The sequence below is a fragment of the Ruegeria arenilitoris genome, assembly GCF_013035315.1.
GTDB classification, from domain to species: domain Bacteria; phylum Pseudomonadota; class Alphaproteobacteria; order Rhodobacterales; family Rhodobacteraceae; genus Ruegeria; species Ruegeria arenilitoris_D.
The window spans coordinates 1-112,489 of the sequence record NZ_WQHP01000008.1 but is presented as its reverse complement, the minus strand read 5'-3'; the positions used below and the strand labels follow the sequence as shown (position 1 = coordinate 112,489).

The window sequence follows — 112,489 nt, the reverse complement described above, 5'->3', positions numbered from 1 at the left end:
AGCGATGCTGAGCAACTGCTCATCCGACAGCTGGATCGGCCGGGCTACTGGTTTCAGCGCCTGTTTTTCTGGCTCATCCAGGTCTTCTGCGTCAGTAACGTCCAGCCCGGCAAACGGGCCTGTCACTGCCTCGAAAATCTGCTTTCTGTTGCGCGGCTTGCTGGGGGTCAAAGAGTCAAACGCGCTCATGAATTGTTCAATGGTCAAAACGGTGTTGGGCGACAGCCATTCAACGCGCTGCGTCGCACAAACGTCGACCATTCGGTAGAGGATCACCACCAGCATCAGTTCAGAGACTTCGCTGTCATCCAGTATGGGGGATACCGGAGTTACGGTGATTGTCAGTCGGTTCTTCGGAAGCGTCACGACCGGCTTTGGGATCGTCTTCAGGCCGGCCGCGCGGTTAAGGCGTTCGTACCGGTCTTCGGTATCCACAACGCGAGTGTCCAAGGTCAAGCGTACCAGATACTGACTGGAAACGATGCTGGCTTCGGTGCTGTTCAAAAGGGTTTTGCGCTCGATCAGGTGACCGTAGTCCTCAAGGGTCTTGGCAACGATTTCGCTGAACCGCTCAATGGCGTCTTCGGCCTTACCGCTGAATTGCAGACCACCGTGATAGCTGTGCTTCGGAGTCACTGCGCTGTCCTTTGTCGCATCCTGTCGTGGAAACAATCTAGCAAGCGATCTGGGACAGATTTGGGCAAAAATGGAAAAAAATGAGAAATCGCCGGGATTGATTACGCTATGGAAACCTAGGCTTTTTAGGGGCCGTTTAATGTCTGTGGCGACAATGTGGCCGAAATCTGCCGCAATTGCCCGATTGTCTGGGCTGCCTCAACCGTCGATTCGGGCGGCCATAATTGCGATGGATTGCTGGTAAACCGAGGCCGCGTTCCACTGTTGAATCACGGCAAAGTTTGGCTGACCCGGTTGATAGCCACGTCCCGGTTTCCACCCCTTCTTACGTAGAAAATTGGCGGTCGAGGCCAATGCATCGGTCATATTGTAAAAATCGACGCGACCATCGCCTGTGGCATCAACGCCGTATTTCATCGCGTTGCCGGGCAGAAACTGGGTGTGCCCAAGTTCGCCATGTTTTGCCCCTTTTGTGGCGGTCGTAATGCTGCCTTGATCGACCAGTTTCAGCGCCCCGATCGCGTGGGGGATAAAGAAATCGGACCGTCGGCAGTCATAAGCGAGTGTTGTGATTGCGGAAACAACCTGACTGTCGCCCATGAAATTCCCGAACCCCGTTTCCATCCCGTGAATGGCGATCAGAACTCCGGCGGGAACTCCGTATTGGCGTTCAAGCGCCGCATAGAATTGCGGGTTGCGCGCCTTTCGTTTGCGCCCTTGCGCCACGATCGTATCTGCACCGCGAACACGCATGAATTTATCCAGTGAGTACTTGAAGCTTTTCTGGTTTCTGTCGGCTGCAATTGTGCGCGTGGCATATTGCGTCTGCGCCAAAGCCTGCAGCCCCTTCTTTTTAACGCCCGCACGCTTGGCCTGCCTGGCAAAGTCGCTTTTCCATGACTCGAACCCGCTGCCGGTATTGCCACAGGTGGCGGCTGTACCGAGGGTCGGCGAGGCCAGAAAGAGTGCAATCAGAACAGCAGGGCGTAGCATGGGGTCCTCAATCTTTGCAGTTACAAGCGGTTTATAATGCGCGTTGGAGGTCAGCCGACGTTAACACAGGTTGGATTTCGATGCTTGCATTCAGCGCGGCAAACAGCGGTTCGTTGATAGAAGGCATACGGGCCTGATCGGTTTCTTCAAAAATGACGATCCCCATGCGTTTGCCATTTTCAAGCGCGAAATAGGCAGCTTCGGCATTCACCTGTTTTACCAAAGCGTCAATCGCCGGGCCAAGCGTGCCGTCTTTTTCGGCCTGATTACCCTTTTCGACCGGTATCGTGAATTTCAGCATCAGGCGCATCGTCCCCTCCCGCGTTGTGTTTCACCGAAGGCTCTGACGTTATTGCGCGCCAGTCAAGCGGCGGCGGGCCGGGGAAAAGAAAAGGGGCGCCCGCTGGGCGCCCCTTAAAGAGTATCCTTCGGAAACTCTTGTTTAGCAGCTGTAGTACATGCCGTACTCAACAGGGTGCGGCGTGTGCTCGTAGGTTTCGACCTCTTCCATCTTCAGTGCGATGTAGCCGTCGATCTGGTCTTTGGTGAACACGTCGCCCTGCAGCAGGAAGTCGTGATCGGATGCCAGAGCTTCCAGAGCTTCACGCAAGCTGCCGCAAACGGTCGGGATGTCGGCCAGTTCTTCGGCAGGCAGATCGTACAGGTTCTTGTCCATGGCTTCGCCCGGATCGATCTTGTTCTTGATGCCGTCCAGACCAGCCATCAGCAGTGCGGCAAACGCCAGGTAGGGGTTTGCGGCTGGGTCGGGGAAGCGAGCCTCGACGCGCTTGGCTTTCGGGCTTTCGGTCCACGGAATACGGACACAACCCGAACGGTTACGGGCCGAATAGGCGCGCAGAACAGGTGCTTCAAAGCCCGGGATCAGACGCTTGTAGCTGTTGGTCGACGGGTTGGTGAAGGCGTTCAGGGTCTTGGCGTGCTTCAGAACACCGCCGATGAAGTACAGCGCTTCGTCCGACAGGTCAGCGTATTTGTCACCTGCGAACAGAGGCTTGCCGTCTTTCCAGATCGACATGTTTACGTGCATGCCGGTGCCGTTGTCACCTGCGATCGGCTTCGGCATGAAGGTGGCCGATTTGCCGTAGGCGTGTGCCACGTTGTGGATGACGTACTTGTACTTCTGCAGCTCGTCCGCCTGCTTGGTCAGGCTGTCAAAGATCAGACCCAGCTCATGCTGACAGGATGCAACCTCGTGGTGGTGTTTGTCGACCTTCATGCCCAGACGCTTCATGGTCGACAGCATTTCCGAACGCAGGTCTTGTGCTTCGTCGATCGGGTTGACCGGGAAGTAACCGCCCTTGACGCCCGGACGGTGGCCCATGTTGCCCATCTCGTACTCGGTGTCGGTGTTCCACGACGCGTCGGTTGCATCAACTTCGTAGGATACCTTGTTGATGCTGTTCGAAAAACGGACATCGTCGAACAGGAAAAATTCAGCTTCGGGGCCGAAGAATGCTGCGTCACCTATACCCGATGCTTTCAGGTAAGCTTCGGCCTTCTGAGCGGTGCCGCGCGGGTCACGCTCATAGGCTTCTCCGGTGTCGGGCTCAACAACCGAGCAGTGAATGCAGATGGTCTTTTCCGCGTAGAACGGATCGATATAGGCGCTGTCGGTGTCGGGCATCAGTTTCATGTCCGACGCTTCGATCGACTTCCAGCCCGCGATGGACGAACCGTCGAACATAAAGCCTTCTTCCAGGAAATCTTCATCAACCTGATCGGCCATGATGGTCACGTGCTGAAGCTTGCCGCGCGGGTCGGTAAAGCGGATGTCGACGTACTCGGCGTCCTCATCCCGGATCAGCTGAAGAACTGCGTCCTTGCTCATGTTTTTCTAGTCCTCTGGTTTGAGATTGTTCGATTACAGCGCTTCCGGGCCGGTTTCACCGGTCCGAATGCGAATGGCTTGTTCGACAGGCGAGACAAAGATCTTGCCGTCGCCGATCTTGTCGGTTTTGGCTGCCGCCACGATGGCGTCGATGGCCGCATCGACCTGATCGTCGTCCAAGACGACCTCGACCTTCACCTTGGGCAAGAAATCTACGACGTATTCCGCGCCACGATAGAGTTCGGTGTGACCTTTCTGACGGCCAAAGCCTTTGACTTCGATCACGCTGAGACCCTGGACGCCGACGTCCTGCAGCGCTTCTTTTACTTCATCGAGTTTGAACGGCTTGATGATCGCTTCGATCTTCTTCATCCCGGGCTCCCTTTAACTCTTGTCAGTTTGGCACTGACCACGTCTAAATTCGGTCGGCAATGTGATTGCGAATTTGGCCCCGGTCGGGCGCTTAGAAAACAGGCGGTGGGTCAAATTTTGATCGAGTTGCATAAAAAGTAAGCGAAAATGAATCGCTGAGGGAATTGAAATGACGCAATTGCTGACTGCAGCACAGATGCGGGCCATCGAACAGGCCGCGATCAAGTCCGGTGAGGTCACCGGTATGGAGCTGATGGAGCGGGCTGGCCGTGGCGTTGTTAAGGCAATTTTCGAAGAATGGCCGGAACTGGCAAAAACCTCTGGTCGCGCGGTGGTTCTGTGCGGCCCAGGGAACAATGGCGGCGACGGGTTCGTCGTCGCGCGGTTGCTGAAAGAGTGGGGCTGGGAGGTTGAGGTATTTCTGTATGGCGACCCTGAAAAACTACCCCCAGATGCGCGAGCGAACTATGAGAGATGGAACGCAAAAAACGAGGTCGCAGTTCATAAGCTCAATCCAGCTCCTTTTGTCGATGACTACCTAAAGTTTCCGCCGGAATTTGATCTTCTTGTTGATGGATTGTTCGGAACCGGTCTGACGCGTCCTTTTCAGGGGGTTTTCACGCTATTGGCGTCTGAAGACGCAAGGCGCCTGATGCGGAGCCACGGCGCACGCGTTGTCGCAATCGATATCCCAAGTGGATTATGCGCCGATAGTGGCCGAGTTCTTGGGAATACTATCGCGGCTGACCTCACTGTTACGTTCGATGACAAAAAGGTCGGCCACATGATCAGCGATGGCCCCGTAAATTGCGGCCGAGTTCGAACCAAGCCAATCGGGCTTCAATCCAATATGTCCAATGACGTGGCTCGGCTTGTTTCCAAAGGGTTTTTTCCATGGGCCAAGACACCGAAGGATCACAAATACTCTCACGGGCACTCACTGATCCTGTCGGGTGGTTCGGGAAAAACCGGAGCTGCGCGTTTGGCTGCCCGGGGCGCATTGCGTATCGGGGCTGGGTTGGTGACGCTTGGCGTGCCTCCGGCATCCCTGCTGGAAGTCGCGACGCAAGTCACGACGATCATGCTGCAGCGAATTGAAGATGGGGATGCGCTGTCAGAAACCCTCGAAGATGAGCGCCTGAATGCCCTGTGTCTTGGTCCGGGAATGGGTCTTGAACGGGCGCGCAATCTTGTGCCTGCGGCCCTTAGGGCAGGGCGCTCGACTGTTCTGGATGCGGATGCGCTGACGGCTTTTGCGGATGATCCTGCCGATCTGTTTGATCAACTGCATGAGACTTGTGTTTTGACACCGCATGGGGGTGAGTTTGCGCGGCTGTTCCCAGATGTTGCGGAACATTTGGCTGCTGTACCAACCAACGGCCCGGCCTATTCCAAGGTCGACGCTACACGCGAGGCCGCCAAGCGGGCAGGGTGCGTGGTTCTGTTCAAGGGGGCGGATACGGTGATTGCGGCACCGGATGGGCGCTGTGCAATTAACTCGGCCCACTATGATCGTTCGGCACCTTGGCTTGCAACGGCGGGGTCCGGTGATGTGCTGGCCGGGTTCATCACGGGGCTGCTGGCACTGGGCTTCGGTCCGATGGAAGCGGCAGAAACAGCGGCGTGGCTGCACGTGGAATGCGCGCGTCTGTTCGGGCCGGGGTTGATTGCCGAGGATTTGCCCGAACAATTGCCCGAAGTCTTCCGAAATCTGGCCAAGTAACGCATGGGCGGAATTTGGCCGCTTTTTTGAGCGTTCGGCAAGAATTAGCCGCAAATATCCACATAAATGCATGTCATTCTTTTTGAAACACATTCCACAGAGTGGCAGACTTGAACAAAAGAATCTCCGGCCGGTCAGAGCGTGGGGGTCAATTTATTGATAAAATTGGAAATTACTTTCTGCCAATTTGAGCCGTGAGGCAGAAGTCCTGGGTGCGAGTTATTCGGTTCTTTGGGTCGTGGGCTGTCACATTGACTTCTCTTTTTGGCGGTATCCACAACCGTAACGTTGATGGTGAAGAAAATGACAGTGAAATTGAAAGTTCTCCCGGTGGCTGCGGTTTTGTCAGCGACCACTGCGATCCCGGCCTTTGCTGATCTAAAATACCAAAACAACAGCGGTGGTTCAGTCGAGCTATATGGTCAGTTCGACCCGGTGATCGTATCGGTCGACGATGGGCAGCAAACCGAGACCCGTTTGCTGGACAACGACCTATCCAACAGCCGCGTGGGCCTGCGTGTCATGCAACCCTATGGCAGCAATGAGTTCATGTTTCGGTTCGAGACGGGCCTGGGACTTCCAAGTACTGCCACAGCAAACCAGAACGGAACTAACACCAATGGTTGGACACGGTCGGATATCCGTCATGTCGATTTCTCGCTCAAGGGCGGGTACGGCAAGTTCTCGGCCGGTCAGGGCAGTATGGCCTCGGATGGGGCTGCGGAAACTGACCTGTCCTATGTCGGGACGGCGCTCTATTCCTTCACGAACGACGAAAACGGTGCCTTCTTCTATCGCGGCGCAGATGGCGTTCTGAGTGACATTACCGTGGGCGACTCGTCCAGTAACTTTGACGGTGGTCGCCGTGGTCGGATCCGGTACGATACGCCGGATTTCAACGGCTTCTCGGCCGCGATTGCCTATGGTCAGAACATCCTGTCCAGCAGCGATGACGACGACTACTACGACATCGCCTTAAACTACGGAAACACTTTCGCAAATGGCATCGAGTTCGCGGCCAGTCTGGCCTATGCCGTCAGGGATTTTGACGATGGTTCAGGCGAACAGAGGGATACGATCGGGTCCGCTTCGGTCCTGTTGCCGAGTGGTTTCAGCTTTACCGCGGCTCTGGGTTCGCGGGACAATACATCAGCCGGTGCCAGTGATCCGAATTATTGGTACACCAAGCTGGCCTATGAAGGCGACTGGGTGTCGTGGGGTAAAACCGGCGTAGGTATCGACTATTTTGACGGCTCAGATTTCGAAAATCAGGGCTCCAGCACCAAATCCTGGGGCATTGCCGTTGTTCAGCGCATCAATGCGATCAACACGGATGCTTACCTGAAATACCGCAACCACGATTTCGACGACACGGTCGATTTTGACAAGAACGAAGCCTGGGTGCTGGGTGCGCTCTGGAAGTTCTGACAACATTTCCCACGAGACAGGATGCCCCGGCCTTGGTCGGGGCGTTTTTTTGTTCAAATCGGCGGCAAAACAAGGCTGATCCGGCCATTGCCCCTTGCACGTGGGCGGCTGGGCAAATAGAAGGCGTCAAATTTGCCCGGCGCGCCGTTTTGCGCGCCCCGAATCCTATGGGGACTACCATAATGCAGGTTACCGAGACGCTGAACGAAGGTCTGAAACGCGGCTACAACATCGTCGTATCCGCAGCTGAGCTGGACGACAAAGTTAACGAGAAACTGGTCGAAGCGCAGCCGGAAATCGAGATGAAAGGTTTCCGCAAAGGCAAAGTGCCTATGGCTCTGCTGAAAAAGCAGTTCGGCCAGCGCCTGTTGGGCGAAGCGATGCAGGAAAGCATCGACGGCGCCATGAACAAGCACTTTGAAGACAGCGGTGACCGTCCTGCGCTGCAGCCGCAGGTCAAAATGACCAACGAAGACTGGAAAGAAGGCGACGACGTACACGTCGAGATGTCCTATGAGGCTCTGCCTGCGATCCCGGAAGTTGACCTGAAATCGGTCGAACTGGAAAAACTGGTCGTCAAAGCAGATGACGCGGCCATCGAAGAAGCGCTGAACAACCTGGCTGAAACCGCTCAGGACTTCAAAGCGCGCCGCAAGGGTTCCAAAGCCAAGGACGGCGATCAGGTTGTGATCGACTTCGTTGGTAAAGTGGACGGTGAAGAGTTCGAAGGTGGCTCGGCCGAAGACTATCCGCTGGTTCTAGGCTCGAACAGCTTCATCCCCGGCTTCGAAGAGCAGTTGGTTGGCGTGAAAGCCGAAGAAGTAAAAGACGTCGAGGTGAAGTTCCCCGAAGAGTACGGCGCCGAGCACCTGGCCGGTAAAAACGCTGTCTTCACCTGCACCGTGAAAGAAGTGAAAGAGCCGGTCGCAGCCGAGGTCAATGACGAACTGGCCACGAAGTTTGGCGCAGAAGATCTGGAAGCCCTGAAAGGTCAGATCGCCGAGCGTCTGGAGGCGGAATACGCCGGTGCATCGCGCGCCGTCATGAAGCGTGGTCTGCTGGACGCGCTGGATGAGAAAGTCTCCTTCGACCTGCCGCCTTCGCTGGTTGAGGCCGAAGCCAAGCAAATCGCACATCAGCTGTGGCACGAAGAAAACCCCGAAGTCGAAGGTCACGACCACGCCGAGATCGAGCCGACCGACGAGCACAACAAATTGGCTGAGCGCCGCGTCCGTCTGGGCCTGTTGCTGGCCGAACTGGGTCAGAAAGCCGAGGTTGAGGTCACCGATGCCGAGATGACACAGGCGATCATGAACCAGGCGCGTCAGTACCCCGGTCAGGAGCGTCAGTTCTTTGAGTTTGTTCAGCAGAACGCTCAGATGCAGCAGCAGCTGCGCGCACCGATCTTCGAAGACAAGGTGATCGACTACATCGTCGAACTGGCGCAGGTTGCCGACAAAGAAGTCAGCAAAGACGACCTGCAGAAAGCCGTTGAGGCGCTGGACGAGGAATAATCCTCGTCTGCCCAACGGGTAATGGGCAAAAAAAATACGGAGCCGTCTGAAATAAGACGGCTCCGCTTTTGTGGCTTTAACTTATGAGGTGAGGGGGTCAGGCCTCATGAGCAAAAGCACGGGGGGAACTGAGCAGAGCATTCTTTTGCTCTGGTGTGAACCGGTCAGAAAGCGCTTCGATCAGCTTTAGGACTGATGCAACTTCATCTTTCGAAGTCGCCGCATTCATCTGTTCTACAAAGTACTTCTCCAGCTGGCTCAAGGGCTGGTGATCGTAGTTTGCGGCACTTGCCTTGACCTTCGACCGCTCGAACAGCTCTAGGGCCTGATCTTCGGTCAGAAAGACATCGTGTTCGATGCCCGCATAGTTGCGAATTCCGGAGATACGCTCGTCCGAGCAATCCATGAGGGCGGCCATTGCCACCACCTTGCCCATGGGCTTTGCGGTGCCAAGGTAATCATACGGAGCGTTGCCCGAACGTTGCAAAACGCGGTTCATCACCGGATCGATCACGGCGATAGAGTCCAACACGCCGGCCGTCTTCGCATATTCGAAGGATCCAATCATGACTTCGCTGGTGACATAGGAAACTGAGTTCACGCCTCGACCACGACCAAGCTTCTTTGTGTCGACGCAGAAACGGGTCGCTTCCCAGACTTGGGCACTGCGGATTGGCGCCTCGCCATCCAGAATCGAATGGAATACGTCCGATAGCATATGTGGCCCGGTTGTCTGCAGTAATCTCATGCACCCAACGACGTTCCCCTCGTCGTTGATGCTGACTACGTGTGCAGGATGAAGATCGTCAAAATGGTCACGCTCGCGCCCGTCAACGATATTCACGTCCCAGCCAAGCCGATCCCCAAACACACGCGCGCGCAGTTTGTGCATCTCATCCAAGACGTCTTTGAACTTATGTTGGTTAATACCATCAATTACGATGATCATTTCCATCCCCCTACAGTCTGGTTACCGTAAGGATTAGGTTAACCAAGTTTTGAACTGAAACTATTGGGGGTTTCCCGTATTTTTTATCTTTTTTGATTATCCAGGGGCAATTAGACCAAGACCAATCGCGCGACCAATGGCCTGAGGTGTTGTCAAAGCACCCAGTTTTTCGCGCCCTGAACGCATGTGAACCTCAACAGTTCGGTGCGAGATTGACAGGATGTCACCAATATCTTGCTGAGATTTTCCGTCGGCGACCCATTGTAGAATCTCTTTTTCGCGCGTCGACAGGGTTGGAAGATACAGTGCCTTGGCCAATAGGCCAGACTGCATCACAGTATCATGCGCCGTAACTGCAGCCATCTGCAGGTCCCCCATGACATGTTTTTTTAACTTCTCCCACTCGGCATCCGAACAATTGCGGGTCACATTCAGTAGGCCGCATTCCCCGTAGGGGCCACGCACCGGGACGGTCAGACCGCGGGATGTAATGCCAAAGTCATGGGCATCCCGGAAAACCGAATGAAACTTTTCGTCATGATCAAATCTGCCCCAGTCCACTGGGGCGATGCTGAGAGCGGATTGGTACAGAGTAGGGTCGAAATGGTGAAAGCCTTGACTTCCATAGTGAATTTTCCATTCATCGGGATAGTTCGCATAACCCTGAACGTCACCTTTGACAGGGTTGAAGGTGGCATAGGACGCATAGTCAAAGCCAAGCTCTTCGCAGACAGCATTAATGATGTCGGCTGCCGACTTCTCTTCGTGGTCGATCGCGGCCAAGTCTATTAGTTTCACCTGTCCAACCCTTGCGGAAGGCATCTCTTTCCCCAAAGAAATGCCAAATCTGTCCATTTCAGTGTGTACGTTGCGTCAACTTTGGTGGCCGACGCAAGGTATTTGTTCAAAACGCTTAGGCATATTGCGTGGTTCCGGCAACATAGTACCCGAGCAAACAAATAAGATACACGTTAATATTGTGTTCATATTTGTGTTGGGATTTCAAGTCTGCGTTATTCCGACCTTAAGCCTGTTTCAACCAACATTCCGCGTGCTTTTGCCTCGGGGTAGTAGCCTTTAGCGTAGAGGAAAATGGCGCGTTTCTGGTCGCCATCTGACAAAAGCCAAGCGCCTCGCAGGTACTTTCCTGCAAATTCCAGATTGGTGTCTGCGTCCAGCAACCCCTTCGGTGTTCCGGTGTAGCCCATCGAGCGCGCCGTGGCAGGCAGGATCTGGAGCAAGCCGTAATAAGGGCGATTCACCGCCCAGGGCCGGTGCGTGCTTTCGCGAACGGCCAGCTTGTGCACCAACTCTCTGGGCAGTTCATAGTGATCCGCCCATTTGTTGATCGACGCGCGTAGTTCTGGCGTCTCATTGGGATAAAGTGGCGGGTCGAATGTCGCTTCCCGGGTGCTGGTCTCGCCGCCACAAGCGGCCAGCGTGGGCAGGGCCAAAAGTGTAACGAGCAAGGTGCGACGCGTGTATTGGGGCATTTGTAGTCTCCGATGGGGGTCGCAATATGATAAACCAGCCATGTGCAACCGCAAGCTGACCAGTTGCGTACGCGCTGAATTACGCCGGGTAGCGAGTCATATTCGTCCCGATTTGACGCCGCATTTATGAACCGTGGGCAGTCACGCTTCGACCTGAAACCACAAGATGATATCGGCAAACCAAATCTTGTTCTCTGTCGCACGGAACTGAACGGTGTTGGTGATTCCCGGGTTCAGGACTGTTCCGGGGAAGGCCTCCCATAGTCCGCGAATGTCACCGCCTGACATGGACGGACCGTATATTAGGGTATCGTTGATCTCGATCTGGAACGCCCCTCCGGAAGGTGTTGCCCAAGCCTTGCAGGCTAGGATCGGTTTGGCACGGTTGGTTCCGAAAATCAGGTTCGAGGGGATCGGGTCGCTGAAAGTCTGGCTTTCGCCGGGGTTTAAAGAGAATGAACCGTCGTTCACGACGATGTAGTCGCACAAGGATGCCATGACGCTTTCTCCTGTCGGATCGCGGTCCGCCCAGATGCGCGATCAGGTAAAATTTCTAAAATAATCAGTCAAAAAATAATACGGCATCGGGCGGCATGGGCCGCGTTCGCCTAAGGTGGCACATTTTTCATAGGATTTCTGCGCCAGGCCTTGGGCAGGTCATTCCTGTCGCAAAACAAAAAAGGCCGCACCCTTCGGCGCGGCCTTTGTAATTTTCCAAGACTACCAGATTATGCTTTGGCTTCGTCTTCTTCTGCCGGAGCTTCTTCGGCGATCAGGTCATCATCTTCAGAAGCGGCGGAACCGATATCGTCGAACAGCTCGGCGATTTCGAATTCTGCGGCTGCTTCTTCTTCAGCGGCCAGTTCCTGGATCGACTTGCCCGAAGCCTGCAGTTCGGCTTCTTCTTCCGAACGAGCAACGTTCATCTTGATTTCAACTTCGACCTCGGGGTGCAGTTTGACTGCCAGCGAGTGCAGACCCAGTTCCTTGATCGGAGCGATCAGGGCGATCTGTTTCTTGTCGACGGTGAAACCAGCCTCAGTAGCAGCGTCTGCGGCGTCACGCGGGGTGACCGAACCGTACAGAGCGCCGGCATCCGATGCCGAGCGGATCACGATGAACTGCTGACCGTCCAGCTTTTCAGCCAGTGCTTCAGCTTCTTTCTTGGTTTCCAGGTTGCGCGCCTCAAGCTGGGCTTTCTGGGCTTCGAACGATGCGATGTTGGCGTCCGATGCGCTCAGGGCTTTGCCTTGGGGCAGCAGGAAGTTGCGGGCGTAGCCGGGCTTGACGTCAACGACGTCGCCCATCTGACCCAGTTTCGCAACGCGTTCCAGCAGGATAACTTGCATATCAGTCTCTCCTTACTTCACAGCGTAGGGCAGCAGGGCGAGGAAGCGGGCGCGCTTGATAGCACGGGCCAGTTCACGCTGCTTTTTTGCCGAAACGGCGGTGATGCGCGAAGGAACGATCTTGCCGCGCTCAGAGATGTAGCGCTGCAGCAGACGGGTGTCTTTGTAGTCGATCTTCGGCGCGTTGTCGCCCGAGAACGGGCAAACCTTGCGGCGGCGGAAAAATGGTTTTGCGGCCATGGTAAATGTCCTTTCGTCAGGCTTAGATCAGCGGCGCTCGCGGCGGCCTTCGCGCTCATCGCGCTTCTGCATCTGGACCGAAGGGCCCTCGGCATGCTCGTCGACCTTGATGGTCAGAACGCGCATAACATCGTCATGCAGGCGCATCAGGCGTTCCATTTCCTGAACGGCACCAGCAGGGGCGTCGGTCTTCAGGAAGGCATAGTGGCCTTTGCGGTTCTTGTTGATCTTGTAGGCCATCGTCTTGACGCCCCAGTACTCGCTTTCAACAACGTTGCCGCCGTTGTCCGCCAGAACGGTGCCGAAATGTTCGACGAGGCTTTCTGCCTGCGCGTTGGACAGGTCCTGACGCGCGATCATTACATGCTCATACAGTGGCATGTGCACTCCTGTTTCTATCAAGGCGCATTTCAAAGGCAGGGTCATTCAACCCTCCGCGACCCGGCCACGAGAGGCTGCGCGATTCATAACTCTTGCGAAGGATGGCCCCATATACACCATTCGGCACCGGGGGCAAGCCCCGCGCACATGCCTCGGTGAAGTCGCGCTATTAACATCCAATTAACATTGCGCCGCCCAATTCCTGACGCTTTTCGGCTCAAAGTTGTTTTTCATACCGGGGACTAGCCGGAACGACCAAACAAAGGCGGCAACCTTATATAAGGTACAGTGAAATGACGGCGACGAACACGAATACCTTCGACAAGTCTGCAAAGAACGCGACTTACGACCAATCGGTTCCAGTTCTTGTGGCATTCGCACCGAACTGGCAGGCCAGAACCATTCTGGCGCGCTTTGTTGGAGCGTTCCTGATCATTATGGCCTTCTCGATGTGGTTGATGCCCGGCGCGGTTATGGCGACTGAGGTTTGGCCGATCAAACTGGCGGCGTCATTGATGTTCTTGCTGATCGGGGTCAGCCTGCTGACCGTTCAGGTTCTGGATCAGCGCCCTGATGCGTATTTCGATCCGATCCGCCGCGAGGTTCGCGTGCTGCAGAAGAACGAAAACGGCCGCCCGCAGACGGTTCTGCGCCGCAGCTATGACACCTTGGGTGGTGCGCGGTTTACGGACGATCAGGTGGAGCTCTTTGACGTGGACGGTAGCTTGCTCATGAAGCTGCCGCTGCAATCGGCGGATGTTGGCCGAGCGCTCAAGGGCCAATTGAGTGGAAGTGTAACAATCTTCGCCTAAATTCTATTCTGTTCACCTGAGAACAGAAAGTGTGAGCGAATATGGCTTGTGTGCTGCCTCAGGGCGGCACATTTTCGTTACCGAGCATGCCGATTGGTTTGCATCCACAATAACTTTGGAGATTGTCATGAAATCCACCCTTCTTGCTGCTGCACTGGCCGTATCGGCGACCTCGGCATTTGCCAGCGCCGAGAAATACGTTCTGGACCCCAGCCACAGCCAGGTCATCTTTAGCTACAACCATCTTGGGTTTTCGACCACCTACGGCATGTTCTCGGGCTTTGAGGGCGAGATCATGTTCGATCAGGAAGATCCTGCTGCCTCCAGCGTGACCGTGTCGATGCCGGTTGTTGAAATGATCACCGGCTGGAAGCCGCGCGAAGATCACTTCATGACCGAAGACTTCTTTGGCGTCAAAGAGGGCGACCTGATCACCTTTACTTCGACTGGTATCGAAGTCACCGGCGACAACACCGCGAACATCACCGGCGATCTGACCATGAACGGCGTCACCAAATCGGTCGTTCTGGACGCGAAGCTGAACCAAGTCGGTGATCACCCGATGGCAAACAAGCCATGGGCGGGTTTTGACGCGACCACCACACTGGTCCGCAGCGATTTCGATCTGGGTCAGTTCGCACCCTTCGTGGGCGATGAGGTCGAGGTTCGTATCTCGGTTGAGGCTCAGAAGGCCGACTAAGTCGACCTGACGTGACAAAAAAGAACCGCCGGGATCGAGAGGTCCCGGCGGTTTTCTATTTGGTTGCTCACTTATTCCTGCGATTGGCTGGCCGTCAGCTCAACATTCACTGTGACTCCAAAGGCCAGAGAGTCTTCGGTCGGTTGCGACGTGCCAATATCGAAGTCCAAGCGATTCAAATCGAGCGCACCTTGCATTTTGGCTGTGCCGTCCTGCATGTCCAACTCGAACGGCAGGACGACGTCCATCGACTTGTCCCGGATGGTCAAAATGCCGCGCGCTTCGTAAACCAGATCGGTTTTGAAAAGATCGGCGGTGAACTTCGCGGTCGGAAACTGTGCGCTGTCAAAGAAGTCCGCCCCCAGCGCTTGTTGCGTCACAGTGCCTATGGTCAAAGAGCCGATCGCCACGGTCACATCGACAGACCCGGCAGGGCCCGGTTCAGCAGGTTCGTCAAAGGTGATCGCAGCGGTCCAGTCCGAAAACCCGCCAGACACAGGGCTGCCCAATTGGGTTATGGTGATGCCCAAAGTGCCATCCTGAACTTGCCAGTCGGATTGGACGGCATCCAACTCGGCTGAGGCGTTATCGTCAGCAGGGTGCGCTGAATAGGCCCCGTCCAACCATCCGATGCCAAGCGCTGCGGCCCAGATCACGACAGCCGCAAGGGCGGGAACTGGTGAGTGCCACTGCTGGGGCGGTTCTGGCAGATCAACCCGACCCGGAAGCATGCGGCGCAGTGTGCTGTCCTTGTCGATCACGTGATGCTTGAACGCGCCGGCGATGTGCAGAACCAAAGCGCCAACCAGGACCAGCATCAGGACAAAATGCAACCCGCCGGTTGCTTCGGCCAGGGCGGGGGATTTGGGCACGAAGGGCAAGTTCTGTCCGAACGGCCATAGGATCGGTGCGAACCCTTCTGTCGCCGCATGGTGGATCCAGCCGGTCAGGGGAACCAGCACAAGCGAGCCGTACAGCAGCCAATGTACGGTTTCGGCGGCGAATGCCTCGGGCTTGTTGTCTGCGTTCAGCAGGCCGGGCTTGGGCTGACTGAACGCCCACAGAATGCGGGCAAGCGCAACAAAGAACACCGTGACGCCGATTGTCTTATGCAATGAGAACAGTTGAGCCGCCTGTTGCAGATCCTCGGGCGTCGTTGGGATGGCCGGGTCCTCGATGGCATGGGCCAGTCGGGTTGCGAACCAACCGATCGGAAGGGCCGTCAGAATAAGCAGGGCCGTCAGCCAGTGGAAGGTTTTTGAAACACCTCCGTAGCTTTGGGCTGAATTTGCAAGGGACATTGGTTTCAGGCTCCGGTCTGTTTGCTGCTGCCACCCTAATTATAGGGGGGGCGGACACAATAGCTTCTGACGCACAGGATGCGTGTTCGGATGCAGAGCTTGTGCCGCTCGTTCACTCGGTTTACACCCCGTCGCAACCTAACGTCATCCAAGAGGTTGCAATGACACGCGCGTTCGTTTTCCCGGGGCAGGGCGCCCAAACCATCGGCATGGGTAAAGCACTGGCCGAGGCTTACCCGGCCGCACAGGCCATTTTCGATGAGGTTGACGATGCGCTGGGCGAAAAGCTGAGCAGCTTGATCTGGGAAGGCGATATTGCCGAATTGACGCTGACACAAAATGCACAGCCCGCGTTGATGGCGACCTCGATGGCCGCGATGCGCGCGTTGGAGGCCGAGGGCGCTTCGATCACGGACGCGGCTTTTGTGGCGGGGCATTCGCTGGGCGAATACTCGGCACTGGCCGCCGCCGGTGCGCTGTCGGTCGCAGATACAGCGCGCCTGTTGCGGACTCGTGGACAGGCCATGCAAAGCGCGGTTCCGGTGGGCGAAGGCGCGATGGCTGCTATCCTGGGGCTGGACCTTGAGGCGGTGCGCGCCGTTGCAGACGAGGCCGCACAGGGCGAGGTCTGTCAGGCTGCGAACGACAACGATCCGACGCAGGTCGTTGTTTCGGGCGCGAAGGCCGCCGTTGAACGCGCCGCTGAGATCGCGAAGGAAAAAGGCGCAAAGCGCGCTGTGATGCTGCCCGTTAGCGCTCCGTTCCATTGTGCGCTGATGCAGCCCGCAGCGGACGTGATGGCCGAGGCGCTGGCCGCGGTTGAAATCAAAGCTCCTGCAGTTCCTCTGGTGGCGAACGTGCGCGCCGAGGCCGTGAGTGACCCGGACCTGATCCGGCAATTGCTGGTCGAGCAGGTCACCGGGTCCGTGCGCTGGCGAGAGAGCGTTCAGTACATGGCCGCGCAGGGCGTCACTGAGACGTGGGAGATTGGCGCGGGCAAGGCGCTGTCGGGCATGATCCGTAAGATCGACCGCGCGATTGCGGGTAAGGCTGTTGGCACGCCGGACGACGTGCAGAATGTGGTTCAGAGCGAATCGTAAGAACAACGTGCGACGGAAGTTGCGCTGCAAAAGGAAGATCGAATGTTTGATTTGACAGGGAAGAATGCGCTGATCACGGGTGCATCCGGCGGGATTGGAGGCGAGATTGCGCGCGTGCTGCACAGGGCAGGGGCAACCGTTGCGCTGTCCGGTACGCGGGTCGAACCGCTTGAAGCACTGGCCGCTGAGTTGGGTGAACGCGCCCATGTTCTGCCGTGCAACCTAAGCGACGGTGAGGCCGTTTCGGCGCTGCCCAAACAGGCGGCCGAGGCGATGGGATCCGTCGATATTCTGGTGAACAACGCCGGGATCACACGGGACAACCTGTTCATGCGCATGTCGGACGAAGAATGGCAGAGCGTGATCGACGTGAACATGACCTCGACCGCCAAGCTGTGCAAAGGCGTGCTGCGGGGCATGATGAAGGCTCGCTGGGGTCGGATCATCAACATCTCGTCCGTGGTCGGTGCCACCGGTAACCCTGGTCAGGCGAACTATGCGGCGTCCAAGGCGGGTATGGTCGGCATGACCAAATCGCTGGCTTACGAGGTCGCGAGCCGCGGCATCACTGCGAACGCGGTTGCGCCGGGTTTCATCACCACGGCCATGACCGACAAGCTGACGGACGATCAGAAAGCTGGCATTCTTGGGCAGGTTCCCGCCGGGCGTATGGGCGATGCATCGGAAATTGCTGCGGCAGTTCTGTATCTTGCCAGCCCCGAAGCAGGATATGTTACCGGAACCACCTTGCATGTTAACGGCGGTATGGCCATGTTGTGAGCGCGGACCAAGGCAGATGCGAAAGCGTTTGCCTTGCGCGTTGTCTATGCTATAGGCGGCGCATAAATGCTGAGGTCGACCAAACGGTCGGCCTTCTACTTTCCCGGTCAGCCGGGACCCAACCGCCCGCACCGGGCAAATCAAAGCCAGCCTGAGCGGGCAAGGGCAGAACCGGGCACTAGGCCCTGAAAACGGAATGAGGAATAGACATGAGCGACGTCGCAGATCGCGTAAAAAAGATCGTTGTTGAGCACCTGGGTGTTGAAGAAGACAAAGTGACCGAAAACGCGTCCTTCATCGACGATCTGGGCGCAGACAGCCTGGACACTGTTGAGCTGGTTATGGCCTTCGAAGAAGAGTTCGGCATCGAGATCCCTGATGACGCAGCCGAGACCATCCAGACATTTGGCGACGCCGTCAAATTCATCTCGGAAGCTTCCTAATAGCTTCAAAAACCTAAAAAAGCGGCGCTTCCGGGCAACGGAGGCGCCGTTTTTTGTGCCTGCAACGAATTCGGGCTTGCCAGGTGCCGGTTTCGTTCGCACCCTTTTGCCCGAGGCACATAATTCAGAGCGGGCAGGGCATGATACGATCCACCCCGATGATAAATACGGCACGTTTGACGCTGTGCGCCATGCGGCCAGAGGATTTTAACAGGTTCGCCGAGATTTGGCGGAACCCATGTATCGTGCGGCATATCGGCGGCAAGCCACGTTCGCGCGGGGAAGCGTGGGATTCCTTTCTTCGCAATGCGGGACATTGGCAGATGGCTGGGTTCGGTCAATGGGCTGTCGTCCAGCAGTCGAATCGGCAGATGATTGGTCAGGCCGGGTTTTTTTACGGCAATCGTTCGATTGGCGAGGACTTTGACACATTCCCCGAAGCCGGTTGGATTCTGGTCCCAGAGGCACAGGGGCAAGGGTTAGGGTACGAGGCTGCGCAGGCCGCGCATGACTGGTTTGACCGGATCATGCCGGGGCCATTGGTCGCGATGGTGAACTCCGCCAATTCTGCTTCGCAAAAGCTGGCCGACAAGCTGGGCTACATGCCAATGCGTGAATGCGAGTTCAACGGCAGCGAAGTCACGCTGCTGCGCCGCAACGGGCCTCCGCCGCGCCGCTAGCAATCTGAGACTTCAAGAATGCCGCAAACTGAGCGTGGTTTGCCGATCCCGGTCAAAACGGGCCGATCTTGCGCGTGTATGGTACTCTGGTTTGCAGAGCGATTGAGCGGAGGAGAAAGCTCATGAGGATTTACCCCACGATGGAATTGCAGAACGGCCGGTGTGTCACACTGGACAAGGGCCGTCTGGAGGACGCGATGATCTGGCATGTGAATCCGACGGAAACGGCGCGCAGCTGGTCTGCGGCCGGGGCCACCTGGATGCACTTGACGGATTTCGACGCGATCGAAGGCCGTGATACCAACGCCGAGTTGGTCGAGGATATCATCCGCACGTCCGAGATGTCGGTGCAGCTGGCTGGTGGTATGCGGACGCGGGAACAGGTCGAATACTGGATCGACAAGGGCGCGGGACGCATCGTGATCGGCACGCTGGCAGCCTGGGATCCGAACCTGGTCAAGGAATTGGCCAAACTGTATCCCGATCAGATCGTGCTTGCCGTGGATGTGTGGCAAGGGCAGGTCATGACCGAAGGCTGGCGCAGCCAGAGCGCGTTCACGCCCGACGCCTTCATCAAAGCTTTTGAGGGCACACCATTTGCCGCCATTCTGGTGACCGACATCGACAGCGATATTGAAGATGTCGATGCGCAACTGGGTCTGATCTCAGGCATTGCCGAGCAGTCGCGGACGCCGGTGATCGCCAGCGGAGTCGTTCGAACCTCGGATGATATTTCACGGCTGGCCTATGTGCATAACATCTCGGGCGCGTTGGTCGGACGCGCGTTGTTCCGTAAAACGATTGATTTGGCCGATGCGCTTGAAGTTGCAGCGCAGGCTCATGAGCCGGTGGCCGAATTCCAGTAATTCGACTACGCAAACCCTTGCCCCGCCGCTTTCAAACACAGAAGGCGGGCGGGGCATTTTCTTTCAGCACAAATCGTGTGGACCGATCACCCGGCAGAATGGTGCCGGTGCGGAATGTGCTGTTGCTCTTGCCCCCGGACCCCGGGCCGGGGTATGAGCGGTTCTCAAATAGGAAGCAGGCAAGAGGCATTTCATGCGCAGAGTCGTTGTAACCGGTCTGGGATTGGTCACTCCTTTGGCCAGCGGGGTCGAGGAATCCTGGTCGCGTTTGCTGGATGGAGAATCCGGCGCGGGCCCGATCACGCAGTTTGATGCCGAAGCAAGCGGCGTCACCACGACCTATGCCTGCGAAGTCCCGCGCGGTGATGGCACCGACGGAACGTTCAACCCCGACGATTGGATGCCGCCGAAAGAGCAGCGCAAGATCGAAGACTTTATCCTGTATTCTATCGCTGCGGCCGATATGGCCTGTCAGGACGCCAACTGGCTGCCTGAGGATGAAGAGGATCGCCTGCGTACAGGCGTGTTGATCGGTTCGGGTATTGGCGGACTGGGTTCCATTGCAGAAACGGCCAACCTGATCCGCGATAAGGGTCCGCGCCGCGTGTCGCCGTTCTTTATTCCCGGTGCGCTGATCAACCTGGCTTCCGGTCAGGTTTCGATCCGTCATGGGTTCAAAGGGCCGAACCATTCGGTTGTAACGGCCTGTTCAACCGGTGCACATGCGATTGGCGATGCAAGCCGCATCATTCGTGCGGGGGACGCGGACGTTATGGTCGCAGGTGGCGGCGAGGGCTGCATCTGCGAGATCGGCATCGCAGGTTTCAACGCATGTAAGGCGCTGTCGACCAAATACGCAGACGATCCGAAGAAAGCGAGCCGTCCGTATGATGTAGACCGTGACGGATTCGTCATGGGTGAGGGCGCAGGCATCGTTGTTCTTGAAGAATACGAGCACGCCAAAGCGCGCGGCGCAAAAATCTATGCGGAAGTGCTGGGCTACGGTATGTCGGGCGACGCCTACCATATCACTGCGCCGTCCGAGGATGGCGATGGCGCCGAACGTTCGATGAAAGCCGCGCTGCGCAGTGCCGGCCTGGAACCAAAAGACTTGGATTACATCAACGCGCATGGCACGTCGACCATGGCGGATACCATTGAATTGGGTGCAGTGGAGCGTTTGCTGGGTGATCATGCGGGCAACGCAACGATGACCTCGACCAAATCGGCCACCGGTCACCTGCTGGGGGCTGCTGGTGCGATCGAGGCAATCTTCTCGATCCTTGCGATCCGTGATCAGGTCGCTCCGCCGACGATTAACCTGGACAATCCGGCTGTTGAAACTCCGATTGATCTGGCACCCAATGCCAAGCGTGAGCGTGAAATCAACGTGGCGCTGTCGAACTCGTTCGGCTTTGGCGGCACCAATGCCAGCGTGATCTTTGGAAAGGTCAGCTAAATGTGGCGGGCTCTTGCTTCGAACGCACTGACCCTGTTGATCGTTGGTCTGTTCCTGATGGGCGGGCTGATCGTCTGGGGGCAGTCGCAGTATAAGGCCGAGGGTCCGCTGGAAACCGCCATTTGCCTGCAAGTCAGAAGCGGTTCGAACATGACCCGCGTCAGCAATGAGTTGGCAGATCAGGGCGCGATCACGAACGCGACAATCTTCCGTATGGCGGCGGACTATACCGATAAGGCCCAGCAGCTTAAGGCGGGCAGCTTTCTGGTGCGCGAAGGCGCGTCGATGGAACAGATCATCGACGAAATCACCAGCAGCGGGGCAAGTACCTGCGGGTCTGAGATCGAGTATCGCATTGGTGTCACCCGTATTCAGACGCGTGTCCGCGAACTGGATCCGGCAACGCTGGATTTCGTGGAAATTGCATCCTTTGACGTAACCGACGAAGAAACCCCTGCGGAATACACCCAAAAGCGTGAGGAGGCCGACACTCGCTATCGCGTATCGGTGGCCGAAGGCGTGACGTCGTGGCAAGTCGCGCAGGGCTTGCAAGCAATCGATGCGTTGACTGGCGAGATCGCGGAGATTCCTGCCGAGGGCATGTTGGCACCCGACAGCTATGAGCTTACCCCCGGTGATGACCGAACTGCTGTCTTGCAAGAGATGCAGGATAAGCAGCAACTGCGCATCAATGCCGTTTGGGAAAGCCGTCAGGATGACTTGCCCATCAGCAACCCAGAAGAGATGCTGATCCTTGCGTCGATTATCGAAAAGGAAACCGGCGTACCGAATGAGCGGGGTCAGGTCGCTAGCGTCTTTGTTAATCGCCTTGAGCAAGGCATGAGGCTGCAGACGGACCCAACGGTGATTTATGGCGTCACAAAGGGTCAGGGCACGCTTGGCCGTGGTCTGCGCCGGAGTGAACTACGTCGGGCAACGCCTTGGAATACATATGTGATCGACGGTTTGCCACCTACACCAATTGCAAACCCCGGACTGGCCAGCCTTGAGGCCGCCGTCGCACCGGAAGAGACCGACTTTATCTTCTTTGTTGCAGACGGTACCGGGGGCCACGCATTCGCAGAAACTCTGCAGGAGCATAACCGCAACGTCGCCAAGTGGCGTGAGATTGAGGCGGAAAGAAACAGCTCAAGCAACTAAGAAAAAAGGGCCGCGTCGGAAAACGCGGCCCTTTTTCTATGGCTTACGCTGCCGGGCGACGGCGGGGCCTGCGGCGTTTGGAGGGGCCGGGCTTTGATGCTCCGTTCGCTGCCTTTGGCTTGACCCCGCGCCCGCGGAAACCGCCGCGTTTGCGGGGCTTCTTGGGTTCGGCCTCAGCCGGCATGGTGCCGCTTGCCACGGGAATTTCGATCTTCATCAGTTTTTGAATCTGGATGAACTGATCCAATTCATCGGGGGCGCAGAACGCGATGCCTTCGCCCTCACGCCCGGCGCGCGCGGTACGTCCGATGCGGTGAACGTAGTTATCGGGCACTTCGGGTAGGTCATAGTTGATAACATAGGCAACGCCGGGAATATCGATGCCGCGTGCGGCCACATCGGTGGCGACCAGCACGTTGATTTCACCCGCGCGAAACGCCTTGATGGCGCGGTCACGCTGGCCCTGACTTTTGTTGCCGTGGATTGAGGCCGCATTGAAGCCGTCTTTGACCAGATCTTTCATCAGGCGTTCCGCACCATGTTTGGTGCGCGCAAAGACCAGGGTCAGCGCGCCCATATCCGCGGACAGGACCTCACGCAGCTTTGCGGGTTTCTCGGCGCGGCTGAGGAAGTGCACCGATTGCGTGATCTTGTCCGCCGCCTTGCCCGGAGGCGAAACCTGCACGCGGTGCGGGTTCGTCAGGTAGGCCTGGCTGATCTCTTCCATCTGCTTGGGCATGGTTGCCGAGAACAGCATGGTTTGGCGCGGGGTGCCCAGCTTGGAAGCGATCTTGCGCAACGCGTGAATAAAGCCCATGTCCAACATCTGGTCGGCCTCATCCAGAACCAGATGGCGTACCTGGCTGAGGTCAACGGCTTCACGCTCCATCAAGTCGATCAGGCGACCTGGGGTGGCGACCAGAATGTCAGTCCCGCGCGACAGGAACGAGATTTGTTTGCCGATGGATTGCCCGCCAACCACTGTGGCAACGCGCAGCCTGGTCTTTTGGGTCAGGTTGCGCAGGCTTTCTGCAATCTGGTTGACCAGTTCGCGCGTTGGCGCGAGGATCAATGCCTTCGCGGTTTTAGGGGCTGGTTTACCGGGCTGCGCCAGCAGGTGGTCGATCAGCGGAAGGCCAAAGGCCAGCGTCTTGCCGGTGCCGGTCTGCGCCAATCCAAGAACATCATGGCCGTTCAGAGCCAACGGAATGGCCTGGTTCTGAATCGGTGTCGGTTGAGAGAAATTGGCGCGTTTCAACGCGTCATTCAGGGCCGGGGTGAGGCCCAGCATGTCGAAGTCGAACAAATAACTATCCTTTGTGATCCACAAGGCTTTGGCCCTGCAGACGTGTTTTGTGGGCCATGCAGCGCGTGACCGGCAGGGTTTCCGCGAGACCTCGGGACGGGCAGGCGGTTCCTGCGGCATCCGGCCGTCGCGTAAAGAACCCTGCGTGATGGGGAACTGGTAGGTGTTTAGCGCGCTTATGGGGCGGGTCAATCCGCGAAAGTTCACGCATTGGCGCTTCAATCCTGGGCGAATGCAGGTTCAGACGTTAAATGTCAAGCGGGGGGCGCTTTGGATATTCAGTTATTCAGTGAAACAGAACGTTCGTCACGTGTTTAGATTTTGTGTCTAGTCTTCGGGAGTAGCGACCTTGAGTAGTAATCCCTTTGAGACGAGGTTGAGCACATACGCCGATTCCTTCGCCACTTCTTCGGAGGGCACCAAACCTTCAACAGGATGAACGACTCGACAGGTCGGGTGAACTCTAGCTGAGCGAGGCGCGCGTGTCGCGCGAGACCGTCCGCTTTGCGCTGCCGCCATCACTGGCCCATATCGGTGCGGGGGATGTCATCACTCTGGACGGGGAAGAGCAGGGCGTTCTATTCCGCATCGATCGGCTGGAGCAAGCCGAGATGCAGTTGGCCGACGCTGTTCGGATCGAGCCGGGGATTTACGCGCCCTCAGATTTGTCTGACGACAGGGTTTCGACCAAGCCCTTTGTCGCCCCGGTTCCGGTCTTCCCTGTGTTCCTGGACTTGCCGTTGTTGACCGGATCGGAAGTTCCGCACCCGCCTTACATTGCCGTCACTGCGGACCCGTGGCCCGGCAGCGCTGCGGTGTATTCCGCGACCAATGACGAGGACTATGCGTTGCAGGAAGTGATCTCCGCCCAGGCCGTCGTCGGTACCACCCAAACGCCGTTGCGGCGGGCCAGCGTTGGGCTTTGGGATGATGGCGCACCATTGCGCGTGCGACTGGTTGATGGCCTGTTGGAATCGCGGCCGCGCGAGGCTTTGTTGAACGGCGCAAACCTGGCCGCAATCGGCGATGGCACCCCTGGCAATTGGGAGCTGTTCCAGTTTGCTGCGGCTTCGCTAGAGGATCAGGGGGTCTATGCCCTCAGTGGTCGGTTGCGTGGTCAGTTGGGAACAGATGCAGCCATGCCGGATGTCTGGCCCGATGGCTCGACCATTGTTCTGTTGGATGAGCGGGTCTTTCAGACCGGACTGTTGCGGTCGGAACGGCGCGTGACCAAAAACTACCGCATCGGGCCGGGTACCAGAGCGTATGATGACCCGTCCTTTGTCCATCAGGTGCATACATTCGACGGCAATGGGCTGAGGCCCTACGCTCCGGTGCATCTAGGGGCCACGGCGACCGCGCAAGGCGACCAGATTTCATGGATTCGCCGCACCCGGTTGGACGACGACAGCTGGGAAGGGTTGGATGTCCCATTAGGGGAAGAGACCGAATCCTATTTGCTGAGAATCCGGGTCAACGGCGGAATTGTGCGCGAACAAGTATTATCAGAACCGCGATGGATCTATGCGCCGGGGATGAAGGTCGCGGATGGTGTAACCGGCAGTTATTCGGTCGACGTTGCCCAAATCTCAGCCAGTTTTGGGCCGGGCCCATTCGCACGTACTACTGTCGGTTGAGGGGCTTATGCGACCCATCTTGCATGGCGATGTCAGTGCGGCGGCGCGGGTTCTTTTGAACGCGCCGCCTGCGTCTCGTGAAAATCTGTGCACCACGATGCTGCGCGAAGCTGAACTGGCCGACATTCATGTCGGCCAGACCGGGCGATTGCATCCGCTGTTTGGCAATGGATCCCTGATGATGGCGGCGCGTACTCGGTCCTTGGCCGACGAACCCAACTTTGACGACCCGCAATATTGTCAGTGTTTTGAGATGGTTCTGCGGTGTCTGGTTCACTTCCACGTTACCCGGAGGCGCAACTGACACATTTGCTGGCGGCGGGGTCCAGTTCCAGTCGACCGACCGGAACTTCTTCGCCGCAGTCCTCGCAATAGCCGAATTCGCCCTCTTCAATCCGGTCCAAAGCAGCCCTTAATCTGAGCGTCTCAACGTCCCGATTTGCCTGCTGTGCCTTGGCCATGGCTTGGTTTTGAAGGGCGTCCATCCGGCTTAGGCGCCCAACGGCCTGTTGGTCCAGATCGACCACCGCCTGAGCTTCATGGCCCAAAGCTGAATGCTCGGCCAGCTCGGCCAATCGGGCGAGTATCCGGGTCTTGAACCCGGCCAATTGCGTTTCATTCATTTCCGTTACCTTGCAGATCACGGGTTTGCGTTTGGTCTTTTTGCCACTAAATGGCATCCTAGGCGCAGCAAAGGATGAAAAGCCATGTTCGAAACGCGCAGTCATGTGACCCCTGTCGACCCTGTTTGGGATCGTATCACGGCCGAAGCTCAGGCAGCCGTGGAAAAAGAGCCGCTGATGGGCGGGTTGGTGCACGCTTGTATTCTGCATCACCGCAGCCTGGAACGCGCACTGTCCTACCGGATTGCCGCCAAGCTGTGCTCGAACGAAATGTCGATGATGGTCCTGCGCGAGATCGTGGACGAAAGCTATGCCAACGATCCGTCGTTGATCGAAGCCGCGCGTGCCGACCTGATGGCCGTGTACGAACGCGACCCGGCCTGCCACCGGCTATTGCAGCCGATTCTGTACTTCAAAGGGTATCAAGCCATGCAGGCCTATCGCGTGGCGCATTGGCTGTGGCGCAAGGGGCGTTATGATCTTGCGTATTTCTTCCAGATGCGCTCGTCCGAGATTTTCGGGATCGACATCCACCCTGCTGCAAAGATCGGCAAGGGGATCATGATCGACCACGCCCATTCCATTGTAATCGGTGAGACGGCCATCGTCGGCGACAATGTCTCGATGCTGCATTCGGTGACGCTTGGCGGGACCGGCAAGGAAGAAGAGCAGCGTCATCCCAAAATCGGCGATGGTGTGCTGATCGGTGCGGGCGCCAAGGTTCTGGGCAACATCGAGGTTGGCCATTGCAGCCGGATCGCGGCAGGCTCGGTCGTTCTGCAAGAGGTTCCCGCCTGCAAGACCGTTGCCGGTATCCCTGCCAAGATCGTGGGTGAGGCTGGGTGCGATCAGCCAGCGATCTCAATGGATCACATGCTGGGCAAAGACCAGTAAGTCACCTGAGATCAAGCGGTTGATCGCTCTTGTTTAACCGCTTGTTTCGTTTCTCTTTTCGCCGCTTTTTTCGTTCTTCCTTGCGCTTCGGACGCTCGGCCTGTCGTTTTGCGGTTTCGACTGGGTCAGAGGTAAATGCTGAATGCTCACCGGGATAGGTGTTGGGTTTTGCGAGTGTTGACGCGGGCAGCCCGACCGAAATGGCCGCAATCAGAAAAGGGATAGCCGGATACATGCGGGGCATAGCGCACCTGTGTTTGAGGTCTCTTCACAAACAAGGTGGTCAGAGGTGCGCAAGGTCGCAACTTGTGCGGGGATCACAGACGCTCACATCACGGTTGTGATCGGGATAGGCCGCGCCGATTTGGTACTGGCGCGGCCTGTGATTTTTGTTAGGCCAGCATGACCATCGGATTTTCCAGGTTCTCTACGATAGCTTTGAGCAGTTCAGCGCCCAAAGCCCCGTCGATGACCCGGTGATCGACCGACATGGTGACCGACATAACGGTCGCCACGGTCAGTTCTCCGTCATCGCCGACAACCGGCTTTTTGACACCGGTACCGACTGCGAGGATGCCCGCATGCGGCGGGTTCACGATGGCGTCGAAATTGTCGATGCCAAACATGCCGAGGTTTGAAACCGCAAACGTGCCGCCCTGATATTCATGGGGGGCCAGCTTGCGCTCGCGGGCGCGGGCGGCCAGATCCTTCATCTCGGTCGACAGTGCTGACAGAGATTTGGTGTCGGCATCCTGCAGAACCGGAGTAAACAGCCCGCCCTCAATTGCGACCGCAACGGCCACGTCCGAAGGTTTCAGCTGAAGAACCCGATCACCGGCCCAAACCGCGTTGCAAGCGGGAACCTGTTGCAGCGCGTTGGCGACGGCCTTGATGATGAAGTCGTTGACGCTCAGCTTCACGCCGCGGCCTTCCAACTGCTTGTTCAGCTGGCTGCGGAATTTGAGCAACGCGTCCAGCTTGATGTCACGGCGCAGGTAGAAATGCGGGATCGTCTGTTTGGCTTCGGACAGGCGCGCGGCAATGGTTTTGCGCATGCCGTCCAGTTGGATTTCCTCGTATTCGCGACCTTCGTACATCCGCGCGACCATATCCGCCGATGGACCGGAGGGTGCGGCTGCAGGTGCAGCAGAGGCAGGCGCGGCTGCAGCGGCCGGGGCGGCAGCGGGTGCGCTTGCTGATGCGCCTTCAACATCGGCTTTCACGATGCGACCGTGCGGGCCGGAGCCTGTGATTTGAGCCAGATCCAGCCCTTTCTGGGCCGCAATGCGACGGGCCAGCGGTGAGGCGAAGATACGACCACCATCCGCTTTGGCCGGAGCAGCCGGGGCAGGGGCGGGCGCCTCGGGTGCCGCAGGCGCGGCAGCCTCGTTGCCCGCGGCGGCTGGCGCCGCCTCAGGAGCTTTGGTCGGAGTGGCCGCGATGTCGTCGGCGCTTTCGCCCTCTTCCAGCAGAACTGCGATCGCGGTGTTGACCTTGACGGCTTCGGTGCCTTCCGGGATCAGGATCTTGCCGATGGTGCCTTCATCAACAGCCTCGAACTCCATTGTGGCCTTGTCGGTCTCAATCTCAGCCAGCAGATCGCCGGAGGAGACAGTGTCGCCCTCCTTGACCAGCCATTTGGCAAGCGTGCCTTCTTCCATGGTCGGAGAAAGGGCGGGCATCAGAATTTCTGTAGGCATCTGTCTGTCGCTCCTTACCGATAGGTCACTTGCTTGACGGCAGCGATCACCTCATCGGTGGTCACCAGCGCCAGTTTTTCAAGGTTCGCGGCATAGGGCATCGGAACGTCCTTGCCGGTGCAGTTGATGACCGGCGCATCCAGATAGTCGAACGCCTCTTGCATCACCACGGAACTGATGTAGCTGCCGACCGAGCCTTGCGGCCAGCCTTCTTCGACGGTCACCAGACGGTTGGTTTTCATAACCGAGTTGATGATCGCGCCAGTGTCCATCGGGCGGATGGTGCGCAGGTCGATCACTTCGGCGCTGATCCCGTCTTCGGCCAGCTTGTCGGCGGCTTCCAAGGCGAACTGCATCCCGATGCCAAAGCTGACGATGGTCACATCCGTGCCCTCGCGCCAGATGCGCGCTTTGCCCAGCGGGACCGTCAGGTCATCCACCCGTGGCAGGTCGAACGAACGACCGTAGAGGATTTCGTTTTCCAGGAACACAACCGGGTTGGGGTCACGGATTGCCGATTTCAGCAGACCTTTGGCGTCGGCTGCGGAGTAAGGCATCACCACTTTCAAACCAGGCACCTGCATGTACCATGCGGCGTAGTCCTGCGAGTGTTGGGCCGCCACGCGCGCAGCGGCACCATTCGGGCCGCGGAACACGATGGGACAACCCATCTGACCGCCGGACATGTAAAGTGTCTTAGCGGCAGAGTTGATGATCTGGTCGATCGCCTGCATGGCGAAGTTGAAGGTCATGAACTCGACAATCGGCTTCAGTCCGCCAAAGGCCGAGCCGACGGCGATGCCGGTAAAACCATGCTCGGTGATCGGGGTGTCGATCACGCGCTTGGAGCCGAATTCGTCCAGCATGCCCTGGCTGATCTTGTAGGCGCCCTGATACTCGGCGACTTCTTCGCCCATCAGGTAGACATCTTCGTCCGTGCGCATTTCTTCGGCCATCGCATCGCGCAGCGCCTCGCGTACGGTCTGCTGGATCATCGGTGCATCTGCCGGCCAGTCCGGGGACAGGTCCACCTGGGGCGCAACAGGAGCGGCAGCGACAGGGGCGGGGGCCTCAACCGCCGCAGGGGCAGCCTCGGTCTCCGCCGCGGCTGCGGGTGCCGCCGCTGGAATGGCCGAGGCATCTTCGCCTTCTTCCACCAGCACCGCGATGGGGGTGTTCACCTTGACGCCTTCGGTGCCTTCCGCGATCAGGATCTTGCCGACGATGCCTTCATCGACTGCTTCGAACTCCATCGTTGCCTTGTCAGTTTCGATCTCGGCCATGATGTCGCCGCTGGATACGGTGTCGCCTTCTTTGATCAGCCATTTTGCTAGCGTGCCCTCTTCCATTGTGGGCGAAAGGGCGGGCATGAGAATTTCGGTTGCCATGTCTTAATCGTCCTCTCAGGCGTAAATGTCGGTCCAGAGCTCTTCGACGGAAGGCTCGGGGCTTTCTTTCGAGAATTCGGCGGCCTGATTGACGATCTCTTTGATCTCTTTATCGATCGCTTTCAGATCATCCTCGGTCGCGTGTTTGCCGGTCAACAGCAGCTCGCGCACGTGTTCGATCGGGTCGCTCTGTTCGCGAACCTTCTGAACCTCTTCGCGGGTGCGGTACTTGGCCGGGTCGGACATCGAGTGGCCTCGGTAACGGTAGGTCTTGATCTCAAGGATATACGGACCTTTCCCCGCGCGGCAGTGCGCTACGGCCTTTTCGCCGGCTGCTTTGACGGCCAGCACATCCATGCCGTTGACCATTTCGCCGGGTATCCCAAAGGCCTGACCACGATGGTAAATATCGGCCGATGAGGTCGAGCGTGCTTGTGCGGTACCCATAGCGTACTGGTTGTTCTCGATCACGAACACGACAGGCAATTCCCAAAGGGCAGCCATGTTGAACGTCTCGTAGACCTGGCCCTGGTTTGCTGCGCCATCACCAAAATAGGTGAAGGTGACACGGCCGTTTTCCTTGTACTTGTCAGCAAAGGCCAAACCCGCACCCAGCGGAACCTGCGCGCCAACGATGCCGTGGCCACCGTAGAAGTGCTTTTCCTTCGAGAACATATGCATCGAACCGCCCTTACCCTTGGACAGTCCTCCGATGCGCCCGGTGAGTTCGGCCATCACGCCGCCCGGGTCCATGCCACAGGCCAGCATGTGACCGTGATCGCGATATGAGGTGATGCGTTTGTCACCTTCTTCTGCCGCGGCCTCAAGGCCGACAACAACCGCTTCCTGACCGATGTAAAGGTGGCAGAAACCGCCAATCAATCCCATGCCGTACAGCTGACCGGCCTTTTCCTCGAATCGGCGGATCAGCAGCATCTCACGGTAATAGGTGGTAAGTTCTTCCGCTGAAACGTTTGGTTTCTTTGTGGTTTTTCGCGCAGCCATTGTGGCGATCTCCCCCTCTCGGCAAGATAGTTTAGCGTTAAACTATCTCATAAAGCATTTCCTGCGTTCTGGCGAGAGTAAATGTGACGCAGCGTCGGAACGCGCTTGGTTTGGCCCAAATGCGTAGATCAGACGCGGTGCGTGACAGGGATGTGAAGAAGAGATGCGGTCCGGATCAGCGGATGACGATTTCATCCGAGCGGATCATGCCCAGCACGGAGCGCGCCTGTTGATCCAGGAGGTCAAGATCAAGATACGTATCAGACAGGCGGCGCGTAAGGTTCTCCATCTCTGCGATCTCGGCTTCAAGCTTTGCCAGATCGCGCGACAGGGCGTCCCGTTCCGCTGCTATTTCGACCCGCCGAAACAGGCCATAGTCGCCCTGCACGGCGGCAAAGGTGAAATAAACACCTAGCATGAACGCCACCATGAAGAATGCAACTGCGCCCAAACCGGGCCGATGGGAACGGGACACTCTGTTTACCGCCGTATGAAGTCTGCCTCAATAACGTGCCCTTTGCGGACATCTGCGAACACTATGTCATAGGTGATTCGGCTTGTGAATCCCTGGATTCGCACTTTTTGGCGTTCGACGAAAAAATGTGATCTTCTATGGGCAGTGACCGCGCAGATATCGCATCAACGCCAAGCGGCCAGTTCCTGATTTCGCTTCAGGGTCTGCTCTTCCATGCAGGCCCAATAGAACATCTGCGCAGCACTGCCATCGCTTTTGAGTTCGGGGTCACAGGTTGCATCCCTGCGTTTCAACCAGGCGCGCTGTTCGTTCAACAAAGCCTGTCCGTTTCCGCGCGTATCCGCCGCTGGTTTGATCTCTTTCCAGATGCGGTTCAGCTCTTTATCCGCGATTTCCCATTTCTCTTTGGCACAGAAAGTGGCGTCGATCTGAGTTTGGCCGGCACAATGGGACTGCGCGCCGGAAACAGTGGGCAGAAGGATAACAGCAAGGGTGGCAACGGCTTTCATGGCCCATCTCTCGGTTTGCGGGAGAATACCACGAATGCCGATTGCCGCCCAGAAAGGGGTTATTGGTCCAGTGCTGCAACGCCGGGCAGGGTTTTGCCTTCCATCCATTCCAGGAATGCGCCACCAGCCGTCGAGATGTAAGAGAAATCCTTGGCCGCCCCGGATGCATTCAGCGCGGCCACCGTGTCTCCTCCACCTGCAACCGATACCAACTTGCTAGCCCGCGTCAGCTCTGCTGCTTTGAGGGCGGCGGCGTTGGTGGCGGCATCGAACGGTTCGATCTCGAATGCGCCCAGCGGGCCGTTCCAGATCAGGGTTTGGCTTTTCTCAAAAATCTCGGTGATCGCGGCAACGGTTTCCGGGCCTGCGTCCAGGATCATGCTGTCTTCCGGGCACTGGTCGGTAGGCAGAACCTGATTGGGTGCGTGCGCCTCAAACTTCTCGGCGACAACAATATCGCGCGGCAGGATGATCTCACACCCGGTCGTCTTAGCCTTTGCCAGAATTTCGGAGGCGGTGTCTTTCATCGCCACCTCTGCCAGCGACTTACCGACGTTGACGCCTTGCGCCACAAGGAATGTGTTGGCCATGCCGCCGCCGATGATCAGGTAGTCCACCTTTTCGATCAGGTTGCCCAGCAGGTCCAGCTTGGTCGAAACCTTGGCCCCACCTACAACGGCAGTCACGGGGCGCTTGGGCGTGCCCAAAGCGGCCTCAAGCGCGCTCAGCTCTTGTTGCATCAGACGACCCGCACAGGCGGGCAACAGGCGAGCCAGCGCCTCGGTCGAGCTATGGGCGCGGTGTGCGGCTGAGAAAGCGTCGTTGCAATAGATGTCACCCATCTTAGCCATGCCCGCGGCCAGCTCAGAGCTGTTCTTGGTTTCTGCTGCGTGAAAGCGCGTGTTTTCCAGCAAAAGCACTTCGCCAGCGGCCAGATTTGCGGCGGCGGTTTCTGCCTCGATCCCAACGCAGTCATCGCCAAAGCGAACTTTGGTGCCAAATGCGGCTTCCAATGTGGGAACAAGCTGCTTCAGCGACAGGTTCTGGCGACGTTCTCCGCCCGGACGCCCAAAATGCGCTAGCAGGATTGGCTTGCCGCCAGCGGCCAGGATGTCTTTGACAGTCGGTACAATGCGTTCGATCCGCGTGGCGTCGGTGACAACCCCGTCGACCACCGGCACGTTGATGTCCACGCGCACCAGCACGCGCTTGCCGTTCAGGTCCATGTCGTCCAGTGTTTTCCAGCCCATCGCGCAATCCTCGACAATTGTGAAAGTGATTTAGGCGGTTCTTTTCCTTCATTTTGCCCTCAGGTCAATGCGTCACTTGGCATTCACGCCCCTGGCGCATAGTTATTTGGCCAAGACCAAACGACAGGAGGGCCTCATGGCCGAGATCAAAGATCCCGAAAACACAATCATCATCGAGCTTAAGGGCGGCAATGTCGTCATTGAGCTGCTGCCCGACGTGGCCCCCCAGCACAGCGCTCGCATGAAGGAACTGGCGCGCGGTGGCGAGTATGACAACGTGGCCTTTCACCGTGTGATCGACGGCTTCATGGCGCAGACCGGAGACGTCCAGCACGGTGACATGGAAGACGGGTTCAACATTCGTATGGCTGGCACCGGTGGGTCGTCTCTGCCGAACGTTCCGGCGGAGTTTTCGAAGCTGCCGCATGACCGTGGCACGCTGGGCGCGGCGCGGTCGCAGAACCCGGACTCGGCCAACTCGCAGTTCTTCATTAACTTCAAAGACAATCACTTCCTGAACGGTCAGTACACCGTATACGGTCGTGTGATCGACGGGATGGAACATGTTGACGCGATCACCCGCGGTGAGCCGCCAGCAAGCCCTGACCGGATGATCAGCGTCAAGGTGGCGGCTGATGTATAAGCTCGTCGCTGCATTTGCCCTGTTGGCCAGCCCCGCGCTGGCCACTGGTCTTGAGATTGAAATCGAAGGCGAGGGGGCCAATGGCACCGTCACCATCGACCTGTTCGACGATCTTGCCCCCAAGCATGTTGAACAGATTTCGAGTCTGGCTGCCGAAGGCAAGTATGATGGCGTGGTGTTCCATCGCGTGATCGACGGCTTCATGGCGCAAACCGGTGATGTCGAACATGGCCGTCTGGGCAGCGATATGAGCCGCGCGGGTTCCGGTGGATCGGACCGCCCCGACCTGCCTGCCGAGTTCTCGGACTATAACTATGACCGGGGTGTCGTCGGCATGGCCCGGACGCAGGACCCCAACAGCGCCAACTCGCAGTTCTTCATCATGTTTGCTCCAGGTCCGTTCCTGAACGGGCAATACACAGTTGTCGGTCAGGTCACCGAAGGCATGGATGTCGTGGATGCGATCAAACGTGGCGAGGGCCAGAACGGCGCCGTCATCGGCCAGCCGGATGTGATGAAAAAGGTTACCGTAATCGATTAAAGAAAAGACCCCGACGTGTTTGACGCGCCGGGGTCAATCATTTCTGGACGGCTCAGTCGTCGCCCATTGCTTTCCAGATCAACGCTCCGACGGCTGCACCGATCAGGGGCGCGACCCAAAACAGCCAAAGCTGTGCCAAGGCTGGGCCATCAGCAAACAGAGCAACGCCTGTCGAGCGGGCCGGGTTTACGGATGTGTTCGTCACCGGGATCGAGATCAGGTGGATCAGCGTCAGGCAGAGCCCGATTGCGATCGGGGCAAACCCTTCGGGGGCAAAGTTGGACGTCGCGCCTAGAATGACGATAACAAAGAACGCGGTCATCACGATCTCGATCACCAGAGCTGATGTCAGTGAATACCCCTCGGGCGACGCAGCGCCGTATCCGTTCGATGCAAAGCTGCCGACACCTTCAAAGTTGGGCGCGCCGCTGACGATCAGATACAGAACAGCGGCGGCGGCTATCGCGCCGATCACCTGGGCGATCCAATAGGGGATCAGATCCTTGGCCGGGAACCGCCCGCCGATCATCAGCCCAAGGCTGACCGCCGGGTTGAAATGCCCGCCCGAGATATGCCCGACCGCGTAGGCCATGGTCAGAACCGTCAGGCCGAAGGCAAATGAAACGCCCAGCCAGCCTATGCCCACATCGGCCACTCCGGCGGCTAGAACCGCGCTTCCGCAGCCTCCAAGCACCAACCAAAATGTACCAAAGAATTCAGCGATGAGTTTTGATGACATCAAAAGTCCTCCAGAAAACAATGGTTTCAGTGTAGTTCAAAAATCAGATTTTGTTAAATTTTATGTGATCTGGCTGAGAAGGCCGCAGGAGCCCAATCCAAAAAAGCGTTGTCAGATCCACTCTGCCGGGTCCAGACGGAACAACTTGGACAGTTGATCATAAACCTCCGGCACCTCAGATTTGAGCGCGCGGGGTTTTTCAAAGAACACCTCGACAGAGACAGCAAAGAACTCTTCATGACCGGTCGCGCCATAGGGGTCGATGACGGTGTTCCGCCCGTGCTCGACCGCGTGGACATGGGCGTCGTAGGCGGTCAGAAAGACCCGCTCCCACTCGGCAAAGGTTTGACCGTCGCTCAGGATCGGAACGCCGTTGGTGCCGCCTGACAGGTCGTCGATCTGATGGGCGAATTCGTGCAAAACCACGTTTTGCCCGTCATGGTCATTCAGCGCGCCCAACTCGCTGTGTCGCCAGGACAGGATCACCGGACCGCGGTCCCAGCTTTCCCCGGTGCGGACGATTTCCTTCTCGCTGATCACATAGCCATCCTGCCGACGTTGTCGCGACTTGAAGGCGTTGGGGTAGATCAGGATGGTTGTCAGGTTGTCGTACCACAGGTCACTGTTCACGATCAGCAGGCAAGCTTGTGCAGAGATGGCCAGTTCCATCTCTTCCGTGACCTCCAGCCCCTCGCACCCAAAGAAACGGACCTGATTCAGAAAAAGGTTTACCTTGCCGTCCAGTTTGACCCGCAAGTCCAGCGGCAGGCGGCGGATCAGTGGCACATGCTCTTCGATGATCTGGCGCTGGTGATCCGACAAGGGCGTGGACAGTAGCTGTTGGCGCTTCTGGGATTTGGACCAGTGGCGATACAGAACGAAGCCAGCGATAAGCGCCAGGGCGAGAAAGAAGAACAGCATGGGGGTCACTATAGGCGCAAGGCCCCCGGTTGAAACCGGAAATCCCATCCGGCTGGGCGAAAGAAAAACGCCGCAGGTCTCCCCGCGGCGTTCCAAACCAATTCAGGTGGTCAGCGTTACTGCTTGACCTCTGCGGCCGGGTTTGCGCCCGCCTTGCCGCTGCGGCCAGGGTTCAGTGGATCGTCCTGACGCTGAACCGAACCTTCGAAATGCGCACCGCTTTCGATTGCGATGGTCTTGTGGATGATGTCGCCTTCGACACGTGCGGTCGAGGTCAGGCGGACTTTCAAGCCACGCACGCGACCCACGATGCGGCCGTTGATTACGACATCATCAGCAGTGACTTCGCCTTTGATCGTCGCGGTCTCACCGATGGTCAGCAGGTGTGCACGGATATCGCCTTCGACAGTGCCTTCAACCTGGATATCGCCCGAGGTCTTGAGGTTGCCCGTGATATGCAGGTCCGAGGACAGAACCGACGCCGGCGGCTTGGGCTTGGGCGCGGTGCTGGCCTTGTTTTCTGTCGGTGCAGACGCGGCCGGTGTCGCCGGAGCGGCAGGTTTTGCCGCCTCGGGTGCAGCGGACGAGGGCTCGTTGATTTTGCTCTTAGAAAACATTTCTCGCAGCCTTGATGTAAGTCATTGGGTTAACAGGTTTTCCGTTCACGCGCACTTCATAGTGCAGGTGCGTGCCGGTTGACCGTCCGGTGCTACCCATATCAGCAATATGATCCCCGCGCGAGACCCTTTGACCAACCTTCACACGTATCTTTGTGTTATGGGCATAAAGTGTCTCAATTCCGAAGGCGTGCTTAATTTTTACCAGCCGACCAAATCCGGACTGCCATCCCGCATGGGTGACAACGCCGTCTGCGGTGGCAAAGATGTCGGTGCCGTGGGCACCGGCGAAATCGGCGCCGTTGTGCATGCGGCGACCACCTGTTTTGGGGTCACGGCGCGTCCCGAAACCGCTCGTGAATCGCACGACGGAATTAACGGGGCTTGCAAACGGCGCTTTCTCCGCTGCGATGCGATACAGGTTTAGCTGATCCATTTGTTGCAGCAGAGCATTCGCGCGGATCTCGTCGGGGGTCAGTTCCTCACCGCGCGTACTATAAGAGATGGGGGTTAGGGGGCCGCCCATGCCGCTGTAACCGCGGCGGACTTCTTCGATGATGCGGTCGGTTGGCATACCGGCCTTGCGGAACATTTTGTCCAGTGGCTCGACCGAGATCACCATCGCCTCTTCCAACTGGCGGAAAATCTCGTCGCTGCGTTCCTGCATCAGCCGGATTTCCAGTTCCAAATCGTCACGCTGTTCCAGCGCATTCTTGGCGTTGGCTGCGATCTGGTCGCGTTCTTCTGCCGTGCGCGCCAGCGCTTCGGTCATGAAATTCATCTGCTCGGGGTTGCCGACGGCGGCCATATACATGTCGCCGTCGCCTGCTTCCTGCTGCAGTTTGGTCAGCTCAGTGCGGGCCTCTTCGCGCTGCTTCATCGTCGCGCGGAGTGTGGTCTGGATGACCTCAATCCCGGTCTCAAGTTCGCGGCGGCGGTTTTCCGAAGCCAGCAGCTCGGACTGCATGGCCGAGATTTGCTCTAGCGCGGCATTGAAACGGTCTTGTGCGGCTACGGCCTCTTGCGCACGCATGTCGCGCTCGGCGGACATGATGTTAAGACGTTCCTGATAGGTCGCCTGATCACGTTTGGCCTGTTCCCGGAAGTTGCCTGATCCGATGCTGTCCATCAACAGGATCGCGGTGGCGACGGCGGTCCATCCTACAAAAACAGCGACACCAGCAACGGCGACGATCTGCGTTTCCGAGCTGAGCCGGATGAACCGGGTATCGTTGTCCGATTTCAGAAATACACGGCGTTCAGGAAAATGCCGCTCAAGCAGTGAGTGTAATTTGATCGCCAGACGAGTTCTCACGCGTCTTACCTCTCCATCCCCAAAGATCGGGCCGGTCGTGAGTGATAGCCGTCCCTTGGGCGAAGTGAATAGAGGCAGAGTGGCCTTTGGGCAAGTTTGTTAACCAATCGACCCGGCGTTACAGGATTTTACCGCCGAATCTAGGCAAGAACTTGCCGATAACGTCAACTTGCGCGTGTTTATTGGGCTTGGCCCGGCAGCGGCATGTCTTCGGTCAGGGGCCAGTAGAAATCCGGCGGCAACCCGGCCTCGGCGCGTTTTTCCTCATTGAAGGGGGGCTTGAGGGCACCGTGGAAATACTTGCGCACAAGCTGGTGAAACACATCCTTGGGGTCGGCATTTTCGCGTCCGCACAGGAAATGAAACCACTTGGACCCGTAGGCCACGTGGCCCACTTCTTCAGCATAGATGATTTCCAGCGCGGCAATCGCCTGCTCGGCCTTGGCCTTACGGAAGATGTCGATCATACCCGGTGTCACATCCAGCCCCCGCGCCTCAAGCACCATGGGAACGACGGCCAAACGCCCCATGAGGTCCTCGGCGGTATCCTCAGCGGCGCGCCACATCCCGGCATGGGCGGGTAGGGCACCATAATGGCTGCCCATGTTTTCCAGACAATCGCAAACCATCTCGAAATGACGCGACTCTTCCTCGGCGCATTTGACCCAGTCGTCGTAGAAACCAACCGGCATCGGCACGTGACCGAACCGCGCGATGATGTCCCAGTGCAGGTCCACTGCGTTCAACTCGATATGCGCAACCGCGTGCAGCAGGGCAATGCGACCGGCTTCTGATCCGGGTTTGCGCTTGGGAACTTCGCGTGGCGACAGCAGTTCGGGTTTATCCGGACGGGCCGGATTCAGCGGCGGCGTTGCGGTGCCGATCTCAATCGTTGGGGCGTCCCCCTTGCGCGATGCGAACCATGCGGCGGCGTGGCGCTTGGACAAAGCTGTCTTTTCGCGACCATCGGCCGTGGTCAGAACTTCGGTCGCCATCTGGGTCAGTGTTTTTGGCACTGGCTTGCTCCGCTGATTGAGGTTGGCGGCTCATAAACCGGATGGCGACCGTGGTCGAGAGGGTTACAGGGCCCGCACCGCTTCCAGTACCTCATCCACGTGGCCGGGCACTTTGACCTTGCGCCAGACCTTGGCGATCTTACCGTCCGCGTCGATCAGGAAGGTCGAGCGCTGAATGCCCATGGATTTCTTGCCATACATGTTCTTTTCGACCCAGACGCCGTAATCCTCACAGACCGACGATCCTTCGTCAGACAAAAGCGGCGTAGTCAGGCTATGTTTGGCGACAAACTTGTCATGCTTGGCAACGCTGTCCCGCGAGATGCCGAAAACTTGAGCACCCGCATCGGCAAAGGCCTGAAGTTGTTCCGAGAAACCGATGGATTCCTTGGTACAGCCCGGCGTATCATCGCGAGGGTAGAAAAACAGCACGACGGAACCGCCGCGCAGGTCCGACAGGGTCACCTCGCCGCCGCCGTCGCGGGGTAATGTGAAATCAGGGGCGATGTCTGTTACGTCGGGCATTGGAAACTCCGCTAAAGGTTTTTAAAGGCTGTCCGGCATAATAGGGCGGCACGAGCGGGTTGAAAGGCTTGGATAAAAAATTGGTTCAGCACGAAGACGCAAGTGCAGACCGGCCGCAAATGCCTGCGCGCCGCCGGTCGCGGCGTCGTATTGCTGCGCGTTGGCTCGTCGGAACCATCATAGTGTTGTGTCTGCTGGCCGGGGCTGGCTGGTTCTTTGTCATCGGAAAACAACTGCACGCCCCGGAATGGGTCAAGGAAAGGGTTGAGGCGCGATTGGAACAAAGCCTGGGTGGATTGCGGTTCACGTTTGGCGACGCCAGTTTCATCGTCAACGAAAACTGGCGGCCGCGTATCCGGCTGACCGATGTGACCATCAGCGACGCGGCAGGTCAGCAGATTGCTCAGGTTTCGGACTTGCGGACCCGGCTGTCGATGCGTGGTTTGCTGCGTGGTCAGATCAGGCCCCGGCGGATCACTCTGCGCGGCGCGCAGATCGCTTTGACCCGTGGTGAGGATGGTGCTTTGTCGCTGACGGTTGGCTCGGGCAGTGCGCCTGTGCAACGTGCGCCAACACTGGCGCAACTGATTGAAGAGTCGGACGATGTCTTTCTGTCCCCGATCCTGTCGGGGCTGCGATCGATTGATCTGGAGTCGCTGACGCTGGATTATCAGGACCTGCGGCTTGGACGGGCATGGGTGTTTGACGGCGGTCATATCTCGGCCACCAGAGAGGGCGATGAGATGCGACTGGCCACCGGGTTCTCGGTTCTGACCGGGCGCGATTACGCCAGCACGATTGAGGCGAACTATACCAGCGTCCTTGGCAGTCCGCAGGCCAGCTTTGGCGTGTCGATCACCGACCTGCCGTCCGAGGATATTGCCGGGCAAAGCGTGGCGCTGGGATGGTTGCAGGTTCTCAAGGCCCCGATTTCCGGCTCTCTCCGCGGCAGTGTTGACGGCCAAGCCGCGTTGGGTCCGCTGTTTGCCACGCTGAACTTGGGCGCGGGCGTGGTCCAACCCACACCCGAAACCCGACCGATCCGCTTTGACTCGGCGCGCGCCTATTTCACTTACGACCCCGCGCGGCAGGTTCTGGATTTCAACGAAGCGTCCTTGGTGTCCGACCTAGGGGCCGTTCAGGCCGAGGGCACAGCGTTTTTGAACGGGATCCAGAATGGAGTTCTGGAAAGCCTGACCGCGCAACTGACCCTGAACAGCATTGATATCTATCCCGGCGGTCTGTTCCCCGAGTCGCTGGAAACCGCCCGCGCCGATCTGGATTTTCAGATGAAACTGGCCCCGTTCGAGTTGGAACTGGGGCAGTTGACCATCATTGATGGCTTGCATGAGCTTCATGCTACGGGGAAGTTGATCGGACAGCCGGACGGTTGGGTGGCCGCGCTGGATGCCCAACTGGATAAGATGGGGTCCGAGAACCTGCTGCGATACTGGCCCGAGGCGCTGGCCCCGAACCCGCGTAAATGGGTGGCGGAAAACCTGTACGAAGGTCAGTTCTCGGACGTAGAATTCGCCTTGCGTCTGGATCCCGGCAATGCACCTGACATTTACCTTGGGGTGGGGTTCGATCAGGCCCAGATCAGGTTCGCCAAAACTCTGCCGTTGATCCAGAATGGGCAGGGCCGTCTGAGCCTGCTGAAAGACAGGTTCACCGTCACAGCCGAACATGGGATTGTTGTCGCGGATCAGGGCGGTGCGGTAGATGTGGCCGGTACCTCTTTCATCATACCCGACACAACCGCCAAGGGCGCAACACCAGCGATTGCGCGTATCATCGCCAGGGGCAGCGTCGAGGCTGCTTTGTCATTGCTCGACCGGCCGCCGCTTAGCCTATTGAGCAAAGCGAGCCTGCCGGTCGATCTGGCAGAGGGTCAGGTCAACCTGACGGGGACACTGGCCTTGCCGTTGAAAAAAGAACTGAAGTTTCAGGATACCGAGTTTCACTTCACTGGTGAGATCGAAAATGTCCAAAGTGACAAGTTGGTTCCCGGATACGCGGTCAGTGCTAGTCTGTTGAACCTGACGGGGAACCAGACAGAGGTGGAAATTGACGGCAACGGGCTGTTTGGTCAGGTGCCGATGCAGGTTGCCTGGCGGCAGCCCATCGGCGGGGAAGGACCGCAGAGCAGCGAACTGACAGGCCAGATCGAACTGTCCCCAAGGTTGATGAGCGAACTGAAGGTTCCGCTGCCCTCGGGGATGCTGACCGGGACCGGAACTGCGGATGTAACCGTCGGGATCGGCGCGGACGAGCCCATCAAACTCACAGCGACATCTGATCTGGCGGGGGTTGGGCTTGCGATTCCGGAACTCGGGTGGCGCAAAGGCGCTGCGGCGACCGGTACGATGGTGCTGGACGCAACGCTGGGACAACAACCGCGCGTGGATAACCTGCAACTGGACGTGGCGGGGCTGCGCAGCACGGCGTCGATAACGTTCCGAGATGGTGGGCAGTTTGATCGGATGCGTTTCAGCTCGTTCGATCTGGGCAATTGGCTGGCCGTCCCGGCGGAACTGATCAACAGCGGAGGCCCGGTGCCTAATATCGTGGTGCAGGGCGGCGTGTTGAACCTGGGTCGTGCGACCTTGGGCTCCGGCGGCGGCGGAGGTGGATCGGGTCCCGGTCCAAGGCTGGACGTTCTGCTGGACCGCCTTCAGGTGACCGAAGACGTGGCACTGACCGGGTTCAGGGGCTCGTTCCAAACAACCGGTGGCATCAACGGCACCTTTACGTCCCAAGTGAATGGCGGTGCCGCCGTCAGTGGTGCGGTCAGCCCCCGCAACGGACGCAGTGCCGTGAACATTAAGTCGAATGATGCGGGGGCCGTGTTGCGTTCGGCTGGGGTCATTACGCAGGCACGGGGCGGCGGACTGGACTTGCAGCTGGAACCGGTGAGCGCACCCGGAAACTATGACGTGATCCTTAAGATCGTGAACACCCGAATTACCGATGCCCCTGCGATGGCCGCGTTGCTAGACGCTATCAGCTTGGTTGGTCTGTTGGATGAAATGACGGGGCAGGGTATCTTTTTTGCGACCATAGACAGCCGCATGCGGATCACACCGACCGAGATCAAGGTGCTCAGCGGCAGCGCCGTTGGCCCCTCGATCGGGTTGTCTTTTGACGGGACGATTGACACGGTGGCTGGCATGCTGGATCTGCGCGGGGCGATCTCTCCGATTTATCTGGTCAACGCCATCGGCAGTGTCTTCACAAAAAAGGGCGAGGGGGTCATTGGGTTCAACTACCGCCTGACCGGGCCGTTGACGCAGCCGCGAGTGACGGTGAACCCGCTGTCGGGCCTTGCACCCCTGTTCCTGCGCAACCTGCTGCGCGCTCCTGCGCCAACGGTCTCGGACGGGCCCAACGCCGTGCCGCAAAAACCGGATGAGCCCAAGCAGACCTTTGGTTCACCCCCCAGGGATAACTGAATGGGCGGTTGCTGAATCCGGTGGGGGCTTGTATGGCGCGGCCATGAAACTCAGCGATTTTGATTTCCATCTGCCCGAAGACCTGATTGCCACGCGACCTGCCAACCCGCGCTCGTCCGCGCGCCTTTTGGTGGCCGAGGGGCAGGCGATCTCGGATGCGCATGTCTTTGACTTGCCGAACTGGTTGCAGCCAAGGGACCGTTTGGTTCTGAACGACACGCGCGTCATTCCCGCGCGCCTGAACGGGCGCAGGCACCGTGACAGCGCACAAGGTCCGGTGTCCGCCGCGATCGAAGCGACGTTGTTGGACCCGCAGGCCGACGGCACATGGGCCGCGCTGATCAAACCGTTGAAGAAAGTGAAGCCGGGCGAGGACATCCAGTTCTCGGACGAACTCAGCGCGACTTTGGACCGGGTTGAGGATGGGCAGGCCCATCTGCGGTTCAACCTGACGGGCGAGGATTTCGACGCTGCGCTGGAACGGGCAGGGGCGATGCCGCTGCCGCCTTACATCGCCGCCAAACGTCCAGCGGATGAGCAGGACAAGACGGATTATCAGACGATCTGGGCCCGAAATTCCGGCGCTGTGGCGGCGCCCACAGCGTCGCTGCATTTTGACGATGCGCTGATGCAGGCGCTGGCTGCGCGCGGCGTAGACTTCACGCATGTCACCCTGCATGTGGGCGCGGGCACATTTTTGCCGGTCAAGGTCGAGGACGTGACGACCCACAAGATGCACGCAGAGTGGGGCAGGGTCAGCGCCGCGGCCGCGCAGGACATCCGCGACACCAAGGCAGCCGGAGGCCGGGTGATCCCGGTCGGCACAACTGCCCTTCGACTGATCGAAAGCGCCAGCCGATCCGGTCGGATCGAGCCGTGGGAAGGTGACACCGACATTTTCATCTATCCCGGTTTCAAGTTCCACGTGACCGATGCGTTGATGACCAATTTCCACCTGCCCAAGTCGACCCTGCTGATGCTGGTCTCGGCCCTGATGGGGCAAGAGCGGATGAAACAGGTCTATGCGCATGCCATTGAACAGAAATACCGCTTCTTCTCTTACGGGGATTCGTCGCTTTTGATCCCGTAAGGGACGTCTTGTCGGGATCGAATCTTTTCGATGTCGTAGACAAGCATGACCAAAGCCGTTTTCCATAGCAGAACGGACTCAAACTTCTGGTCGAGATTCTTCGGAGGCCCCAAATGCTTCAGGTCCTTTCCAGCGCGTGGGCGCTTTTGCTTGGTATGGGCTTGCTCATGGTCGGGAACGGCCTGCAGGGGACGATCCTTGGTGTCCGGGGCGAGATTGAGGGGTTTTCGACTCTGCAGATGTCCTTTGTGATGTCTGCGTACTTCATGGGCTTTCTGGGTGGCTCGCGTTTCGCACCTGAGATGATCCGTCGTGTCGGCCATGTGCGGGTCTTTGCGGCGCTGGCGTCGTTTATCTCCGCCGTGATGATCCTGTATCCGCTGATGACAGATCCAATTGTCTGGATTCTGGGTCGCGTCGTGATCGGATTCTGTTTTTCGGGCGTGTATGTGACCGCGGAAAGCTGGCTAAACAATGCAGCCAGTAACGAAAACCGCGGCCAGGCCCTGTCGCTTTACATGATCTTCCAGATGACCGGCATCATCACCGCGCAGGGTTTGGTCCTTGTTGGCGATCCGGCTGGCTTCGATACCTTCGTCATCGCTTCGATCCTGGTTTCGGTGTCTTTTGCGCCCATCCTTCTGTCGATCTCACCGACGCCTGCGTTCGACACAACGAAACCCATGACCCTGCGCGAGCTTTTTGGCTACTCGCCGCTCGGCTGCGTCGGCATGTTCCTTCTGGGGGGGGTCTTCTCGGCACAGTTCGGGATGGCCTCGGTTTACGGCGCCCGCGCTGGGCTGTCGTTGGTTGAGATTTCAACCTTCGTTGCGGCCTTCTATGTTGGCGCACTGGTGTTGCAATACCCGCTGGGCTGGATGTCGGATCGCATGGACCGCCGTTTCCTGATCATGCTGGTTGCCGGTGTAGGAGCGATTGCGGCCTTTGTGGGCATGGTGTTCGGCGTGACCTTCCCACTGCTGCTGGTTTCGGCCTTTGTGATCGGAGGGATGTCGAACCCGCTCTATTCCTTGCTGATTGCCCACGCGAATGACTTTCTTGAGCACGAGGATATGGCGGCGGCCTCTGGCGGATTGCTGTTCATCAACGGTTTGGGCGCAATCGCTGGCCCGCTGATTACCGGTTGGCTGATGGGTGACGACGTCTTTGGCCCGTCTGGGTTCTTCCTGTTCATTGCAGCGCTGTTGGTGACAATGGCAGCCTATGCGCTCTACCGCATGACACAGCGCGCGGCGATCCCGGTCGACGAGACCGGAACCCTGTCGCCGGTCTACCCAACGGCCTCACCCGTGGCCGTGGAATTGGCGCAAGAAGTGGCGATCGAAGCCGCCGAAGCCGAGCAAGAGACGCAAGATGTTGCCTAAGACACAAGATTATGTCGCAAGTGTTGCAATTTTTTACTGTAACAACTGTGTAAAACGCACTTAAATGACCTTACGTCCCCTGGGGTGGGAAACACGACGGAGTTAAGGGCATGGCAAGTCCTGAAGAAGTATTGAGTTATTGGTTAGATGAAGTCGGTCCAAAGGGTTGGTATCTACAGGACGACGATTTGGATGCAGACATTCGCGAGAGGTTCCTGACAACGTGGGAAGCTGCGAATGAAGGCAGGTTTTCACTCTGGCTGACATATCCCAGCGGTGCTTTGGCTTACATCATCCTGATGGATCAGTTCTCGCGCAATATGTTCCGCGGAAGCGCCAAGGCGTTCGCATCGGATCGCGCGGCCCTGTCGGCGGCGAAATGCGCAATCGACAAGGGTTGGGACATGAAGATTGATGAACCGGCACGCCAGTTCTTCTACCTTCCCCTGATGCATTCCGAAAACCTGTGTGACCAGGAACGTTGCGTTCGTCTGATGTGTCAAAACATGACCAATAGTGACGACGGCAACCTGTTGCACGCACGGGCGCATCGCGAAGTGATCCGCAAGTTCGGCCGGTTCCCATACCGCAACGACGCACTGTCGCGGCCAATGACCGAGCACGAAGCCGCCTATGTCAGCATGGGCGGATATGGATCAACCGTGCGCGAGCTGCAGGCTGCGGCCAGCTAGGACGCGGGCTCGCACCCTCGGATTGCAATGATACGGTCGGCAACAATGTCGGCCGAATTCTCAATTGCCGTGTTGATCAACTGGTCCGGAGACTCGGTCAGTTCAGCCATTTTCGACTGCGCCCCGCGCAGGTTCGATTCCAGATCATCCAGCTTGTCCAAGACCTCAGACAGTTTCTGAGCCGTCGCACTGTCGGCCACGGTTCCGGCAAACTGAATAGATGACAGATCGCTGCGCAATGCCGTCAATTCGCCGCGCACGCCCTGAACCTCTTCTTTCAAAGGGGCGACAATCTGAACCTTTTCGGCAAACTTACCGGTGATGTCGTCGACGGTCGCCGCCAGTTTCCACCCCAGAAACAAGCACAGCGCAATCAGGATAAGCGTGGCGTTCAGTAGGGCAAGCAAAAGATCTTTCAGCGTTTTGGCCATGGTAAGCCTTTCAAATGACTTGGGTTTCATAAAGCCCGCGTGGGGTTGGTGCCTCTGTTCTAGCTATTGAAGCACGTGCGGTATAGGCTGAAAACAGCGCATGTCGCGCTACTTTACCCTGCGTCGCATTTGTCGCGGGAGCAATATGTTGATGCGTTTCGAGATTTAGTTTAATGGTAAACTAATTTCTGAATCGACCTGCGCCGAGAGGGAAACATGGCTGCACAATCTTTTGATCTGATCGTAATTGGCGCCGGTCCGGGCGGTTATGTGGCTGCAATTCGTGCCGCGCAACTGGGACTGAAAACAGCCGTTGTCGAACGCGAGCATCTGGGTGGTATCTGCCTGAACTGGGGGTGCATCCCGACAAAGGCACTGTTGCGGTCGTCCGAAGTGTTCCACCTGATGGAGCGCGCCAAGGATTTCGGCCTGAGCGCCGATAAGATCGGCTATGACCTGGACGCGGTGGTAAAACGCTCGCGCGGGGTCGCCAAGCAGCTGACAAGCGGTGTGGGTCACCTCCTGAAAAAGAACAAAGTCACCGTAATAATGGGTGAGGCGACGATCCCCGCGAAAGGCAAAGTCAGCGTCAAGACCGACAAGGGCAACGAAGAGCTGACGGCCAAGAACATTATCGTCGCCACCGGGGCCCGCGCCCGCGAATTGCCAGGGCTTGAGGCGGATGGCGATCTGGTCTGGACATACAAACATGCGCTCACGCCGCCGCGCATGCCGAAAAAGCTACTGGTCATTGGGTCCGGTGCAATCGGGATTGAGTTCGCCAGCTTCTACAACACACTTGGTGCGGATACGACCGTTGTCGAGGTCATGGACCGCGTTCTGCCCGTCGAAGACGCCGAAATCAGCGCTTTTGCCAAGAAGGCTTTCACCAAGCAGGGCATGACCATCATGGAAAAGGCGATGGTCAAGCAACTGGACCGCGCCAAGGGCAAGGTCACGGCCCATATCGAAACTGGGGGTAAGGTTGAGAAGCACGAGTTTGATACTGTGATCTCGGCTGTCGGCATCGTCGGGAATGTCGAAAACCTTGGGCTCGAAACTCTGGGCGTCAAGATCGATCGGACCCACGTGGTTACAGATGAGTATTGCCGCACGGGTGTCGAAGGCCTGTATGCGATCGGCGACATCGCCGGCGCGCCTTGGCTGGCGCACAAGGCCAGCCACGAAGGTGTAATGGTCGCCGAACTTATCGCTGGCCAGCATGCGCATCCGGTGAAGCCCGAAAGTATCGCGGGCTGCACCTATTGCCAGCCGCAAGTTGCGTCGGTCGGGTACACCGAAGCAAAGGCCAAAGAGCTGGGCTATGAGGTCAAAGTCGGGAAGTTTCCCTTCATCGGGAACGGCAAGGCGATCGCGCTGGGTGAGCCGGAGGGTCTGATCAAGACCGTGTTCGATGCGAAAACCGGTGAGTTGCTAGGTGCGCACATGATCGGAGCGGAGGTCACGGAATTGATCCAAGGCTATGTCGTTGGCCGCCAGCTGGAAACCACGGAAGAAGACCTGATGAACACAGTCTTCCCGCATCCGACACTGTCAGAAATGATGCATGAAAGTGTTCTGGATGCCTATGGACGCGTGATCCACATGTAAGAATAGGGGGCTCTGCCCCCGCCGCCCTTCGGGCGACTCCCCCGAGGTATTTTCAGCCAGATGAAGCAGGGGATCCTTTATTCATCTGGCCCCAAATACCTCGGAGCGCGAGGCAGAGCCTCGCAAATAGTGTTTACTTGTTCAAAGCGTCCAGAATTCGGGCCCAGGACCGGATGCCCTTGTGGAAACTTTTCACGTCGTACTTTTCGTTGGGCGAGTGGATAGCGTCGTCGTCATTGGCATAGCCAACCAGCATTGAATCCAGGCCGAGGACGGTATCGAAATAACCGACCACCGGAATTGACCCGCCCATACCGGTAAAGACGGCCTCGCGGTCCCATTCATCGGACAGCGCGCCGCGGGCTGCTTCGAATTCGGGACGGTCGAGGTTCATGACGGATGCGGGTGAGCCTTCCAAGTCGTTGTCCCAGACAACTTTTGCGTCTGGCGACAGGCGATCTTCGACGTGTTTACGGATTTTGTCGCGCAGCGCGTCGGGGTCCATATCGCCCACAAGGCGGCAGGTGATTTTGCAGTGTGCCTCGGATGGGATGACCGTCTTTGAGCCAGCACCGTTATAGCCACCCCACAACCCGTTCACCTCAAGCGTCGGGCGCGCCCATTGCTGTTCAAGCGTGGAGTATCCCTTTTCGCCGTGCGGCTGCGTGTAGCCGACCGATTTCAGGTATTCAGTCTCGTTGAATCCGCAATTTTCCCATTGGCGCAGTTGTTCCGCAGGTACCTCGTGGACACCTTCATAAAAGCCGTCGACCGCGACGCGGCCGGTTTCGTCGTCATAGAAGGACGCGACGATCTTGGACAACTCGCGCAATGGATTCAGCCCCGGCCCGCCATAGTGACCTGAGTGCAGGTCAATCCGGGGGCCGATTACGGTAAACTCATCTTTGAGCATACCGCGCAGCTGCGACGCGATGGACGGGACACCGCGCGAAACCATCGAAGTGTCGCAGACTAGTGCCAGATCAGCTTTCAGCTCATCTTTGTTGGCCTCAAGGAATGGGACCAGCGAAGGCGAGCCGGATTCTTCTTCGCCCTCGAAGAAGAATGTGATGCGGCAGGGCAGGGTGCCATGAATCGCTTTCCAAGCCCGGCAGGCCTCGACAAAGGTCATCAGCTGGCCTTTGTCGTCGGATGAGCCACGGCCACGGATGACCTGACCGTTTTCAGTGTCTTCCAACGCCGGGTCAAACGGATCGCGCTTCCACAGCTCAAGCGGGTCAACCGGCTGCACGTCATAGTGGCCATAGAACAGAACATGCGGGCCGTCGCCGTCTTCGCCCACATGGCCAACGACCATCGGGTGCCCGGTTGTCAGCCGCTTTTCAGCGGCGATGCCGATGCTTTGCAGATCGGCGACAAGCCAGTCCGCGGCCTTTTCGACCTGCTCGTTATAGGCGGGGTCGGTTGAGATCGACGGGATGCGCAGAAATTCCATCAGCCGGTCGATGGATGTGGACAGATCGGCGTCGATCCTGCTCAGAACAGCGTCTAGTGACATGAGCGTCTCCTGAATGGTCGTGAATTGCAGCGGAACCTAACAGCACCGGCAGCGCCGTCCAGCCTGTATCGGCAGGAAATCGGTGATAAGATAGGAAACCTGTTTCGGGTCGCAGGGTTGCCTGCGTCGTTTCCTCGCGTCCGATGGCCGTAACTTTACTTGTCGAATGGCGTGATCAGGGATAATTGATGCAGATCAAAGTTGCGACTCCGAGATTGACGTTAGGCACGTTATTCTAGGGGAAGCGACACCGAAGGGGCAGCTAAGCCTGTCATCTGAGGGAACAACGGGTTCGGCAAACAAACGCAAATGCCGGGCGCAGAAGGAGAAACCGGTGGATTATACTGCTCAGCTCGATACAGCGCTAGCCAAGCTGCATGATGAAGGTCGCTACCGGACCTTTATTGATATCGAACGCCGGAATGGTCATTTCCCGCACGCCGTACGCACCCGTCCTGACGGGTCGCAGCAGAACATCACTGTGTGGTGTGGCAATGACTACCTTGGGATGGGGCAGCATCCGGTCGTCCTTGAGGCCATGCACGAAGCGGTGGACGCTGCAGGTGCGGGTTCAGGTGGAACCCGTAACATTTCGGGCACGACGGTGTATCACAAGCGTCTTGAGGCTGAGCTGGCCGATCTGCACGGCAAAGAATCTGCCTTGCTGTTCACCAGCGCGTATATCGCAAATGATGCGACGCTTAGCACGCTGCCCAAGCTGTTCCCCGGCCTGATCATCTATTCTGACGCGCTGAACCATGCCTCGATGATCGAAGGTGTGCGCCGCAATGGTGGTGCCAAGCGGATTTTCCGTCACAATGACGTTGCTCACCTGCGTGAGCTGCTTGAGGCCGACGATCCTGCGGCCCCCAAGCTGATCGCATTCGAATCCGTCTATTCGATGGATGGTGATTTCGGTCCGATCGAAGAGATTTGCGATCTGGCGGATGAGTTTGGCGCTCTGACCTATATCGACGAAGTGCACGCGGTTGGCATGTACGGCCCGCGCGGTGGCGGCGTGACCGAACGTGATCGTCTGGCCCATCGCATCGACATCATCAACGGCACACTGGCCAAAGCCTATGGTGTTATGGGTGGCTATATCGCGGCAAGCGAGAAAATGTGTGACGCCGTGCGCTCTTATGCGCCGGGCTTCATCTTTACGACTTCGTTGCCGCCTGCTGTGGCGGCGGGTGCGGCGGCTTCGGTTGCCTATCTGAAGAACGCGCCGGAACTGCGCGAGCAGCACCAGACCCAAGCCAAAATCCTCAAGCTGCGGCTGAAAGGGATGGGCTTGCCGCTGATCGACCACGGCAGCCACATTGTGCCCGTGATCGTCGGTGACCCTGTGCATACCAAAATTCTCAGCGACCGGCTGTTGGATGACTATGGAATCTACGTTCAGCCGATCAACTTCCCCACCGTGCCGCGCGGTACGGAGCGTCTGCGGTTTACCCCGTCACCGGTCCACGGACCGGGCGAAATGAACCGTTTGATCCAAGCGATGGACGAACTTTGGTCACATTGTGCGCTAAATCGCGCCGAACTTGCAGGTTAACCTCACGCCAAAGTGTGCAATACGCTTGTCGCGTGTTAAGCTTACCCTAACAAAAGGGACGCACGAATCGTTATGGGATCGATTCGTCGTTAGCGTGTAACGCGCAAAAGGCAGAATGGGGCAGCAGGAATGATTGGGCGCAGATCACAGCGCGATTCCGAAGACGACACAGACGTCCGGCCAAAGGGCTTCGACGACTATGAAGTGCGGCTTGGCGACAGAATGCGTGGTGAGCGCGCGACAATGGGCAAGTCCCTTCTGGATGTTCAGCGCGAACTTCGGATTAAGGCCAACTACATTGCTGCCATAGAGGACGCCGATCCCGACGCGTTCGACACACCCGGCTTCATCGCCGGGTATGTGCGTTCTTACGCCCGCTATCTGGGCATGAACCCGGATGAAACTTTCGCGACATTCTGTGCCGAAAGCGGGTTTGAAGTGGCCCACGGCATGTCCGCCGAGGCTTCGGTCGTGCGCAAACCTTCGGGGGCTTTGCCGTCGCGCGGGCCGATGGGGCGCGATCCGTTTATCTCTCCGAATACACCTTATGTTCCCGGCCGGGAATCTCTGGTCAGCCAGATCGAGCCGCGCGCGATTGGGTCGTCGTTGGTGCTGCTGGCCGTGATTTGTGGCATCGGCTACGGCGGCTGGTCGGTGCTGAACCGTATCCAGCAGGTTCAGGTCAGCCCGGTCGAGCAGGCGCCTGTCGTTCTGTCCGATCTTGATCCGCTGGACGCTGCCCGTGCTCCGGTCGAACTGGCCGTGGCAGCAGATACCGCTGCGCCGACGCCCGAAGCGCTGGACCGCCTCTATCGCCCGCAGGCGCTAGATGTGCCGGTACTCGTCGCCCGTGACGCGCCAATTGCCACATTGGACCCGCGCACCGTTGGCACATTCCGCCCGCCCGAGCCGCCTAAGATCGAAGTGGCCGAAGTGCACACGGTGGAACGCCCCGCCTTGCCACAGGTCGTCGAGCAGGTGGACACCGCGTTAAGAATCGTAGCCGTTGCGCCGTCCTGGATGCGCATCCGCGCCGCAGATGGCAGCGTTCTATTCGAAGGCACCCTGGGCACGGTCGAGCAGGGCAGCACGTTTGAAATTCCCCTGACCGAAGAGCCGCCGCAACTGCGCGCAGGCGCGTCAGGCTCTGTCTATTTCTCGATGAACGGCGAGCACTACGGCCCAGTTGGCGCACCGGGTACGGTCACCAAGGGCGTTGTCCTGTCCAAGGACGCGGTTTCCGAGCGTTATGAGGTTGCCGATCTCGAGGCCGAACAGAATAGCGCGCTCAAGCAGTTGGTAGCCGAACTTCAGGCGCAGGTCACCGAAGCCCCGGCCGAGTGATCTGACCATTGCGATACCTGGGTAGCCGGACTATCTAAGACGCAACTCAGGCAGCTTTGGACCCGTCCTCATGTCCCTCAATCACGTTCGCCCGTGGAAGAACATCTATCGCCGTAAATCCCGCCAGATCATGGTCGGAAACGTTCCCGTCGGGGGCGATGCGCCTATCGCTGTTCAGACAATGACCAACACGCTGACAACGGATGTTGCGGCGACCGTTGCGCAAGTCCAGGCCGCCGCCGAAGCCGGTGCCGACATTGTGCGTGTATCCGTCCCGGATGAGGCGTCGTCGAAAGCCCTGAAAGAGATTGTGCGCGAAAGCCCGGTGCCCATCGTGGCGGACATTCATTTCCACTACCGTCGCGGGATCGAGGCCGCCGAAGCAGGTGCTGCGTGCCTGCGGATCAATCCGGGCAACATCGGCAGCGAAGACCGTGTGAAAGAGGTTATTCAGGCCGCACGCGACCACAATTGCTCGATCCGGATCGGTGTGAACGCAGGCAGCCTGGAAAAGCACCTGCTTGAGAAATATGGCGAACCGTGCCCCGATGCGATGGTCGAAAGCGGGTTGGAACATATCCGTATCCTGCAGGACAATGACTTCCACGAGTATAAGATCAGCGTGAAGGCCAGCGACGTGTTCCTGTCTGCCGCTGCCTATCAGGGCATTGCCGAGGCCACCGACGCGCCGATCCACCTAGGGATTACCGAGGCGGGCGGGCTGGTCTCTGGCACCATCAAATCAGCGATCGGTTTAGGTAATCTGTTGTGGATGGGTATCGGCGACACGATTCGTGTCAGCCTGTCCGCCGATCCGGTCGAAGAGGTGAAGGTTGGCTATGAGATCCTCAAATCCCTTGGCCTGCGCCATCGCGGCGTGAACATCATTTCCTGCCCCTCCTGCGCGCGGCAGGGGTTTGACGTGATCAAAACCGTCGAAGCGCTGGAACAGCGGTTGGAGCACATCAAGACACCCATGAGCCTGTCGATCATCGGCTGCGTGGTGAACGGCCCGGGTGAGGCACTGATGACCGACGTGGGCTTTACAGGCGGCGGGGCCGGGTCTGGTATGGTCTATCTGGCAGGCAAAGCCAGCCACAAGATGTCGAACGATCAGATGATCGAGCACATCGTTGAAGAGGTCAAGAAAAAGGCGGCAGAACTGGACGCGACGCGTGAGGCGGCGGAGTAAGGCCAGCTTATCTGGTTGCAGGCAGTCCAAAGAGTGAAATTGTTACGCGTTGCCTGTCCGCGTCGATCGTGCGGGCCGGTGCCTTCAGTTTGGTGTCGGTCGGGCCCTTTTGCGGGCGGCCCCACATATCGTAGTGGACCCCAACGCAGGGATCAAAGAACCCGTCAAAGTCGCCAGCTTTTGTTTGCACAATGCAGCCAAACCCCGCCGTGCTGATCGGGCTGGCGATGAATCATTCGACGTTGGCAAATGCCTCTGGTTCAAGCCCCCGCTCAAGCGCGCCAGAGTTTATCGCCTCAGCCCAGTCCTCTAACGGGATCGTAGGGTCAAATTGCGCCAAAGCCCTTGCCATTTCATCCTGATCCCGGCGCCAAATGACAACCGGCTTCCCCCTGAGGTTCAGGATTTTTGCGTCGCCGGGTTCCCAGCTTCCAATCTCGACGGAGGTTGAAGAGTTCGCAGCGCGGACTTTGACGTCCGCAGTGGTGGTCGTGCCTGAGAACAGGTAATACAGCCCGATTGCAAGTGTCAGAACAGCCCAAAAAGCAGTCACGCAGTAAAGGGTTACGCCTTTTGTCTTCATGTCTGCGGGCTCAAATTCGGATCAATCAATCTCTCTATAGTTGAATAGCTATCGAAACACCCCTCCAAAGGAAAGTGAGTTTGCTATTGAAGCATTACGCAGAAGGGCCGGATCGACGATCCGGCCCTAAAGCTATAGATGCGAAGGGGCGGCCTGACCGCCCCGTGCGCTCAGCCTTGTTCCGCCCGAACACCGTTTGCAATTTGCAACATCTGATCCGCAGGCAGGAAGCCGCGCAGCATTTCGGTGCCCAGAACGAAGGACGGCGTGCCGGAAATCTGCATACGTTGCGCCAGCGCACGAGTGCGGGTGATTTCGTCGGTCACCTGCTCGCTGTCCATCGCGGCGATGATGGCGTCGCTGTCCAGGCCCAGCCCGTCCGAAATGCGGCGCAGGGCAACCTCTGACGGCTCGCCAGTGAACTCCAGCAGCGCGTCGTGAACCTGTTTGTAAGCGTCATCGCCTGCAACATGCTTGGTTGCGACGGCAAAGCGCGAGGACAGGACCGAAGCGTCGCCCAGAATCGGGAACTCTTTGATCACAAGGCGGATATTCCCGTCTTCGGCCAGCAGGCTTGCCACTTCGGGCACGGCGCGGCGGCAATAACCACAGCGGTAGTCCATGAACTCGACCAGAGTGATGTCGCCTTCGGGGTTACCACCCACCCAGCTATAGCCGTCGTTGAACAGCTCTTCCGCGTTGGCGGCGACCAGATCCTTGTCAGCGGCCGCTTCGGCTGCGGCATTACGCTGTTCAAGGATATTTATTGCCTCGATGATCACTTCGGGGTTTTCCAGCAGGTATTCACGAACTTGCGCACCGAACTGCTCGCGTTCGGCATCGCTCATGGTGCTAAGGTCCAGGGCCAGCGCGGGGCCGGTGATCAGGGAAAGCCCCAGAAGGGCGGGAGCGGCGTGTCTGAGGATCATTTCCGTTTCCTTTTCTTTTTCTTCGCTTGTTCCGAGGCAATCAGTACATCCTGCGCCCGTTGCCAACCTGGTGAGCCTTCGGGCAATTGCCCAACGGCGCGTCTTGCGTGGATGCCTGCATCGGCCAACCGGCCCTGCAGCGCATATCTTTCGGCGGTCACGGCCGAAGCCATCCCGTTGTTTCCGACCCTGGCATAGGCCATGCCAAGATCCTGCATCAGTCGTGCATTGCGATAATCCCGTGCGCGCGCCTTTTCAAGCACATCGAGCGCGGCCTTTGTCTGCCCGTCGGCAAGCAACGCCCGCCCGTAACCTGCCATCAGCAAAGGATCATTCGGCAACATATCAACGGCATGACCATAAGCTTTAACAGCCTCATTCAATTGCCTGTTTTCCAACAGTATTTGCCCCTTTAGTTCGTAGTAGAACGGGTCGTCGGGCCGGATGTCCAGGGCTGCGTCGATTGCGGCGCGTGCGCGGGCTAAATCGCGGTTCTGGTGGTAGGCGGCGGCCTCGCGCATTAGGCGAATGTCCTGCGCGGTCTCTTCTTTTGCGCGGCGCAGTGTCCAGCCGGGCGAACGAAGGAAGGCCGACAGCTTACCCTTAACCCGCGCGAACCAGTAATCGGCGTTTGGGTTGGAAGGGGCCTGATCGCTGAACTCTCCCATGAAAGCCTGTGCGGCGCGCAGGCGCTCGCGACTGGTCGGGTGGGACCGCATATAGGGATCCTGATTTGCGGTGCTCAGCAATTCCTGACCCGCGAATTTCTGGTGCAGGGCCACCATACCGCTGGGTGAGATACCCGCGGCGCGTAAATAGCTGGCCGAGCTGCGATCGGCCGAGGATTCTTCGGCCCGCGTGTGTCCCAAAAAGCTGCGCAGTGCTGCGCCAGAGGTCCCCGCGGCGATGCCGGCCGCGGCCTCGCCACCTCCGGCGGCCGCTACAACAAGGGCGAGCGCAGTGCCCAGTTGCGCGTTACGTTGCGCCGCGCGCAAGTTTTCGATGCGCCGTGCCAGATGGCCGTTGGCGATATGAGCGGCTTCGTGGGCGATCACGGCCTGCAGCATCTCGGGGCTTTCAACGGTCAGGATCAGCCCGTAATTCACGTAGATCGCGTTGTAATCTATGACAAACGCGTTGAATGTGCTGTCGTTGACGACCAGAATTCGCACCCGATTGGTATTCAGACCAGCGGCCCGCAAGATGGGAAAGGCCAGCTCGCGCAGGCCGTGTTCGATGTCTGGGTCGCGGATCAGGCTTTGGGCGTTGGACTGCGACGCGCTGCTCACCCATGTCACTGCAATCAGCAACAGGGCCGGGATTGACGCCAGCCTTGATACGCGTTCAAAAGCCATGGCTGCAACATGGGAGATGGGCATGAGAAACTCAACCCGGTCCGGGGTCGATCCCTTCATCGTGATGGACGTGATGGAGGCCGCGCGTAAGGCCGAAGAAGCTGGGCGCCACATAATCCATATGGAGGTCGGCCAGCCAGGAACCGGTGCACCCAAAGGCGCAACCGAGGCTTTGGCCAAAGCGATGGAGCAAGGTCCGCTGGGCTACACCGTGGCGTTGGGTCTGCCTGAACTGCGGCAACGGATCGCACGGCTTTATGGTGAGTGGTACAACGTCGACCTGAATCCGGAACGCGTGGTGATCACGCCCGGATCGTCCGGCGGGTTTCTGTTGGCCTTCACGGCCTTGTTCGACAGCGGTGACCGTGTCGGGATCGGAGCGCCGGGCTATCCGTCCTATCGGCAGATTTTGAAAGCACTGGGTTTGGTGCCTGTGGACCTGCCAACCGCGCCCGAGAACCGTCTGCAGCCGGTCCCTTCGGATTTCGCCGGGCTTGACCTGCAGGGCTTGATGGTCGCATCGCCCGCGAACCCAACCGGAACGATGCTCGATCACGCTGCGATGGGCGCCTTGATCGAGGCAGCACAGGGGCAGGGCGCGTCTTTCATCAGCGATGAGATTTACCACGGCCTTGAATACGAAGCCAAAGCCGTCACCGCGCTGGAATTGACGGACGAGTGCTATGTGATCAACTCGTTCTCAAAGTACTTCTCGATGACCGGTTGGCGTGTTGGCTGGATGGTGGTGCCCGAGGATCAGGTGCGCGTGGTCGAACGGATCGCGCAGAACATGTTCATCTGTGCGCCCCATGCCAGTCAGGTGGCCGCACTTGCCGCGATGGATTGCGAGGATGAGTTGCAGGCCAATCTGGACGTGTACCGCCGGAACCGCGCGCTGATGCTGGACGGTCTGCCCAAGGCTGGCTTTACCAACATCGCGCCACCAGATGGGGCGTTTTATGTTTACGCTGACGTCTCGGACCTGACCGACGACAGCCGCGCCTTTGCGGCTGAGATTCTGGATAAGGCCGGGGTGGCCGTCACGCCGGGATTGGATTTCGATCCGAAACGGGGGCATTCCACCCTGCGGTTTTCCTACGCCCGGTCTACGGACGACATTGAAGAGGGCTTGCTGAGATTGAAACGTTTCATGGCCGAGCGCGGCGCGATCACGGAACAAGCTTGAGCCGTTCACAACGCAGCCCGGATGCGCTAGGGTATCGGTCAAACGATCTCGGGAAAACTTGAGGCCATGAGCAGGATCTTCTACGCCATCGCGCTGTTTTGGGCGCTGACGACGGCTGCTGTAGCGCATGATTTCAGCGCGCTGGCGCGAGTTGTGCCGGATGACAGCCGGATTGTCGATGAAGGCCGCGCCGGTGTGCGCATCGATCTTGGCCTCAGCCAAGGCGTGCCGTATCGCGTGTTCACCCTGCGCGATCCGTACCGCATGGTTCTGGATTTTCAGGAGGTCGACTGGACCGGTCTTGACCCCGACACGTTTCTGCAAAGCGATCGCATAAGCGGAGTGCAATTTGGGGCCTATGTCCCGGGCTGGTCGCGGATGGTTCTGGAATTGGGTGCCCCCCTGGCCGTCGACAGCGCCGAGTTGCGCATTGATGAGACATCCGGTGAGGCGCATCTGTCGCTGATCTTGATGGGCACCGATTTCGATACATTTGCTGCAGGCTCCGGCGCGCCGCGTCAGCAGGGGTGGGACTTGCCGGAACCTGCGGTGACACCTGCCATATCGCGTCAAGGTACGTCCGGCGCTCTGCGGGTAATGCTGGACCCCGGCCATGGCGGCATTGATCCGGGGGCCGAAGTGGACGGTTCGGACGAAAAGACCTTGATGCTGACCTTTGCCCGCGAGCTTCGGGAGCAATTGCTGAGGGCGGGCGGTTTCGAAGTCGTGATGACGCGGGTCGATGATCAATTCGTCTCGTTGGAGCGGCGCATCGCGCTGGCGCATCGGGCGGGGGCGGATGTGTTTATCTCGTTGCACGCCGATATCTTGTCCGAGGGGCGGGCGCATGGGGCGGCGGTTTACACATTGTCCAAAGCAGCCTCTGACGTGGCGAGCGACAAGCTGGCCGAGCGTCATGACCGCGGAGACCTGATCGCTGGTATCGACCTGAGCGGTGCAGATGATCAGGTGGCCGATGTGCTGCTGGACATCGCACGTCAGGAAACAAAACCGCGTACCGATGCGTTGGCCCGTGCATTGGCCGATGGCATGACGCAGCAAGGCGGTCCGATGAACAGCAGGCCGATCCGCACTGCATCTTTCTCGGTTCTCAAAGCCGCCGACATTCCCTCGGTTTTGGTCGAGCTAGGCTTTTTGTCCAGCCCTCGGGACCTGAAAAACATCCGCAACCCGGAATGGCGGGGGGGCATGGCGCAGGGCATCGTTGATGGTCTGAAGAAGTGGCGGCAGGAAGACCGGATCAAAAGATCGCTGATTGGTCAGTGACCCTGCGGCGTAAACCGGCTATTATTGGCCATCGTGTTTTGACCCCAAGCGGGGGCGACACTATATAGGCGGCACCGCGAGCAAAAGGCAGTAACGTGATCCGTTTCATTCTATCGATTTTTGGGGCGATTTTCAGCCTCGTGACCTTGGGTATCTTCATGGCCGCGCTGGTCGTTGGCGCGATCTTCTGGATGTATGGGCGCGATCTGCCCAGCCATGAATCGCTGGCGCAATACAAGCCGCCGACCATCAGCCGGATTTATTCGGGCGAAGGTCAGCTGATCGACGAGTTCGCGCAGGAACGCCGCCTGTTCACGCCGTCCGAGGAAATCCCCGATCTGGTGAAGCAGGCCTTTATCTCGGCAGAAGACAAGAACTTCTACACCCATCAGGGCTATGATCCGCGCGGTATCATCGCCGCTGGTGTCGAGGCGGTGAAGTCAAAGGGTGAGAACGTTCGCGGTGCGTCGACCATCACGCAGCAGGTGATGAAGAACTTCTTGCTGTCCGGCGACCGCCGGGCCGAGCGCAAGATCAAGGAAATCATCCTCGCCACCCGGCTTGAGGACACCTTGGACAAGGAACAGATCCTCGAACTTTATATGAACGAGATCTTTCTAGGTCAGAACTCCTATGGTGTGACTGCCGCCGCGCAGACCTATTTCAACAAGACCCTGCAAGAGCTGGAGCCGCACGAGGCCGCGACGCTGGCCGCGATGCCCAAGGCACCTTCGGATTATCATCCGGTACGGCAAAAGGACCGTCTGCTGGCGCGCCGAAACTACGTGCTGCGTGAGATGAACCAGAACGGGTTCATCGATCAGGCGACATATGAAACCGAGGTCGAAATGCCGCTGCGCTCGGTCCAGAACGGTGATTTCGAAAGCTTCCGTACGGCCTTGCCGCCGCGCGATTACTTCACCGACGAAATCCGCCGTCAGCTGAGCGAAGACTTTGGTGAAGGTGAGTTCTTTACCGGCGGCTTTACCGTCCGTGCTTCGGTCGATGAAGAGATGCAGATTGAGGCCGCCAAAGCCCTGCGCACCGCTTTGCAGAAATACGACCGTTCGCGCGGCAAATGGCGCGGCACGGGCGAGGTCATTCCAGAGGACAAGCTGGCTGATGAAACCCAGTGGCGTGAGGCGCTGGCCATCATGGAAATCCCCCGTGACGTAGTACTGCCTACGCAGTGGTATCCGGCCGTTGTGCTGAACGTCGGTGAGCAGCAATTGACAGTGGGCATCGAAGACGGCCCAGCTGACGGCATCGTTCCGCGTTCCGACATCAAATGGATGCAGGGCGATTTCGCAGCGAACTTTAAACGCGGCGACGTCATTCTGGTCATGGCCGGGGAAGAGGGTCAGTGGTCCGCGCGTCAGGTGCCCGAAGTGCAGGGTGGCTTTGTCGCGATGGACGTGAACTCTGGCCGTGTTCTGGCGATGCAGGGCGGTTTCTCGTATCAGGATTCGGTCTTCAACCGCGCCACACAGGCGCAGCGGCAGCCGGGATCCAGTTTTAAGCCATTTGTTTATGCGGCCGCGCTGGATAGCGGCTACAGCCCCGCAACCATCGTTGTTGACGCCCCGATCGAGGTGAACACGCCGCAGGGTCTGTGGCGGCCCAAGAACTCGTCGAACAAGTTCTATGGTCCGACGCCGCTGCGTACCGGGATCGAACAGTCGCGGAACCTGATGACCATCCGTCTGGCGCAAGAGGTCACCATGCCTGTTGTAGCAGGCTATGCGGAACGCTTCGGTGTCTATGACCGCATGGGCGCGTTCCTGGCAAATTCGCTGGGGTCCGAAGAAACAACGCTGTACAAGATGGTCGCTGCCTACGCGATGTTTGCCAACGGTGGCGAACGAGTTGATCCCACTCTGGTCGACCGTATTCAGGACCGGTTTGGCAAGACGATCTATCGCCACGACGACCGCCAGTGTCTTGATTGTAACTCGGCCTGGATCGAACCGGATGAGTCACCCACGATTGAGACCAACCGTTCGCAGGTCATGGACGCGATCACCGCGTATCAGCTGACCTCGATGATGAAGGGTGTGGTAGATCGCGGTACGGCTTCGGCCCATATCAACTTGCCGGTTCCGACTGCGGGTAAGACCGGTACGACCAACGAATCCAAGGATGCGTGGTTCATTGGATTCACTTCGAACATCGTGGCTGGCTGTTACATCGGCTATGACCGTCCGCGTCCGATGGGGCGGGGGGCCTATGGCGGCACGATGTGTGGCCCAGTGTTCCAAAGCTTTATGGAGAAAGCCGTCGAGAAATACGGCGGTGGCCCGTTCGAAGTGCCGGAAGGTGGGCATTTCATTAAGATTGACCGCTTCAGCGGTGCGCGCCTGCCCGAAGATGCAACCGGCGACTATGTCGTGGCCGAGTACTTCCGTGACGGCGTCGACGGCTTTATCGACCGCGTCTACGATGGTGGCTTTGCGATGGGCTCTGACCTGCCGCTGTTTGAAGAGGCAAGCTCGGGTCGTCAGGTGACCACCTCTACCGGCAACACGGTCACCGTTGGACCCAATGCCAGCCAGGGCGATCTTTCAACCGGCGGTCTTTACTGACACCTGAACTGTTTCGAGGCTCCGCTGTCTTGTGGAGCCTTGAACCTCTTGCTATCACGCAGGCCTGATTGAGCAAGTTGGGACAAGACCATGCGCGCCGAAACCCAGAATACCGTGGCGGAAATCGAAAAGTCGCTGGAGCTGCTGGCGCAGCGCATGGACTATGAGACCGCCCCTCATCGTCTTGAGGAGTTCAACGCGCGTGTCGAGGACCCCAACCTTTGGGACAACCCGGAAAACGCGCAGAAACTGATGCGCGAGCGTCAGATGCTGGTCGACGCCATCGAGACCTATGAATCGATCAAGACCGACCTGAGCGACAATATCGAATTGATCGAACTGGGTGAGATGGAAGAGGACGAAGAGGTTGTCTCGGACGCCGAAGAAGCCATCAAGAAGCTGGGGGCCAAGGCCGCCAAGAAAGAACTTGAGGCGCTGCTGGATGGTGAGGCCGACGGCAATGACACCTTCCTCGAAATCAACTCGGGCGCCGGTGGTACGGAAAGCTGCGACTGGGCCTCGATGCTGGCACGGATGTATGTCCGCTGGGCCGAGAAAAAGGGATACACGGTCGAGCTGCAATCCGAGACCGCGGGCGAAGAGGCGGGGATCAAGTCTGCCGCCTACAAGATTTCCGGTCACAACGCCTATGGCTGGTTGAAGTCGGAAAGCGGTGTGCATCGGCTGGTTCGGATTTCGCCCTATGACTCGGCCGCCAAGCGGCACACCTCGTTCAGCTCGGTCTGGGTTTATCCGGTGGTGGATGACAACATTGAGATCGAGGTGAACCCAGCGGATATTCGTATCGATACCTACCGGTCTTCGGGTGCGGGTGGTCAGCACGTGAACACCACGGACTCGGCAGTGCGGATCACGCACATTCCGACCGGTATCGTCGTGACCAGTTCTGAGAAGTCGCAGCACCAGAACCGTGATATTGCCATGAAGGCCCTTAAATCGCGCCTGTACCAACAGGAACTGGACCGCCGAAACGCCGACATCAACGCGGCGCATGAGGCCAAGGGTGATGCCGGGTGGGGCAACCAGATCCGGTCCTACGTGTTGCAGCCGTATCAGATGGTCAAGGATCTGCGTACCAACCACGAGACCTCGGACACCAAGGGTGTACTGGACGGCGATCTCGACGGGTTCATGGCTGCTACGCTGGCGATGGATGTGGCCGGCAAAAGCCGGTCCGAGGCGCAAGGCGACAGCTAAAGGGGGCGCTGCCCCCGTCTCCGCAGGCGGAGACTCCCCCGAGGTATTTTTGGCCAGATGAAGCGGATCCTCGCGCTGCAGGGAGCTGCCAAAAGGTATATGTAAAACACGGGTTTAAATGCGGGATTGCCCCGGCTAGGCTGATTGCGACGGAATGACACGGGACGCAATGGGCCGAGGGATGGATCTGAGTCAAACAACAGCAACCGCCTTGTTGGCGGACCTTTCGACCCGGCGCCTTTCGGCCTCGGATCTGATGCGGGCGACTCTGGATCGGATCGCGGCAGTGAACGGGTCGTTGAACGCCATTGTTGCGTTGCGCGATGAGGCGGATTTGATGGCCGAGGCGCGGGCGCTGGATGATGGCCCGGTGACGGGTCCGCTGCATGGATTGCCGATTGCGGTCAAGGATCTGGTGAATGTCGCAGGCGTGGTCTCGTCGCAGGGATCGCCGGTGTTTCGGGATTTTGTTCCTCAAGCGGACGACCTGATCGCGGCGCGGATGCGGGCGGCGGGGGCCATTCTGATCGGCAAGACCAACACGCCGGAATTCGGGCTGGGCTCGCACACATTCAATCCGGTCTATGGTGCCACGCGCAACCCGTATGACCATGCGCGCACTTGCGGTGGGTCGTCGGGTGGTGCGGCGGTTGCATTGGCGACCGGAATGGTGGCGCTGGCGGATGGGTCCGACATGATGGGTAGCCTGCGCAATCCGGCGGCCTGGAACAATGTTTATGGGTTCCGTCCCAGCTGGGGACGGGTGCCGCCCGAACCCGCAGGCGATGTGTTTCTGCATCAACTGTCGACGCTTGGTCCGATGGCGCGCAGCCCTGAGGATCTGGGTGTATTGCTGGACGTGATCTCAGGCGCGGACCCAAGGCATCCTGCGGTCGTTTCTACCCCGCCGGTGTCACCAGTTCAGGCGGCGGATCTGACTGACGTGCGGATAGGTTGGCTGGGCGACTGGGGCGGGGCGTTCCCTTTTGAAGACGGTATTCTGGCGCAGTGCCAAGACGCCTTGTCTGTGTTTGCGCAGTTGGGCGCCCAGGTCGAGGCGGTCGCCCCACCATTCGACGCTGAGGAGATGTTCCAAAGCTGGTCGACGCTGCGATCCTGGAGCGTGGCAGCCAGCCTTGCGCCGTTGTCTGATCAAAAGGCGCAGTTGAAGGACACCGCCCAGTGGGAGCTGGACCGGGGGCAAGCCCTGACCGCGATGCAGGTGCATCAGGCGAGCGTCGTCCGGTCGGACTGGTTCCGGCGCGCTGCGACGCTGTTTGAAACATATGATGCGCTGATCCTGCCCTCAGCCCAGGTTTGGCCGTTTGAGGTGCAGGTGCCGTTCCCGAATGAAATCGCCGGAACGCCGATGGATACCTATCACCGCTGGATGCAGGTCGTTGTCCCGGTCAGCGTGATCGGGCTGCCCTGCCTGTCGGTCCCCGCCGGGTTCGGAGCCGACGGCTTACCGATGGGGATGCAGGTCTTTGGACCGCGCGGGGCTGATGGACGTATTTTATCGATCGGGGCCGCGTATCACGCCGCGACGGGGTGGCCGCAGAAACGACCGGCTTGAGAGGAGGCCGGAAAACGGGAGGACAGACAGAAGATGGAGAAACCCTTTGGGGTCCCCGAGATGGGGCCAGCAACGACACAGATGCTGCGCGAGGCGCTGCGCCGGGCATGGGCCGACTTTCGACGCGCCCCGGTGTTTGGCCTGCTGTTTGGCGGGTTCTATGTGCTGGCGGGCTGGGCCATGGCTTGGGTGACGGTGCAGACGCAGACGTCGTACTGGCTCGTGCTGGCAACCATCGGATTTCCGCTGTTGGGGCCGTTTGCGGCTGTGGGGCTCTACGAGGTATCACACCGGTTAGAGCAGGGGGAGCCGCTTGATTTCGGGTCAATTTTTGGGGTGGTTGTGCAGCAGAGTCGCCGTCAGTTGCCCTCGATCTGCGCGATCATTGTCGTGATCTTCCTGTTCTGGTTCTTCCTGGGGCACATGATTTTTGCGCTGTTCATGGGGCTGTCGACGATGACCAACGTGTCAACCTCGCTTGAAGTGTTTCTGACACCGAATGGTTTGACGATGCTGGCCGTCGGAAGCGTTGTTGGGGCTCTTTTCGCCATTCTCTTGTTCATGATTACCGTGCTGTCGATCCCAATGCTGCTGGATCGGGAACTGGATTTCGTGACCGCCATGATCGCCAGTTTCAGCTATGTTCAGTCAAACCCCAAGGTAATGTTGGGGTGGGGGCTTTTCGTGGCCGTTCTGACATTTGTGGCGATGATACCGTGGTTTCTGGGTCTGCTGATCGTGCTGCCTTTGTTGGGGCACGCCAGTTGGCACCTTTATCGTCAGATCACGATGGCCGGGGCAGAACAAAACGACAAGGCAGCCTAGGCCGCGCTTTGTTCAAAGCGCTTGGCGGCCCGTGCGGCGGGCAAGGCGGCCTTGGGTTCGGTGCCCAGGTAATTCAGCGTGAGCCTGCGCATGGTGGTCGCCTGGGCATTGGTTTTGGACAGGCAGATCGCAACCCCGCGCCACCGTTCGGCGTTTTCGTGTGTGCCCCGCGTCACAAGGTAGATACGGCTGTTCTGCGCGGCTCGGCTGGACATCAGGATGTAGATTTGCTGTCCCGCACAGGCCGCAATCCCCTGAACCTCGCGTCGAGACGGATGCGCCTGTTCCGCGCCGTTGCCGGGCTCATAGCTGCGCACCAGAGTGCATTGCGGCAAACGCCGGGCATGGATCAGCCGGTGCCGTGTCGAGGGCGCGCCGTCCAGCCCCGTTTCCGTGACATAGTAGAACCCTGCCGGTAGGAGATTCTCGGTCAGCGTCGATGGGCCAGAGCCCAGAAATTCGGTTAGGGCAGACGCAGCCGGGTGGATCGGGGGAAGCTCAATCTCTTCCAGAGGTCGCAGCAGAATGCGCGCGTCGACCTCGAAGAAGCGGCACATGCGATCCAGAACATCGGGGCGCGGAAAGCTTTCGCCTGACAGGTATCGGTTGAATTGGGTTCTGTTGATACCCAGCTGGCGGCACAGTTCGGACACGGAAGAGTACTGCCGCGACAACTGCCGAAGATTTGCACCAAACATCCTGCGCAATTCATCAGGACTACGGGTAGAATTGATCATTTCTGTCCCAGGTTCCAGAGTATCGTTCACAAGCGCGACGCAGCTGACCTTTTCGGTCGTTCATGCGTTTCAAATCGTACTGATGACCCTAGCGGACGCATCCCAACGCCACGCTACGCTCTAAAGCTAACGTAGGGGAGGGTAAACGCAATAGGCTTTAAACTCTTTTGTATGATCTTTAGGAGTTTTTATGCTCACTCGCCACAGTGGTTTCTGTAACCGAGCAGTCGCAGAAGGATGCCTCGCCCTTGAAATAGAGGCGAGGCAGTTGTTTTCTTAGTCGCCTCGCAACAGGGCAGCGACGCCCGTGCGCGCAACCTCGACCAAACCCAAGGGGCGCATCAGATCGGCAAAGGCGTCGATCTTGTCGGGGGCACCGGTGATCTCGAAGATGAATGAGTTCAACGTGCTGTCGACAACACTGGCGCGGAAGATATCGGCCAGCCGCAGAGCTTCAACGCGCTTGTCGCCTTCACCGACAACCTTGATGATGGCCAGTTCGCGCTCGACCGAGGGGCCTTCGACGGTCAGGTCGTGGACCTCGTGAACGGTCACGATCCGGCCCAACTGCGCCTTAATCTGTTCGATTACCTGCGGCGTGCCGGTGGTGACGATGGTGATACGGCTGAGGTGACCAGTGTGATCCACTTCGGCGACGGTCAAGCTCTCGATGTTGTAACCACGGCCCGAGAACAACCCAATCACGCGAGCTAGAACACCCGGCTCGTTTTCGACCAGAACCGCAATCGTGTGCTGCTCCTGCACGTCCGAGAAGGTGGGGCGTAGGTTATAGGCGGAATGGCGCGTCGCGCCTTTTTTGATATGTAGGGCAGACATTTATGTCCCTTTCATCATCCTGAGATGGTCGGGCACCTCAGCGCCCGACAACATTCGACGAATTTTGTTAAACCAGAACCGAGCCTTTGGAATCGATCACGCCCTGTGTTTCGGCCTCACCCAGCAGCATTTCGTTATGCGCCTTGCCCGAGGGGATCATGGGGAAGCAGTTCTCGTGCTTTTCAACCAGACAGTCAAAGATCACCGGGCCGTCATAGTTGATCATCTCCATGATCGCGTCATCCAGATCGGCCGGATCAGAGCAGATGATGCCCTTCGCGCCAAAGGCCTCGGCAAGTTTGACGAAATCGGGCAGGGCTTCGGACCAACTGTGCGAGTACCGCTCGCCGTGCAGCAATTCCTGCCACTGGCGGACCATACCCAGGCGTTCATTGTTCAGGATGAACTGTTTCACCGGCAGACGGTACTGAACGGCGGTGCCCATTTCCTGCATGTTCATAAGCCACGACGCTTCACCGGCCACGTTGATGACCAGCGCATCCGGGTGCGCCATTTGCACGCCGATGGACGCCGGGAAGCCGTAGCCCATGGTGCCCAAACCGCCCGAGGTCATCCAGCGGTTTGGATCTTCGAACCCGAGATACTGCGCCGCCCACATCTGGTGCTGACCGACCTCGGTTGTCACATAGCGGTCGTGATTTTTGGTCAGTTCTTCAAGGCGTTGCAGCGCATATTGCGGCTTGATCGACTTTTCGCTGTTGGTGAACGCCAGGCAATTGACCTTGCGCCAGTCGTTGATCTGCGCCTGCCATTCTGCAACCGCTGGCGCGTTGGTCTTGCGACCGCGCGCTTTCCAGACCTTCAGGATGTCTTCAAGAACATGGGCCACGTCGCCAACAATCGGGATGTCAACGCGGATCACCTTGTTGATCGAAGACGGATCAATGTCGATGTGTGCTTTTTTGGAGTTCGGCGAGAACGCGTCGATCCGGCCAGTGATCCGGTCATCAAACCGCGCGCCGATGTTGATCATCAGATCACAGTCATGCATCGCCAGATTGGCCTCGTAGAGACCATGCATCCCCAGCATACCCAGCCAATTCTTGCCGGACGCCGGATAAGCACCCAGCCCCATCAGGGTCGAGGTGATCGGGAAGCCGGTCGAATCCACCAACTCGCGCAGCAACTGACTGGCCGCCGGGCCAGAGTTGATGACGCCGCCGCCGGTATAGAAAACCGGCTTATTAGCGGTTTCGATTGCCGCAACCAGTTCGGTGATCTCTTCCAGGTCGCCTTTTACAACCGGCTGATAGTGCGACGTCGACGGCTTGGGCGCGTTATATTCGCCCGAGGCAAACTGAACATCCTTGGGGATATCGATCAGCACCGGACCGGGGCGGCCCGATGTGGCGACGTGAAAGGCCTCATGCATGGTCTCTGCCAGCGAGTCCGTGTCCTTCACTAGCCAGTTGTGCTTGGTGCAGGGGCGGGTGATGCCAACGGTGTCGGCTTCTTGGAAGGCGTCCGAACCGATCATGAAGGTCGGAACCTGGCCGGTCAGAACAACGATCGGGATCGAGTCCAAAAGCGCGTCTGTCAGGCCGGTTACCGCGTTGGTCGCGCCGGGACCGGATGTCACCAAGGCAACGCCGGGTTTGCCGGTCGAGCGTGCATACCCTTCGGCCGCGTGAACCGCGCCTTGTTCGTGCCGCACCAGAATGTGGCGAATGTCGTTTTGCAGAAAAATCTCATCATAGATCGGTAGCACAGCGCCGCCGGGGTATCCGAATACCGTGTCCACGCCCTGATCCTTGAGGGCCTGAACCACCATCTTTGCGCCGGTCATCTCACGTGTCATCTGCTTTGCTCCGTTCGCGACATGTGTGTCTTGCGTTTTGCCAAAAAAAAGCCCCCGAGATTTTTCGGAGGCGCATGGGTTCGATTATGGTTTACCGTTACCGGCCCATGCGCGTGTTTCCTACGATTACGACTAGCGTTCTCATCGCCAGAGGCTCCTTCTTTGCGTGGTGGGGACATTATGACCGGCGGAAAGGGGCGTCAACAGGCAATTGCACCAATTTTCTAACCCGAGGGGTGAATTTTGCGACATTTTATTGCGCAGATTGACGCATGTGGGGAACAAATGGGAAATACAGCCCTTTCTCGCTGCTGATTGCCGCTACCGGGGCGGTCAAAAAGCGGCATGGCGATGTCCGAAACAAGCATGATGCAGGCATCCGACTGCGGCAGGCTGAACTTGACCGAACAGGTGAGGGAGGCCGAGGATGATCCACGATCTGGTTGATCTGGGACAGTATCCAATCGATTGCCCGGGCTCGCGTGCGTACGATCAGTTGATCGCTGATCTGCGTCGAGAGCTGGAGAAGGACGGCTGTGCGGTCCTGCCCGGATTTGTTCATGCCGACGGTCTGACCCAGCTTTTGGCCGAGGCGGACGCGGTGGCGGGGCACGCGCACCGATCGTTCAACCGGACCAATGCCTATTTCACGCAGGACGATCCCGAATTGGATCGGAACCACCCAGTGCGACGGTTCTTTGACAGGTCGAACGCCTTTGTTCCGGCAGACAACTTTCCGAAGTCCGGTCCACTGCGGCGGATCTATGAATTCGAGGGGTTCTTACCGTTTATTCGCGCTGCATTGAACGAACCGGAAGACCGCTTCTTTCGTTATGATGACCCGCTGGCGGATGTGATAATCAACATGGTTGAAGATGGGCAGGGCTTTCCCTGGCACTTTGACACCAACAATTACACCGTGACGCTGGCCATCCAGAATGGCGAAGAGGGCGGGGCCTTTGAATACGTCCCGAACCTGCGCAGTAGCGAGGATGAGAATTTTGACAAGGTCGCCTCGGTGCTCGATGGAAACCGGGCGCGGGTTCGGACGTTAGAGTTGCAACCGGGAGATTTGCAGATCTTCAAGGGTCGCTATTCTTTGCACCGCGTTGCCCCGGTCAAAGGCGCGCGCCGACGGTATGTGGGTATCTTCTCTTTTGTCGAGGCGGAAGGGATGTGTGGCGGGGTCGAGCGGACAAAGCAACTCTATGGGCGGGTTTTGCCGCACCACCATGCCCGCGCGGGTCTGCGCAAGGATCAGTTGTTGGATTGAACTGTTTCGGAGTAGGACTGAAGTCACGGTTCGACATCGGAGGGTCATATGCCGGAACTTCTGCAACTCACCCCGTTTGTCTTGTGTTCGTCATTGCAGAAACAGATTGATTTCTATTGCGATCGGTTGGGGTTTACCTGCGGATTCAGGCAGGACAATTACGCCTTTCTGAAACGCGGAAAGGTTGCCATCCGTTTGCTGGAATGCCCGCCGCGCGAAGATGGGCGCCCCCTGGGGGCCGACCAGTCGTTCTACATTGACGTGGACGGGATTGATGACCTTTTCGACACCATGAAAGCGGGGCTGGCCGACTTGCCGGAAGGACGCGTGCGCCCGCCTTTTGATCAGCCCTACATGCAGCGCGAGTTCCATGTGTTGGACGAAGACGGGACGCTGGTGTTTTTTGGCGAGGACATCCGGCCCAGATAACAGGGCCTCCCGCCCATCGTCGACGCGCCTGCGGCGCACCTCCTCTGGTTGGACAGGGCAGCGCGTGCCGCGCTGCGGTTGCGCGAGGTCAGAAGCCGGGGCTTGTGCCCTGCAATACGCCATGTTCCAGTGCATAGCGGGTCAGGCCGGCGGTGGAGGAAATACCGAGCTTGCGCTTTATGTTCTTGCGGTGGGTTTCCACAGTCCGGACAGAGATATCCAGCGCTGCGGCGACCTCTTTGTTGGATTTGCCCTGCGCCAGTTCCAGCAGGATTGTCTGTTCGCGCCCAGTCAGCGCCTCGCGGGCGCTGTCGCCTTTGGGCTGCAGTGATCCGCTGGCTCCGGTGCATAGGTATTGCTCTCCGCGCATCACGGCGTCGATGGCCTGTTTTATCTCGTCCGTGGGGACGTCCTTGAGCACATATCCCTTTGCCCCGTGGCTTAGCGCGGTCGAGATGTATTCCGGGCTGTCATGCATGGACAGGATCAGAATGCGTGTCTGGGGCAGGCGTTCTAGAATGATCTCGGTGGCACTGAGCCCCCCGAGACCGGGCATGTTCAGATCCATCAGGATCACATCAGGCATCAACTCGGTTGCCTGATCGACGGCCTCTTGCCCGCTGCCTAGGGTTCCGACCACCGAGATCTCATCATAACTCTCAAGGATCGACTGGATCCCTTCGGCAACCATCGGATGGTCGTCTACGATAAGTACCCGGATCGTCTGATCGCTCATGTACCGGCCTTTCGGTTCAGAGTTGCGTCTTCCTGTGGTGGCAGCAAGTGGCTGAGGGGCAGGCTGACCTCGATCACTGTGCCGCTGCGTGGGGCGCGTGATGACAGAATGCGCAACGATCCGTCAAGTTGTTCGATGCGTTCCTGCATGTTGCGCAGGCCAATCCCGGGGTTTGCGGGATCAGGTGTCGGGCGCAAGCCGCGACCATTGTCGGTGATCCGCATCGTCGCGCCCTTCTTATGGCCGCGCAGGTCGATTGTAACACGGGTCGCGCCGGAGTGACGTTCAATATTGGTCAAAGCCTCTTGAGCAATACGGTAGAGGGCGATCTTGCTGTCCTGATCCAACCGGTTGCGGAATACGACGGTTGAAAACTCGGTCTCGATTCCGGTGCGTTCGCAGAAATCGTCGGTCAGGGCCTTTAGGGCAGGGCCGAGGCCCAGATCGTCCAGCACGCCGGGTCGCAGATCGCGGCTGATGCGGCGCACCTCGGTGATAGCGGTGCCAAGCGTATCGATCCCTTTATCCAGCGGCGCACGCGCGCCCTCATCATCTCCGCGCGACAGGCGACGTCGCGCATTGTCGAGGGTATAGCGCACCCCGACCAGAATCTGGCTGATCCCGTCGTGAAGCTCGCGGGCCACGCGGCCACGCTCTTCTTCCTGCGCGTCGAAAACGCGCTGCGTCAGTTCCTTGAGCTTGGCGTCTGCCAAACGCCGTTCGCGGACGTTCAGCAACATGCCGGAGGTAAAAACCACCAGCACCGCCGCCAGAACAATCCCGCCGATGTAAGAGAATGTTCGTTGCACGCGTGCCTCAACCTCGGCCCGTGCGGTGGCGACTGTGGCGACGATGTCGTCTATGAACACTCCGGTTCCGACGACCCAGCGCCAGTCCTGCAGGCCGACCACATAGGCGATCATCTGTGCCTCTTCACCGGTCGAGGGCTTTTGCCACATGAAACTGTGCCACCCGGCACCCTGACGGGCGAGGCTGATGAATTCATCCACGACAGGGGTGCCGTCGCTGTCGGTCAGACCCTCCCAGTTGCGGTTGATAAATTCGGTCTGACGCGGGCTGACGAGGTTGTTGCCGTCGTAGTCATAAACGAAAAAGAAGCCGTCCTTGCCGTAGATCATCGCCGACAAGATTTGCGTCACAAGGTTCTGGGCGATTTCGTCATCTGGCGACGCACGCCCATAGATGTAGGCAAATCCGTTGCGCGCCTGGGTGACGTAGTTCTTCAGCTCTTCCTTCTTGGCCTCGATCAGACGACGTTCCAGCGCCTGGATTTCGCGTTCGGCCGTAGCTCGGGACTCCTGCGCGACAAAAAACGCAATCGCGGCCACGGCCACAACCAGCGGAATCGCGGCGACAAGCGACAGTTTCTGCCCATAGGTCAGCGAGATCAGATTACGGAATCCCCTCATAGCCGAATCGATACGCAAGCGGGCGGGAAAATGCAAAATTTTTGGGTGAACCGGCGTGGATTCAGGGCGGAAGGCGCAGTTTTTCTTTGACTTTGCTGCTGTTTGACTGGCCGAAACGCCAAAAAACGCGGTCGCCTACGTAGTAGTAGGTATTCACATTCACATCTCTGTCATTAGGCTGACGCGCACTGAAAACGACTGCGCCCGGCATTCGCCCGGGCTTTGAATATGTAGGGGAGGAACACTCATATGGATCGTCGTTCATTTTTGAAAACATCTGCTCTGGGCGGCTCGGCAGCTGCGGCCACCACGCTGGCGGCACCGGCCTATGCGCAGGGCAAGCGCACGCTGACCATGGTTACATCTTGGGGTCGCGGCCTGGCAGGTGTTTTCGACAGCGCGCAGCGTTGTGCCGACAGCATCACCACCATGTCGGACGGCAACCTGACCGTTGACATCAAGGCTGCCGGTGAACTGGTTGGCGCGTTCGAAGTCTTTGACGCGGTCTCGTCGGGTCAGGCCGACATGTACCACGCGGCAGACTACTACTTCGTTGGTCAGCACCCGGGCTATGCCTTCTTCACCGCTGTTCCGTTCGGCATGACCGCGCAGGAACTGGTGAACTGGTACTACCACGACGGCGGCATGGAGCTGCATGACGAGCTGGGTCAGATCTTTGGCCTGAAGTCGTTCCTGGCCGGTAACACCGGTGCGCAGGCAGGTGGCTGGTACTCGAAAGAGATCAACGGCCCCGAAGACTTCCAGGGTCTGAAATTCCGTATGCCGGGCCTAGGCGGTCAGGCACTGGGTAAACTGGGCGCATCCGTTCAGAACATCCCGGGTTCGGAAGTGTATCAGGCGCTGTCCTCGGGTGCGATCGACGGCACCGAGTGGATCGGCCCTTGGGCGGACGAAAAGGCCGGTTTCCAGGAAATCACCAAGACCTACTACACCGCGGGCTTCCACGAGCCGGGCGCAGGTCTGTCGCTGGCGACCAACCGCGAAGTCTTTGAAAGCCTGACACCTGCTCAGCAGAAGATCATCGAGATCGCCGCAGCCGAAGCGCACCAGTGGAACCTGGCGCAATTCCTGGCCAACAACGGTGCAGCCCTGCAGCGCCTGCAGTCGGGTGGCGTCAAGGTCATGGAATTCCCGGACAGTGTCTGGGATGCCTTTGGTCAGGCCAGCCAGGAAGTTCTGGACGAAAACATGGGCGACGAGCTGTTCAAGAAAATCCACGACAGCGCAATGTCGTCGATGGCCGCGTCGTCGGCATGGAACAACCTGTCGTCGGGTGTCTACACCTCGCAGCGTGACCGCGTTCGCGGGTAAACGTTTTCCAAACGTTCAAATGGTTTCCCCGTCAAGGCGGGGAAACCTTTCGCTGTTGCGTATGCGCGGATCCATCAAACCGCTATAATCAGCAGTGCAACTGATACGACCTGGGGACAACATGCAGGACGAAAACGGTATCTCGTTCTTCGGCGCCCTGTGGAATGGACTTGTCTGGTTCATTCAGAACATTGCCGAAGCCTTCTATAATTTCGGGTATGCGATCACGCATCCGCAGCTCTGGCTGAACTGGTCGGACAAAGAAGCCATCATGCGCTTTGTCTACTATGGTGGCTCGGTCGAGTTCTTCTTTGTGGTCTTCGCCATCTTTTTGGTTGTGACGGCTATCGGGCTCTACCACCGGAACTTCATGTGGGGTGTCGTGCGTGGCCTCGAAGGCTTTGCCAACACCACAGGTCGGTTCTTTGCCTGGGCCGGTCTTTTGATGGTGATCCAGCAGATCGTCATCGTGTTCATGCAGCGCGTCTTTACTCGCCCCGATATGTCCTTTGGATTGGGCATCCCGTTTCAGATGGACATCAGCTGGTTCGCAGAAGAGCTAAAGCTGTACAACGCCATGGTCGTCTGCCTTTGCTGTACCTACACATTCGTACAGGGTGGGCATGTGCGCGTTGACCTGATCTATGCAGGCATCAGCCACCGGGCCAAGCGCGTGGTCGATATGCTGGGGGCGTTGTTGTTCATGATGCCAATGGCGGTGCTGACATGGATGTATGGTTGGTACTTCATGTGGCGTCACCTGATCGTGCCGAAACCCTCGGCCAGTGACACGCTGGATCGTCTGGTTATGAAGTCCCGCGCCCTGCGCTGGAACGTCGAAACCATCGGGTTCAGCCCCAACGGATTCAACGCCTACTTCCTGTTCAAGATCTTGCTGGTGGCCTTTGCGGGCATGGTGTTCCTGCATGCCATCGCGTTCTTGTACCGCTCGTACCTTGAATATGTCGAAGGGCCGGACAGCGTTGGAAAATACCTCGACAAGGATAGCCTTGGCGAAGGTGAAGAAGCCTACGAAGGCGCACATTAGGGACGGGGACCCAGACTATGTTATTCGGACTTGATGGCGTCGAGATAGGCCTCATTATCGTATTCTTCTGCCTTTTCGGAGGTATCCTTTCCGGGTTTCCGGTGGCCTTTGCCATCGGCGGGGCAGGGATTATCTCCTTTGGGATCATCGCGGCGCTGGATAGCGCCGGGTTACTGATCCATCAGGCGATTGATACCAGTTCTCAAGCGTATAGGGATCTGGTGAATTCCGGGGTCAAACCCGATACGGTGTCGGTGTTCCGCTTCCCCGATTTGCCAAGGATAGCCGAGCCGGTCTTTGTGCAAGGCTGGGAAACCGCGCTGGACCGCAACGTTTCGTTCATCGTGAACCGTATGAACGAGCGTGTTCTGGCCGGACAATCCATCGAAACCCTGTTGGCGGTTCTGATGTTCGTTCTGATGGGCATCACGCTCGAGCGGTCCAAGATCGCCAACGACCTGCTGACCACAATGGCGCGCGTCTTCGGCCCGTTGCCGGGCGGTTTGGCCGTGTCGATCGTGGTTGTGGGCGCATTCCTGGCGGCCTCGACCGGTATCGTGGGTGCGACGGTTGTGACCATGGGTCTGCTGGCGCTTCCAACCATGCTGCGAAACAACTATTCGCCCGAACTGGCGACAGGGGTGATCGCGGCCTCGGGCACGTTGGGGCAGATCATTCCGCCGTCGATCGTGATCGTTCTGTTGGGTACGCTGGCTGGGGATCTGTATTCCACCGCTCAGGAAACCCGCGCGGTTGAGGCGGGCTGTACTGACGCGCTGACCTATCTGGGCGAGCCTGCGGTGGTTTCTGTCGGGACTTTGTTCCAGGCCGCTTTGCTGCCGGGCATCATGCTTGCCTTGCTCTATGCACTATATGCATTTGGCTACGCCTTGCTGAACCCGGAGAAAGCCCCGGCGGTCGAGCTGTCAGGTGGCAGCGGTGAGCCGATCACCCGCAGCGAGGGTCTAACCTGGTTGCTGGGTGCGCCGGTCGCTCTGATCGTTGGCGCAGTTATGCTGGGCAGTGCAGGGGTCATCGGCAGCCAGAACATCAACGTCTCGGCATTCTCAGATATTGGTGAGGGCGCATCGCTGCGCACCAACGTGTCCGAGGAATGCAAGGTCTCGATGATCGAACTGCACGGGCAATCCGCCTGGGATCAGGCTGTTGCCGAGCAAGAGGCGATTGACGCGGCAGGCGGTGTCGCCAATGCCGAGCGCCTGAGCGAAGAGGAACTGGCTGCAGCACGCGACGCCAAAATCGCGAATGCCGCTCCGATCGGGAACGGGGTCGCGGTTTTGGTTGTTTTGCTGGGCCTGACCTTGGTCATGGGCCGTGGCATCGCACCGTCCAGACCGACGCAGCCGCTGATCGTGGGGGCCATTGGTCTGCTTTTGATGTTGCTCGTCGACGTACTGCTCATCGCGCCGACAACGTCTTCGGGTTTGACCTTTGTCCTGCTGGCGGTGCCGTTTGCCCTGGCAATGTACGGCTGCAAAGAGGCCGCGGCGCGATGTGCCACGAACGATCTGATCCGGGTGGTGTTCCCACCGCTGGTTCTGATCATCGCGGTACTGGGCTCGATCCTGGGTGGGGTCACCAACCCGACACCGGCGGCCGCGCTGGGCGCGGGTGGCGCGATTATGCTGGCGGCCTATCGCAAGCTGCAAGACCAGGGGCGTTCGGGCAAAGTGATCATCTGGGCGACCTTCGCCGTGATCATCGCGTTGTTGATGGGCGTCAACTTTGACCTGCGTATCAATCAGGGCAGCGTCAGTTTTGAGACCTGGGTTGCCTTCATTGTCGCTTATGGTGCCTATTTGTTCGCCTTGTTCGGGCTGATTTATGGGTGTTGGGTCCTGTTCTCCAGTGGCGTTCTGACGCCGGTGGTGCGTGAGACGGCCAAGGTGACCTCGATGGTGTTTACCATCCTGATCGGGTCGCAGCTGTTGAACCTGGTTGTGATCTCGTTTGGCGGTGAGCACTATATCCAGCAATTCCTGCGCAGTTTTGACAACGAGTTCACGGTCTTCCTGATCGTGATGCTGGTCCTGTTCATTCTGGGCTTTGTGCTGGATTTCCTCGAGATCATCTACATCGTGATCCCCATTGTGGGACCGGTGATCTATGGCGGGTCGTTCGATCCGAAATGGGTAACGATCATGGTGGCGGTGAACCTGCAGACATCGTTCCTGACGCCTCCGTTCGGGTTTGCGTTGTTCTATCTCAGGGGCGTTGCGCCCAAAGAGGTGACAACGGGTCATATCTACCGAGGGATCATTCCTTTTGTGATCATCCAAGTGGTTGGGATTGCGATCCTGTGGTTCTTCCCGACGATTGTCACCATCGTTCCGGATTTGATCCCGAACTGATCTTGGTTCAGTTATCAAAATGAAAAGGGGGTCTTCGGGCCCCCTTTGCTTTGGTAGTAGGATAAAGGGGCGCTGCCCCTTCTTGGCCTGTGGCCAATTCATCCCCGAGGTATTTTTTGGCCAGATGAAGTGCGGATCAGGCGAATTGGATCAGGTCCCAGCGATTGCCGAACGGGTCGCGCCAAACGGCGACTGTGCCATAAGGTTCGTGACGCGGGTCTTCTTCGAAATGGACGCCGGCGGCTGTCATTGCGCTGAAGTCGCGGTCGAAATCGTCGGTTTGCAGGAAAAAGCCTACGCGGCCGCCGGTTTGGTTTCCGATGGCAGCAGATTGTTCGGGGCCGTCGGCTTTGGCCAGCAAAAGCGAGGCATCGCCCGAACCCGGAGGTGCGACCCGGACCCAGCGTTTGCCGTCGCCAAGATCGACGTCCTGCAGTAGGGTGAAGCTGAGCGTTTTGGTGTAAAACGCGATCGCATCATCGTAGTCCGGCACCACGAGGGTGACGGCAAACAAGTTCTGGTTCATGAAATGTCAGCCTTTGGTGGGGTGGCGGTCCGGCAGTTGAATGCTGGCCACCTGTTCCGCGATGGGGGCAGTCGAAAGCGGGTGGTGGCTGGAGTCCGTCAGATCGGACGGGTTGTTCACTCGGATCCATTCACCCTGGTAGTAGGCCTCAAGCCCGGAGAAGCGGGCTTTGTAGCCCATCTTCGGGCTGCCCGGCACCCAGTAGCCAAGATAGACATAGGGCAACCCGGCCTCGCGCGCGATGTCGATGTGATCGAGGATCATATACGTACCCAGCGAGTTTTGGGGCTGCTGGGGGTCGTAGAACGAATAGACCATGCTGAGCCCGTCATCGAGTACGTCCGTGAGGCTGACGCCGATCAGGCCTCCGGTCTCGGGGTCGGCATATTCCACGACGCGGCTGCGGATCGGGGTTTCCTCGATCATCGCTGCGAATTCAAAGACGTCCATATCGGCCATGCCGCCGTCTGCGTGGCGGGTGTCCAGGTACCTGCGGAACAGTTCGTATTGTTCATCCGTGGCCCAGGGCGAGTTCGCCCTGCGCTGAAGGTAAGAATTGCGCTTGGCCGCGCGTTTCTGGCTTTTGCTGGGACGAAAGGCCGAAACATCGATGCGGGCCGACAGGCAGGCCGCGCAATCTGAACAGGATGGGCGGTACAGGACGTTTTGGGATCGGCGAAACCCTTGCTGCGACAATGAGTTGTTCAGCTGGTCCGCACCTTCGCCCTGAAGGGCAGTGAATAGCTTACGCTCCATCCGGCCCTCAAGATAAGGGCAAGGCTGTGGTGCCGTCACATAGAACTGTGGCGCGATTGGCAGCGTGTGTCGCATGAATGTCTCGTGTCTCCTGGGATCGGATGATAGCAACCGATCCCGAAACCGCCAAGTGATTCACGCTGTTGAATTTTTTACGCGCGCTGGTTGATCATGACCGTTCCAAGGAACGCGTCGGTAAGGCCCTGGCCGCGTGCGCTGGTCAGCATCATGATGACCGAGATCACCTGAATGACGGGGAAGGCCATGGAGACAAAGTATCCCGCCGTATGCGCCACTGCTTTGCCGAAATCCATCCGCGATCCGAATGCGTCGCGCAGTTCGATCCCCATAAACCGCATGCCCAAGGTGGCCGAACCGCTTGTGATGGTCACAACGCGATAAACAAAACTGACCACGGCATAGATCAGGGCCAGGACGAAAAAGCCCAGACCAAAGGTCAACAGGATGGCGACTGTACACAGCAACGAGATAAAGGCGATGTCGAACAACCAGGCAATAAAGCGTTTGGTTGCGACGGACTGATAGAACTCAGGCTGTCTGTCTGGGTCGGGCAGGTGGGTCATTCGGTGCTTTCCGGGTGAGAATTTTGGACACCCTGTCCCGAAATGCGGGACAGGGCAAGGATGGCTTAGGCGCGTTCGCCGTTTTCGGGCTCATCATGGTTTTCACGGGCGCGTTCATCCATGAACTGGTCGAACTCGGCCTTGTCCTTGGCCTCGCGCAGGCGGCGCAGGAAGGCCTCAAAGTCCTGTTGCTCGCGCTCCAGGCGGGCCAGCGTGTCGGCCTTGTAGGCGTCAAAGGCGCTGTTGCCCGAGGGTTTCATCGCGCTCATTTGGCTATGCCAGGATTTGCGGCGGCTGCAGGATTTGCTGAACATGCGTTTGCTCCAGATCATATAGGCCAGAAGAGCCAGGCCGACGGGCCAGAAGAAGATGAAACCAAGGACCATGGCGGCGATCCAGGCCCCTTTGCCCTTGTCATCCATCCAGGCTTCGGCACGGTAGAGCCACCCCGGATTTTCAGGGACGGCGTGGTCGGACAATGCGGTCATTTGGGTTCTCCGGGTTTGATGTAAATTGCGTTCACATTGTCTAGATGGGAACTGAAACGGGGGTTGCAAGGGGTCAATGTGAAAATGATTTACATTTTGCGACTTTTGAGGCGTTGACCTTGCTCTGGAACAGGCGCACTTTCCGCCTATGCAACATGTTGAAAACACGTCCCCTCCGACGATTGATGAGATTTTGAGCCTCGAAAAACAGGTTTGGGCAGCGCTAGTCGACGGCAACGCCGCCGCTGATCGCGCCTTGCTAAGTGCGGATTTTCTGGGGGTGTACCCGACCGGGTTTGCCAACCGGGATGACCATGTGGGGCAGTTCGCCGACGCCCCGACCATGTCCGACTATAAGCTCAGCGAAACGCGCTTGCGGGTGCTGACCCCGGACATCGTTCTTTTGACGTATCGCGCTGATTACCAGCGCCCAGGTGCCGAGGGTTGGGAAGCGATGTTGATTTCGTCCCTGTGGGAACGGCGGCATGATGTATGGGTGAACAGTTTTAGTCAGGATACCCCGGTGGAGAGTTCATGAGCGGCCCTTTGTCCATTCAGCGGCTGCCGCGAGCATTTGACGTATCTTTGGGTAATGAAGCGCGTGCCGCAGTTGGTGGGATAACCGCCCAGCAAGGTGAGTTGATTGCCGGAACAGCCGGGTCGAGCCCGTATCTGAAAGGTCTGATCGACCGCGAAAAGGATTGGTTGGCCGAAGCCCTGCAGCAGCCCGATGAGGCGTTGGCTGCTGTTATGCAGGCCGCCCAAGCGTTGCCGGCGGATCAATTGAAGCCAGGCTTGCGGTTGGCCAAACGACGCATGGCATTGCTGACCGCGCTTGCTGATCTGGCTGGTGCGTGGCCTTTGGAAAAGGTGACGGCTGCGCTGACCGATTTTGGTGCCTTGGCCGCAGATGTCGCGGCCAAGGCCGAAATCGCCACTCTGATCCGGCGTGGAAAACTGCCGGGGATGGGGCCGGACGATGTCGAAACGGCCGCCGGGATGATCATTCTGGCCATGGGCAAGATGGGCGCGCATGAGCTCAACTACAGCTCGGATATCGACCTGATCGTCTTGTTCGATGAGACGCGGTTTGATCCGGATGACTTTTACGACGCACGTCACGGCATGGTGCGGGCGACGCGCAATTTTTGCGCAACGCTCAGCGACAAGACGGCGGACGGGTACGTGTTCCGCACCGATCTGCGTTTGCGTCCTGATCCGGCGGTGACCCCGGTGTGCATGGCGGCAGAAGCCGCCGAGCGGTACTATGAAAGCCTGGGCCGCACCTGGGAGCGTGCGGCCTATATCAAAGCGCGCCCCTGTGCGGGTGATTTGTCCGCCGGGCAGCGTTTTCTGGACACGTTGCGCCCCTTTGTCTGGCGGAGGCATCTTGATTTCGCCGCCATTCAGGACGCCCACGACATGCGGCTGCGTATTCGTGAGAACAAGGGAACCGGGGGCACACTGACAATCCCAGGCCATGACATGAAACTGGGGCAGGGCGGCATTCGTGAGATCGAATTTTTTACCCAGACCCGTCAATTGATTGCAGGCGGCCGCGACTCCGATCTGCGTGTGCGCGGCACGGTGCCGGGATTGGCGGCGCTGGCGGAAAAGGGGTGGGTGCCGGAGGACGTCGCCGAAAAGCTGACCGATCATTACCGCACCCATCGCGAGGTCGAGCACCGAATACAGATGGTTCATGACGCCCAGACCCACAAGGTGCCGCAATCGCCAGATGGGATCGAACGTGTCGCCTGCCTGATGGGCATCGACGCGACGCAATTGACCGACGACCTGACCCGCCGCCTGACAGAAGTACACGAACTGACCGAGGGGTTTTTCGCCCCCGGTGCCTCGGCTCCGGCGGGGGTTCCAGCAGTGGAGTTCGACCAGAAGGTTATGGCCCGCTGGACGACATACCCCGCCTTGCGCTCGCAGCGAGGTGCGCGGATTTTCGAACGCCTCAAGCCCGAACTGCTGTCGCGCCTTGCCAAAACCGCCCAACCGGACGAGGCGCTTCGGGCGCTGGATGGCTTTCTGTCGGGCTTGCCCGCAGGCGTACAGCTGTTTTCTTTGTTCGAGGCCAACCCCCATCTGATTGACCTGCTAATCGATATCGTTGGTACGTCTCATGCCCTGGCCGCGCATCTGTCGCGCAATGCTTCGGTATTCGACGCAGTGATCGGCGGTAGCTTCTTCTCGGACTGGCCGGGGCAGGCTGTATTGCAGGCGGATCTGGATGAGGCGCTGTCGCAAGAAACCGACTACGAAAGCCAGCTGGATCTGGCCCGCCGCTGGTGCAAGGAATGGCATTTCCGCGTCGGGGTCCACCACCTGCGCGGCCTGATCAACGGTGAGCAGGCCGGGCAGCAATATGCGGAATTGGCCACTGCAGTGATTGCCGCCATCCTGCCGCGTGTGTCCGACCAGTTCGCCCTGAAACACGGTCCTGCGCCCGGTCGCGGGGCCACTGTGCTGGGCATGGGGTCACTTGGGGCGGGGCGGATCAACTCGCAATCCGATTTGGATATGATCGTGATTTACGACCCATTGGATCAGGAGATGTCCGACGGGCCGCGCCCTTTGGCCACGCGCACCTATTACGCGCGCTTCACGCAGGCGCTGATCACGGCACTGTCCGCACCCATGTCGCAAGGGCGGCTGTACGAGGTCGATATGCGCCTGCGCCCCTCTGGCAATCAGGGGCCCGTTGCGACCAGTTGGGCCAGCTTTACCAACTATCAGCAAAACGAGGCTTGGGTGTGGGAGCATCTTGCCCTTACGCGGGCCCGCGTGGTTGCGGGTGAAGCCAGTCTGGCCGCTGATATTGAGGCATTCCGTGCAGGTTTTCTGTCTCAGCCAAGGGACCATCACAAAGTGCTGCGCGAAGTTGCTGAGATGCGGGCGCGTCTGGCAGCCGCCAAGTCTCCGGCCGGGATTTGGGACGCCAAAAACGGTGCTGGCCGAATGATGGATATTGAACTGATGGCGGAAACCGGCGCTTTGCTGTCCGGTAATCCGCAGCGCGACGTGCATTCCGGTCTGGCCGGTGCCGTCGCTGCCGGGTTGCTGGACGTCGCGCAGGCACAAACTCTTAAGGAGTGTTATGACCTATGCTGGTCCGCGCAATGCGCCGCGCGCCTGTTGTCTGGGAAGGTTATCGAAGCTGACAAGATCGGCGAGGGTGGATCGGCCTTCCTGTGCCGGGCCACAGGCTTTGAACAGGTCGGACAACTGCAGGGCGCGTTGCAGGAGAGTTACGACACTGCTGCCCAGATCATCGGCAGCGTGATCAAGGGGGAAGACGATGGCGCAGAGTAAAGACCCGAACGATCACAAGGGGTTGATCCGCGAAGCGTACCGGATCGAGGGGATCACTCTGCCCGAGTGCCGCAGTATCTTTCTGGATTGGGCGCTGAGCCTGCCGCCAGAGCGAGACCAAGCGCAGGCATTGATTGACTTGCACGCCGCCTATTCTCAGCAAGAGGCCGATCATCCGATGACGCAGGTGCTGGCCGAAGGGCTGCAATCCGCCAAAGCACCCAAACGCCGGGGCGGTTGGCGCTCGCGCGACCGCTAGGGCTTTTCCCTCGGGGCGTTCGCGACTATGAGGGCGTCATGACCCAATCTGCCGACCGCCCCCGTATCCGCCTGAAACCCAAAGCCAATGCGCGCGGCCTGCGCCATGGGTTTCCTTGGGTTTATGCCAACGACATCGTCACCGACCGGCGGACCCGCAAAATCCCGGCAGGCGCGCTGGCGGTGCTGGAGGATGAGAAACGTGCGCCGATCGCTTTGGTCGCCGTGAATCCGGACTCCAAGATCATGTGCCGCGTGCTGGACCGTGATCTGGACGCGGAACTGGATACAGCTTGGTTCGAAACCCGCCTGCGCCACGCGCTTGAGATGCGGGAGCGTCTGTTCGACGCGCCATACTATCGCCTGATCCACGCCGAGGCGGACGGCTTTCCCGGCGTCATCATCGACCGCTTCGGCGATGCCTGCGTGATCCAGCCCAATGCCGCCTGGGCCGAGGCACATCTGGACGCCCTAACGGACGCGGTGGTCGCTGTGACCGGCGTTACTACCGTGCTGAAAAACGCCTCAGGCCGGACGCGCGGGCTTGAGGGGCTGGATGACGAGAATGTCACCCTGCGTGGCACAGCACCGGACACACCGCTTCCCGTGCCGATGAATGGCGCAACCTACATGGCCGACCTGACAGGCGGTCAGAAGACCGGTCTGTTCTACGACCAACGCCCCAATCACGCCTTTGCCGCGCGACTGGTCCAACCGGGCGCGCAGGTGCTGGATGTGTTCAGCCATGTAGGCGGCTTCGGATTGGCCATGCTGGCGGGCGGCGCAGGACAGGCGCTGTCGGTCGACGGCTCGGCCGCGGCCTTGGCGCTCGCGAGTGAGGGCGCAAAGGCCTCTGGATTCGCGGATAAGATTCAAACCCGCCATGGCGACGCCTTCGACGTTCTGACCCAGCTTGGCGAAGAAGGAGCGCAATTCGACGTCGTCATCTGCGACCCCCCAGCTTTTGCACCGTCAAAACAGGCGCTGGACGCGGGCCTGCGCGCCTATGAACGGATCGCGCGTCTAGCCGCTCCTCTGGTCAAACCGGGCGGCTATTTGGGCCTGTGCTCCTGTTCCCACGCGGCCGATCTAGGTCGCTTCCGTGATGCATCCTCACGCGGGATTGGACGCGCCGGACGACAGGCACAACTGATCCACACGGGGTTCGCCGGGCCAGACCACCCGCAATTGCCGCAACTTGCAGAAAGCGGATACCTCAAAGCCGTGTTCTACCGGCTGTGAAGGCGGTTCTGGACACCTGCGTCATCTACCCCACGGTGATGCGAGAGATGCTGCTGGGCGCTGCCAAACTGGGCCATTTCACGCCCATTTGGTCCGCGCGCATCCTCGAAGAATGGGCCCGTGCCGCGCGCAAACTCGGCCCCGAGGGCGAAGCGCAGGCCCGCGCCGAAATCGCATTGGCACAAGCCAACTGGCCGAAATCACAGCGGCCAGCAGCCGAGAATCTGGAACAGCGCCTCTGGCTGCCGGACAGCGCCGATATCCATGTTCTGGCAACGGCGGTCGCGTCGTCTGCTGATATGATCGTCACAGTAAATGCCAAGGACTTTCCCAAGAACATTCTGGCCGAGGAAGGGCTGGACCGTCGCGACCCCGACAGCCTGCTGCACGGGTTCTGGCTGTCTGACCCCGAAGGTATGGCAGACACGGCACACCGCGTGTTGGCTGAGGCCAACCGCCTCTCGGGCGATCAATGGACCCTGCGCGCCCTTATGAAAAAAGCCCGCCTCCCAAGGCTCGGCAAGGCCCTCACCACCTAAGGCCGGATCCAACTTCATCTGGCTAAAAATATCTCGGGGAGCCGCCATTGGAAGCGCTATTGGTCCGAGCGCCAATGGCGGCGGGGCTGGCCCCTCGCTGCCCAGACTTAACCATCCGTACCCCAACGCCGCTCAAGCGCTTCAAGCGCCGCAATTCGTTCGTCGGTCTTGGGATGGCTCATCAGCCAGGCGGGGACAACGCCAGCGCGCTGCTCGGTCAGGTCTTCAAGCTTGTGAAACAGCGATTTCTGAGGCCCGATCCCAATACCTGCTTTGGTCAACAGCGCCGCTGCGTATTCATCCGCCTCATACTCATCACCGCGTGACAGACGCGAAGCCAGTAGATGCGTCAGCATATTCGCGATCCACGCGCCGATGAACGGAATGAAACGGTTCATCAGTATCATCAATGCTGTCCGCAATGCGTTCTGACCCGAAAAATCGATCATCCTGCGCCGCGCGTGACCCAGCGCCACATGCCCTAACTCATGAGCGATCACGCTGGCCATCTCCTCGGCCGAGACCTCGCCACTGCGAAACTTGCGATAAAAGCCTCGCGTGATGAAAATACGCCCATCCGGGGCTGCCAGGCCGTTCACCGGGTCGATCTCATAGATATAGACGGGCACACGATCGATCCCGAGCGCCGCCGCTAAACGGTCGGTCATCCGCTTCAGGGCGGGGTCGGCCAGTTCGGTTGATTTTTCGTCCAACTCCCGATGAGTGCGCCAGACAGAGATCCGGTACATCACGATAGCATAGGCGATTGCCAGCAGAATGGGCGTCAGGCGAAGCATGATCCAAATATGGTTCCGGGCAGGGGGATAGGCAACCGTTTCACAGGTAATTGTCCGGCAAAAGAGTAAGTCGAAAACCGCCAGCAACTGTTCGGATCTTCAATCGGTCGCTAATACAGGAACGAACAGCCGCAATGATCACTATGTCGTCACAGTATGAAACACACAGGCTTCCAACCTTGCCGGGGATGGGGCCGGGCAATAGCTTTGTATTATGTGGTCTTTCGCCGATATCCGTCCGGCCTACAGCCGCGCTGAGCGCATCAGTGATGGTGTGGTGCATGTGATTGGGATTGCCGCTGCCATCGTCGCCGTTCCGTGCCTGATCGCGCTGACGGCCCAACACCGCACGGAGCCATGGGTAGTTTTGGGGGCCTCTGTTTATGGGTTCACGCTGCTTTTGATGCTGTCCTTTTCGGCTCTGTACAACATGGTGGAGTCCGAGAGGTGGGGATACCTGTTGCAGCGGCTGGATCATTCTGGGATTTATGTAAAGATTGCAGGTACCTATACGCCGTTCATTATGTTGTCGGGCGCGCCGGCAACTGGCCTTTTGATCGGGCTTTGGTCTTCCGCAACGCTTGGTTCAGTGCTGAAGATGATCGACCCGCATCGGTTCCGCTGGATAGGTTTGGCACTATACGTTTTGATGGGCTGGGCCGCTGTTTGGGCCGGGCATTCGCTGCTGGCTGACCTTTCGCAACCCGTCGTGGTGCTGATGATCACGGGTGGCATCGTCTATACTGCCGGAATTGCGTTCTATCTTTCGGACTGGCTGCCGTTTCACAACACCATCTGGCATGTCTTCGTTTTGACCGGCAGCGTGTTGTTTTTCCTTGCGGTTTCGTTCCGCATCGCCTGGGCGCCAGTGCTGCAAATCTAAGCCTCAACGCGTCAGTTCGCGCATGCCCTGTTCCAACCCGGCCAGAGTCATCGGGACCATGCGGTCCTCGAAAATCTCGCGGATCATGCTGATGGAATGGGTGTATTCCCAGTATTTCTCGGGCACCGGGTTGATCCACAGGTTCGATGTCCACTGTTCGCGCGCGCGCTGCAGCCAGACCTGTCCGGCCTCCTGGTTCCAGTGCTCATTCGCTCCGCCGGGATAGGCGATTTCATAGGGGCTCATCGAAGCATCGCCGACGAAGATACACTTGTAGTCGGGCCCATAGGTGCGCAGCACCTCATGGGTTGGGGTCTGCTGATCCCAGCGGCGGACGTTGTCGCGCCAGACGCCTTCGTAAAGGCAGTTGTGGAAATAGTAGTATTCCAGATGCTTGAACTCGGTCCGTGCGGCCGAGAATAGTTCTTCAACGACCTTGATATGCGGGTCCATCGAACCGCCCACATCCAGAAACAGCAGCACTTTGACCGCGTTGTGACGCTCAGGTCGTGTTTTGACGTCCAGATAGCCGTGTTCGGCGGTGGCGCGAATGGTGCCGTCCAGATCAAGCTCATCGGCCGCGCCCTCGCGCGCCCAGCGGCGTAGGCGTTTCAAAGCGACCTTGATGTTGCGCGTCCCAAGCTCAACCGTGTCGTCCAAGTTCTTGAATTCACGCTTGTCCCAGACTTTGACCGCCCGTTGGTGGCGGCTTTCTTTTTGGCCAATCCGAACGCCTTCGGGGTTGTACCCATAGGCCCCGAACGGAGACGTCCCGGCCGTACCGATCCATTTGTTTCCGCCCTGATGGCGACCTTCCTGATCCTTGAGCCGCTCGCGCAGCGTTTCCATCAGTTTTTCAAAGCCGCCCATGGCTTCGATCTCGGCTTTTTCTTCGTCAGACAGGTGTTTCTCGGCCATCTTGGCCAGCCACTCAGCGGGGATGTCCACGGCTTCGAGCACCTGATCGAAACTGATCTCTTCCAGACCTTTGAAACTGGCGGCAAAAGCCTGATCGAACTTGTCGATATTCCGTTCGTCCTTCACCATCGACACGCGGGCGAGGTAGTAGAAGGCTTCGACATCATAGGTGGCCAGGCCCTTTTTCATCCCCTCCAGAAAGGTCAGGTACTCGCGCAGTGAGACAGGAATTCCAACTTTGCGGAGGTTTTCGAAAAAGGGCAGAAACATCGCTTACACCACCAGTCGAACAAGGATGAGCGACAGGACAAGACCAACAAGCGCAAAGGCGATGCCGTAGCCTGCTGCGTATTGGGCCATATCCGCGCCGCTGCCATTGCGTTTGCGTGCCGTCAGCGCCCCCAGGATTGCGCCCAGAATTGCCATTCCCATTACTACGACCATGCGTTACCCGCCTCTGTTGTTGGTGGTCGGAGCTTCGGCAACTTCCTGCATCAGCGACCGTACCACGACGTCCGAGCCAAAGCCGTATCGCGCCCATGCCAGACTGTCCAGCCTGACGGAACGTGCCTGTTTCGGACGTCCGGCCTGATTTAGCGCTTCGGATTTCAACAGCAACAGCGTCGCCAGTTGCGAGGCATTTTCCGCACGTGTCATGACCGCGATTGCCCGGTCCAACTCGGGCAGGATTTCAGGCCCTTTTCCCTGCGCCAGAGCAAAGGCCGCCGTTTGCGTCGTCACATAGGCCTGATGGATGTCCGTACCTGGCGTTGCGCGCAGATACTGCATGGCAATCTGGTACTGCTGCAGCGCTTCTTGCGGGTCGTCGAATTGCGCCATGCGGCCAAGGATATAGTGTGGATAGGCGCGGCGGTGGTCTGTCCAGCCCTGTTCTTTCCCGATCTGCGCCGCCCGTTGCGCGGCTTTCATTCGGGTGCGTGCGCTGGATCTTGAACCCAGTGATTTCTGGACCGTGTTGATCCATTCGCGCGGCGTGGCCGAGACCTCTTGCGCGGGCAGCGCATCTCCGCGCGGGTTCAACCTGCTGAGAATGGTGGGCAGCGTGGCCTGCACTTGTTCGCGGGTCATGCCGCTGCGCAGTTCCGGTGCATAAGCCGTGCGCAGGATCAGCATGTCGAAGCCGGTGAGAATGGTGTGAATATTGTCGTCGTTGAACACCGAGTCCGGCAAGCGGTAGAGGTCGTTCAGCGGCCCAAGCGCTTGTGCCAGTTCTTCGTGCAGACAGTCGCGCTTTTCCTGTGGGCTGGCATCATAGGGGATGAAAATACCCAGACGTTCGCGACTGCGCAGCGCGGTCCAGCTGCTTTTGCGTTTGCGACGATCCTTCCGGTACTCCTCAAAGCTCGAGGCGTTGGGCACCACGAAACAGGCAGCTTGCGGCAGGATGCGTTGGATCTGCTCTTGGCTAACGGCCTGGATCGTGATGTTGGCCTGTTGGTCTGCGGGGATCTGTTTGATGTCGATCTCTGCTTCGCGCTGCAGGCGACCCAAAAGGTGCGTCAGATCGCGCTGCATCGACGGTGTAGGTGTCCCGGTCAGGCGCACGGTGATCGGTGTTTCGAACCGCGTAAAGACGGGCAGGGTGGTTCCGCCCTCAAGCGCGAAGTGCAACGAAATGAAATCCGCCGCGATGTTCTTGTTTGATCGGGCCGGAGCCACGGGGCGCGTGGCCGAGAACGCCTTGGCCGGAGGCAACTGCGCCTCGATCACACGCACGCGGGTCTGCGGCTCGGGCGTCTGAACCGAGGTGCACCCGGCCACTGCCAAGCCAAACAGAAGCGCGGCCCAGCGGATCATGGGCGTTGATACCGGATGAAGGGTGTTTGCTTGCCAATGCGGTCGTACAGCTTACGCGCCGTGTGGTTGGAATCCTGCGTCAGCCAATAGACCGAGGGCGCACCCTGCCGGTCACCCTCGTCGTACACCGCCTGGATCAGGGCTCGACCGACACCTGTGCCGCGCGCTTCGGGCCGGGCGTACAGGTCCTGCAGGTAACAGACGCTTTCTTCTTTCCAGGCATGACGGTGAAACAGGTAGTGGGTCAGCCCCACCAACTGGCCATCCGCCTCGGCCACGAAGCATGAGAAATCGTTGGGATCATTCCCCAGCAAGCGCGCGAAGGTGCTGTCATAGGTCTGATCGGGCACCGTAGTTTCGTAGAAGGCCAGATAATCGCGCCACATTTCGGCCCATTGGGCGCGGTCTGAGAGCTGTAGTGCTCGGATCGTGAGGGTGTCAGGCAAAAGGTGGCTCCTTAGTCGTCGGGTTGGAATGCCCGACAACGCCGGACGGCCCTGCCGCCAATGCTGACACCCGGCACCCCGCAAGGCAAGCGGGGATCACCGAGTGTTCATTTTCTCAGCGTTTGCTGCGTGCCATAAAGGCCAGACGCTCGAACAGGTGAACGTCCTGTTCGTTCTTCAGCAGCGCGCCATGGAGTTTGGGCAGGGCGTTTGCACCGTCGCGCTTGAGGTCTTCGGCCGTCAGGTCTTCGGCCAGCAACAGCTTTAGCCAGTCCAGCACTTCCGAGGTCGAGGGCTTTTTCTTCAAGCCCTGCGTTTCTCGGATTTCGTAGAATTGAGTCAGAGCCGTTGTCAGCAATGCGTCCTTGATGCCCGGGTGGTGGACCTCGACGATCCTGCGCATGGTCGTCTCGTCCGGGAAACGGATGTAGTGGAAGAAACACCGCCGCAGGAACGCATCGGGCAGTTCTTTTTCGTTGTTCGAGGTGATGATGACGATGGGGCGGTTCTTGGCCCGGATGGTCTCGCCGGTTTCGTAGACGTGGAACTCCATCTTATCGAGCTCTTGCAACAGGTCGTTTGGAAACTCGATATCCGCTTTGTCGATCTCGTCGATCAGCAGAACAACTTTTTCGTCAGCATCAAACGCCTGCCAAAGCTTGCCCTTGCGGATATAGTTCGACACGTCGTGCACACGCTCGTCGCCCAGCTGGCTGTCGCGCAAGCGGCTGACGGCGTCATATTCATACAGGCCCTGCTGTGCGCGGGTGGTGGACTTCACGTTCCACTCGATCATCTTCAGCCCAAGCGCGCCCGCAACCTGTTTGGCCAACTCAGTCTTGCCGGTTCCGGGTTCGCCCTTGACCAACAGTGGCCGCTCCAACGTAACGGCAGCATTTACCGCGATGGTCAGGTCATCGGTTGCAACATACTCGGCTGTACCTTGGAAACGTGCGGTCATGGGCCCCTCATTCAATATCGCGCGGCATCTGTTCTTGGGGTTATAGCGGGGCGAAAAATTTGACAAGGCAGGTCGCTGCGTCGTGTCCGGCAAAATTGATCAGCGACTCCAAGGCCTTTGGTTGATTCGCGGGTTGGAATCGGGTCCCGCACATTCGTGATCGCCGTAAAAAAGCCCGCTAAATTCCACAGAAAAACAAGGTTTTCTTGTTGTAAGTCTCATATTTAGACAATTCAGCATGACGCTGCGTGGGGCGACGTTTGCATAGTGACATTCCCCGCGTCGTCGGATAAATGCAGCGCAGAAGGGGATTGCCGCATGTCAGGTGAAGGTAAGGTGACCGGCGTTGCAGGCCACACCGAGGGAGCAAAAATGAAGCAGGAAGTATTTCTGCCCGAGGATTATCGTCCAGCCGAAGACGAACCATTTATGAACGACAAGCAGCTGGAGTATTTTCGTCGCAAGCTGCTGGACTGGAAGAATGAACTTTTGGCAGGCAGCCGCGACACGATCGAAGGGCTGCAAGACAACACCCGTAACATTCCGGACGTAGCAGACCGCGCAAGCGAGGAAACAGATCGCGCGTTGGAACTGCGCACCCGGGACCGGCAGCGTAAGCTGGTCGCCAAGATCGACTCGGCCCTGCGCCGGATCGATGAAGGCGAATACGGGTACTGTGAGATGACGGGTGATCCGATCTCGCTGAAACGTCTGGATGCGCGCCCGATCGCGACCATGACGCTTGAGGCGCAAGAGCGTCACGAGCGCCGCGAGAAGGTCCACCGCGACGATTGATCGCTGGAAAATCACAATTTCTTAAACGCCGGGGCCTTTCGCTCCGGCGTTTTTGCGTTAAGCCGGGGGGATGAAAATCAACGGTCTGAAATTCGGCGTCATCGGTGGCGGCATAGGCGGCATTGCGGCGGCATTGGCGCTGCAGCAGCGCGGTGCCCAGGTCACGGTTTTCGAACAGGCCGCTGAATTAACCGAAGTTGGCGCGGGTCTGCAGATCAGCGAGAACGGAATGGTCGTCCTGCGCGCCCTAAACGTTGTGGGCGACACACCTGAGGCGGGATTGCGGTCCTACGGAACGGTGTTGCGCGATTATCGGGCCGGCCGGTCTGTCAGCGAAATTCCGGCACCGGCTGCTGGATCGACCTACTATTTTCATCGGGCCGATTTGTTGGGATTGCTGCACAAGGCAGCACTTCGGGAAGGTGTCGAATTTCGGCTGGGCGCACAGGTTGCACAGGTGCACAAGCATCCATCCGACGCCGAAATTGTTCTGGAGGACGGCACCAGATTTAGCGCCGATTGTGTGATTGCCGCCGATGGCGGACGTAGCCAAATCCGCGCTGACCTGAACGGACCCGAAGCACCTGAATTCACACATCAGGTGGCCTGGCGGGCCACGATCCCCTGGGCGCGCCGCGATCTGAAACCGTGCGCCGTTTTGACCATGGGGCCGGGGCGGCATGTGGTGACATACCCTTTGCGCGACCATACATTGATGAACATCGTTGCGATCGAAGAGCGGTCTGACTGGCAGGAGGAAGGCTGGAACAGGCGCGGCGACCCCGAGGATTTGAGGGCGCGATTTTCTGATTTCGGCGGACTTGTCGGGGAAATCCTCGAACAGGTTCAGGAACCTAACATCTGGGCCTTGTTTCTGCGTCCTGTTGCGCAAACATGGCAAAACGAACGGATCGCTCTGCTTGGCGATGCGGCCCATCCGACGTTGCCCTTCATGGCGCAAGGCGCCTGTCTCGCCCTGGAAGACGCATGTGTTCTGGCCCGTGCATTTGACGACCAATCGGGCATTCAGCAAGCGTTGGAGATGTACGAATCCCGCCGCCGCTCTCGAGCCAAAAAAGTGGTCGCAACTGCCGGGGCAAATGCCCGCAATTTCCACCTGCGTGGCCCGATGCGGTTGGCGGCGCAAGCGGCGCTGATGGCGATTGGTCCGCGATTGTCGCGAAAATACGAGTGGATCTACAGCTACGACGCAACCGCCTGAGCGGTCACAGGTCCAGATCGACCCAGACCGGGACATGGTCTGACGGTTTTTCATGCCCTCGTATCTCGGCATCGATGCGGCAATCGCGCATCAGATCAGCGGCCTGCGGTGTTAGCAGGAAATGGTCGATGCGAATGCCGTCATTTTTGTTCCAAGCCCCGGCCTGATAATCCCAAAAGGAATAGTGTTCGGGGCCTTGGGTGACGGCTCGAAAAGCTTCGGTAAAGCCAAGGTTCAGGATCTTGCGGAACGCAGCCCGGCTTTCCGGACGAAACAGGGCGTCCTCGCGCCACGCATCGGGGCGCTTGGCGTCTTCGACTTGCGGGATGATGTTGTAATCCCCTGCCATAAGAGCGGGTTCTTCACTGGCCAGCAGATCGCGGGCTCGATCGTATAGACGCTCCATCCATGCCAGCTTGTACTCATATTTCGGGCCGGGCACAGGATTGCCGTTGGGAAGGTACAAGCCGCAAATGCGAAGCGCTCGCTTGCCGATTACGGTGGCTTCGATCCAGCGCGCCTGCTCGTCCTCGTCGTCACCAGGCAGACCGCGGGACACGTCCTCCAACGGAAGCTTCGAAAGGATCGCGACCCCGTTAAAGCTCTTCTGACCATGTGTTTCGACATTGTATCCGCGGTCTTCAAACAGTTCGCGCGGGAAGTTTTCGTCGACCGATTTGATCTCTTGCAGCAGCACAACGTCGGGCTGCGCGTCGTCCAGCCATCGCGGCAGAGCCTCGGCCCGCGCTTTGACACCGTTGATATTGAACGTAGCGATTTTCATGCGCGATCCTCCGAAACCTTGTTGCAACCTATCGCGCAGATCCAGCCCAGCGGCAAGGCGGATAGCCGGGTTGCGAGGCTCTGCCTCGCGCTCCGGGATATTTTTGGCCAGATGAAGAAACGGATCGTTAACCAATGGCAGCGAAAACAGTTGAGCGGTACAGGCGGGGACGCCGATGACCGCGCCAGGTGAAGCTCTCCGGCGTCACGGTCGGAGAGCAGATCCCTGCTTCATCTGGCTGAAAATATCCTGGGGGTGTGGGGGCAAAGCCCCCGCCGGCGCTACATCGAAAACGAGGTACCGCACCCGCAAGAGGAGGTGGCGTTGGGGTTATCGATCACAAACCGCGCACCGATCAGTTCTTGGGTAAAATCGATCACGGCATTTTCAAGAAACGGCAAGGACACCGAGTCGACGATGACTTTTTGGCCTTTGCCTTCCAGCACAAGGTCATCTTCTTTTGGCTCGTCCAGCGCGATTTCGTATTGAAAACCGGAACATCCGCCGCCTTCGACGGCAACGCGCAACGCTTGACCCTGCTTCGCCGCGCCGATCTCGGCCAGGCGTTCAAAGGCGCGTTCTGTGACTGTCGGAGGCAGATTCATGCCGGACTCCAAAGGTTTATTTCCCGATCAGGCTACAATATATGAAAGCTTAGGACAGGCGACAAGGACAAGACCTTTGGAAAGAGCGGGTTTTGCCTCGGACCCCAATCGCGCGAGGGGGCGGTTGGTGCCAGAGGAGGAGAGCAGTTTCAGGTCATGCTTTCAGCGTGATCGGGACAGGATCATTCATGCCAGTGCCTTTCGGCGGCTCAAACACAAGACGCAAGTCTTTGTCGAACATGAGGGCGACAGTTACCGAACGCGTCTGACACACTCTATCGAAGTGGCGCAGGTTGCGCGTACGATTGCGGGGGCTTTGGGTCTGAACCCGGAACTGACCGAGGCTGTCGCCTTGGCCCATGATCTGGGGCACACCCCGTTTGGACATACCGGCGAAGACGCGTTGCACGCGCTGATGCAACCTTATGGCGGATTTGACCACAACGCGCAGGCCATTCGGATCGTGACCAGGCTGGAGCGCCACTATGCCGAGTTTGATGGTTGCAACCTGACCTGGGAATGCCTGGAAGGGATCGCCAAGCATAATGGCCCCGTCCTGGGGGATTTGCCCTGGGCCTTGGCCGAATGCAATGAGGGTTTCGATCTCGAACTGCACACGCACGCCAGTGCCGAAGCGCAGGTTGCCGCGCTGTCAGATGACATTGCCTACAATAATCACGATCTGTTGGATGGGTTGCGGGCGGGGCTGTTTTCTGATGATGAAATCCGGCAATTGCCGATTGTTGGCGACTGCTACGCCGATGTGGACCGAAAGTACCCGGGGCTGGACTCGTATCGCCGCCGGCATGAGGCATTGCGGCGGGTCTTTGGCGTCATGGTGTCTGACGTGATCGACACTTCGCGCGATTTGATCGCCAATTCGGGTGCGCAGAGCGTCGAGGATATTCGCAATCTGGGCTATCCGGTGATTCAGTTCTCGAACGGCCTATGGGCGCAACTCAAAGAGATTCGCGCTTTTCTGTTTAACCGGATGTACCGTGCACCCAGTGTTATGGAAGTGCGTGCAACGGTCAGTACGGTCGTTGAAGAGTTGTTTCCGATCTATCTGAACGATCCCAAACAAATGCCGGCCCGATGGCATGAGGATATCGAAGCGTCCCGGGACGAGACCGCGCTGGCTCGGATCGTGTCGGACTATATCGCGGGTATGACGGACCGGTTTGCGCTGCAGGATCATGCAAGGCTCACCGGTGCCTGATCACTCGATCCCGATATAGGCCAGCGCCCAGACCTGCTGCCCGGCCTGTTCCGAGGCCAGGTCTTCGTCATCGGTCGGCGGGAATACGATCATGGTCGGGCCGTAGCCGCCGATGCCCATTGGCGCCCCGTCCGCATGGGTTGCGACGATGGGCTGGTGGGCGGCAATACTGTCCCAAGTGATTTCGGACTGATAGCCGTCCATCGCCATCGGTTTGGCGGTTTTTCCTTCGGCCCCGGCCATAGTCATCAGGTCGGATAGTCGGGGCCCGGAAAAGGCGATGTCGCGCTGATTGTCTTCGGGGCCGTAGGGAATGGTGATCTCGACCTGCTCCAACCCGTCCAGCATGGTGGCATCGAAACCGGCGGCCCCGCTATGCTGGACCTCCAGGAACCCAAGCAGGCCGCCGTCGTTTTCGCCGCGAGCAGGCAGGTTGGTTTCTGTGACTGCTCCGCCAAGGGTCAAAAGCACATGTCCTTGGGGCGCGGGCATCTCCGCCCAGAGCGGTGCGGCTGAAGTCAGGACAAAGGCGAGGGGCAGGGCAAGGCGCATGGGGGCTCTCCGGTTGGAATTTCCGCCGAGCTTAGCCGGGTTTATCGCTTATCCAAGCCTAAACTGATGGCTTCCATTGACCTTGCCGTGATGCGTGGTAAACCGCCGGGCAAGCAAAAGGACATCCGAAATGAACCTGTTTTCCGAGATCCGCGGCCTCGTTCTGGACGCGCTGGCACAGATGCAGTCCGAAGGCGCTTTGCCCGAGGGGCTGAGCTTTGACAACGTGGCGGTCGAACCGCCGCGCGATGCCGCACATGGCGACATGGCGACCAACGCGGCGATGGTGCTGGCGAAACCGGCCAAGATGAAGCCGCGCGACATTGCCGATGTTCTGGCCGGGAAGCTAGCGGCGGATGACCGGATCACCAGTGCCGAAGTAGCCGGACCGGGCTTTTTGAACCTGCGGCTAGCACCATCCGTGTGGCAGAGCGTTCTGGCTGCTGTGCTTGAGAAGGGCACCGACTATGGCCGCTCGACCATGGGGCATGGCCAGAAGGTGAACGTTGAGTATGTCTCCGCTAACCCCACAGGTCCTTTGCATGTCGGCCATACGCGCGGCGCGGTGTTCGGGGACGCTCTGGCGAGCTTACTGGCCTATTCGGGCCACGACGTGACCCGGGAATATTACATCAACGATGGCGGCGCGCAGGTCGACGTTCTGGCGCGGTCCGCGTACGAACGCTACCGCGAAGCCAATGGCCTGAGCCCCGAGATTGCCGAAGGTCTGTACCCCGGTGATTACCTGATCCCGATCGGTGAGGCGCTGAAAGAGAAATACGGCGACAGCCTGATCGACAAGCCAGAAAGCGAGTGGCTGGAAGAGCTGCGCAACTTTGCCACCGACGCGATGATGGACCTGATCCGTGCCGACCTGAAGGCGCTGGGCGTTGAGATGGACATCTTCTTCTCGGAGAAATCGCTTTATGGCACAGGCCGGATTGAGGCTGCGCTGGAGTCTCTGACCGAAAAGGGCCTGATCTATGAAGGCGTGCTGGAACCGCCAAAGGGTAAAAAGCCCGAGGATTGGGAGCCGCGCGAGCAGACACTGTTCAAGTCGACCGAGCATGGCGATGACGTCGACCGCCCGGTCAAGAAATCGGACGGTAGCTGGACCTATTTCGCACCGGATATCGCCTATCACTATGACAAGGTGACCCGTGGCTTTGATGCGCTGATCGACGTGTTTGGTGCCGACCACGGTGGCTATGTCAAGCGGATGAAGGCGGCTGTGTCGGCGCTGTCCGACGGCAAAGTGCCGCTGGATATCAAGCTGACTCAGCTGGTGAAGCTGTGGAAGAATGGCGAGCCGTTTAAGATGTCCAAACGTGCCGGGAACTTTGTCACCCTGCGCGATGTGGTCGATCAGGTTGGTCCCGATGTGACCCGTTTCGTTATGCTGACCCGCAAGAACGACGCGCCGCTGGATTTCGATTTCGACAAGGTGTTGGAACAGAGCCGCGAGAACCCCGTTTTCTACGTGCAATACGCCCATGCCCGCGTGATGAGCGTTCTGCGTCGCGCCGCCGAGGCAGATATCGCCACAGATGACGCCACCCTTAAAGGGGCCGATCTGGGCAAGATCGACCACGCCTCGGAACTGGCTGTTGCGAAGAAGCTGGCTGAATGGCCGCGTCTGGTCGAGATTGCCGCACGCACCAATGAGCCGCACCGCGTGGCCTTCTACCTGTATGAACTTGCTGGCGATTTCCACGCGCTGTGGAACAAGGGCAATGATGAGCTGTCGCTGCGTTTCATTCAGGATGGCGATGTTGCCACAAGCCAGTCGAAAATCGCATTGGCCCGGGGTGTTTCTGTTGTGATTTCAGCGGGCTTGGGTATTCTTGGCGTCACTCCGGCGCAGGAGATGCGGTAACTAACACCGCCCGACGCACCGGTACGAGGTAGGCAAGAAATGACCCGCGCGCCTTATTTTCTGGCGCGATACGGGCGGTGAGGCGGACATGGCGAATTACGATTACTCGGGGCAAATGCGCCCCGAGGAGATGCATTACACGAATCAACCGCATCCTCAGGATGGGTATGATTATTCCGATAACTTTCACGGGTATGAACAGGCACCTCGCGGGGCCGGGTTGGGCCGTATTGTCAATGTCATGGGCGCAGTTGCGTCTCTGGCACTGGTCGCTGGGATCGGTGTCTGGGGTTACAAGCTGGTGATGCGTGATGTCAGCGGCGTTCCCGTTGTGCGTGCCATCGAAGGGCCCATGCGTATTCAGCCAGAGAACCCCGGCGGCACACCTGCCGACCACCAGGGGCTTGCCGTCAATGCCGTTGCAGCGGTTGGTACGGCAGAAGCTCCGGCGGATCGCCTGATCCTTGCGCCGCGCCCGGTATCCCTGACCGAAGAAGACACGCCAATTGAGCCATTGAAACCCACGCAGGCTGTGCACGTGGTCGAGGAAGAGATCTCGGATCAGGAAGCGGCTCAGCTGCGTCAGAACACCGTGGACGCTTTGGTTGCTGAACTGGCGGGTGAGGCCGCGAAGCCCGAAGTGCCGACAGAGCAGGGCGTGCAGCTGGCCTCGTTGGCCTTGCCCGAGGAAGAACCCGCCATTGACCCCGCCGATCTGGCTGCTCAGTTGCCGGACCCAGAACTGGCCGCCTTGCCGGGCGTGCGCAGGTCGCTGCGTCCGATCACACGACCCGCGCGAACCACGCCCAGTGGGATCTCTGCCAACAGCAACACCGAAGCTGCGATCAACGCCGCTGTGAAAGCGGCCGTTGGACTGGACGTTGACCCTAATTCTCTGTCCAAGGGGACACGCTTGGCGCAGTTGGGGGCTTATGAAAGCTCGGACATTGCGCTTGCGGAATGGGATCGTCTGAATGGCCGGTTTGGCGAATATATGGATGGTAAACAGCGCGTTATCCAGAAAACCTCAAGCGGTGGACGCACCTTTTATCGTCTGCGTGTTCTCGGGTTCGAAGATTTGAGTGACTCGCGCCAGTTCTGTGCAGCGCTTGTAGCGCAGGGAGCGGACTGTATTCCGGTGAGCGTGCGGTGACATTCGGCGCTGCGATTACCGATGCCGAAGGCCTGCGCCTGACATCCGAAGAAAAGCGATTGTTCCGCCAAATGAACCCGTTCGGGTTCATTTTGTTTGCGCGCAACATCGATCGCGCCGATCAGGTGCGTGCCCTGTGCGACGATTTCCGCGAAGCGGTCGGGCGCAATTGCCCGATCACAATCGACCAGGAAGGAGGCCGTGTGCAGCGTCTGCGCGCCCCTTTGGCCCGCGAATGGATGCCGCCGCTGAACCATGCCGGGCGCGCCGGGGATCAGGCGGAACGCGCGATGTACTTGCGCTATCGTCTGATCGCGCAGGAGCTGTTCGAACTGGGCATCGACAGCAACTGCGCCCCGATGGTCGATCTGGCGCGGGACGAGACGCATCCGTTTCTGAAAAACCGTTGCTATGGTGCTGACCCCAAACTCGTTTCCGGGATTGGTCGGGCCGTGGCCAAGGGACATCTGGACGGCGGTGTACTGCCCGTTTTGAAACATATGCCGGGTCACGGGTTGTCCACGCTGGACAGCCACCACGACCTGCCACATGTGGACCTGACCCAAGACCAGCTTGAGCAGGCAGATTTCGCCCCGTTCCGGGCGCTGAATGATCTGCCGATGGGGATGACCGCGCATCTGGTCTATGACCGGATCGACCCACAGCCAGCTACAATTTCACCGACAATGATCGGCCTGATCCGCGACAAGATCGGGTTCGACGGGTTGATCATGACCGATGATATCTCGATGAAGGCGCTCAGCGGTGCACCAGAGGAGATCGCCCGACAGGCGTTGAATGCAGGCTGCGACGTGGTTTTGCACTGCAACGGGTCTTTTGAGGCCCGCGCCAAGGTGCTGAATGCCGCCGGAGAGATGTCCGAGCAGGCGCAGAAACGCGCAGAAAAGGCGCTGGCGATGCGACAAAAGCCTGCGGAACTTGACATCCAAGCCGCCGAGGCGGAACTATCTGCCCTAATGGGCGGGCAGGTATATGAACGATAATCTATTCAGCGAAGACCCGGTCTCGGTCGCGGATCGTCTTGCGGCCGAAGCGCTGATCGTTGACGTCGACGGGTTCGAAGGCCCTCTGGACGTTCTGCTGACCTTGTCGCGGACGCAAAAGGTCGACCTGCGGAAAATCTCGGTTCTGGCGCTGGCGCAGCAATACCTGGCCTTTGTCGAAAAGGCGCGGGCGTTGCGGATTGAACTGGCCGCCGATTATCTGGTGATGGCCGCCTGGCTTGCCTTTCTGAAATCGCGCTTGCTGTTGCCGCCCGACCCGGATGACGAAGGTCCCTCGGGCGAAGAACTGGCCGCACACCTTGCGTTCCAGTTGGAGCGTCTGCAGGCCATGCGCGACTCTGCCGCGCGTTTGATGGCGCGGGATCAGCTGGGGCGTGATTTCTTCAAACGCGGGCAGGGCGAAGACGTCACCCGCATCCGCACCGTAACCTACTCCGCCACGTTGCTGGACTTGATGCAGGGCTATGCTCGGATCCGGACCCGTGACGAATTCCGCCCCTTTGTCATGGATCGCGACGCCGTATTCACCATGGAACAGGCGCTTGAACGGATGCGGCCGCTGATCGGGTTCGCGGGCACCTGGACGGATATGGAGACGTATTTGCCCGACGGCTGGGATGCTGATCCGGTGCGGCGGCGCTCGGCCACGGCGGCGACCTTTGCGGCCTCGCTGGAGCTGGTGAAAGAAGGACATATGGAGATCAAGCAAAGCGACACCTTTGCCCCGATCCATCTGCGTAAGAGGACTGACACACGTGACTGACGACACGCAAGACGAAGGCACCGGCACCCTGTTCGAAGCGCCCCCATTGGCCGAACAGGAACGCATGGTCGAGGCCGTTCTGTTCGCCAGCGCCGAACCGGTCACGATCGCCGATCTTGAGGCGCGGATGCCTCATGGCAGCGATGCGGCGCAAGCGGTTGAAATGCTTCAGAAACGCTATGAAGGGCGCGGTGTTCGCGTCGTTCGCGTGGCGGACGCGTGGGCCTTTCGTACCGCCCCGGATCTGGGGTTCCTGATGCAAAAGGAAACGGTTGAGACCCGCAAACTGAGCCGTGCAGCGATCGAAACGCTGGCCATTGTAGCCTATCACCAGCCCTGCACACGGGCCGAGATCGAAGAGATCCGCGGCGTCTCGGTCTCGCGCGGGACGATTGATCAACTGCTCGAGATGGAGTGGATCAGGCTGGGCCGTCGCCGCATGACACCCGGCCGCCCGGTCACCTTTGTTGTGACGCCCCAGTTTCTGGATCATTTCGGGCTTGAAAACGCCCGCGATCTGCCGGGCCTAAAGGAACTTCGCGCCGCCGGATTGCTTGAGAACCGGCCACCGCCGGGTACCATCCCGCTGGGCGAGGGGCGTGATGACGAAGAAGATGAAGATCAGACCGAGCTTTTCGAGGAAGAGTGATCAAGCGGCCCTTTTGTTGCCGCAGGAATCGCCTATGTTGAGGACCAATTGAGGAGTTGAGCAATGAACGCCAATCGGATCATCGACATGATTGTTCGCCAGGTTATGCGCCGCCTTGTCACCAAAGGTGTCGACAAGGGGTTTGACATGGCAAGCCGGATGGGCAGCAAGTCGGATCAACAGTCAGATGGCAAGCCAACTGCGCAAAACAAGACACCGATGCCGCCGCAGAACATGAAACAGGCGCAGCAGATCACCCGGCAGATGCGCCGGTTTATGAAGTTTTAACCGACAGCCTTGAAATGCTTGGACAGTTTCAGGCCCTGTCCCTGATAGTTAGATGCAATGCCCGCGCCATATAGCTGCGTAGGCATCTCGGCCATCTTCTCATAGACCAACCGTCCGACGACCTGTCCGTGCTCAAGCACGAAGGGAGCTTCGTGGCAACGCACTTCCAGTACGCCCCGTGATCCTGCGCCGCCGGCTGCGGCATGGCCAAAACCGGGGTCGAAGAACCCCGCATAGTGCACCCGGAACTCGCCTACCATCGCCAAATAAGGGGCCATTTCTGCCGCGTACATGGGCGGGATATGAACCGCCTCGCGGCTGACAAGGATGTAGAACGCTCCGGGGTCCAGAATGATGCGGCCATCGGAGGTGCGCACTTCTTCCCAGTATTCCTGCGGGTCGTACTCTCCGATCCGGTCCAGATCGATCACACCGGTATGAGGTTTCGCGCGATAACCCACCAGATCGGTGTCAGGCAGTTGCAGATCGACCGAAAAACCCAGCCCGTCCTGGATTACGGCCGGTCCATCGACCAGCGGAGAGTCGTTATGCAGGGTGGTCAGTTCCGTGTCGCTAAGCACAGCCTGACCCTGGCGAAAGCGGATCTGATTCAAGCGCATGCCCGGACGCACCAGTACCGAAAAGGAGCGGGGACAAATCTCGGCATAAAGAGGCCCGGCATAGCCAGCTGGCACGCGGTCGAATTCGGTTCCGCCATCGGTGATCGTGCGGGTCAGCAAGTCCAGTCGCCCGGTTGAGCTTTTGGCGTTGGCGACGGCACTTGTGTCGGCGGGCAATGCCAAGGATTCCATCAGTGGCACCAGATAGACGCAGCCCTTTTCCAGAACGGCGCCGTCGGTGATGTCGATGCGGTGCATTTCAAACTCGGCCAGCCGGTCCGCAACCGAGCGGCCTTCACCGGCAAGGAACGAGGCTCGCACGCGGTAAGCTACTGTTCCTAAACGTAAATCAAGGCTGGCTGGCTGAACCTGCGCCGGGATGATCTCGGGGCTCGCGGACAGCTCTCCACGCCCGATCATTGCCTCGATCTGCTGGTTTGGGCATACACCTGTCATTCCGATCCCCCCTGATGCCAGAGCGGGATCTGGCCTGTTTGCCATAAACGTCGGTGTGATTTGGTCGGGCTAGCAGGACTCGAACCTGCGACCTTCCGTCCCCCAGACGGACGCGCTACCAGGCTGCGCCATAGCCCGACGTTGAGGTGTTCATAAAGACTTTCCCGGCAGGGGCAAGAGGAAATCATCGCCTTTTTTCTTATCCTGCCGACCGGTTCTCAATTCGGTTGATAACAGCGCGCAAGTCTTTGGCGATGGGTGCGATCTTACGCAGCAGATCGTCATCAAACTCGGTCCGTTCCCAAGCCTGCGTGGCGATTCCGCCTAGCAGGGGGGCTTCGTCCAGGTACTCTGGTTCGGGCTGCGCGGGCTCTGCCGCCTGAGGTGGGGGCGAGTCGGCTTCCGGGGATGGTTCAGCTTTGACAGGTTGTGGGGCAGGCTCTGCCGTTTCTGCTGCCGGTGTCGGGTCGCCAAGATCAAGATCGATCTGGCCACTGGTCGCGGCGGGTTTGGCGGCGAAGGGAACGACAACGCTGTCGTCCGCTTTGGTGCCTTCGATCGGGGCGGGTTCGTCCAAGCTGGGCGACAAGCCCGAGACATAAGATACACCCTGTTCGCGTAAGATACGCTGCACGCCTTTGATGGTAATCCCATCCTCGTGCAGCAGCTTCTTGATGCCCCCCAGCAGGCGCATATCGTTCGGCCGGTAGTACCGCCGCCCACCAGCGCGCTTCACGGGTTTTACTTGCGTAAACCGGCTTTCCCAGAATCGCAGAACATGAGCCTGAACGCCCAGCCAGTCCGCAACTTCACTGATTGTGCGAAAGGCGTCGGGGGACTTGCTCATGACCGTTTCGTCCCGAACTTACTTGCGATTCCCTGCGGCGACGCGATCCTTCATCAGGTGCGACGGGCGGAACGTCAGAACCCGGCGGGGCTGAATTGGAACCTCTTCGCCGGTTTTGGGGTTGCGGCCGATGCGGGCGGTTTTGTCCCGAACACTGAAGGTGCCGAACGACGAAATCTTGACCTGTTCGCCACGGACCAAGGCGTCAGACATGTGGTTCAACACACTTTCCACAAGCTGGGCACTTTCGTTGCGTGAAAGGCCAACCTCGCGGAAAACAGCCTCGCTCAGATCCATTCGCGTCAGTGTTTTATCGCCCATACCAATTCCCCTGTTGCTATCAAAGCATATGGTGACGGGAAATTCGCTGTCAATATCAATGAATTGCGAGCGGCTGTGTAAGCCGTTTTGCGCCGGTTACCAGCGTAGAACCACAGCGCCCCAGGCCAGACCACCGCCAATCGCCTCGGTCACGATCAGGTCTCCGGGCTTGATCTGGCCGCGTGCCTTGCCAACGGACAGGGCCAGGGGAATCGACGCAGCCGAAGTATTGCCGTGATCCTGTACGGTTACGACGACATTCTCCATCGGCAGACCCATCTTTTTGGCGGTGCCCTGGATGATACGGATATTGGCCTGATGGGGCACGATCCAGTCGACGTCAGCACTGCTCAGCCCCGCGCGGCCCAAAGCGGTTTCGGCGGTTTTCGCAAGCTTTTCAACGGCATGGCGGAAGACTTGATTGCCCTGCATGCGCAGGTGGCCGGTCGACTGTGTCGACACGCCACCGTCGACGTACAGCAGGTCCTTGTAGCGCCCGTCCGAGTTCAGGTCGGTCGCCAGAATGCCACGATCCTGAGCGGAGCCTTCACCCTCTTGCAGTTCCAGCACAAGCGCACCGGCGCCGTCCCCAAACAGCACACAGGTGGACCGGTCCGACCAGTCCATAATGCGCGAGAACGTCTCGGCACCGATGACCAGAACCCGCTTGGCCTGTCCCGAGAGGATCAGGGCGTTGGCGTTGGTCAGCGCAAAGACAAACCCGGCACAAACGGCCTGAACGTCAAAGGCGAATCCGTTCGTCATGCCCAGCCGCGACTGCACCATCGTCGCGGCCGAGGGGAAAGTCAGATCAGCGGTTGAGGTTGCCAGAACGATGGCGTCGATGTCTTCGGCCTTAAGACCGGCATCTGCCAGCGCGGCTTCGGCTGCCTTGGTCGCGAGATCCGATGTTGTCTCATCGTCGGCTGCAAAGTGGCGGCGTTCGATACCCGAACGAGTTCTGATCCACTCATCCGTCGTATCGAGCGTCTTTTCAAATTCGGAATTCGGAACGATGCGCTCTGGCAAATAGTGTCCGACACCTACAACAACTGAACGGCCTGCCATTTTGGGTTACTGCCTTTTATTGTTATTCGCCCGCCTTTGGCGGTACGTGGGCGGCATCTTGTGCAAGCTGGGCTGTTGATGCAACCCGTGCCGCCAATTTTTCGGCAAATCCGGACTGGGCCAGGGTAAAGGCCAGTTTGACGGCTGCCGATACGCCGGTGGCATCTGCGCCACCATGTGACTTGACCACGGTTCCGTTGAGGCCAAGGAATACCCCGCCGTTCACACGGCGTGGATCGATCCGTTTCTTCAAACGGTTCAGCGAGGTGATCGCCAGAACCGATGCAAGCCGGGAAAGGGGGGAATACTTGAACGCCTCACGCAGCAGATCGCCGATCAGGCTGGCGGTGCCTTCGCCTGTTTTGATCGCGACGTTTCCGGTAAAACCATCGGTAACAATGACATCGGCCTTATCGCCGGGGATATCACTGCCTTCCACGAAGCCTACGAAATCGAAATTGGCCTGCTCCGCGAACTCGGCGATCATGGCGTGAGCTTCTTTGAGCTCGGCCCGGCCTTTGTGTTCTTCGGTGCCGACATTCAGCAACCCGATCCGGGGCCGATCCAGCGCCATGCCGTTGCGGGCATACGACGCGCCCATCAGCGCATATTGCAGCAAATCCTTGGCATCGGCGCGGACGTCCGCGCCCACATCCAGCATCACGTTGAAGCCTTGCGGGTTGCGCGACGGCCACAGAATCGCGATCGCCGGACGGTTTACGCCCGGCAGTTTACGCAGTCGTATCATCGACAGCGCCATCAACGCGCCTGTATTGCCGCACGAAACCGCTCCGTGCGCCTCACCTTGGCGCACCGATTCCAGCGTTGACCACATCGAGGTCTGCTTGCCGCTGCGGACAACCTGGCTTGGCTTGTCCTCCATCGTGACCACGTCGGGGCAATCACGAAAAACGACGCGCCCCTGCAGGACACGCCGTTTGGCGACAAGTTTACGCAAAACCTGCTCGGGGCCGTGCAAGACGAACGCAATGTCGGGGTTCTTGTTTGCCGATTTGGCAATGCCCGCAACAACAGTCGCGGGCCCCGAGTCTCCGCCCATAGCGTCAACCGAGATGGTAATCCGTCCGGTTTGCGTGGGCTGTTCCGTCATGCCTTAGCCTACGAGTTATGAGGCTTAGGCCGCGTCTTCGTCCAGGTCGATTTCGTCGGCCTGAGCGACGACTTCACGGTCATCATAGTGGCCGCAGGACGCGCAAACGTGGTGCGGGCGCTTCAGTTCACCGCAGTTCGGGCATTCGTTCGGGTTTGCAGCAACCAGAGCGTCATGTGCGCGGCGGTTGTTGCGGCGCGACTTGGAAACTTTGTTCTGTTGGACAGCCATGGTCTCAACCTTTGTCTATTAAGGGCCGGCAGATTCGCTGCTGGCCGGGTTTCATTCTTCGTTTTCTCGTGGTTTGACGCGCGTTTAGGCGACGAGCCCCGCAATGTCCAACCCAAATTCCGATGAGCGCGCGAAAATACTGCGATTCTCGACATGTTCAAGCGATTTTTCTGGAGGCCTGCTATGACAGGAAATCAGACCTCTGTCACTCGTCTTTTTTCAACGCGTCGCGCAAATCCGCCAGCCCGGCAAACGGTTTCGCGTCTTCGTCTGTCATCGCCTGTTTGCCCGGTTCGGTAAAATCGGCCTGTTCCATCGCGGCACCGTCTTTGCGAGGGTATTGCGGCAGGGCAAGCGAGAGCGCCTCGATCATGACGGATGCAGGGTCGATTTCAGCACCCAGCGGCTCGGTCTCATCGCCTTCGGGGATTTCGAACTCGGGCTCGTCCGGGTCGGACCAGTCGGCCAAGTACACGCGCGATACAGGCACGTCGATGCGCGTCGTCACCGGCTCAAGCGTCACGACGCAGGGCTGAATCACCGTGGCACCGAGTTTTCCGTTCAGAATCCAGTCACGCTTACCTTGTGCCCTAACGTCACCCACAAAACTGACCTTGCGCAGGCCCAACAGCCCCAAATCGGCGCGGATAGCGTCCAGCACTTGTGTGTCGGGGCGCAATTCAAATGGTGTCGGCGCGTTTTGGGGCAGGTCGGCCACCCGCAGAGATGTCTTGTTGCTCATTCGTGAGCCTTTCCTGTGTTGAACCGGGGCTGCGGTTTATGTAATCGGATAGGGTCCGCAAGGTCCCAAGGCAAGAGGATGTAAATGTTGAAGGTTGTGAACAGGTTGAAACCAGCGTCCAGAACGCTTGTCTTTGCGGCCTGTTTGGTTGCGGTTGGCGCTTGTACGCCCGTCTTCAAGAATCACGGATATATCCCTCCTTCTGATCAACTGGCCGAGATCAAAGTGGGCGTCGACAGCCGCGAAAGCGTCCTGGAAACTATCGGCGCGCCCAGCTCAACCGGTCTGGTGCGGGATTCGGGCTTTTACTATGTCCGCTCGCGCGTGCGCCATTACGGACCGAAACGCCCCGAGGTCGTTTCCCGTGAACTGGTCGCCATCAGCTTTGACCAACGCGGCGTCGTACGCAACATCGAGCGCTTCGGGCTTGAGGACGGCTATGTGGTTGTTCTGGACCGCCGCGTGACCGAATCCGCTGTGACCAACAGAAACTTCCTCAGTCAGCTGCTGGGTAACATCGGCAACTTTAACCCAGCCAATATTCCGGGGGCGACCCAGTAAACACGCCGCATCTTGTTCTGGTCACAGGACGGTCATACGTTCTGTGGTAGAAGCGCAGCAACAGGAAACAGGTCAGCAACCGCGGAGGATGCGACCATGGCACTATTGCTTGGTAAGGGCAGGTATCGGGCGCGATTGGCGCAGTCCCCCGAGGACGTGGCGGCGGCGCAGGATTTGCGCACATTGGCGTTTGGCACGGGTCAGCCCGACAAGGATGATTTCGACCCGGTCTGCGCCCATATCCTGATTGAGGATGCCCGCGCGAACCACCAGATTGTCTGTTGTTTCAGGATGTTGACCATCGAACACGGGTCCGAGATTGATCGCAGTTACTCAGCCCGGTTCTACGATCTTGCAGCGCTGCGGGGTTTCGAAGGACGCATGGTCGAAATGGGTCGGTTTTGCATTCATCCCGACTGGACCGATCCCGACATCCTACGGGTCGCCTGGGGGGCGATGACCACTTACGTGGACAAAAACAACATCGAAATGCTGTTTGGCTGTTCGTCCTTTGCCGGAACTGAAACGGCCGAATATCTGGACGCCTTTGCCATGCTCAAACATCGGCATCTGGCGCCAAAACGCTGGCTGCCGCGGGTCAAGGCCCCGAATGTGTTCCGGTTCGCCGCGCGCTTGCGCCGCAAACCGGATGCCAAAAAGGCCATGCTTCGGATGCCACCATTGCTGCGCACCTACCTTATGATGGGGGGATGGGTCAGTGATCATGCGGTGGTAGACCGGCACATGAACACGCTGCACGTCTTCACCGGTCTGGAGATTGGTGCGATTCCCCCGGCGCGCAAACGTTTGTTACGGGCGGTCGCGGGCTAAACGCCGTTGACGCTCTGGGCCTGCCGGTTTAGCTGGCGGGCATGGCGAGAATTCCTTTGTTACAGATGTCCGGCATTTCCCTGACTTTCGGGGGTGATCCGGTTTTTTCCGAGCTTGATCTGGTAGTTCAGCCGGGCGACCGAGTGGCGCTGGTGGGGCGCAACGGGTCCGGTAAATCCACCCTGATGAAAGTGATGGCCGGTCTGGTCGAGCCCGACAAGGGCGAGATCGTGATCCCTCCGGGAAAATCCGTTGGATACATGGAACAAGACCCCACTATGCAGGGATTTGCCACGCTGGGCGATTACGCCTCCAGCGGGTTGGAACCCGGCGAATTGTACAAGGTCGAACGTGCGGGTGAGGGGCTCAAGTTCGATCCCTCGCGCGCGGTTGAAACCGCCTCAGGTGGGGAGCGGCGGCGGGCGGCACTGGCCAAGCTGATGGCCGAAGCGCCCGACCTTATGCTGTTGGATGAGCCGACCAACCATCTGGATATCGAAGCCATTGCCTGGCTTGAGCGCGATTTGGGATCAACTCGCGCGGCCTATGTGCTGATTTCGCACGACCGTGCCTTCCTCCGCGCGTTGACCCGCGCGACGCTGTGGATTGATCGTGGCATGGTCCGGAGACAGGAACAGGGGTTCGAGGCGTTTGAAGCGTGGCGCGACAAGGTCTGGGAGGAAGAGGATCAGCAGCGCCACAAGCTGAACCGTCTGATCAAATCCGAGGCCAAGTGGGCCGTTGAAGGTATCAGTGCTCGCCGCAAGCGGAACCAGGGCCGGGTCCGGGCGCTGCAGGCTTTGCGGGCCGAGAAGGCGGCGCAGATCAAGCGTCAGGGTGCTGCCGCCATGACATTGGAGGCAGGGCCAAAGTCGGGCCGAAAAGTGATCGAAGCCAAGGGCCTGGCCAAGTCTTTTGGCGCGCAACAGATCGTCAGAAATTTTGATCTGTTGGTGCAGCGTGGTGATCGCGTGGCCTTTGTCGGTCCGAACGGCGTGGGCAAAACAACGCTGCTGAAGATGTTGTTGGGTCAGGAACAGCCGGATGAAGGCTCGGTAACGCTGGGCACCAACCTTGAGATTGCCGTTTTTGACCAAACCCGTGCACAGTTGGACCCGGAAATGACCCTGTGGGACAGCCTGACCGGAGATCCCGAAATGCGGGTTTCGGGCAAAGCCGATCAGGTGATGGTGGGTGGTCAACCCAAACACGTCGTTGGTTATCTCAAGGAATTTCTGTTTGACGATGCGCAGGCAAGAGCGGCCGTTAAGTCCTTGTCGGGCGGAGAAAAAGCCCGTTTGTTGCTGGCCAAGCTGATGGCCAAGACGTCGAACCTGCTGGTTCTGGACGAGCCGACCAACGATCTGGATGTCGAAACACTGGACCTGCTGCAAGAGTTGTTGGACGACTATGACGGTACGGTTCTTCTGGTCAGCCACGACCGGGATTTTCTGGACCGGGTTGCCACCACAACTATCGCGATGGAGGGGAACGGCCGCGCAACCGTCTATGCGGGCGGATGGTCTGACTACATTGCGCAGCGCGGTGATGTGACGGAAAAGAAGGCTGACAAAGCAAAGCCTTCCAAGCCAAAGCAAAAGCAAGAGGCGCAGCCGAAATCTGGTCTGTCATTCTCGGAAATGCACCGACTTGAGAAGCTGCCTGCCGAGATCGCCCGCCTTGAGGCAGAGATCGGAAAGCTTGAGGAACTGATGTCCGACCCCGAGCTTTTCACGCGAGAGCCCGTCAAGTTCCAAAAAGCGACCGCGGCTCTGGTTGAGCGACAGGAGAAACTGGCCGCGGCCGAGGAAGAGTGGCTAACGTTGGAAGAAAAGGCCGAGGGCGCTTAGGCCATCGGCCGGGCCGGACTACCGACGGCGGTTTCCCCGGCAGCGACATCCTTGGTCACGACGCTTCCTGCGCCGATGATGGCGTTGTCGCCGATGGTGATGCCGGGCATCAGGATTGCGCCACCGCCTACCCAGACGTTTCGGCCAATGGTCACCGGCAGACCAACCTCAAGACCCTGTGCGCGCTCCGCCGGGTCTTTGGCGTGCTGGGCGCAGTAGATCTGCACATGAGGGCCGAACATTGTGTCATCTCCGACCCGAACTGAGGCCGTGTCCAGAACCACGCAACCTGCATTGAAATAGACCCGCGCGCCAAGTTGGATGTTCAGCCCGTAGGCGCAATGAAACGGGGCTTCAAGATAACAGTCCGGTCCGGTTTCAGCGAACAAATCCTTCAGTTCCAAGGCCATCGCATCGCGTGCATCTGGCGGGCAGGTGTTGTGCGCATGCACTGCGCGGCGCGCCCTTGCCCGCAGGGCTTCCAGTTCAGGGTCCAGGCAGCAATACCACTGCCCGGACTGCATTTTTTCCCACTCGGTCATGGGACAGGCTTATCGCATGCGCAGCGCTCCGTCGATGCGGATGACCTCTCCGTTCAGATATCCCATCTCGACAATGAACCCGGCCAGCCGCCCGTATTCGCGCGGATCGCCCAGACGGGCAGGGTTGGGGACATCGGCCGCCAGTTGCTGCTGCACCTCTTCGGGCAGACCGGCCAGCATCGGGGTCATGAAAATCCCCGGTGCAATGGTCATCACCCGAACCCCGGTTGAGGCCAGATCGCGTGCCATCGGCAGTGTCATTCCGACCACGCCACCCTTCGACGCTGCATAAGCGGCCTGTCCCTTTTGCCCATCAAACGCCGCGATCGAGGCGGTGTTGATGATCACGCCGCGCGCACCGTCCGGTTCGGGATCGTTCTTGGCCATCTCTGCGGCGGCCAGGCGTGAAACGTTGAACGTGCCCACCAAATTGATGTCGATTGTGCGCTGAAACGCATCCAGAGGGTGGGGGCCATCCTTGCCGACCGTCTTGATCCCGTAAGCAATCCCGGCGCAGTTCACTGCCGCCGTGATGCGGCCCATCTTGCTCATCGCGTGCTCGACTGCCTGCGCGACCGAGGCTTCGTCTGTCACATCCGTTTCCGCAAAATGCCCGCCGATCTCTGCGGCCACTTTCGGGCCGCGCTCAGCGTCGCGGTCCAGGATTGTCACCTGTGCGCCCTGTTCTGCGAAATAGCGGGCGGTGGCCTCACCCAGACCTGACGCGCCGCCAGTTATGATTGCCGCAGACGTCGATAGTTGCATCACGGATACCTCTCCAAAATTTTGACACTTTTCTGCCACTTTTGATGTGGCGGTCTTAATAGATGTTGTATATTGGGCCTGTCGGACCGTCACAACTGGTGTTGTGTCCGAGTTTAAAGAGTGGTGGTGAGCCAAAGTTAACGCATCTTCAGCGGGTATTTATCCGTGCTTCATTTGCGGCTCCCACTTGGTAACCGAAGACCCTGACGCACTTGGGTGTTAAGGCGCAAGGAGCTAAATGATGCGAATTAAACTGAAATCTAGCGTTTCGGCTTTGGTGGCCTCTCCGTTTGTCGGGGCGCTTCTGGTAACCACAGCGCAAGCTGCATCTGGGGTTTGCGACGCACGGACAGCACGGATCGCGGCGAACGCGGGGGACTATCAGACGCTGTGTGAGTGCACACAGGTGACACCGAGTTTCCTGAACCGATTGCAACGGCATTCCGATTTCGATTCGATACTGGCTGCAACCGGGCAACAGTGCCCCGGTTTGGCCGCATTGTTGACGGATTTTTCGACTGGAACGATCGCTGCGGTGACTTCGAATGGCGAAGATCGTGATTCCAGCCAGTCATCTGGGAGCGGCTCCAACTCCAGCGGTGAGAATGGTTCGGGCGGCGAATCTTCTGGAGGAGGTAGCTCCTCTGGCGGCGGGTCTGGTGGTGGGTCTGGCGGCGGAGCACCAGGCGGTCCCGGCGGAGCACCAGGTGGTCCGGGCGGCGGAGACGGCGGCGGTAACGGTGGCGGCAACGGTGGCGGAGACGGTGGCGGAGACGGCGGCGGCAACGGTGGCGGAGACGGCGGCGGCAACGGTGGCGGAGACGGCGGCGGCAACGGTGGCGGTAACGGTGGCGGAAACGGCGGCGGCAACGGTGGCGGAGACGGCGGCGGCAACGGTGGCGGAGACGGCGG

Annotated in this window: 114 protein-coding genes and 1 tRNA gene (1 of these 115 cut by a window edge); 55 read left to right on the top strand and 60 right to left on the bottom strand. The window is 58.8% G+C overall.

Annotation, left to right across the window (positions count from 1 at the left end):
* The 5 genes from GOV53_RS17105 to GOV53_RS17085 all read right to left on the bottom strand — a co-directional run.
* Positions 1-636, bottom strand: the 5' portion of a protein-coding gene (locus GOV53_RS17105; RefSeq protein ID WP_367648791.1) for a hypothetical protein. It extends 276 nt beyond the left edge of the window; only the first 636 of its 912 coding nucleotides appear in the window; it begins with the start codon at positions 634-636; its stop codon lies off the left edge, out of view.
* 198 nt (positions 637-834) lie between these two features.
* Positions 835-1,629, bottom strand: coding sequence for a lytic murein transglycosylase (locus GOV53_RS17100; protein ID WP_170468599.1), 795 nt, complete (start codon positions 1,627-1,629; stop codon positions 835-837).
* 31 nt (positions 1,630-1,660) lie between these two features.
* Positions 1,661-1,939 (bottom strand): hypothetical protein, encoded by a 279-nt coding sequence (locus GOV53_RS17095; protein WP_170468597.1) that lies wholly within the window; start codon positions 1,937-1,939, stop codon positions 1,661-1,663.
* 132 nt (positions 1,940-2,071) lie between these two features.
* On the bottom strand, positions 2,072-3,478 hold the full coding sequence (gene glnA / locus GOV53_RS17090; protein WP_170468595.1) for a type I glutamate--ammonia ligase: 1,407 nt from the start codon (positions 3,476-3,478) through the stop codon (positions 2,072-2,074).
* A 33-nt stretch (positions 3,479-3,511) separates the two neighbouring features.
* Positions 3,512-3,850 (bottom strand): P-II family nitrogen regulator, encoded by a 339-nt coding sequence (locus GOV53_RS17085; protein WP_058274017.1) that lies wholly within the window; start codon positions 3,848-3,850, stop codon positions 3,512-3,514.
* A 169-nt stretch (positions 3,851-4,019) separates the two neighbouring features.
* On the opposite strand from GOV53_RS17085, the gene GOV53_RS17080 reads away from it, so the two are divergent.
* From GOV53_RS17080 to tig, 3 genes are all read left to right on the top strand, one after another.
* On the top strand, positions 4,020-5,573 hold the full coding sequence (locus tag GOV53_RS17080) for an NAD(P)H-hydrate dehydratase (RefSeq protein WP_170468593.1): 1,554 nt from the start codon (positions 4,020-4,022) through the stop codon (positions 5,571-5,573).
* 303 nt (positions 5,574-5,876) lie between these two features.
* A complete protein-coding gene (locus GOV53_RS17075) occupies positions 5,877-7,001 on the top strand; it encodes a porin (protein WP_170468591.1) in 1,125 nt (374 codons plus the stop codon).
* A gap of 182 nt (positions 7,002-7,183) precedes the next feature.
* Entirely contained in the window at positions 7,184-8,515 is a 1,332-nt protein-coding gene (tig, locus tag GOV53_RS17070) for a trigger factor (protein WP_170468589.1), read from the top strand.
* A 97-nt stretch (positions 8,516-8,612) separates the two neighbouring features.
* Here the strand turns inward: tig and GOV53_RS17065 are convergent, their stop codons facing one another.
* The 7 genes from GOV53_RS17065 to rpsF all read right to left on the bottom strand — a co-directional run bounded on the left by GOV53_RS17065 (position 8,613) and on the right by rpsF (position 12,927).
* Entirely contained in the window at positions 8,613-9,464 is an 852-nt protein-coding gene (locus GOV53_RS17065) for an acyl-homoserine-lactone synthase (RefSeq protein ID WP_170468587.1), read from the bottom strand.
* 96 nt (positions 9,465-9,560) lie between these two features.
* Positions 9,561-10,262, bottom strand: coding sequence for a helix-turn-helix transcriptional regulator (locus GOV53_RS17060; protein ID WP_170468585.1), 702 nt, complete (start codon positions 10,260-10,262; stop codon positions 9,561-9,563).
* Between the two features lie 215 nt (positions 10,263-10,477).
* Positions 10,478-10,957: a lytic transglycosylase domain-containing protein gene (locus tag GOV53_RS17055; RefSeq protein ID WP_170468583.1), complete on the bottom strand. Its 480-nt coding sequence runs from the start codon at positions 10,955-10,957 to the stop codon at positions 10,478-10,480.
* Between the two features lie 141 nt (positions 10,958-11,098).
* On the bottom strand, positions 11,099-11,455 hold the full coding sequence (locus tag GOV53_RS17050; RefSeq protein WP_170468581.1) for a hypothetical protein: 357 nt from the start codon (positions 11,453-11,455) through the stop codon (positions 11,099-11,101).
* 230 nt (positions 11,456-11,685) lie between these two features.
* Positions 11,686-12,306: a 50S ribosomal protein L9 gene (rplI, locus tag GOV53_RS17045; protein WP_170468579.1), complete on the bottom strand. Its 621-nt coding sequence runs from the start codon at positions 12,304-12,306 to the stop codon at positions 11,686-11,688.
* Between the two features lie 12 nt (positions 12,307-12,318).
* Positions 12,319-12,546 (bottom strand): 30S ribosomal protein S18, encoded by a 228-nt coding sequence (gene rpsR / locus GOV53_RS17040; RefSeq protein WP_005982441.1) that lies wholly within the window; start codon positions 12,544-12,546, stop codon positions 12,319-12,321.
* A 27-nt stretch (positions 12,547-12,573) separates the two neighbouring features.
* Positions 12,574-12,927 carry a 30S ribosomal protein S6 gene (rpsF, locus tag GOV53_RS17035; RefSeq protein ID WP_155151103.1) on the bottom strand — a complete coding sequence of 118 codons (354 nt, stop codon included), beginning with the start codon at positions 12,925-12,927 and terminating at the stop codon, positions 12,574-12,576.
* A gap of 293 nt (positions 12,928-13,220) precedes the next feature.
* On the opposite strand from rpsF, the gene GOV53_RS17030 reads away from it, so the two are divergent.
* Together GOV53_RS17030 and GOV53_RS17025 are read left to right on the top strand one after the other, a co-directional pair.
* Positions 13,221-13,739 carry a hypothetical protein gene (locus GOV53_RS17030; RefSeq protein ID WP_170468577.1) on the top strand — a complete coding sequence of 173 codons (519 nt, stop codon included), beginning with the start codon at positions 13,221-13,223 and terminating at the stop codon, positions 13,737-13,739.
* A 127-nt stretch (positions 13,740-13,866) separates the two neighbouring features.
* Entirely contained in the window at positions 13,867-14,439 is a 573-nt protein-coding gene (locus tag GOV53_RS17025) for a YceI family protein (protein ID WP_170428070.1), read from the top strand.
* A gap of 71 nt (positions 14,440-14,510) precedes the next feature.
* On the opposite strand, the gene GOV53_RS17020 is transcribed toward GOV53_RS17025, so the two are convergent.
* A complete protein-coding gene (locus tag GOV53_RS17020) occupies positions 14,511-15,740 on the bottom strand; it encodes a cytochrome b/b6 domain-containing protein (RefSeq protein ID WP_170468575.1) in 1,230 nt (409 codons plus the stop codon).
* Positions 15,741-15,901: 161 nt separating this feature from the next.
* On the opposite strand from GOV53_RS17020, the gene fabD reads away from it, so the two are divergent.
* The 7 genes from fabD to mltG all read left to right on the top strand — a co-directional run bounded on the left by fabD (position 15,902) and on the right by mltG (position 22,229).
* The gene (fabD, locus tag GOV53_RS17015; protein ID WP_170468573.1) at positions 15,902-16,840 is read left to right on the top strand and encodes an ACP S-malonyltransferase; all 939 of its coding nucleotides are present in this window, start codon (positions 15,902-15,904) and stop codon (positions 16,838-16,840) included.
* A gap of 42 nt (positions 16,841-16,882) precedes the next feature.
* Positions 16,883-17,620, top strand: a complete 738-nt coding sequence (fabG, locus tag GOV53_RS17010; RefSeq protein ID WP_170468571.1) for a 3-oxoacyl-[acyl-carrier-protein] reductase — start codon at positions 16,883-16,885, stop codon at positions 17,618-17,620.
* A gap of 209 nt (positions 17,621-17,829) precedes the next feature.
* On the top strand, positions 17,830-18,063 hold the full coding sequence (locus GOV53_RS17005; RefSeq protein ID WP_005982462.1) for an acyl carrier protein: 234 nt from the start codon (positions 17,830-17,832) through the stop codon (positions 18,061-18,063).
* A gap of 140 nt (positions 18,064-18,203) precedes the next feature.
* Positions 18,204-18,743, top strand: a complete 540-nt coding sequence (locus GOV53_RS17000; protein WP_170468569.1) for a GNAT family N-acetyltransferase — start codon at positions 18,204-18,206, stop codon at positions 18,741-18,743.
* 122 nt (positions 18,744-18,865) lie between these two features.
* The gene (locus tag GOV53_RS16995) at positions 18,866-19,609 is read left to right on the top strand and encodes a HisA/HisF-related TIM barrel protein (RefSeq protein ID WP_170468568.1); all 744 of its coding nucleotides are present in this window, start codon (positions 18,866-18,868) and stop codon (positions 19,607-19,609) included.
* Positions 19,610-19,802: 193 nt separating this feature from the next.
* Positions 19,803-21,068 (top strand): beta-ketoacyl-ACP synthase II, encoded by a 1,266-nt coding sequence (gene fabF, locus GOV53_RS16990; RefSeq protein ID WP_170468566.1) that lies wholly within the window; start codon positions 19,803-19,805, stop codon positions 21,066-21,068.
* Positions 21,069-22,229: an endolytic transglycosylase MltG gene (gene mltG / locus GOV53_RS16985; protein ID WP_170468564.1), complete on the top strand. Its 1,161-nt coding sequence runs from the start codon at positions 21,069-21,071 to the stop codon at positions 22,227-22,229. It abuts the gene before it with no gap.
* A gap of 43 nt (positions 22,230-22,272) precedes the next feature.
* Here the strand turns inward: mltG and GOV53_RS16980 are convergent, their stop codons facing one another.
* On the bottom strand, positions 22,273-23,535 hold the full coding sequence (locus GOV53_RS16980; protein ID WP_170468562.1) for a DEAD/DEAH box helicase: 1,263 nt from the start codon (positions 23,533-23,535) through the stop codon (positions 22,273-22,275).
* A 467-nt stretch (positions 23,536-24,002) separates the two neighbouring features.
* On the opposite strand from GOV53_RS16980, the gene GOV53_RS16975 reads away from it, so the two are divergent.
* Together GOV53_RS16975 and GOV53_RS16970 are read left to right on the top strand one after the other, a co-directional pair.
* Entirely contained in the window at positions 24,003-25,172 is a 1,170-nt protein-coding gene (locus GOV53_RS16975; protein WP_170468695.1) for a GTA baseplate fiber-binding domain-containing protein, read from the top strand.
* A gap of 7 nt (positions 25,173-25,179) precedes the next feature.
* Positions 25,180-25,476 carry a DUF7742 family protein gene (locus GOV53_RS16970; RefSeq protein WP_170468561.1) on the top strand — a complete coding sequence of 99 codons (297 nt, stop codon included), beginning with the start codon at positions 25,180-25,182 and terminating at the stop codon, positions 25,474-25,476.
* On the opposite strand, the gene GOV53_RS16965 is transcribed toward GOV53_RS16970, so the two are convergent.
* Positions 25,457-25,795 carry a TraR/DksA family transcriptional regulator gene (locus GOV53_RS16965; RefSeq protein WP_170468559.1) on the bottom strand — a complete coding sequence of 113 codons (339 nt, stop codon included), beginning with the start codon at positions 25,793-25,795 and terminating at the stop codon, positions 25,457-25,459. The two genes, GOV53_RS16970 and GOV53_RS16965, sit on opposite strands and share 20 nt — an antisense overlap.
* Before the next feature lie 84 nt (positions 25,796-25,879).
* On the opposite strand from GOV53_RS16965, the gene cysE reads away from it, so the two are divergent.
* Positions 25,880-26,689 carry a serine O-acetyltransferase gene (gene cysE, locus GOV53_RS16960; protein ID WP_170468557.1) on the top strand — a complete coding sequence of 270 codons (810 nt, stop codon included), beginning with the start codon at positions 25,880-25,882 and terminating at the stop codon, positions 26,687-26,689.
* 392 nt (positions 26,690-27,081) lie between these two features.
* Here the strand turns inward: cysE and GOV53_RS16955 are convergent, their stop codons facing one another.
* The 6 genes from GOV53_RS16955 to GOV53_RS16930 form a co-directional block, all read right to left on the bottom strand.
* Complete coding sequence (locus GOV53_RS16955; protein WP_170468555.1) at positions 27,082-28,389, bottom strand: pyruvate dehydrogenase complex dihydrolipoamide acetyltransferase; 1,308 nt, start codon at positions 28,387-28,389, stop codon at positions 27,082-27,084.
* Positions 28,390-28,403: 14 nt separating this feature from the next.
* Positions 28,404-29,777 (bottom strand): pyruvate dehydrogenase complex E1 component subunit beta, encoded by a 1,374-nt coding sequence (locus tag GOV53_RS16950; RefSeq protein ID WP_170468553.1) that lies wholly within the window; start codon positions 29,775-29,777, stop codon positions 28,404-28,406.
* A 15-nt stretch (positions 29,778-29,792) separates the two neighbouring features.
* Positions 29,793-30,782, bottom strand: a complete 990-nt coding sequence (gene pdhA, locus GOV53_RS16945) for a pyruvate dehydrogenase (acetyl-transferring) E1 component subunit alpha (protein ID WP_170427981.1) — start codon at positions 30,780-30,782, stop codon at positions 29,793-29,795.
* Between the two features lie 175 nt (positions 30,783-30,957).
* The gene (locus GOV53_RS16940; protein ID WP_170427978.1) at positions 30,958-31,257 is read right to left on the bottom strand and encodes an FtsB family cell division protein; all 300 of its coding nucleotides are present in this window, start codon (positions 31,255-31,257) and stop codon (positions 30,958-30,960) included.
* Positions 31,258-31,421: 164 nt separating this feature from the next.
* A complete protein-coding gene (locus tag GOV53_RS16935) occupies positions 31,422-31,766 on the bottom strand; it encodes a lysozyme inhibitor LprI family protein (RefSeq protein WP_170468551.1) in 345 nt (114 codons plus the stop codon).
* A 59-nt stretch (positions 31,767-31,825) separates the two neighbouring features.
* Positions 31,826-33,016, bottom strand: a complete 1,191-nt coding sequence (locus tag GOV53_RS16930; RefSeq protein WP_170468548.1) for a phosphoglycerate kinase — start codon at positions 33,014-33,016, stop codon at positions 31,826-31,828.
* A gap of 136 nt (positions 33,017-33,152) precedes the next feature.
* Here GOV53_RS16930 and GOV53_RS16925 point away from each other — a divergent pair, with 136 nt between their 5' ends.
* Both GOV53_RS16925 and GOV53_RS16920 read left to right on the top strand, forming a co-directional pair.
* Complete coding sequence (locus tag GOV53_RS16925) at positions 33,153-33,659, top strand: peptidylprolyl isomerase (protein ID WP_170427969.1); 507 nt, start codon at positions 33,153-33,155, stop codon at positions 33,657-33,659.
* Positions 33,652-34,200: a peptidylprolyl isomerase gene (locus GOV53_RS16920; RefSeq protein ID WP_170468546.1), complete on the top strand. Its 549-nt coding sequence runs from the start codon at positions 33,652-33,654 to the stop codon at positions 34,198-34,200. Before GOV53_RS16925 ends, GOV53_RS16920 begins: the two co-directional genes overlap by 8 nt.
* A 52-nt stretch (positions 34,201-34,252) precedes the next feature.
* On the opposite strand, the gene aqpZ is transcribed toward GOV53_RS16920, so the two are convergent.
* The 6 genes from aqpZ to GOV53_RS16890 form a co-directional block, all read right to left on the bottom strand.
* Positions 34,253-34,939: an aquaporin Z gene (gene aqpZ / locus GOV53_RS16915; protein WP_170468545.1), complete on the bottom strand. Its 687-nt coding sequence runs from the start codon at positions 34,937-34,939 to the stop codon at positions 34,253-34,255.
* Positions 34,940-35,050: 111 nt separating this feature from the next.
* On the bottom strand, positions 35,051-35,860 hold the full coding sequence (locus GOV53_RS16910) for a zinc-dependent peptidase (protein WP_170468543.1): 810 nt from the start codon (positions 35,858-35,860) through the stop codon (positions 35,051-35,053).
* 116 nt (positions 35,861-35,976) lie between these two features.
* The gene (locus GOV53_RS16905; RefSeq protein WP_170427958.1) at positions 35,977-36,477 is read right to left on the bottom strand and encodes a bactofilin family protein; all 501 of its coding nucleotides are present in this window, start codon (positions 36,475-36,477) and stop codon (positions 35,977-35,979) included.
* Positions 36,467-37,792, bottom strand: a complete 1,326-nt coding sequence (locus GOV53_RS16900; RefSeq protein ID WP_170468541.1) for a DUF5930 domain-containing protein — start codon at positions 37,790-37,792, stop codon at positions 36,467-36,469. The genes GOV53_RS16905 and GOV53_RS16900 overlap by 11 nt, the downstream gene beginning before the upstream one ends.
* A gap of 179 nt (positions 37,793-37,971) precedes the next feature.
* Complete coding sequence (locus GOV53_RS16895) at positions 37,972-38,787, bottom strand: ferritin-like domain-containing protein (protein ID WP_170468693.1); 816 nt, start codon at positions 38,785-38,787, stop codon at positions 37,972-37,974.
* An 84-nt stretch (positions 38,788-38,871) separates the two neighbouring features.
* The gene (locus tag GOV53_RS16890; RefSeq protein WP_170468539.1) at positions 38,872-39,333 is read right to left on the bottom strand and encodes a peroxiredoxin; all 462 of its coding nucleotides are present in this window, start codon (positions 39,331-39,333) and stop codon (positions 38,872-38,874) included.
* Positions 39,334-39,401: 68 nt separating this feature from the next.
* On the opposite strand from GOV53_RS16890, the gene GOV53_RS16885 reads away from it, so the two are divergent.
* The 4 genes from GOV53_RS16885 (at position 39,402) to GOV53_RS16870 (ending at position 45,952) form a co-directional block, all read left to right on the top strand.
* Entirely contained in the window at positions 39,402-42,785 is a 3,384-nt protein-coding gene (locus GOV53_RS16885) for a DUF3971 domain-containing protein (protein WP_254439316.1), read from the top strand.
* A 43-nt stretch (positions 42,786-42,828) separates the two neighbouring features.
* On the top strand, positions 42,829-43,875 hold the full coding sequence (queA, locus tag GOV53_RS16880; protein WP_170468537.1) for a tRNA preQ1(34) S-adenosylmethionine ribosyltransferase-isomerase QueA: 1,047 nt from the start codon (positions 42,829-42,831) through the stop codon (positions 43,873-43,875).
* Positions 43,876-43,988: 113 nt separating this feature from the next.
* Positions 43,989-45,260: an MFS transporter gene (locus tag GOV53_RS16875; RefSeq protein ID WP_170468535.1), complete on the top strand. Its 1,272-nt coding sequence runs from the start codon at positions 43,989-43,991 to the stop codon at positions 45,258-45,260.
* 110 nt (positions 45,261-45,370) lie between these two features.
* Positions 45,371-45,952, top strand: coding sequence for a DUF924 family protein (locus tag GOV53_RS16870; protein ID WP_170468533.1), 582 nt, complete (start codon positions 45,371-45,373; stop codon positions 45,950-45,952).
* On the opposite strand, the gene GOV53_RS16865 is transcribed toward GOV53_RS16870, so the two are convergent.
* Positions 45,949-46,383 (bottom strand): hypothetical protein, encoded by a 435-nt coding sequence (locus tag GOV53_RS16865; RefSeq protein ID WP_170468531.1) that lies wholly within the window; start codon positions 46,381-46,383, stop codon positions 45,949-45,951. The two genes, GOV53_RS16870 and GOV53_RS16865, sit on opposite strands and share 4 nt — an antisense overlap.
* A 216-nt stretch (positions 46,384-46,599) precedes the next feature.
* Here GOV53_RS16865 and lpdA point away from each other — a divergent pair, with 216 nt between their 5' ends.
* Positions 46,600-47,994, top strand: a complete 1,395-nt coding sequence (lpdA, locus tag GOV53_RS16860) for a dihydrolipoyl dehydrogenase (protein WP_170468529.1) — start codon at positions 46,600-46,602, stop codon at positions 47,992-47,994.
* Positions 47,995-48,127: 133 nt separating this feature from the next.
* On the opposite strand, the gene GOV53_RS16855 is transcribed toward lpdA, so the two are convergent.
* Positions 48,128-49,513: a dipeptidase gene (locus tag GOV53_RS16855; protein ID WP_170468528.1), complete on the bottom strand. Its 1,386-nt coding sequence runs from the start codon at positions 49,511-49,513 to the stop codon at positions 48,128-48,130.
* Positions 49,514-49,847: 334 nt separating this feature from the next.
* On the opposite strand from GOV53_RS16855, the gene hemA reads away from it, so the two are divergent.
* The 3 genes from hemA (at position 49,848) to ispG (ending at position 53,607) form a co-directional block, all read left to right on the top strand.
* A complete protein-coding gene (gene hemA / locus GOV53_RS16850; RefSeq protein WP_170427931.1) occupies positions 49,848-51,071 on the top strand; it encodes a 5-aminolevulinate synthase in 1,224 nt (407 codons plus the stop codon).
* 129 nt (positions 51,072-51,200) lie between these two features.
* Positions 51,201-52,415 carry a helix-turn-helix domain-containing protein gene (locus GOV53_RS16845; protein ID WP_170468526.1) on the top strand — a complete coding sequence of 405 codons (1,215 nt, stop codon included), beginning with the start codon at positions 51,201-51,203 and terminating at the stop codon, positions 52,413-52,415.
* Positions 52,416-52,485: 70 nt separating this feature from the next.
* Entirely contained in the window at positions 52,486-53,607 is a 1,122-nt protein-coding gene (ispG, locus tag GOV53_RS16840) for a flavodoxin-dependent (E)-4-hydroxy-3-methylbut-2-enyl-diphosphate synthase (protein WP_170468524.1), read from the top strand.
* A 232-nt stretch (positions 53,608-53,839) separates the two neighbouring features.
* On the opposite strand, the gene GOV53_RS21350 is transcribed toward ispG, so the two are convergent.
* The 3 genes from GOV53_RS21350 to GOV53_RS16825 form a co-directional block, all read right to left on the bottom strand.
* Positions 53,840-54,190, bottom strand: a complete 351-nt coding sequence (locus tag GOV53_RS21350) for a hypothetical protein (RefSeq protein WP_254439315.1) — start codon at positions 54,188-54,190, stop codon at positions 53,840-53,842.
* Between the two features lie 170 nt (positions 54,191-54,360).
* Positions 54,361-55,119: a DsbA family protein gene (locus GOV53_RS16830; protein ID WP_170468523.1), complete on the bottom strand. Its 759-nt coding sequence runs from the start codon at positions 55,117-55,119 to the stop codon at positions 54,361-54,363.
* Positions 55,116-56,498 (bottom strand): M48 family metalloprotease, encoded by a 1,383-nt coding sequence (locus GOV53_RS16825; RefSeq protein ID WP_170468521.1) that lies wholly within the window; start codon positions 56,496-56,498, stop codon positions 55,116-55,118. The genes GOV53_RS16830 and GOV53_RS16825 overlap by 4 nt, the downstream gene beginning before the upstream one ends.
* Between GOV53_RS16825 and GOV53_RS16820 the strand changes: the two genes are divergently transcribed.
* The 6 genes from GOV53_RS16820 (at position 56,497) to GOV53_RS16795 (ending at position 65,148) form a co-directional block, all read left to right on the top strand.
* Positions 56,497-57,660 carry a pyridoxal phosphate-dependent aminotransferase gene (locus GOV53_RS16820; RefSeq protein ID WP_170468519.1) on the top strand — a complete coding sequence of 388 codons (1,164 nt, stop codon included), beginning with the start codon at positions 56,497-56,499 and terminating at the stop codon, positions 57,658-57,660. The two genes, GOV53_RS16825 and GOV53_RS16820, sit on opposite strands and share 2 nt — an antisense overlap.
* 66 nt (positions 57,661-57,726) lie before the next feature.
* On the top strand, positions 57,727-58,947 hold the full coding sequence (locus tag GOV53_RS16815) for an N-acetylmuramoyl-L-alanine amidase (RefSeq protein WP_170468518.1): 1,221 nt from the start codon (positions 57,727-57,729) through the stop codon (positions 58,945-58,947).
* Positions 58,948-59,042: 95 nt separating this feature from the next.
* Positions 59,043-61,529: a penicillin-binding protein 1A gene (locus tag GOV53_RS16810; RefSeq protein WP_170468516.1), complete on the top strand. Its 2,487-nt coding sequence runs from the start codon at positions 59,043-59,045 to the stop codon at positions 61,527-61,529.
* 90 nt (positions 61,530-61,619) lie between these two features.
* Positions 61,620-62,747, top strand: a complete 1,128-nt coding sequence (prfB, locus tag GOV53_RS16805; protein ID WP_170427903.1) for a peptide chain release factor 2 — start codon at positions 61,620-61,622, stop codon at positions 62,745-62,747.
* Positions 62,748-62,928: 181 nt separating this feature from the next.
* Positions 62,929-64,323 carry an amidase gene (locus GOV53_RS16800; RefSeq protein WP_170468689.1) on the top strand — a complete coding sequence of 465 codons (1,395 nt, stop codon included), beginning with the start codon at positions 62,929-62,931 and terminating at the stop codon, positions 64,321-64,323.
* A gap of 33 nt (positions 64,324-64,356) precedes the next feature.
* A complete protein-coding gene (locus tag GOV53_RS16795) occupies positions 64,357-65,148 on the top strand; it encodes a DUF2189 domain-containing protein (protein ID WP_170468514.1) in 792 nt (263 codons plus the stop codon).
* On the opposite strand, the gene GOV53_RS16790 is transcribed toward GOV53_RS16795, so the two are convergent.
* The 3 genes from GOV53_RS16790 to GOV53_RS16780 all read right to left on the bottom strand — a co-directional run bounded on the left by GOV53_RS16790 (position 65,145) and on the right by GOV53_RS16780 (position 68,541).
* Complete coding sequence (locus GOV53_RS16790) at positions 65,145-65,846, bottom strand: helix-turn-helix domain-containing protein (RefSeq protein ID WP_254439314.1); 702 nt, start codon at positions 65,844-65,846, stop codon at positions 65,145-65,147. The two genes, GOV53_RS16795 and GOV53_RS16790, sit on opposite strands and share 4 nt — an antisense overlap.
* Before the next feature lie 315 nt (positions 65,847-66,161).
* The gene (gene ilvN, locus GOV53_RS16785) at positions 66,162-66,722 is read right to left on the bottom strand and encodes an acetolactate synthase small subunit (RefSeq protein WP_170468510.1); all 561 of its coding nucleotides are present in this window, start codon (positions 66,720-66,722) and stop codon (positions 66,162-66,164) included.
* A 67-nt stretch (positions 66,723-66,789) separates the two neighbouring features.
* Positions 66,790-68,541: an acetolactate synthase 3 large subunit gene (locus GOV53_RS16780; RefSeq protein WP_170468507.1), complete on the bottom strand. Its 1,752-nt coding sequence runs from the start codon at positions 68,539-68,541 to the stop codon at positions 66,790-66,792.
* Positions 68,542-68,968: 427 nt separating this feature from the next.
* Between GOV53_RS16780 and GOV53_RS16775 the strand changes: the two genes are divergently transcribed.
* On the top strand, positions 68,969-69,814 hold the full coding sequence (locus tag GOV53_RS16775; protein WP_170468505.1) for a HalD/BesD family halogenase: 846 nt from the start codon (positions 68,969-68,971) through the stop codon (positions 69,812-69,814).
* 48 nt (positions 69,815-69,862) lie between these two features.
* Positions 69,863-70,243, top strand: coding sequence for a bleomycin resistance protein (locus GOV53_RS16770; RefSeq protein WP_170468503.1), 381 nt, complete (start codon positions 69,863-69,865; stop codon positions 70,241-70,243).
* Between the two features lie 88 nt (positions 70,244-70,331).
* On the opposite strand, the gene GOV53_RS16765 is transcribed toward GOV53_RS16770, so the two are convergent.
* Positions 70,332-70,979: a response regulator transcription factor gene (locus tag GOV53_RS16765; protein ID WP_170468501.1), complete on the bottom strand. Its 648-nt coding sequence runs from the start codon at positions 70,977-70,979 to the stop codon at positions 70,332-70,334.
* A complete protein-coding gene (locus GOV53_RS16760; protein ID WP_170468499.1) occupies positions 70,976-72,409 on the bottom strand; it encodes a cache domain-containing protein in 1,434 nt (477 codons plus the stop codon). The genes GOV53_RS16765 and GOV53_RS16760 overlap by 4 nt, the downstream gene beginning before the upstream one ends.
* A 249-nt stretch (positions 72,410-72,658) precedes the next feature.
* Between GOV53_RS16760 and GOV53_RS16755 the strand changes: the two genes are divergently transcribed.
* The 3 genes from GOV53_RS16755 to GOV53_RS16745 all read left to right on the top strand — a co-directional run bounded on the left by GOV53_RS16755 (position 72,659) and on the right by GOV53_RS16745 (position 77,161).
* Positions 72,659-73,741 carry a TRAP transporter substrate-binding protein gene (locus GOV53_RS16755; protein WP_170427861.1) on the top strand — a complete coding sequence of 361 codons (1,083 nt, stop codon included), beginning with the start codon at positions 72,659-72,661 and terminating at the stop codon, positions 73,739-73,741.
* A 121-nt stretch (positions 73,742-73,862) separates the two neighbouring features.
* Positions 73,863-74,789: a TRAP transporter small permease subunit gene (locus GOV53_RS16750; RefSeq protein WP_170427858.1), complete on the top strand. Its 927-nt coding sequence runs from the start codon at positions 73,863-73,865 to the stop codon at positions 74,787-74,789.
* 17 nt (positions 74,790-74,806) lie between these two features.
* Complete coding sequence (locus tag GOV53_RS16745; RefSeq protein ID WP_170468497.1) at positions 74,807-77,161, top strand: TRAP transporter large permease; 2,355 nt, start codon at positions 74,807-74,809, stop codon at positions 77,159-77,161.
* 136 nt (positions 77,162-77,297) lie between these two features.
* Here the strand turns inward: GOV53_RS16745 and GOV53_RS16740 are convergent, their stop codons facing one another.
* From GOV53_RS16740 to GOV53_RS16725, 4 genes are all read right to left on the bottom strand, one after another.
* The gene (locus tag GOV53_RS16740; RefSeq protein WP_170468495.1) at positions 77,298-77,687 is read right to left on the bottom strand and encodes a VOC family protein; all 390 of its coding nucleotides are present in this window, start codon (positions 77,685-77,687) and stop codon (positions 77,298-77,300) included.
* 6 nt (positions 77,688-77,693) lie between these two features.
* Positions 77,694-78,518 carry an arginyltransferase gene (locus GOV53_RS16735; RefSeq protein WP_170468493.1) on the bottom strand — a complete coding sequence of 275 codons (825 nt, stop codon included), beginning with the start codon at positions 78,516-78,518 and terminating at the stop codon, positions 77,694-77,696.
* A 77-nt stretch (positions 78,519-78,595) separates the two neighbouring features.
* Positions 78,596-79,027, bottom strand: a complete 432-nt coding sequence (locus GOV53_RS16730) for an RDD family protein (RefSeq protein WP_170468491.1) — start codon at positions 79,025-79,027, stop codon at positions 78,596-78,598.
* A 65-nt stretch (positions 79,028-79,092) separates the two neighbouring features.
* Positions 79,093-79,515, bottom strand: coding sequence for a DUF2852 domain-containing protein (locus GOV53_RS16725; protein ID WP_170468489.1), 423 nt, complete (start codon positions 79,513-79,515; stop codon positions 79,093-79,095).
* Positions 79,516-79,663: 148 nt separating this feature from the next.
* On the opposite strand from GOV53_RS16725, the gene GOV53_RS16720 reads away from it, so the two are divergent.
* The 5 genes from GOV53_RS16720 to GOV53_RS16700 are packed head-to-tail and all read left to right on the top strand — an operon-like array spanning position 79,664 to position 84,878.
* Positions 79,664-80,053 carry a nuclear transport factor 2 family protein gene (locus tag GOV53_RS16720; RefSeq protein ID WP_170468487.1) on the top strand — a complete coding sequence of 130 codons (390 nt, stop codon included), beginning with the start codon at positions 79,664-79,666 and terminating at the stop codon, positions 80,051-80,053.
* Positions 80,050-82,839: a glutamine-synthetase adenylyltransferase gene (locus GOV53_RS16715; protein WP_170468485.1), complete on the top strand. Its 2,790-nt coding sequence runs from the start codon at positions 80,050-80,052 to the stop codon at positions 82,837-82,839. The genes GOV53_RS16720 and GOV53_RS16715 overlap by 4 nt, the downstream gene beginning before the upstream one ends.
* On the top strand, positions 82,826-83,098 hold the full coding sequence (locus GOV53_RS16710) for a hypothetical protein (protein ID WP_170468483.1): 273 nt from the start codon (positions 82,826-82,828) through the stop codon (positions 83,096-83,098). Before GOV53_RS16715 ends, GOV53_RS16710 begins: the two co-directional genes overlap by 14 nt.
* 38 nt (positions 83,099-83,136) lie before the next feature.
* A complete protein-coding gene (locus tag GOV53_RS16705; RefSeq protein WP_170468481.1) occupies positions 83,137-84,339 on the top strand; it encodes an RSP_2647 family RNA methyltransferase in 1,203 nt (400 codons plus the stop codon).
* Positions 84,336-84,878, top strand: coding sequence for an RSP_2648 family PIN domain-containing protein (locus GOV53_RS16700; protein WP_170468479.1), 543 nt, complete (start codon positions 84,336-84,338; stop codon positions 84,876-84,878). Before GOV53_RS16705 ends, GOV53_RS16700 begins: the two co-directional genes overlap by 4 nt.
* A 107-nt stretch (positions 84,879-84,985) precedes the next feature.
* Here the strand turns inward: GOV53_RS16700 and GOV53_RS16695 are convergent, their stop codons facing one another.
* A complete protein-coding gene (locus GOV53_RS16695) occupies positions 84,986-85,675 on the bottom strand; it encodes a M48 family metallopeptidase (protein ID WP_170468477.1) in 690 nt (229 codons plus the stop codon).
* Between the two features lie 214 nt (positions 85,676-85,889).
* Between GOV53_RS16695 and trhA the strand changes: the two genes are divergently transcribed.
* A complete protein-coding gene (gene trhA, locus GOV53_RS16690) occupies positions 85,890-86,558 on the top strand; it encodes a PAQR family membrane homeostasis protein TrhA (RefSeq protein ID WP_170468475.1) in 669 nt (222 codons plus the stop codon).
* 3 nt (positions 86,559-86,561) lie between these two features.
* Here the strand turns inward: trhA and GOV53_RS16685 are convergent, their stop codons facing one another.
* The 5 genes from GOV53_RS16685 to GOV53_RS16665 form a co-directional block, all read right to left on the bottom strand.
* Entirely contained in the window at positions 86,562-87,746 is a 1,185-nt protein-coding gene (locus GOV53_RS16685; protein ID WP_170468473.1) for a vWA domain-containing protein, read from the bottom strand.
* 3 nt (positions 87,747-87,749) lie between these two features.
* A complete protein-coding gene (locus GOV53_RS16680) occupies positions 87,750-87,920 on the bottom strand; it encodes a hypothetical protein (RefSeq protein ID WP_170468471.1) in 171 nt (56 codons plus the stop codon).
* 3 nt (positions 87,921-87,923) lie between these two features.
* On the bottom strand, positions 87,924-89,294 hold the full coding sequence (locus GOV53_RS16675) for a DUF2927 domain-containing protein (protein WP_170468469.1): 1,371 nt from the start codon (positions 89,292-89,294) through the stop codon (positions 87,924-87,926).
* Positions 89,291-89,740, bottom strand: coding sequence for an N-acetyltransferase family protein (locus tag GOV53_RS16670; protein ID WP_437436801.1), 450 nt, complete (start codon positions 89,738-89,740; stop codon positions 89,291-89,293). Before GOV53_RS16670 ends, GOV53_RS16675 begins: the two co-directional genes overlap by 4 nt.
* Positions 89,741-89,855: 115 nt before the next feature.
* Positions 89,856-90,701 (bottom strand): AAA family ATPase, encoded by an 846-nt coding sequence (locus tag GOV53_RS16665; RefSeq protein ID WP_170468467.1) that lies wholly within the window; start codon positions 90,699-90,701, stop codon positions 89,856-89,858.
* Between the two features lie 372 nt (positions 90,702-91,073).
* Between GOV53_RS16665 and dksA the strand changes: the two genes are divergently transcribed.
* Entirely contained in the window at positions 91,074-91,496 is a 423-nt protein-coding gene (dksA, locus tag GOV53_RS16660; protein WP_170382828.1) for an RNA polymerase-binding protein DksA, read from the top strand.
* 70 nt (positions 91,497-91,566) lie between these two features.
* A complete protein-coding gene (locus GOV53_RS16655) occupies positions 91,567-92,718 on the top strand; it encodes an FAD-dependent monooxygenase (RefSeq protein ID WP_170468465.1) in 1,152 nt (383 codons plus the stop codon).
* 4 nt (positions 92,719-92,722) lie between these two features.
* On the opposite strand, the gene xth is transcribed toward GOV53_RS16655, so the two are convergent.
* Together xth and GOV53_RS16645 are read right to left on the bottom strand one after the other, a co-directional pair.
* Positions 92,723-93,502, bottom strand: a complete 780-nt coding sequence (gene xth, locus GOV53_RS16650) for an exodeoxyribonuclease III (protein WP_170468463.1) — start codon at positions 93,500-93,502, stop codon at positions 92,723-92,725.
* Positions 93,503-93,783: 281 nt separating this feature from the next.
* Entirely contained in the window at positions 93,784-94,107 is a 324-nt protein-coding gene (locus GOV53_RS16645) for a HesB/IscA family protein (RefSeq protein ID WP_170468461.1), read from the bottom strand.
* A gap of 76 nt (positions 94,108-94,183) precedes the next feature.
* On the opposite strand from GOV53_RS16645, the gene GOV53_RS16640 reads away from it, so the two are divergent.
* Entirely contained in the window at positions 94,184-95,326 is a 1,143-nt protein-coding gene (locus tag GOV53_RS16640; RefSeq protein ID WP_170468459.1) for a deoxyguanosinetriphosphate triphosphohydrolase, read from the top strand.
* Here the strand turns inward: GOV53_RS16640 and GOV53_RS16635 are convergent, their stop codons facing one another.
* Positions 95,327-95,878, bottom strand: a complete 552-nt coding sequence (locus tag GOV53_RS16635) for a hypothetical protein (protein WP_170468457.1) — start codon at positions 95,876-95,878, stop codon at positions 95,327-95,329. It lies immediately after the preceding gene.
* A 130-nt stretch (positions 95,879-96,008) separates the two neighbouring features.
* Between GOV53_RS16635 and argS the strand changes: the two genes are divergently transcribed.
* The 6 genes from argS to GOV53_RS16605 all read left to right on the top strand — a co-directional run bounded on the left by argS (position 96,009) and on the right by GOV53_RS16605 (position 101,632).
* Entirely contained in the window at positions 96,009-97,754 is a 1,746-nt protein-coding gene (argS, locus tag GOV53_RS16630; RefSeq protein ID WP_170468455.1) for an arginine--tRNA ligase, read from the top strand.
* A gap of 88 nt (positions 97,755-97,842) precedes the next feature.
* Positions 97,843-98,907, top strand: a complete 1,065-nt coding sequence (locus tag GOV53_RS16625; RefSeq protein WP_170468452.1) for an SPOR domain-containing protein — start codon at positions 97,843-97,845, stop codon at positions 98,905-98,907.
* Positions 98,904-99,911, top strand: a complete 1,008-nt coding sequence (gene nagZ / locus GOV53_RS16620; protein ID WP_170468450.1) for a beta-N-acetylhexosaminidase — start codon at positions 98,904-98,906, stop codon at positions 99,909-99,911. Before GOV53_RS16625 ends, nagZ begins: the two co-directional genes overlap by 4 nt.
* Positions 99,901-100,695 (top strand): segregation and condensation protein A, encoded by a 795-nt coding sequence (locus GOV53_RS16615; protein WP_170427778.1) that lies wholly within the window; start codon positions 99,901-99,903, stop codon positions 100,693-100,695. Before nagZ ends, GOV53_RS16615 begins: the two co-directional genes overlap by 11 nt.
* Entirely contained in the window at positions 100,688-101,344 is a 657-nt protein-coding gene (gene scpB / locus GOV53_RS16610) for an SMC-Scp complex subunit ScpB (RefSeq protein ID WP_437436800.1), read from the top strand. The genes GOV53_RS16615 and scpB overlap by 8 nt, the downstream gene beginning before the upstream one ends.
* 63 nt (positions 101,345-101,407) lie before the next feature.
* Entirely contained in the window at positions 101,408-101,632 is a 225-nt protein-coding gene (locus tag GOV53_RS16605) for a hypothetical protein (RefSeq protein WP_170468448.1), read from the top strand.
* Here the strand turns inward: GOV53_RS16605 and GOV53_RS16600 are convergent.
* The 8 genes from GOV53_RS16600 to GOV53_RS16565 form a co-directional block, all read right to left on the bottom strand.
* The gene (locus tag GOV53_RS16600; protein ID WP_170468446.1) at positions 101,629-102,708 is read right to left on the bottom strand and encodes a 2'-deoxycytidine 5'-triphosphate deaminase; all 1,080 of its coding nucleotides are present in this window, start codon (positions 102,706-102,708) and stop codon (positions 101,629-101,631) included. The two genes, GOV53_RS16605 and GOV53_RS16600, sit on opposite strands and share 4 nt — an antisense overlap.
* Before the next feature lie 61 nt (positions 102,709-102,769).
* Positions 102,770-102,846, bottom strand: a tRNA-Pro gene (locus GOV53_RS16595).
* A 61-nt stretch (positions 102,847-102,907) separates the two neighbouring features.
* Complete coding sequence (locus GOV53_RS16590) at positions 102,908-103,555, bottom strand: MerR family transcriptional regulator (RefSeq protein WP_170468444.1); 648 nt, start codon at positions 103,553-103,555, stop codon at positions 102,908-102,910.
* 18 nt (positions 103,556-103,573) lie between these two features.
* Positions 103,574-103,876 (bottom strand): integration host factor subunit alpha, encoded by a 303-nt coding sequence (ihfA, locus tag GOV53_RS16585; protein ID WP_008755922.1) that lies wholly within the window; start codon positions 103,874-103,876, stop codon positions 103,574-103,576.
* A 96-nt stretch (positions 103,877-103,972) separates the two neighbouring features.
* On the bottom strand, positions 103,973-104,944 hold the full coding sequence (locus GOV53_RS16580) for a beta-ketoacyl-ACP synthase III (protein ID WP_170468442.1): 972 nt from the start codon (positions 104,942-104,944) through the stop codon (positions 103,973-103,975).
* Between the two features lie 22 nt (positions 104,945-104,966).
* Positions 104,967-106,055, bottom strand: coding sequence for a phosphate acyltransferase PlsX (plsX, locus tag GOV53_RS16575; RefSeq protein WP_170468440.1), 1,089 nt, complete (start codon positions 106,053-106,055; stop codon positions 104,967-104,969).
* 24 nt (positions 106,056-106,079) lie between these two features.
* Positions 106,080-106,286 (bottom strand): 50S ribosomal protein L32, encoded by a 207-nt coding sequence (gene rpmF / locus GOV53_RS16570; protein WP_008756996.1) that lies wholly within the window; start codon positions 106,284-106,286, stop codon positions 106,080-106,082.
* A 205-nt stretch (positions 106,287-106,491) separates the two neighbouring features.
* Positions 106,492-107,028: a YceD family protein gene (locus GOV53_RS16565; RefSeq protein ID WP_170468438.1), complete on the bottom strand. Its 537-nt coding sequence runs from the start codon at positions 107,026-107,028 to the stop codon at positions 106,492-106,494.
* A gap of 84 nt (positions 107,029-107,112) precedes the next feature.
* On the opposite strand from GOV53_RS16565, the gene GOV53_RS16560 reads away from it, so the two are divergent.
* From GOV53_RS16560 to GOV53_RS16550, 3 genes are all read left to right on the top strand, one after another.
* On the top strand, positions 107,113-107,589 hold the full coding sequence (locus GOV53_RS16560; RefSeq protein ID WP_170468436.1) for an outer membrane protein assembly factor BamE: 477 nt from the start codon (positions 107,113-107,115) through the stop codon (positions 107,587-107,589).
* Positions 107,590-107,685: 96 nt separating this feature from the next.
* On the top strand, positions 107,686-108,420 hold the full coding sequence (locus tag GOV53_RS16555) for a GNAT family N-acetyltransferase (protein WP_170468434.1): 735 nt from the start codon (positions 107,686-107,688) through the stop codon (positions 108,418-108,420).
* 41 nt (positions 108,421-108,461) lie between these two features.
* Positions 108,462-110,270, top strand: coding sequence for an ABC-F family ATP-binding cassette domain-containing protein (locus tag GOV53_RS16550; RefSeq protein WP_254439313.1), 1,809 nt, complete (start codon positions 108,462-108,464; stop codon positions 110,268-110,270).
* Here GOV53_RS16550 and GOV53_RS16545 read toward each other — a convergent pair.
* Both GOV53_RS16545 and GOV53_RS16540 read right to left on the bottom strand, forming a co-directional pair.
* Positions 110,267-110,812, bottom strand: coding sequence for a sugar O-acetyltransferase (locus GOV53_RS16545; RefSeq protein WP_170468432.1), 546 nt, complete (start codon positions 110,810-110,812; stop codon positions 110,267-110,269). The genes GOV53_RS16550 and GOV53_RS16545 overlap by 4 nt on opposite strands.
* A 9-nt stretch (positions 110,813-110,821) precedes the next feature.
* Positions 110,822-111,577 (bottom strand): 3-hydroxyacyl-CoA dehydrogenase, encoded by a 756-nt coding sequence (locus tag GOV53_RS16540; RefSeq protein WP_170468430.1) that lies wholly within the window; start codon positions 111,575-111,577, stop codon positions 110,822-110,824.
* A 238-nt stretch (positions 111,578-111,815) separates the two neighbouring features.
* On the opposite strand from GOV53_RS16540, the gene GOV53_RS21205 reads away from it, so the two are divergent.
* A partial coding sequence (locus GOV53_RS21205; RefSeq protein WP_217361260.1) for a hypothetical protein occupies positions 111,816-112,489 on the top strand: 674 nt, incomplete at its 3' end.

Excerpts from the sequence above, each read along its gene's own strand:
- GOV53_RS17020 (WP_170468575.1), bottom strand. The coding sequence starts at position 15,740 with ATGTCCCTTGCAAATTCAGCCCAAAGCTACGGAGGTGTTTCAAAAACC.
- GOV53_RS16635 (WP_170468457.1), bottom strand. The coding sequence starts at position 95,878 with ATGCGCCTTGCCCTGCCCCTCGCCTTTGTCCTGACTTCAGCCGCACCG.
- GOV53_RS16715 (WP_170468485.1), top strand. The coding sequence starts at position 80,050 with ATGAGCGGCCCTTTGTCCATTCAGCGGCTGCCGCGAGCATTTGACGTA.
- GOV53_RS16870 (WP_170468533.1), top strand. The coding sequence starts at position 45,371 with ATGGCAAGTCCTGAAGAAGTATTGAGTTATTGGTTAGATGAAGTCGGT.
- GOV53_RS16780 (WP_170468507.1), bottom strand. The coding sequence starts at position 68,541 with ATGACACGTGAGATGACCGGCGCAAAGATGGTGGTTCAGGCCCTCAAG.
- GOV53_RS16795 (WP_170468514.1), top strand. The coding sequence starts at position 64,357 with ATGGAGAAACCCTTTGGGGTCCCCGAGATGGGGCCAGCAACGACACAG.
- GOV53_RS16845 (WP_170468526.1), top strand. The coding sequence starts at position 51,201 with ATGATTGGGCGCAGATCACAGCGCGATTCCGAAGACGACACAGACGTC.
- GOV53_RS16730 (WP_170468491.1), bottom strand. The coding sequence starts at position 79,027 with ATGACCCACCTGCCCGACCCAGACAGACAGCCTGAGTTCTATCAGTCC.
- GOV53_RS17025 (WP_170428070.1), top strand. The coding sequence starts at position 13,867 with ATGAAATCCACCCTTCTTGCTGCTGCACTGGCCGTATCGGCGACCTCG.
- GOV53_RS16655 (WP_170468465.1), top strand. The coding sequence starts at position 91,567 with ATGAAAATCAACGGTCTGAAATTCGGCGTCATCGGTGGCGGCATAGGC.
- GOV53_RS16710 (WP_170468483.1), top strand. The coding sequence starts at position 82,826 with ATGGCGCAGAGTAAAGACCCGAACGATCACAAGGGGTTGATCCGCGAA.
- GOV53_RS16970 (WP_170468561.1), top strand. The coding sequence starts at position 25,180 with ATGCGACCCATCTTGCATGGCGATGTCAGTGCGGCGGCGCGGGTTCTT.
- glnA (WP_170468595.1), bottom strand. The coding sequence starts at position 3,478 with ATGAGCAAGGACGCAGTTCTTCAGCTGATCCGGGATGAGGACGCCGAG.
- cysE (WP_170468557.1), top strand. The coding sequence starts at position 25,880 with ATGTTCGAAACGCGCAGTCATGTGACCCCTGTCGACCCTGTTTGGGAT.
- GOV53_RS16685 (WP_170468473.1), bottom strand. The coding sequence starts at position 87,746 with ATGTTTCTGCCCTTTTTCGAAAACCTCCGCAAAGTTGGAATTCCTGTC.
- fabF (WP_170468566.1), top strand. The coding sequence starts at position 19,803 with ATGCGCAGAGTCGTTGTAACCGGTCTGGGATTGGTCACTCCTTTGGCC.
- GOV53_RS16705 (WP_170468481.1), top strand. The coding sequence starts at position 83,137 with ATGACCCAATCTGCCGACCGCCCCCGTATCCGCCTGAAACCCAAAGCC.
- GOV53_RS16955 (WP_170468555.1), bottom strand. The coding sequence starts at position 28,389 with ATGCCTACAGAAATTCTGATGCCCGCCCTTTCTCCGACCATGGAAGAA.
- GOV53_RS16855 (WP_170468528.1), bottom strand. The coding sequence starts at position 49,513 with ATGTCACTAGACGCTGTTCTGAGCAGGATCGACGCCGATCTGTCCACA.
- mltG (WP_170468564.1), top strand. The coding sequence starts at position 21,069 with ATGTGGCGGGCTCTTGCTTCGAACGCACTGACCCTGTTGATCGTTGGT.
- GOV53_RS16565 (WP_170468438.1), bottom strand. The coding sequence starts at position 107,028 with ATGAGCAACAAGACATCTCTGCGGGTGGCCGACCTGCCCCAAAACGCG.
- GOV53_RS16930 (WP_170468548.1), bottom strand. The coding sequence starts at position 33,016 with ATGGGCTGGAAAACACTGGACGACATGGACCTGAACGGCAAGCGCGTG.
- GOV53_RS16625 (WP_170468452.1), top strand. The coding sequence starts at position 97,843 with ATGGCGAATTACGATTACTCGGGGCAAATGCGCCCCGAGGAGATGCAT.
- GOV53_RS16740 (WP_170468495.1), bottom strand. The coding sequence starts at position 77,687 with ATGAACCAGAACTTGTTTGCCGTCACCCTCGTGGTGCCGGACTACGAT.
- ilvN (WP_170468510.1), bottom strand. The coding sequence starts at position 66,722 with ATGTCTGCCCTACATATCAAAAAAGGCGCGACGCGCCATTCCGCCTAT.
- prfB (WP_170427903.1), top strand. The coding sequence starts at position 61,620 with ATGCGCGCCGAAACCCAGAATACCGTGGCGGAAATCGAAAAGTCGCTG.
- aqpZ (WP_170468545.1), bottom strand. The coding sequence starts at position 34,939 with ATGTCATCAAAACTCATCGCTGAATTCTTTGGTACATTTTGGTTGGTG.
- GOV53_RS16815 (WP_170468518.1), top strand. The coding sequence starts at position 57,727 with ATGAGCAGGATCTTCTACGCCATCGCGCTGTTTTGGGCGCTGACGACG.
- ispG (WP_170468524.1), top strand. The coding sequence starts at position 52,486 with ATGTCCCTCAATCACGTTCGCCCGTGGAAGAACATCTATCGCCGTAAA.
- GOV53_RS16895 (WP_170468693.1), bottom strand. The coding sequence starts at position 38,787 with ATGGCGACCGAAGTTCTGACCACGGCCGATGGTCGCGAAAAGACAGCT.
- GOV53_RS16560 (WP_170468436.1), top strand. The coding sequence starts at position 107,113 with ATGTTGAAGGTTGTGAACAGGTTGAAACCAGCGTCCAGAACGCTTGTC.
- ihfA (WP_008755922.1), bottom strand. The coding sequence starts at position 103,876 with ATGGGCGATAAAACACTGACGCGAATGGATCTGAGCGAGGCTGTTTTC.
- rpsR (WP_005982441.1), bottom strand. The coding sequence starts at position 12,546 with ATGGCCGCAAAACCATTTTTCCGCCGCCGCAAGGTTTGCCCGTTCTCG.
- GOV53_RS17055 (WP_170468583.1), bottom strand. The coding sequence starts at position 10,957 with ATGCCCCAATACACGCGTCGCACCTTGCTCGTTACACTTTTGGCCCTG.
- fabG (WP_170468571.1), top strand. The coding sequence starts at position 16,883 with ATGTTTGATTTGACAGGGAAGAATGCGCTGATCACGGGTGCATCCGGC.
- GOV53_RS17065 (WP_170468587.1), bottom strand. The coding sequence starts at position 9,464 with ATGATCATCGTAATTGATGGTATTAACCAACATAAGTTCAAAGACGTC.
- lpdA (WP_170468529.1), top strand. The coding sequence starts at position 46,600 with ATGGCTGCACAATCTTTTGATCTGATCGTAATTGGCGCCGGTCCGGGC.
- tig (WP_170468589.1), top strand. The coding sequence starts at position 7,184 with ATGCAGGTTACCGAGACGCTGAACGAAGGTCTGAAACGCGGCTACAAC.
- GOV53_RS16925 (WP_170427969.1), top strand. The coding sequence starts at position 33,153 with ATGGCCGAGATCAAAGATCCCGAAAACACAATCATCATCGAGCTTAAG.
- GOV53_RS16865 (WP_170468531.1), bottom strand. The coding sequence starts at position 46,383 with ATGGCCAAAACGCTGAAAGATCTTTTGCTTGCCCTACTGAACGCCACG.
- GOV53_RS16540 (WP_170468430.1), bottom strand. The coding sequence starts at position 111,577 with ATGCAACTATCGACGTCTGCGGCAATCATAACTGGCGGCGCGTCAGGT.
- fabD (WP_170468573.1), top strand. The coding sequence starts at position 15,902 with ATGACACGCGCGTTCGTTTTCCCGGGGCAGGGCGCCCAAACCATCGGC.
- GOV53_RS16605 (WP_170468448.1), top strand. The coding sequence starts at position 101,408 with ATGAACGCCAATCGGATCATCGACATGATTGTTCGCCAGGTTATGCGC.
- plsX (WP_170468440.1), bottom strand. The coding sequence starts at position 106,055 with ATGACGGAACAGCCCACGCAAACCGGACGGATTACCATCTCGGTTGAC.
- GOV53_RS16755 (WP_170427861.1), top strand. The coding sequence starts at position 72,659 with ATGGATCGTCGTTCATTTTTGAAAACATCTGCTCTGGGCGGCTCGGCA.
- GOV53_RS16790 (WP_254439314.1), bottom strand. The coding sequence starts at position 65,846 with ATGTTTGGTGCAAATCTTCGGCAGTTGTCGCGGCAGTACTCTTCCGTG.
- GOV53_RS16665 (WP_170468467.1), bottom strand. The coding sequence starts at position 90,701 with ATGACCGCACGTTTCCAAGGTACAGCCGAGTATGTTGCAACCGATGAC.
- GOV53_RS16645 (WP_170468461.1), bottom strand. The coding sequence starts at position 94,107 with ATGAATCTGCCTCCGACAGTCACAGAACGCGCCTTTGAACGCCTGGCC.
- GOV53_RS16920 (WP_170468546.1), top strand. The coding sequence starts at position 33,652 with ATGTATAAGCTCGTCGCTGCATTTGCCCTGTTGGCCAGCCCCGCGCTG.
- GOV53_RS16760 (WP_170468499.1), bottom strand. The coding sequence starts at position 72,409 with ATGAGGGGATTCCGTAATCTGATCTCGCTGACCTATGGGCAGAAACTG.
- GOV53_RS16775 (WP_170468505.1), top strand. The coding sequence starts at position 68,969 with ATGATCCACGATCTGGTTGATCTGGGACAGTATCCAATCGATTGCCCG.
- GOV53_RS16935 (WP_170468551.1), bottom strand. The coding sequence starts at position 31,766 with ATGAAAGCCGTTGCCACCCTTGCTGTTATCCTTCTGCCCACTGTTTCC.
- GOV53_RS16965 (WP_170468559.1), bottom strand. The coding sequence starts at position 25,795 with ATGAATGAAACGCAATTGGCCGGGTTCAAGACCCGGATACTCGCCCGA.
- GOV53_RS16875 (WP_170468535.1), top strand. The coding sequence starts at position 43,989 with ATGCTTCAGGTCCTTTCCAGCGCGTGGGCGCTTTTGCTTGGTATGGGC.
- GOV53_RS16910 (WP_170468543.1), bottom strand. The coding sequence starts at position 35,860 with ATGCTGTTCTTCTTTCTCGCCCTGGCGCTTATCGCTGGCTTCGTTCTG.
- GOV53_RS17050 (WP_170468581.1), bottom strand. The coding sequence starts at position 11,455 with ATGGCATCCTTGTGCGACTACATCGTCGTGAACGACGGTTCATTCTCT.
- GOV53_RS16995 (WP_170468568.1), top strand. The coding sequence starts at position 18,866 with ATGAGGATTTACCCCACGATGGAATTGCAGAACGGCCGGTGTGTCACA.
- GOV53_RS16555 (WP_170468434.1), top strand. The coding sequence starts at position 107,686 with ATGGCACTATTGCTTGGTAAGGGCAGGTATCGGGCGCGATTGGCGCAG.
- rpsF (WP_155151103.1), bottom strand. The coding sequence starts at position 12,927 with ATGCCACTGTATGAGCATGTAATGATCGCGCGTCAGGACCTGTCCAAC.
- rplI (WP_170468579.1), bottom strand. The coding sequence starts at position 12,306 with ATGCAAGTTATCCTGCTGGAACGCGTTGCGAAACTGGGTCAGATGGGC.
- GOV53_RS16745 (WP_170468497.1), top strand. The coding sequence starts at position 74,807 with ATGTTATTCGGACTTGATGGCGTCGAGATAGGCCTCATTATCGTATTC.
- queA (WP_170468537.1), top strand. The coding sequence starts at position 42,829 with ATGAAACTCAGCGATTTTGATTTCCATCTGCCCGAAGACCTGATTGCC.
- GOV53_RS16765 (WP_170468501.1), bottom strand. The coding sequence starts at position 70,979 with ATGAGCGATCAGACGATCCGGGTACTTATCGTAGACGACCATCCGATG.
- GOV53_RS17075 (WP_170468591.1), top strand. The coding sequence starts at position 5,877 with ATGACAGTGAAATTGAAAGTTCTCCCGGTGGCTGCGGTTTTGTCAGCG.
- GOV53_RS17095 (WP_170468597.1), bottom strand. The coding sequence starts at position 1,939 with ATGCGCCTGATGCTGAAATTCACGATACCGGTCGAAAAGGGTAATCAG.
- rpmF (WP_008756996.1), bottom strand. The coding sequence starts at position 106,286 with ATGGCTGTCCAACAGAACAAAGTTTCCAAGTCGCGCCGCAACAACCGC.
- GOV53_RS16825 (WP_170468521.1), bottom strand. The coding sequence starts at position 56,498 with ATGCCCATCTCCCATGTTGCAGCCATGGCTTTTGAACGCGTATCAAGG.
- GOV53_RS17005 (WP_005982462.1), top strand. The coding sequence starts at position 17,830 with ATGAGCGACGTCGCAGATCGCGTAAAAAAGATCGTTGTTGAGCACCTG.
- xth (WP_170468463.1), bottom strand. The coding sequence starts at position 93,502 with ATGAAAATCGCTACGTTCAATATCAACGGTGTCAAAGCGCGGGCCGAG.
- GOV53_RS16550 (WP_254439313.1), top strand. The coding sequence starts at position 108,462 with ATGGCGAGAATTCCTTTGTTACAGATGTCCGGCATTTCCCTGACTTTC.
- GOV53_RS16590 (WP_170468444.1), bottom strand. The coding sequence starts at position 103,555 with ATGAGCAAGTCCCCCGACGCCTTTCGCACAATCAGTGAAGTTGCGGAC.
- GOV53_RS16720 (WP_170468487.1), top strand. The coding sequence starts at position 79,664 with ATGCAACATGTTGAAAACACGTCCCCTCCGACGATTGATGAGATTTTG.
- GOV53_RS16695 (WP_170468477.1), bottom strand. The coding sequence starts at position 85,675 with ATGCTTCGCCTGACGCCCATTCTGCTGGCAATCGCCTATGCTATCGTG.
- GOV53_RS16725 (WP_170468489.1), bottom strand. The coding sequence starts at position 79,515 with ATGACCGCATTGTCCGACCACGCCGTCCCTGAAAATCCGGGGTGGCTC.
- GOV53_RS16820 (WP_170468519.1), top strand. The coding sequence starts at position 56,497 with ATGAGAAACTCAACCCGGTCCGGGGTCGATCCCTTCATCGTGATGGAC.
- GOV53_RS16600 (WP_170468446.1), bottom strand. The coding sequence starts at position 102,708 with ATGACAGGTGTATGCCCAAACCAGCAGATCGAGGCAATGATCGGGCGT.
- pdhA (WP_170427981.1), bottom strand. The coding sequence starts at position 30,782 with ATGGCTGCGCGAAAAACCACAAAGAAACCAAACGTTTCAGCGGAAGAA.
- GOV53_RS17080 (WP_170468593.1), top strand. The coding sequence starts at position 4,020 with ATGACGCAATTGCTGACTGCAGCACAGATGCGGGCCATCGAACAGGCC.
- GOV53_RS16770 (WP_170468503.1), top strand. The coding sequence starts at position 69,863 with ATGCCGGAACTTCTGCAACTCACCCCGTTTGTCTTGTGTTCGTCATTG.
- GOV53_RS16680 (WP_170468471.1), bottom strand. The coding sequence starts at position 87,920 with ATGGTCGTAGTAATGGGAATGGCAATTCTGGGCGCAATCCTGGGGGCG.
- GOV53_RS17030 (WP_170468577.1), top strand. The coding sequence starts at position 13,221 with ATGACGGCGACGAACACGAATACCTTCGACAAGTCTGCAAAGAACGCG.
- GOV53_RS16950 (WP_170468553.1), bottom strand. The coding sequence starts at position 29,777 with ATGGCAACCGAAATTCTCATGCCCGCCCTTTCGCCCACAATGGAAGAG.
- GOV53_RS17000 (WP_170468569.1), top strand. The coding sequence starts at position 18,204 with ATGATACGATCCACCCCGATGATAAATACGGCACGTTTGACGCTGTGC.
- GOV53_RS16615 (WP_170427778.1), top strand. The coding sequence starts at position 99,901 with ATGAACGATAATCTATTCAGCGAAGACCCGGTCTCGGTCGCGGATCGT.
- trhA (WP_170468475.1), top strand. The coding sequence starts at position 85,890 with ATGTGGTCTTTCGCCGATATCCGTCCGGCCTACAGCCGCGCTGAGCGC.
- GOV53_RS16580 (WP_170468442.1), bottom strand. The coding sequence starts at position 104,944 with ATGGCAGGCCGTTCAGTTGTTGTAGGTGTCGGACACTATTTGCCAGAG.
- GOV53_RS21350 (WP_254439315.1), bottom strand. The coding sequence starts at position 54,190 with ATGAAGACAAAAGGCGTAACCCTTTACTGCGTGACTGCTTTTTGGGCT.
- dksA (WP_170382828.1), top strand. The coding sequence starts at position 91,074 with ATGAAGCAGGAAGTATTTCTGCCCGAGGATTATCGTCCAGCCGAAGAC.
- GOV53_RS16735 (WP_170468493.1), bottom strand. The coding sequence starts at position 78,518 with ATGCGACACACGCTGCCAATCGCGCCACAGTTCTATGTGACGGCACCA.
- GOV53_RS17100 (WP_170468599.1), bottom strand. The coding sequence starts at position 1,629 with ATGCTACGCCCTGCTGTTCTGATTGCACTCTTTCTGGCCTCGCCGACC.
- GOV53_RS16800 (WP_170468689.1), top strand. The coding sequence starts at position 62,929 with ATGGATCTGAGTCAAACAACAGCAACCGCCTTGTTGGCGGACCTTTCG.
- GOV53_RS16750 (WP_170427858.1), top strand. The coding sequence starts at position 73,863 with ATGCAGGACGAAAACGGTATCTCGTTCTTCGGCGCCCTGTGGAATGGA.
- GOV53_RS16545 (WP_170468432.1), bottom strand. The coding sequence starts at position 110,812 with ATGACCGAGTGGGAAAAAATGCAGTCCGGGCAGTGGTATTGCTGCCTG.
- GOV53_RS16905 (WP_170427958.1), bottom strand. The coding sequence starts at position 36,477 with ATGTTTTCTAAGAGCAAAATCAACGAGCCCTCGTCCGCTGCACCCGAG.
- argS (WP_170468455.1), top strand. The coding sequence starts at position 96,009 with ATGAACCTGTTTTCCGAGATCCGCGGCCTCGTTCTGGACGCGCTGGCA.
- GOV53_RS16675 (WP_170468469.1), bottom strand. The coding sequence starts at position 89,294 with ATGATCCGCTGGGCCGCGCTTCTGTTTGGCTTGGCAGTGGCCGGGTGC.
- GOV53_RS17085 (WP_058274017.1), bottom strand. The coding sequence starts at position 3,850 with ATGAAGAAGATCGAAGCGATCATCAAGCCGTTCAAACTCGATGAAGTA.
- GOV53_RS16830 (WP_170468523.1), bottom strand. The coding sequence starts at position 55,119 with ATGATCCTCAGACACGCCGCTCCCGCCCTTCTGGGGCTTTCCCTGATC.
- GOV53_RS16890 (WP_170468539.1), bottom strand. The coding sequence starts at position 39,333 with ATGCCCGACGTAACAGACATCGCCCCTGATTTCACATTACCCCGCGAC.